Annotated in this window: 135 protein-coding genes, 1 tRNA gene and 1 pseudogene (2 of these 137 only partly in view); 43 read left to right on the forward strand and 94 right to left on the reverse strand. The window is 64.3% G+C overall.

Annotated features, from left to right (window positions below):
- Window positions 1-240, forward strand: partial view of a TetR family transcriptional regulator gene (locus BCR55_RS15950; RefSeq protein WP_006400121.1) — the end only. 426 nt of this gene lie to the left of the window's left edge; 240 of the gene's 666 nt are visible here — the last part of the coding sequence; its start codon lies off the left edge, out of view; the stop codon is at window positions 238-240.
- 317 nt (window positions 241-557) lie between these two features.
- The gene (locus BCR55_RS15955; RefSeq protein WP_006400122.1) at window positions 558-1,796 is read left to right on the forward strand and encodes a M23 family metallopeptidase; all 1,239 of its coding nucleotides are present in this window, start codon (window positions 558-560) and stop codon (window positions 1,794-1,796) included.
- Here BCR55_RS15955 and BCR55_RS15960 read toward each other — a convergent pair.
- The 18 genes from BCR55_RS15960 to BCR55_RS16045 form a co-directional block, all read right to left on the reverse strand.
- Window positions 1,781-2,533 carry an amino acid ABC transporter permease gene (locus BCR55_RS15960; protein WP_065494817.1) on the reverse strand — a complete coding sequence of 251 codons (753 nt, stop codon included), beginning with the start codon at window positions 2,531-2,533 and terminating at the stop codon, window positions 1,781-1,783. The genes BCR55_RS15955 and BCR55_RS15960 overlap by 16 nt on opposite strands.
- A 2-nt stretch (window positions 2,534-2,535) precedes the next feature.
- Window positions 2,536-3,258 carry an amino acid ABC transporter permease gene (locus BCR55_RS15965; protein ID WP_065494818.1) on the reverse strand — a complete coding sequence of 241 codons (723 nt, stop codon included), beginning with the start codon at window positions 3,256-3,258 and terminating at the stop codon, window positions 2,536-2,538.
- 112 nt (window positions 3,259-3,370) lie between these two features.
- Complete coding sequence (locus tag BCR55_RS15970) at window positions 3,371-4,186, reverse strand: ABC transporter substrate-binding protein (RefSeq protein ID WP_065494819.1); 816 nt, start codon at window positions 4,184-4,186, stop codon at window positions 3,371-3,373.
- 440 nt (window positions 4,187-4,626) lie between these two features.
- Window positions 4,627-5,931, reverse strand: coding sequence for an MFS family transporter (locus BCR55_RS15975; protein ID WP_006400128.1), 1,305 nt, complete (start codon window positions 5,929-5,931; stop codon window positions 4,627-4,629).
- 232 nt (window positions 5,932-6,163) lie between these two features.
- On the reverse strand, window positions 6,164-7,837 hold the full coding sequence (locus BCR55_RS15980) for a SpoVR family protein (protein WP_006400130.1): 1,674 nt from the start codon (window positions 7,835-7,837) through the stop codon (window positions 6,164-6,166).
- The gene (locus tag BCR55_RS15985) at window positions 7,834-9,102 is read right to left on the reverse strand and encodes a YeaH/YhbH family protein (RefSeq protein WP_006400132.1); all 1,269 of its coding nucleotides are present in this window, start codon (window positions 9,100-9,102) and stop codon (window positions 7,834-7,836) included. Before BCR55_RS15985 ends, BCR55_RS15980 begins: the two co-directional genes overlap by 4 nt.
- Window positions 9,103-9,227: 125 nt before the next feature.
- Complete coding sequence (locus tag BCR55_RS15990; protein ID WP_006400134.1) at window positions 9,228-11,150, reverse strand: PrkA family serine protein kinase; 1,923 nt, start codon at window positions 11,148-11,150, stop codon at window positions 9,228-9,230.
- A 568-nt stretch (window positions 11,151-11,718) separates the two neighbouring features.
- Window positions 11,719-13,536: a methyl-accepting chemotaxis protein gene (locus BCR55_RS15995; protein ID WP_065494821.1), complete on the reverse strand. Its 1,818-nt coding sequence runs from the start codon at window positions 13,534-13,536 to the stop codon at window positions 11,719-11,721.
- Window positions 13,537-13,818: 282 nt separating this feature from the next.
- The gene (rbsK, locus tag BCR55_RS16000; RefSeq protein WP_045594122.1) at window positions 13,819-14,751 is read right to left on the reverse strand and encodes a ribokinase; all 933 of its coding nucleotides are present in this window, start codon (window positions 14,749-14,751) and stop codon (window positions 13,819-13,821) included.
- On the reverse strand, window positions 14,748-15,779 hold the full coding sequence (locus BCR55_RS16005; protein WP_006400140.1) for a LacI family DNA-binding transcriptional regulator: 1,032 nt from the start codon (window positions 15,777-15,779) through the stop codon (window positions 14,748-14,750). Before BCR55_RS16005 ends, rbsK begins: the two co-directional genes overlap by 4 nt.
- A 34-nt stretch (window positions 15,780-15,813) precedes the next feature.
- Window positions 15,814-16,833, reverse strand: a complete 1,020-nt coding sequence (locus BCR55_RS16010; protein ID WP_006400141.1) for an ABC transporter permease — start codon at window positions 16,831-16,833, stop codon at window positions 15,814-15,816.
- Window positions 16,830-18,434, reverse strand: coding sequence for a sugar ABC transporter ATP-binding protein (locus tag BCR55_RS16015; protein WP_065494823.1), 1,605 nt, complete (start codon window positions 18,432-18,434; stop codon window positions 16,830-16,832). The genes BCR55_RS16010 and BCR55_RS16015 overlap by 4 nt, the downstream gene beginning before the upstream one ends.
- Window positions 18,435-18,579: 145 nt before the next feature.
- Window positions 18,580-19,530, reverse strand: coding sequence for a sugar ABC transporter substrate-binding protein (locus BCR55_RS16020; protein WP_006400143.1), 951 nt, complete (start codon window positions 19,528-19,530; stop codon window positions 18,580-18,582).
- A 313-nt stretch (window positions 19,531-19,843) separates the two neighbouring features.
- Window positions 19,844-20,770 (reverse strand): CysB family HTH-type transcriptional regulator, encoded by a 927-nt coding sequence (locus BCR55_RS16025; protein WP_006400144.1) that lies wholly within the window; start codon window positions 20,768-20,770, stop codon window positions 19,844-19,846.
- Window positions 20,771-20,844: 74 nt separating this feature from the next.
- Entirely contained in the window at window positions 20,845-21,906 is a 1,062-nt protein-coding gene (locus tag BCR55_RS16030; protein ID WP_006404868.1) for a sulfate/molybdate ABC transporter ATP-binding protein, read from the reverse strand.
- A gap of 13 nt (window positions 21,907-21,919) precedes the next feature.
- The gene (gene cysW / locus BCR55_RS16035) at window positions 21,920-22,867 is read right to left on the reverse strand and encodes a sulfate ABC transporter permease subunit CysW (RefSeq protein ID WP_006400146.1); all 948 of its coding nucleotides are present in this window, start codon (window positions 22,865-22,867) and stop codon (window positions 21,920-21,922) included.
- Window positions 22,864-23,763, reverse strand: coding sequence for a sulfate ABC transporter permease subunit CysT (gene cysT, locus BCR55_RS16040; RefSeq protein WP_006400147.1), 900 nt, complete (start codon window positions 23,761-23,763; stop codon window positions 22,864-22,866). Before cysT ends, cysW begins: the two co-directional genes overlap by 4 nt.
- 116 nt (window positions 23,764-23,879) lie before the next feature.
- Window positions 23,880-24,917: a sulfate ABC transporter substrate-binding protein gene (locus BCR55_RS16045; protein WP_006400148.1), complete on the reverse strand. Its 1,038-nt coding sequence runs from the start codon at window positions 24,915-24,917 to the stop codon at window positions 23,880-23,882.
- A 264-nt stretch (window positions 24,918-25,181) separates the two neighbouring features.
- Here BCR55_RS16045 and lexA point away from each other — a divergent pair, with 264 nt between their 5' ends.
- From lexA to BCR55_RS16060, 3 genes are read left to right on the forward strand one after another with little or no spacing between them, the layout of a single operon-like run.
- Entirely contained in the window at window positions 25,182-25,829 is a 648-nt protein-coding gene (gene lexA / locus BCR55_RS16050; RefSeq protein ID WP_006400150.1) for a transcriptional repressor LexA, read from the forward strand.
- A 26-nt stretch (window positions 25,830-25,855) separates the two neighbouring features.
- On the forward strand, window positions 25,856-26,191 hold the full coding sequence (locus BCR55_RS16055; RefSeq protein WP_006400151.1) for a hypothetical protein: 336 nt from the start codon (window positions 25,856-25,858) through the stop codon (window positions 26,189-26,191).
- A gap of 29 nt (window positions 26,192-26,220) precedes the next feature.
- Window positions 26,221-26,913, forward strand: coding sequence for a DUF2939 domain-containing protein (locus tag BCR55_RS16060; protein ID WP_065494825.1), 693 nt, complete (start codon window positions 26,221-26,223; stop codon window positions 26,911-26,913).
- Between the two features lie 71 nt (window positions 26,914-26,984).
- Here BCR55_RS16060 and BCR55_RS16065 read toward each other — a convergent pair whose 3' ends face one another.
- Window positions 26,985-27,482: a universal stress protein gene (locus BCR55_RS16065; RefSeq protein ID WP_006400153.1), complete on the reverse strand. Its 498-nt coding sequence runs from the start codon at window positions 27,480-27,482 to the stop codon at window positions 26,985-26,987.
- A 329-nt stretch (window positions 27,483-27,811) separates the two neighbouring features.
- Between BCR55_RS16065 and nodI the strand changes: the two genes are divergently transcribed.
- Together nodI and BCR55_RS16075 are read left to right on the forward strand one after the other, a co-directional pair.
- On the forward strand, window positions 27,812-28,726 hold the full coding sequence (gene nodI, locus BCR55_RS16070) for a nodulation factor ABC transporter ATP-binding protein NodI (RefSeq protein ID WP_006411987.1): 915 nt from the start codon (window positions 27,812-27,814) through the stop codon (window positions 28,724-28,726).
- Window positions 28,727-28,731: 5 nt separating this feature from the next.
- Window positions 28,732-29,571, forward strand: a complete 840-nt coding sequence (locus tag BCR55_RS16075) for an ABC transporter permease (RefSeq protein WP_006400156.1) — start codon at window positions 28,732-28,734, stop codon at window positions 29,569-29,571.
- Between the two features lie 39 nt (window positions 29,572-29,610).
- Here the strand turns inward: BCR55_RS16075 and BCR55_RS16080 are convergent, their stop codons facing one another.
- The 4 genes from BCR55_RS16080 to BCR55_RS16095 form a co-directional block, all read right to left on the reverse strand.
- The gene (locus BCR55_RS16080; RefSeq protein ID WP_006400157.1) at window positions 29,611-30,033 is read right to left on the reverse strand and encodes a hypothetical protein; all 423 of its coding nucleotides are present in this window, start codon (window positions 30,031-30,033) and stop codon (window positions 29,611-29,613) included.
- A 106-nt stretch (window positions 30,034-30,139) separates the two neighbouring features.
- Complete coding sequence (locus BCR55_RS16085) at window positions 30,140-31,198, reverse strand: permease (protein ID WP_006400158.1); 1,059 nt, start codon at window positions 31,196-31,198, stop codon at window positions 30,140-30,142.
- Window positions 31,195-32,328 carry a tRNA 2-selenouridine(34) synthase MnmH gene (mnmH, locus tag BCR55_RS16090; protein WP_006411991.1) on the reverse strand — a complete coding sequence of 378 codons (1,134 nt, stop codon included), beginning with the start codon at window positions 32,326-32,328 and terminating at the stop codon, window positions 31,195-31,197. The genes BCR55_RS16085 and mnmH overlap by 4 nt, the downstream gene beginning before the upstream one ends.
- A gap of 65 nt (window positions 32,329-32,393) precedes the next feature.
- Window positions 32,394-33,347 carry a LysR family transcriptional regulator gene (locus BCR55_RS16095; protein WP_006400160.1) on the reverse strand — a complete coding sequence of 318 codons (954 nt, stop codon included), beginning with the start codon at window positions 33,345-33,347 and terminating at the stop codon, window positions 32,394-32,396.
- 166 nt (window positions 33,348-33,513) lie between these two features.
- On the opposite strand from BCR55_RS16095, the gene BCR55_RS16100 reads away from it, so the two are divergent.
- Together BCR55_RS16100 and BCR55_RS16105 are read left to right on the forward strand one after the other, a co-directional pair.
- A complete protein-coding gene (locus tag BCR55_RS16100; protein WP_065494827.1) occupies window positions 33,514-34,941 on the forward strand; it encodes a M20 family metallopeptidase in 1,428 nt (475 codons plus the stop codon).
- A gap of 35 nt (window positions 34,942-34,976) precedes the next feature.
- A complete protein-coding gene (locus BCR55_RS16105; protein WP_006404876.1) occupies window positions 34,977-36,263 on the forward strand; it encodes an MFS transporter in 1,287 nt (428 codons plus the stop codon).
- A 76-nt stretch (window positions 36,264-36,339) separates the two neighbouring features.
- Here BCR55_RS16105 and BCR55_RS16110 read toward each other — a convergent pair whose 3' ends face one another.
- Entirely contained in the window at window positions 36,340-37,392 is a 1,053-nt protein-coding gene (locus BCR55_RS16110) for an NADP(H)-dependent aldo-keto reductase (protein WP_006404877.1), read from the reverse strand.
- 108 nt (window positions 37,393-37,500) lie between these two features.
- Window positions 37,501-37,938 carry a PaaI family thioesterase gene (locus BCR55_RS16115; protein ID WP_006400164.1) on the reverse strand — a complete coding sequence of 146 codons (438 nt, stop codon included), beginning with the start codon at window positions 37,936-37,938 and terminating at the stop codon, window positions 37,501-37,503.
- Between the two features lie 165 nt (window positions 37,939-38,103).
- On the opposite strand from BCR55_RS16115, the gene BCR55_RS16120 reads away from it, so the two are divergent.
- Window positions 38,104-38,586 (forward strand): helix-turn-helix domain-containing protein, encoded by a 483-nt coding sequence (locus BCR55_RS16120; protein ID WP_053297281.1) that lies wholly within the window; start codon window positions 38,104-38,106, stop codon window positions 38,584-38,586.
- Between the two features lie 468 nt (window positions 38,587-39,054).
- On the forward strand, window positions 39,055-39,678 hold the full coding sequence (locus BCR55_RS16125) for a phospholipase D family protein (protein ID WP_012467610.1): 624 nt from the start codon (window positions 39,055-39,057) through the stop codon (window positions 39,676-39,678).
- 142 nt (window positions 39,679-39,820) lie between these two features.
- Here BCR55_RS16125 and BCR55_RS33060 read toward each other — a convergent pair whose 3' ends face one another.
- The 4 genes from BCR55_RS33060 to BCR55_RS16145 form a co-directional block, all read right to left on the reverse strand.
- Window positions 39,821-40,138 carry a hypothetical protein gene (locus BCR55_RS33060; protein WP_172488734.1) on the reverse strand — a complete coding sequence of 106 codons (318 nt, stop codon included), beginning with the start codon at window positions 40,136-40,138 and terminating at the stop codon, window positions 39,821-39,823.
- 82 nt (window positions 40,139-40,220) lie between these two features.
- The gene (locus BCR55_RS16135) at window positions 40,221-40,694 is read right to left on the reverse strand and encodes a VOC family protein (RefSeq protein ID WP_006416775.1); all 474 of its coding nucleotides are present in this window, start codon (window positions 40,692-40,694) and stop codon (window positions 40,221-40,223) included.
- A 257-nt stretch (window positions 40,695-40,951) separates the two neighbouring features.
- Entirely contained in the window at window positions 40,952-41,191 is a 240-nt protein-coding gene (locus BCR55_RS31010; protein ID WP_083211803.1) for a hypothetical protein, read from the reverse strand.
- A 144-nt stretch (window positions 41,192-41,335) separates the two neighbouring features.
- Window positions 41,336-41,644 carry a hypothetical protein gene (locus BCR55_RS16145; protein ID WP_006400171.1) on the reverse strand — a complete coding sequence of 103 codons (309 nt, stop codon included), beginning with the start codon at window positions 41,642-41,644 and terminating at the stop codon, window positions 41,336-41,338.
- A gap of 155 nt (window positions 41,645-41,799) precedes the next feature.
- Here BCR55_RS16145 and BCR55_RS16150 point away from each other — a divergent pair, with 155 nt between their 5' ends.
- Window positions 41,800-42,543 (forward strand): DUF695 domain-containing protein, encoded by a 744-nt coding sequence (locus BCR55_RS16150; RefSeq protein WP_006400172.1) that lies wholly within the window; start codon window positions 41,800-41,802, stop codon window positions 42,541-42,543.
- A gap of 295 nt (window positions 42,544-42,838) precedes the next feature.
- Here the strand turns inward: BCR55_RS16150 and BCR55_RS33065 are convergent, their stop codons facing one another.
- Window positions 42,839-43,168: a hypothetical protein gene (locus tag BCR55_RS33065; RefSeq protein ID WP_170933504.1), complete on the reverse strand. Its 330-nt coding sequence runs from the start codon at window positions 43,166-43,168 to the stop codon at window positions 42,839-42,841.
- Between the two features lie 99 nt (window positions 43,169-43,267).
- Here BCR55_RS33065 and BCR55_RS16155 point away from each other — a divergent pair, with 99 nt between their 5' ends.
- On the forward strand, window positions 43,268-43,735 hold the full coding sequence (locus tag BCR55_RS16155; protein ID WP_035488230.1) for a hypothetical protein: 468 nt from the start codon (window positions 43,268-43,270) through the stop codon (window positions 43,733-43,735).
- Window positions 43,736-44,330: 595 nt separating this feature from the next.
- On the opposite strand, the gene BCR55_RS16160 is transcribed toward BCR55_RS16155, so the two are convergent.
- Window positions 44,331-44,406 (reverse strand) — tRNA-His (locus tag BCR55_RS16160).
- 59 nt (window positions 44,407-44,465) lie between these two features.
- Window positions 44,466-45,509, reverse strand: coding sequence for a tRNA dihydrouridine(20/20a) synthase DusA (gene dusA, locus BCR55_RS16165; protein WP_083211804.1), 1,044 nt, complete (start codon window positions 45,507-45,509; stop codon window positions 44,466-44,468).
- A 117-nt stretch (window positions 45,510-45,626) separates the two neighbouring features.
- Between dusA and BCR55_RS16170 the strand changes: the two genes are divergently transcribed.
- The gene (locus BCR55_RS16170; protein ID WP_048994891.1) at window positions 45,627-46,700 is read left to right on the forward strand and encodes a tyrosine-type recombinase/integrase; all 1,074 of its coding nucleotides are present in this window, start codon (window positions 45,627-45,629) and stop codon (window positions 46,698-46,700) included.
- Here BCR55_RS16170 and BCR55_RS16175 read toward each other — a convergent pair.
- The 6 genes from BCR55_RS16175 to BCR55_RS16200 are packed head-to-tail and all read right to left on the reverse strand — an operon-like array spanning window position 46,684 to window position 49,490.
- Window positions 46,684-47,280, reverse strand: a complete 597-nt coding sequence (locus tag BCR55_RS16175; protein WP_065494830.1) for an alpha/beta fold hydrolase — start codon at window positions 47,278-47,280, stop codon at window positions 46,684-46,686. The genes BCR55_RS16170 and BCR55_RS16175 overlap by 17 nt on opposite strands.
- Window positions 47,277-47,717 (reverse strand): hypothetical protein, encoded by a 441-nt coding sequence (locus BCR55_RS16180; RefSeq protein WP_065494832.1) that lies wholly within the window; start codon window positions 47,715-47,717, stop codon window positions 47,277-47,279. Before BCR55_RS16180 ends, BCR55_RS16175 begins: the two co-directional genes overlap by 4 nt.
- A 44-nt stretch (window positions 47,718-47,761) precedes the next feature.
- The gene (locus BCR55_RS16185) at window positions 47,762-47,968 is read right to left on the reverse strand and encodes a hypothetical protein (RefSeq protein ID WP_065494833.1); all 207 of its coding nucleotides are present in this window, start codon (window positions 47,966-47,968) and stop codon (window positions 47,762-47,764) included.
- Window positions 47,969-47,971: 3 nt separating this feature from the next.
- Window positions 47,972-48,604: a hypothetical protein gene (locus tag BCR55_RS16190; RefSeq protein WP_065494835.1), complete on the reverse strand. Its 633-nt coding sequence runs from the start codon at window positions 48,602-48,604 to the stop codon at window positions 47,972-47,974.
- 59 nt (window positions 48,605-48,663) lie between these two features.
- Window positions 48,664-49,236: a glycoside hydrolase family 19 protein gene (locus BCR55_RS16195; RefSeq protein ID WP_083211825.1), complete on the reverse strand. Its 573-nt coding sequence runs from the start codon at window positions 49,234-49,236 to the stop codon at window positions 48,664-48,666.
- The gene (locus BCR55_RS16200; protein ID WP_224024421.1) at window positions 49,233-49,490 is read right to left on the reverse strand and encodes a hypothetical protein; all 258 of its coding nucleotides are present in this window, start codon (window positions 49,488-49,490) and stop codon (window positions 49,233-49,235) included. The genes BCR55_RS16195 and BCR55_RS16200 overlap by 4 nt, the downstream gene beginning before the upstream one ends.
- Before the next feature lie 239 nt (window positions 49,491-49,729).
- Between BCR55_RS16200 and BCR55_RS16205 the strand changes: the two genes are divergently transcribed.
- Window positions 49,730-50,368, forward strand: a complete 639-nt coding sequence (locus tag BCR55_RS16205; RefSeq protein WP_139094044.1) for a hypothetical protein — start codon at window positions 49,730-49,732, stop codon at window positions 50,366-50,368.
- Here the strand turns inward: BCR55_RS16205 and BCR55_RS32500 are convergent, their stop codons facing one another.
- The 34 genes from BCR55_RS32500 to BCR55_RS16370 all read right to left on the reverse strand — a co-directional run bounded on the left by BCR55_RS32500 (window position 50,369) and on the right by BCR55_RS16370 (window position 77,531).
- Window positions 50,369-52,438 (reverse strand): glycosyl hydrolase family 28-related protein, encoded by a 2,070-nt coding sequence (locus BCR55_RS32500; protein ID WP_139094045.1) that lies wholly within the window; start codon window positions 52,436-52,438, stop codon window positions 50,369-50,371.
- 8 nt (window positions 52,439-52,446) lie between these two features.
- Complete coding sequence (locus BCR55_RS16215) at window positions 52,447-52,653, reverse strand: hypothetical protein (protein ID WP_065494845.1); 207 nt, start codon at window positions 52,651-52,653, stop codon at window positions 52,447-52,449.
- Window positions 52,653-53,351, reverse strand: a complete 699-nt coding sequence (locus tag BCR55_RS32505; RefSeq protein WP_139094046.1) for a hypothetical protein — start codon at window positions 53,349-53,351, stop codon at window positions 52,653-52,655. Before BCR55_RS32505 ends, BCR55_RS16215 begins: the two co-directional genes overlap by 1 nt.
- A 14-nt stretch (window positions 53,352-53,365) precedes the next feature.
- Window positions 53,366-54,265: a hypothetical protein gene (locus BCR55_RS16220; RefSeq protein ID WP_065494846.1), complete on the reverse strand. Its 900-nt coding sequence runs from the start codon at window positions 54,263-54,265 to the stop codon at window positions 53,366-53,368.
- Between the two features lie 3 nt (window positions 54,266-54,268).
- Entirely contained in the window at window positions 54,269-55,663 is a 1,395-nt protein-coding gene (locus BCR55_RS16225; RefSeq protein ID WP_083211805.1) for a hypothetical protein, read from the reverse strand.
- 17 nt (window positions 55,664-55,680) lie between these two features.
- Window positions 55,681-56,028: a hypothetical protein gene (locus BCR55_RS16230; protein ID WP_065494853.1), complete on the reverse strand. Its 348-nt coding sequence runs from the start codon at window positions 56,026-56,028 to the stop codon at window positions 55,681-55,683.
- A 13-nt stretch (window positions 56,029-56,041) separates the two neighbouring features.
- Window positions 56,042-56,722, reverse strand: a complete 681-nt coding sequence (locus BCR55_RS16235; RefSeq protein ID WP_219847322.1) for a hypothetical protein — start codon at window positions 56,720-56,722, stop codon at window positions 56,042-56,044.
- A complete protein-coding gene (locus BCR55_RS16240) occupies window positions 56,715-57,686 on the reverse strand; it encodes a hypothetical protein (RefSeq protein ID WP_235557798.1) in 972 nt (323 codons plus the stop codon). The genes BCR55_RS16235 and BCR55_RS16240 overlap by 8 nt, the downstream gene beginning before the upstream one ends.
- 3 nt (window positions 57,687-57,689) lie before the next feature.
- Window positions 57,690-57,968, reverse strand: coding sequence for a hypothetical protein (locus BCR55_RS16245; RefSeq protein WP_065494856.1), 279 nt, complete (start codon window positions 57,966-57,968; stop codon window positions 57,690-57,692).
- A complete protein-coding gene (locus tag BCR55_RS16250) occupies window positions 57,965-58,654 on the reverse strand; it encodes a hypothetical protein (protein WP_254661829.1) in 690 nt (229 codons plus the stop codon). The genes BCR55_RS16245 and BCR55_RS16250 overlap by 4 nt, the downstream gene beginning before the upstream one ends.
- A gap of 50 nt (window positions 58,655-58,704) precedes the next feature.
- Window positions 58,705-60,183, reverse strand: a complete 1,479-nt coding sequence (locus BCR55_RS16255; protein ID WP_254661830.1) for a lytic transglycosylase domain-containing protein — start codon at window positions 60,181-60,183, stop codon at window positions 58,705-58,707.
- A gap of 354 nt (window positions 60,184-60,537) precedes the next feature.
- The gene (locus BCR55_RS16260) at window positions 60,538-61,083 is read right to left on the reverse strand and encodes a hypothetical protein (RefSeq protein ID WP_254661831.1); all 546 of its coding nucleotides are present in this window, start codon (window positions 61,081-61,083) and stop codon (window positions 60,538-60,540) included.
- Between the two features lie 62 nt (window positions 61,084-61,145).
- Window positions 61,146-61,589: a hypothetical protein gene (locus tag BCR55_RS33070; RefSeq protein ID WP_065494859.1), complete on the reverse strand. Its 444-nt coding sequence runs from the start codon at window positions 61,587-61,589 to the stop codon at window positions 61,146-61,148.
- Window positions 61,590-61,601: 12 nt separating this feature from the next.
- On the reverse strand, window positions 61,602-62,924 hold the full coding sequence (locus BCR55_RS16270) for a hypothetical protein (protein ID WP_065494864.1): 1,323 nt from the start codon (window positions 62,922-62,924) through the stop codon (window positions 61,602-61,604).
- Between the two features lie 18 nt (window positions 62,925-62,942).
- A complete protein-coding gene (locus tag BCR55_RS16275) occupies window positions 62,943-63,251 on the reverse strand; it encodes a hypothetical protein (RefSeq protein ID WP_232356578.1) in 309 nt (102 codons plus the stop codon).
- Window positions 63,252-63,256: 5 nt separating this feature from the next.
- On the reverse strand, window positions 63,257-64,216 hold the full coding sequence (locus BCR55_RS16280; protein ID WP_065494869.1) for a hypothetical protein: 960 nt from the start codon (window positions 64,214-64,216) through the stop codon (window positions 63,257-63,259).
- On the reverse strand, window positions 64,216-64,650 hold the full coding sequence (locus BCR55_RS16285; RefSeq protein WP_232515879.1) for a hypothetical protein: 435 nt from the start codon (window positions 64,648-64,650) through the stop codon (window positions 64,216-64,218). The genes BCR55_RS16280 and BCR55_RS16285 overlap by 1 nt, the downstream gene beginning before the upstream one ends.
- Window positions 64,650-65,108 (reverse strand): hypothetical protein, encoded by a 459-nt coding sequence (locus BCR55_RS16290; protein ID WP_065494871.1) that lies wholly within the window; start codon window positions 65,106-65,108, stop codon window positions 64,650-64,652. The genes BCR55_RS16285 and BCR55_RS16290 overlap by 1 nt, the downstream gene beginning before the upstream one ends.
- Window position 65,109: 1 nt before the next feature.
- Complete coding sequence (locus BCR55_RS16295) at window positions 65,110-65,628, reverse strand: hypothetical protein (protein WP_065494873.1); 519 nt, start codon at window positions 65,626-65,628, stop codon at window positions 65,110-65,112.
- A 79-nt stretch (window positions 65,629-65,707) separates the two neighbouring features.
- On the reverse strand, window positions 65,708-66,733 hold the full coding sequence (locus BCR55_RS16300; protein WP_065494874.1) for a DUF2184 domain-containing protein: 1,026 nt from the start codon (window positions 66,731-66,733) through the stop codon (window positions 65,708-65,710).
- A 12-nt stretch (window positions 66,734-66,745) separates the two neighbouring features.
- On the reverse strand, window positions 66,746-67,342 hold the full coding sequence (locus tag BCR55_RS16305) for a hypothetical protein (protein WP_006403348.1): 597 nt from the start codon (window positions 67,340-67,342) through the stop codon (window positions 66,746-66,748).
- Between the two features lie 3 nt (window positions 67,343-67,345).
- Entirely contained in the window at window positions 67,346-68,833 is a 1,488-nt protein-coding gene (locus BCR55_RS16310; protein WP_065494876.1) for an NUDIX hydrolase, read from the reverse strand.
- A gap of 1 nt (window position 68,834) precedes the next feature.
- A complete protein-coding gene (locus tag BCR55_RS16315) occupies window positions 68,835-69,671 on the reverse strand; it encodes a hypothetical protein (RefSeq protein ID WP_065494878.1) in 837 nt (278 codons plus the stop codon).
- A 3-nt stretch (window positions 69,672-69,674) separates the two neighbouring features.
- Window positions 69,675-71,132: an anti-CBASS protein Acb1 family protein gene (locus BCR55_RS16320; RefSeq protein WP_254661832.1), complete on the reverse strand. Its 1,458-nt coding sequence runs from the start codon at window positions 71,130-71,132 to the stop codon at window positions 69,675-69,677.
- Window positions 71,133-72,407 carry a hypothetical protein gene (locus BCR55_RS16325; protein WP_065493979.1) on the reverse strand — a complete coding sequence of 425 codons (1,275 nt, stop codon included), beginning with the start codon at window positions 72,405-72,407 and terminating at the stop codon, window positions 71,133-71,135. It lies immediately after the preceding gene.
- Window positions 72,404-72,871: a terminase gene (locus BCR55_RS16330; RefSeq protein WP_065494880.1), complete on the reverse strand. Its 468-nt coding sequence runs from the start codon at window positions 72,869-72,871 to the stop codon at window positions 72,404-72,406. The genes BCR55_RS16325 and BCR55_RS16330 overlap by 4 nt, the downstream gene beginning before the upstream one ends.
- 762 nt (window positions 72,872-73,633) lie before the next feature.
- Complete coding sequence (locus BCR55_RS16335) at window positions 73,634-74,053, reverse strand: hypothetical protein (protein ID WP_065493980.1); 420 nt, start codon at window positions 74,051-74,053, stop codon at window positions 73,634-73,636.
- A complete protein-coding gene (locus BCR55_RS16340; RefSeq protein WP_254661812.1) occupies window positions 74,050-74,634 on the reverse strand; it encodes a recombination protein NinG in 585 nt (194 codons plus the stop codon). Before BCR55_RS16340 ends, BCR55_RS16335 begins: the two co-directional genes overlap by 4 nt.
- Entirely contained in the window at window positions 74,634-75,116 is a 483-nt protein-coding gene (locus tag BCR55_RS32510) for a hypothetical protein (RefSeq protein ID WP_139094002.1), read from the reverse strand. The genes BCR55_RS16340 and BCR55_RS32510 overlap by 1 nt, the downstream gene beginning before the upstream one ends.
- A complete protein-coding gene (locus BCR55_RS16350) occupies window positions 75,113-75,571 on the reverse strand; it encodes a hypothetical protein (RefSeq protein WP_139094003.1) in 459 nt (152 codons plus the stop codon). The genes BCR55_RS32510 and BCR55_RS16350 overlap by 4 nt, the downstream gene beginning before the upstream one ends.
- Window positions 75,568-76,551 carry a YdaU family protein gene (locus BCR55_RS33435; protein WP_254661813.1) on the reverse strand — a complete coding sequence of 328 codons (984 nt, stop codon included), beginning with the start codon at window positions 76,549-76,551 and terminating at the stop codon, window positions 75,568-75,570. Before BCR55_RS33435 ends, BCR55_RS16350 begins: the two co-directional genes overlap by 4 nt.
- A 91-nt stretch (window positions 76,552-76,642) precedes the next feature.
- Complete coding sequence (locus BCR55_RS32515; protein ID WP_139094004.1) at window positions 76,643-76,936, reverse strand: hypothetical protein; 294 nt, start codon at window positions 76,934-76,936, stop codon at window positions 76,643-76,645.
- Entirely contained in the window at window positions 76,933-77,256 is a 324-nt protein-coding gene (locus tag BCR55_RS16365; RefSeq protein WP_065493985.1) for a helix-turn-helix domain-containing protein, read from the reverse strand. Before BCR55_RS16365 ends, BCR55_RS32515 begins: the two co-directional genes overlap by 4 nt.
- The gene (locus BCR55_RS16370) at window positions 77,253-77,531 is read right to left on the reverse strand and encodes a YdaS family helix-turn-helix protein (RefSeq protein ID WP_249181112.1); all 279 of its coding nucleotides are present in this window, start codon (window positions 77,529-77,531) and stop codon (window positions 77,253-77,255) included. Before BCR55_RS16370 ends, BCR55_RS16365 begins: the two co-directional genes overlap by 4 nt.
- A gap of 91 nt (window positions 77,532-77,622) precedes the next feature.
- On the opposite strand from BCR55_RS16370, the gene BCR55_RS16375 reads away from it, so the two are divergent.
- From BCR55_RS16375 to BCR55_RS16475, 26 genes and pseudogenes are all read left to right on the forward strand, one after another.
- Window positions 77,623-78,330, forward strand: coding sequence for a LexA family transcriptional regulator (locus BCR55_RS16375; protein ID WP_212169358.1), 708 nt, complete (start codon window positions 77,623-77,625; stop codon window positions 78,328-78,330).
- Window positions 78,327-78,659, forward strand: coding sequence for a hypothetical protein (locus tag BCR55_RS16380; protein WP_065493987.1), 333 nt, complete (start codon window positions 78,327-78,329; stop codon window positions 78,657-78,659). The genes BCR55_RS16375 and BCR55_RS16380 overlap by 4 nt, the downstream gene beginning before the upstream one ends.
- 458 nt (window positions 78,660-79,117) lie before the next feature.
- Entirely contained in the window at window positions 79,118-79,414 is a 297-nt protein-coding gene (locus BCR55_RS16385; RefSeq protein WP_006403333.1) for a hypothetical protein, read from the forward strand.
- 131 nt (window positions 79,415-79,545) lie between these two features.
- On the forward strand, window positions 79,546-80,190 hold the full coding sequence (locus BCR55_RS16390) for a hypothetical protein (RefSeq protein ID WP_065493988.1): 645 nt from the start codon (window positions 79,546-79,548) through the stop codon (window positions 80,188-80,190).
- A gap of 48 nt (window positions 80,191-80,238) precedes the next feature.
- A complete protein-coding gene (locus BCR55_RS16395) occupies window positions 80,239-80,550 on the forward strand; it encodes a hypothetical protein (RefSeq protein ID WP_065493989.1) in 312 nt (103 codons plus the stop codon).
- On the forward strand, window positions 80,547-80,870 hold the full coding sequence (locus BCR55_RS16400) for a hypothetical protein (protein ID WP_065493990.1): 324 nt from the start codon (window positions 80,547-80,549) through the stop codon (window positions 80,868-80,870). The genes BCR55_RS16395 and BCR55_RS16400 overlap by 4 nt, the downstream gene beginning before the upstream one ends.
- The gene (locus BCR55_RS32520; protein ID WP_139094005.1) at window positions 80,863-81,207 is read left to right on the forward strand and encodes a hypothetical protein; all 345 of its coding nucleotides are present in this window, start codon (window positions 80,863-80,865) and stop codon (window positions 81,205-81,207) included. The genes BCR55_RS16400 and BCR55_RS32520 overlap by 8 nt, the downstream gene beginning before the upstream one ends.
- Window positions 81,207-81,365: a hypothetical protein gene (locus tag BCR55_RS33270; RefSeq protein WP_217491747.1), complete on the forward strand. Its 159-nt coding sequence runs from the start codon at window positions 81,207-81,209 to the stop codon at window positions 81,363-81,365. Before BCR55_RS32520 ends, BCR55_RS33270 begins: the two co-directional genes overlap by 1 nt.
- Window positions 81,362-81,529 carry a hypothetical protein gene (locus BCR55_RS33075; RefSeq protein WP_175403804.1) on the forward strand — a complete coding sequence of 56 codons (168 nt, stop codon included), beginning with the start codon at window positions 81,362-81,364 and terminating at the stop codon, window positions 81,527-81,529. The genes BCR55_RS33270 and BCR55_RS33075 overlap by 4 nt, the downstream gene beginning before the upstream one ends.
- The gene (locus BCR55_RS16405; RefSeq protein ID WP_065493991.1) at window positions 81,529-82,020 is read left to right on the forward strand and encodes a hypothetical protein; all 492 of its coding nucleotides are present in this window, start codon (window positions 81,529-81,531) and stop codon (window positions 82,018-82,020) included. The genes BCR55_RS33075 and BCR55_RS16405 overlap by 1 nt, the downstream gene beginning before the upstream one ends.
- Window positions 82,014-82,826, forward strand: a complete 813-nt coding sequence (locus tag BCR55_RS16410; protein ID WP_065493992.1) for a PD-(D/E)XK nuclease-like domain-containing protein — start codon at window positions 82,014-82,016, stop codon at window positions 82,824-82,826. Before BCR55_RS16405 ends, BCR55_RS16410 begins: the two co-directional genes overlap by 7 nt.
- 5 nt (window positions 82,827-82,831) lie before the next feature.
- Window positions 82,832-83,884, forward strand: a complete 1,053-nt coding sequence (locus tag BCR55_RS16415) for a recombinase RecT (RefSeq protein ID WP_065493993.1) — start codon at window positions 82,832-82,834, stop codon at window positions 83,882-83,884.
- A 57-nt stretch (window positions 83,885-83,941) separates the two neighbouring features.
- Complete coding sequence (locus BCR55_RS16420) at window positions 83,942-85,216, forward strand: DNA cytosine methyltransferase (protein WP_065493994.1); 1,275 nt, start codon at window positions 83,942-83,944, stop codon at window positions 85,214-85,216.
- A gap of 10 nt (window positions 85,217-85,226) precedes the next feature.
- The gene (locus BCR55_RS16425; RefSeq protein WP_065493995.1) at window positions 85,227-85,508 is read left to right on the forward strand and encodes a hypothetical protein; all 282 of its coding nucleotides are present in this window, start codon (window positions 85,227-85,229) and stop codon (window positions 85,506-85,508) included.
- A gap of 13 nt (window positions 85,509-85,521) precedes the next feature.
- Complete coding sequence (locus BCR55_RS16430) at window positions 85,522-85,914, forward strand: hypothetical protein (protein ID WP_065493996.1); 393 nt, start codon at window positions 85,522-85,524, stop codon at window positions 85,912-85,914.
- Between the two features lie 866 nt (window positions 85,915-86,780).
- Window positions 86,781-86,951, forward strand: a pseudogene (locus BCR55_RS33920) (XRE family transcriptional regulator); the annotation flags it as partial.
- Window positions 86,952-86,966: 15 nt separating this feature from the next.
- On the forward strand, window positions 86,967-87,359 hold the full coding sequence (locus BCR55_RS16440; protein ID WP_065493997.1) for a hypothetical protein: 393 nt from the start codon (window positions 86,967-86,969) through the stop codon (window positions 87,357-87,359).
- Window positions 87,356-87,622, forward strand: a complete 267-nt coding sequence (locus BCR55_RS16445; RefSeq protein ID WP_060098636.1) for a hypothetical protein — start codon at window positions 87,356-87,358, stop codon at window positions 87,620-87,622. Before BCR55_RS16440 ends, BCR55_RS16445 begins: the two co-directional genes overlap by 4 nt.
- Window positions 87,623-87,721: 99 nt before the next feature.
- A complete protein-coding gene (locus BCR55_RS16450) occupies window positions 87,722-87,979 on the forward strand; it encodes a hypothetical protein (protein ID WP_060098638.1) in 258 nt (85 codons plus the stop codon).
- Window positions 87,972-88,328, forward strand: coding sequence for a hypothetical protein (locus BCR55_RS16455; protein ID WP_065493998.1), 357 nt, complete (start codon window positions 87,972-87,974; stop codon window positions 88,326-88,328). The genes BCR55_RS16450 and BCR55_RS16455 overlap by 8 nt, the downstream gene beginning before the upstream one ends.
- Window positions 88,325-88,465: a hypothetical protein gene (locus BCR55_RS33080; protein WP_175403805.1), complete on the forward strand. Its 141-nt coding sequence runs from the start codon at window positions 88,325-88,327 to the stop codon at window positions 88,463-88,465. Before BCR55_RS16455 ends, BCR55_RS33080 begins: the two co-directional genes overlap by 4 nt.
- On the forward strand, window positions 88,462-88,875 hold the full coding sequence (locus BCR55_RS33445; RefSeq protein ID WP_254661814.1) for a hypothetical protein: 414 nt from the start codon (window positions 88,462-88,464) through the stop codon (window positions 88,873-88,875). The genes BCR55_RS33080 and BCR55_RS33445 overlap by 4 nt, the downstream gene beginning before the upstream one ends.
- On the forward strand, window positions 88,872-89,102 hold the full coding sequence (locus BCR55_RS33925; protein ID WP_175403806.1) for a Lar family restriction alleviation protein: 231 nt from the start codon (window positions 88,872-88,874) through the stop codon (window positions 89,100-89,102). The genes BCR55_RS33445 and BCR55_RS33925 overlap by 4 nt, the downstream gene beginning before the upstream one ends.
- A complete protein-coding gene (locus BCR55_RS16465; RefSeq protein WP_065493999.1) occupies window positions 89,099-89,431 on the forward strand; it encodes a DNA-binding protein in 333 nt (110 codons plus the stop codon). Before BCR55_RS33925 ends, BCR55_RS16465 begins: the two co-directional genes overlap by 4 nt.
- The gene (locus BCR55_RS16470) at window positions 89,428-89,694 is read left to right on the forward strand and encodes a pyocin activator PrtN family protein (RefSeq protein ID WP_065494000.1); all 267 of its coding nucleotides are present in this window, start codon (window positions 89,428-89,430) and stop codon (window positions 89,692-89,694) included. The genes BCR55_RS16465 and BCR55_RS16470 overlap by 4 nt, the downstream gene beginning before the upstream one ends.
- 403 nt (window positions 89,695-90,097) lie before the next feature.
- Complete coding sequence (locus BCR55_RS16475; protein WP_139094047.1) at window positions 90,098-91,036, forward strand: tyrosine-type recombinase/integrase; 939 nt, start codon at window positions 90,098-90,100, stop codon at window positions 91,034-91,036.
- Here BCR55_RS16475 and BCR55_RS16480 read toward each other — a convergent pair.
- Genes BCR55_RS16480 through BCR55_RS16505 form a run of 6 tightly spaced genes read right to left on the reverse strand, consistent with a single transcriptional unit; the run spans window position 91,020 to window position 93,826 of the window.
- Window positions 91,020-91,616, reverse strand: coding sequence for an alpha/beta fold hydrolase (locus BCR55_RS16480; RefSeq protein ID WP_065494830.1), 597 nt, complete (start codon window positions 91,614-91,616; stop codon window positions 91,020-91,022). The genes BCR55_RS16475 and BCR55_RS16480 overlap by 17 nt on opposite strands.
- Complete coding sequence (locus BCR55_RS16485) at window positions 91,613-92,053, reverse strand: hypothetical protein (protein WP_065494832.1); 441 nt, start codon at window positions 92,051-92,053, stop codon at window positions 91,613-91,615. Before BCR55_RS16485 ends, BCR55_RS16480 begins: the two co-directional genes overlap by 4 nt.
- A gap of 44 nt (window positions 92,054-92,097) precedes the next feature.
- Entirely contained in the window at window positions 92,098-92,304 is a 207-nt protein-coding gene (locus tag BCR55_RS16490; protein WP_065494833.1) for a hypothetical protein, read from the reverse strand.
- Window positions 92,305-92,307: 3 nt separating this feature from the next.
- Complete coding sequence (locus BCR55_RS16495) at window positions 92,308-92,940, reverse strand: hypothetical protein (RefSeq protein WP_065494835.1); 633 nt, start codon at window positions 92,938-92,940, stop codon at window positions 92,308-92,310.
- 59 nt (window positions 92,941-92,999) lie between these two features.
- On the reverse strand, window positions 93,000-93,572 hold the full coding sequence (locus BCR55_RS16500) for a glycoside hydrolase family 19 protein (RefSeq protein ID WP_083211825.1): 573 nt from the start codon (window positions 93,570-93,572) through the stop codon (window positions 93,000-93,002).
- Window positions 93,569-93,826, reverse strand: a complete 258-nt coding sequence (locus BCR55_RS16505; RefSeq protein WP_224024421.1) for a hypothetical protein — start codon at window positions 93,824-93,826, stop codon at window positions 93,569-93,571. The genes BCR55_RS16500 and BCR55_RS16505 overlap by 4 nt, the downstream gene beginning before the upstream one ends.
- A gap of 238 nt (window positions 93,827-94,064) precedes the next feature.
- On the opposite strand from BCR55_RS16505, the gene BCR55_RS16510 reads away from it, so the two are divergent.
- Window positions 94,065-94,703, forward strand: coding sequence for a hypothetical protein (locus tag BCR55_RS16510; protein ID WP_139094044.1), 639 nt, complete (start codon window positions 94,065-94,067; stop codon window positions 94,701-94,703).
- Here BCR55_RS16510 and BCR55_RS32530 read toward each other — a convergent pair whose 3' ends face one another.
- From BCR55_RS32530 to BCR55_RS33465, 11 genes are all read right to left on the reverse strand, one after another.
- Window positions 94,704-96,773 carry a glycosyl hydrolase family 28-related protein gene (locus tag BCR55_RS32530; protein WP_139094045.1) on the reverse strand — a complete coding sequence of 690 codons (2,070 nt, stop codon included), beginning with the start codon at window positions 96,771-96,773 and terminating at the stop codon, window positions 94,704-94,706.
- Window positions 96,774-96,781: 8 nt separating this feature from the next.
- On the reverse strand, window positions 96,782-96,988 hold the full coding sequence (locus BCR55_RS16520) for a hypothetical protein (protein ID WP_065494845.1): 207 nt from the start codon (window positions 96,986-96,988) through the stop codon (window positions 96,782-96,784).
- A 70-nt stretch (window positions 96,989-97,058) separates the two neighbouring features.
- A complete protein-coding gene (locus BCR55_RS32535; RefSeq protein WP_139094048.1) occupies window positions 97,059-97,685 on the reverse strand; it encodes a hypothetical protein in 627 nt (208 codons plus the stop codon).
- A 14-nt stretch (window positions 97,686-97,699) separates the two neighbouring features.
- Entirely contained in the window at window positions 97,700-98,599 is a 900-nt protein-coding gene (locus BCR55_RS16525) for a hypothetical protein (protein WP_065494846.1), read from the reverse strand.
- A 3-nt stretch (window positions 98,600-98,602) separates the two neighbouring features.
- Window positions 98,603-99,376: a hypothetical protein gene (locus BCR55_RS33450; protein WP_254661833.1), complete on the reverse strand. Its 774-nt coding sequence runs from the start codon at window positions 99,374-99,376 to the stop codon at window positions 98,603-98,605.
- Between the two features lie 126 nt (window positions 99,377-99,502).
- Window positions 99,503-99,997, reverse strand: coding sequence for a hypothetical protein (locus BCR55_RS33455; RefSeq protein ID WP_254661834.1), 495 nt, complete (start codon window positions 99,995-99,997; stop codon window positions 99,503-99,505).
- A 17-nt stretch (window positions 99,998-100,014) separates the two neighbouring features.
- Window positions 100,015-100,362, reverse strand: a complete 348-nt coding sequence (locus tag BCR55_RS16535; protein ID WP_065494853.1) for a hypothetical protein — start codon at window positions 100,360-100,362, stop codon at window positions 100,015-100,017.
- 13 nt (window positions 100,363-100,375) lie between these two features.
- Window positions 100,376-101,056 carry a hypothetical protein gene (locus tag BCR55_RS16540; RefSeq protein ID WP_219847322.1) on the reverse strand — a complete coding sequence of 227 codons (681 nt, stop codon included), beginning with the start codon at window positions 101,054-101,056 and terminating at the stop codon, window positions 100,376-100,378.
- Window positions 101,049-102,020, reverse strand: a complete 972-nt coding sequence (locus tag BCR55_RS16545) for a hypothetical protein (protein ID WP_235557798.1) — start codon at window positions 102,018-102,020, stop codon at window positions 101,049-101,051. Before BCR55_RS16545 ends, BCR55_RS16540 begins: the two co-directional genes overlap by 8 nt.
- A 3-nt stretch (window positions 102,021-102,023) precedes the next feature.
- Entirely contained in the window at window positions 102,024-102,188 is a 165-nt protein-coding gene (locus tag BCR55_RS33460) for a hypothetical protein (RefSeq protein ID WP_254661835.1), read from the reverse strand.
- A 108-nt stretch (window positions 102,189-102,296) separates the two neighbouring features.
- Window positions 102,297-102,602 (reverse strand): hypothetical protein, encoded by a 306-nt coding sequence (locus tag BCR55_RS33465; RefSeq protein ID WP_254661836.1) that lies wholly within the window; start codon window positions 102,600-102,602, stop codon window positions 102,297-102,299.
- Window positions 102,603-102,688: 86 nt separating this feature from the next.
- On the opposite strand from BCR55_RS33465, the gene BCR55_RS33470 reads away from it, so the two are divergent.
- Window positions 102,689-102,979, forward strand: a complete 291-nt coding sequence (locus tag BCR55_RS33470) for a hypothetical protein (RefSeq protein ID WP_254661837.1) — start codon at window positions 102,689-102,691, stop codon at window positions 102,977-102,979.
- A 58-nt stretch (window positions 102,980-103,037) separates the two neighbouring features.
- On the opposite strand, the gene BCR55_RS33475 is transcribed toward BCR55_RS33470, so the two are convergent.
- The 5 genes from BCR55_RS33475 to BCR55_RS16570 form a co-directional block, all read right to left on the reverse strand.
- Complete coding sequence (locus BCR55_RS33475) at window positions 103,038-103,580, reverse strand: lytic transglycosylase domain-containing protein (protein ID WP_254661838.1); 543 nt, start codon at window positions 103,578-103,580, stop codon at window positions 103,038-103,040.
- Window positions 103,543-104,448: a hypothetical protein gene (locus BCR55_RS33480; RefSeq protein ID WP_254661839.1), complete on the reverse strand. Its 906-nt coding sequence runs from the start codon at window positions 104,446-104,448 to the stop codon at window positions 103,543-103,545. Before BCR55_RS33480 ends, BCR55_RS33475 begins: the two co-directional genes overlap by 38 nt.
- Window positions 104,449-104,457: 9 nt before the next feature.
- The gene (locus BCR55_RS33485; RefSeq protein WP_254661840.1) at window positions 104,458-104,742 is read right to left on the reverse strand and encodes a hypothetical protein; all 285 of its coding nucleotides are present in this window, start codon (window positions 104,740-104,742) and stop codon (window positions 104,458-104,460) included.
- On the reverse strand, window positions 104,735-105,916 hold the full coding sequence (locus BCR55_RS33490; RefSeq protein ID WP_254661841.1) for a hypothetical protein: 1,182 nt from the start codon (window positions 105,914-105,916) through the stop codon (window positions 104,735-104,737). Before BCR55_RS33490 ends, BCR55_RS33485 begins: the two co-directional genes overlap by 8 nt.
- A 136-nt stretch (window positions 105,917-106,052) precedes the next feature.
- On the reverse strand, window positions 106,053-106,954 hold the 3' portion of the coding sequence (locus BCR55_RS16570) for a hypothetical protein (RefSeq protein WP_254661842.1). It continues 295 nt past the right edge of the window; the window shows 902 of its 1,197 coding nt (coding positions 296-1,197); its start codon lies beyond the right edge, outside the window — the gene reads right to left on this strand; the stop codon is at window positions 106,053-106,055.

Raw genomic sequence — 106,954 nt, forward strand, 5'->3', positions numbered from 1 at the left:
CGCCGCGCGATCGAGGCGGGCGAACTGGCGGCCGACCTCGATGTGCATCTGGCGGCCGTCTATCTCGTCTCGCTGCTGGAAGGCGTGTTCGCGTCGATGATCTGGACGAACCGGCTGCGCGGTAGCTTGTGGAACGACGCGGAGGCGATGCTCGATGCGGGTTTCGACGCGGTGCGGACATCGGCCGCGCTGCGCCGTCCCGCACACAAATTGCCGAAGCCAGCGAAACGATCGCAATAAATGCCGATTTAACCCGATTTACCGCAGTGCGAAACGAGTGAGTCGACCCTCTTTAAAATTTTTAACATCTTCCGGAACATCGGTAGACTCGCGCTGTCAGCTTTCTTTAGCGTCTTCGTGATAACCGGGTTCGACCCGGCATGCACGCCGCCGTTCGAAGCGGGTTTGCCCGCGCGTTGGGTCGAACGGAAACGACACAGGCCCCTGGCGGGGCCTGTTTTGTTGCACGCCCGCCGCCCGCCCCGTCGCCGTTCGACGGATGAGCCGCCGGCGGTCCCGCCCACACCCCCGTGAACCGCTTTTCTGGATGTGGACCCTTGCTCAAGTTTGCCGCAACTCGTGATGCTTCCGCGCCCGGCCGCGCGCAGCGCTTCGTGCGCGCGCTGGTGCCGGCCGCGGTGCTCGGCGCGCTCGCCGCGCTCGGGCTGGCCGCCGCCCTGCCGGCCGTCTCGCAACGGCCCGGCCCCGTCGACGCCGACACGGTCGTGCTGCCGCAGCGCGTGCTGTCCGACACGCCGTTCCCCACCGCACAACATTTCGTGACGAGCGAACTCGCCCGCACGATCGGCGAGCGCAGCGCGCAGCCCGGCTTGTTCGCGCCGCTCAGCGCGCACCGCAACGACATGCTGGGCTACGCGAACCTGTTTACGCTCGCGCCGCCCGAGCCGCTGCACGGCATGCGCGCGGGCACGATCGAGCTGTCGCTCGCCGATACGCTGAACCGCATCGATGTACCGCCCGAAGTCCGGATCCAGCTCGGCGATCTCGTCAGCGGCAAGGTCGCGATGCACGCGAGCGCGAAGCGCGGCGACTATTACCGCGTCGCGTTCGATACGCGCGGCGAAGCGCCGCGGCTCACCGCGCTCGAGCTGCGCGTCGCGGGCCGCACGTTCGGCGCGATCTGGTTCCGCGCGCCGGGCGCCGAGCACGGCGCGTACTACACGCTCGACGGCGCGCCGCTCGAAGCGGCCGCGTTCACGATGCCGGTGAAGTGGACGCGCATCAGCTCGTTCTTCGGCGAGCGCATTCATCCGCTATCGCAGGCGATGGCGTTCCATACGGGCGTCGACCTCGCCGCGCCGTCCGGCACGCCGGTCGCGGCCGCCGCCGACGGCGTCGTGTCGTTCGTCGGCACCGATCCGGGCGGCTACGGTCATTACGTGATCGTCGATCATGCCGACGGCTATTCGACGTACTACGCGCACCTGTCCGCGTTCGCGCGCGGGCTCAAGGTCGGCGAAGTCGTCAAGCAGGGTCAGCGCATCGGCTCGGTCGGCATGACCGGCGCGGCGACGGGTCCGCACCTGCATTTCGAGGTGCGCGTCGCGAACGAGCCGGTCGATCCGCTCGTCACGCTCGCGAGCGCGCAGACGGCGCTATCCGACATGCAACTGACCGCGTTCCGGCAGGAAGCCGCCGAATGGCGTTTCCGTCTCGCATCGATCAGCACCGCGCCGTTCGCGTTCGTGCAGAACGACGGCCCGCTGTGGGGCGACTTCGCGATCGACAAATCGACGCTGCGCGCCGTGTTCGACACGCACTACGCGGCGTCCTGATCGGCGGCGATACGCGGCGCGCGCGGCGTGCACGCCGCGGCGTCGCATGCGCGGCCCCGTTCGCGCGGGGCGCGCGACAGCAACCAGCGCGCGGCGCCGTCGAGCGACGAGCAGATGATGAGGTAGATCGCGGCGACGAACAGGAAGATCGGCGCCGGATACACCATCAGCCGGTTGTTCACCTGCGTCGCGACGAACGACAGTTCCGGCACGCCGACGATATACGCGAGCGACGTGTCCTTCACGAGCGCGACCCACTGGTTCACGAACGACGGCGTCATGATGCGCACAGCCTGCGGCAACAGCACGTGGCGCACGGTCTGCCAGCGCGTGAGCCCGAGCGACAGCCCCGCTTGCCACTGGCCGGCGCCCGCCGCGACGATCCCCGCATGCACGGCGTGCGCGAGATACGCGCCGCCGACGAGCGCGAGTGCACACACGACGCTCGCGAGCCCCGGCACGTCGGTATGCAGCAGGATCGGCATCAGGAAATACGTCCAGAAGATCAGCATCAGCACGGGAATCGCGCGGAAGAAGCCGATGAACGCGAGCAGTAGTACGCGTGCCGGCCCGCGCGCGAGCGCCATCGCGACGCCGAGCCCCACGCCCAGCGCCGCCGACGCGACGGCCGACGCGATCGCGAGCACCAGCGACAACGCGGCCCCGCCGAGCGGGCCGTCCGGGAACGCGCCGACCAGCAGGTACGGGAGATTGGAGAACAGCAGCGGGAAATCCATCGTCAACGCCCTGCCCCGAGCCGGTCGCGCCATTGCGTAGCCGTGTACGCGCCGGCCTCGATCGCCGCCACCGCCGCGACATACAGCACGGTCGCCACGCCGAACGCGGCGAAGGTCTTGAACGTCTCCGTCTCGACCTGCCGCGACGCATACGACAGCTCGGCGACGCCGATCGCCATCGCGAGCGACGAGTTCTTCACGAGATTCATGTATTGGCCGAACAGCGGCGGCAGCGCGATACGCACGGCCTGCGGCAGCACCACGTAGCGCAGCGACTGCAGCGGCGTAAGCCCGAGCGCCGCGGCCGCGTCGTGCTGTGCGCGGCGCACGCCGCGCAGCCCGGCTTCGCATTCCTCGGCGACGAACGCGGCCGTATAGGCGCTCAGCCCGACCCAGCCCGCGACGAATTCGAATGACGGCCATGCGAGCGTGAGCGGCCCCATGCCGAGTTCGTGGCGTGCGTTCAGCCACGCCGTCCAGGTGTCGGGCAGTAGCGACGCGACGCCGAAATACCAGAACAGCAACTGCACGAGCAGCGGCGTGTTGCGAAACGCGACGACATAACCGGCGGCCAGCGCGCGGAGCCCGCTCGCGCGAGCATGCCGCGCGACGGCGAGCAGCAGCCCGCCGACGGTTGCGGCGAGCGCCGACGCGGCGGCGAGACCGAGCGTCAGCAGGAAACCGTGCCAGAGCCAGAACAGATATTTGGGCGCCAAGCCGAGCATGATGCGACGGTGCGGGCGCGCAGCGCGCGCCACGAAGAAAGAAGCAGAAAACGCCGCGATCCGTGCGCGCCGGCCCAGCCGGCGGCCGATCGCGGTGCGCGAGGTGTGCGGCTCAGGTCTTGTCGCCGATGCGGAAGATGCGCGCGAGCGGCGTTTTCGTCGTCGGCCCGAACCACGCGTCGTAAATCTGCGCCGCACGGCCGTTCGCCTCGAGCCCCTTCAGCGTGTCGTTCACGAAGCCGAGCAACCGCGTTTCGCCCTTCGGCACGCCAACGCCCATGTAGTCGTTCGAGATCGTAAACGGCGGGATCTCGTAGTTCTGCTTGTCCGGCACGTTCGCGAGCAGCCCGATCAGCTTCGGGCCGTCCTGCGTGATCGCCTGCACGTTGCCGGCGCGCAGCGCGGCGAACGCGAACGGCGTGTCGTCGTACGCGACGATCGTCGCCTTCGGGAATTTCTCGCGCAGTGTGATTTCGTTCGTCGTGCCCTTGTCGGCGCCGATGCGCAGTCCGTTCAGCTGGTCCGCCGACTTCAGCACGCCCTTCTTCGCGAGAAACTGCTGGCCCGACGAGAAGTACGGGATGCTGAAATCGACCTGCTTCGCGCGCTCTTCGGTGATCGTGAAGTTCGCGAGCACGAGGTCGACCTTGCCGGAGGTCAGGAACGGAATGCGGTTCGCGGGGTTCGTCGGCTGAAGCTGCAGCTTGACGCCGAGCTTGTCGGCGAGCGCCTTCGCGTAGTCGACGTCGAGGCCGACGATGCGGTTCGTCTTCGCGTCGACATAGCCGAACGGCGGGTTGCTGTCGAACGTCGCGACGCGCAGCACGCCGGCTTTTTTGATGTCGTCGAGGCGATCGGCCTGCGCGGCGGTTCCTGCGGCGACGAGTGCGACCGCGACGAGCGCCTTGGCGAGCGTGTGGATTTTCATGAGCACGACCTGTGTTGTTGTGAGGCCGCCGCGGATTGCGCGGCGGCCGGTTCGACGGATTTCGCGGCCTTGTCGTGCCGCGAAGCCGCTAACGTAGCAGCGCGTGCGGCGAATTCGAACCAACAAATGGTGCTTTGCTCTTCGGGTTTCGTGATGAGTGCGGCGTACGTCGCGCCGCGGACAAAAAAACGCCCGCTGCACGCAGCGGGCGTGAATCCCAGTCAAGGAGGTGTCACACGAACTACGGAATCAGGGTAAGGAAATCGCGCGACGGCGGCAACGAATCGATTCGGATATCGTTATCGCGCGCGCCGCGAAGCGCTTGCGTACGCGCTTGCGAACGCGGCGAGCGCGCAAAAAAACGCCCCGCCGCAATGGCGGGGCGCTGCCGGTATCGCGGCCGGTCGCGACGGGCGCGCAGGCCCGCCGCGCGGTGCCGATCACGGCTCGTGACGCAGATACCCTTCCTTGCTCGGATCGCGCATCCGCCACGACACGATCAGCGAGATCGCGCACAGCGCGGTCACGTACCAGTAGAACGTCTCCTCGCTGCCGATCGACTTGAACCACAGCGCGACGTATTCCGCCGAGCCGCCGAAGATCGCGTTCGCGACCGCATACGACAGGCCGACGCCCATCGCGCGCACTTCGGGCGGAAACATCTCGGCCTTGATCAGGCCGCTGATCGACGTGTAGAAGCTGACGATCGCGAGCGCGACCGTGATCAGCACGAACGCGGCGACCGGGCTCGTCACGCCCTTCAGCGCATGCATCAGCGGCACCGTGCCGATCACGGCGAGCGAGCCGAACAGGATCATCGACATGCGTCGGCCGATCTTGTCCGACAGGGCGCCGAACAGCGGCTGCATCAGCATGTAGACGAGCAGCGCGACGGTCATCACGTTGCTGGCCGTCTTCGCATGCATGCCGGCCGTGTTCACGAGGTACTTCTGCATGTAGGTCGTGAACGTGTAGAAGATCAGCGAGCCGCCGGCCGTGAAGCCGACCACCGTGAAGAACGCGCCCTTGTGCTCCCAGACGCCGCGGATCGTGCCCGCGTCCTTCTTGTCGCGCGACTCGCTCGTCGACGTTTCGTCGAGCGACTTGCGCAGATAGAGCGAGATCAGCGCGGCCGCCGCACCGACGACGAACGGAATGCGCCAGCCCCAGGCCTTCAGTTCGTCGTGCGACAGCGTCTGCTGCAGGATCACGAGCACGAGCAGCGCGCACAGCTGGCCGCCGATCAGCGTCACGTACTGGAACGACGCGAAGAAACCGCGCCGCCCCTTCAGCGCGACCTCGCTCATGTACGTCGCGCTCGTCCCGTATTCGCCGCCGACCGACAGCCCCTGGAACAGGCGCGCGACGAGCAGCAGCGCCGGCGCGAGCGCGCCGATCTGCGCGTAGGTCGGCAGCACGGCGATCACAAGCGAGCCGCCGCACATCATCAGCACGGAGATCATCATCGCGGTGCGGCGGCCGTGGCGGTCGGCGATGCGGCCGAACAGCCAGCCGCCGATCGGACGCATCAGGAAGCCGGCCGCGAACACGCCGGCCGTGTTCAGCAGCTGCGTCGTCGTGTTGCCGCTCGGGAAGAACGCGGGCGCAAAGTACAGCGCGCAGAACGAATAGATGTAGAAGTCGAACCACTCGACGAGGTTGCCCGACGAGGCGCCGACGATCGCGAACACGCGCCGCCGGGTATCGTGCGCGGACAGCGCGGCTTGGTCGGTCTGGACGTCCATGGGTTGGTCTGTTCCTTATAGTGCTTGCAGAGAGGGGCGGCCGGGGTGCCGCCGCGTGCGGTCGCCGTGGCACCGGTTCCGGGTGCACGGGCTACGCGATTTTAGCGAAATGTAAAGTAACAGGCTTTCCGGGTTCGTCCCGATGTAGAAAATTTTTCTCGCATCATGCGCGCGCCATATGAAAACGCCAGCCCGAAGGCTGGCGTCCGATGCAAACAAGGCTGGCAGCCGATCAAAGCCGCACCTCCGGCGGCGTATAGCGGCACTCGTAGCGCTTGCGCACGGTGCCGGCCTCGTCGACGCTCTCCAGGTACACGTCGAACTGCCACAGCCGCGCCATGTGCTTGAGCACCTCGTCGCTGTCGTTCGACAGGTGGCGGTTGTCGGTCATGAAGTGGCGCAGCGTCAGGCTGCGGTCGCCGCGCGTGTTCACGGCCCAGACCTGGATGTTCGGCTCGCGATGGTGAATGTCGTACTGGCGCGACAGCGCCTGCCGCACGTACTGGTAGCCGGAATCGTCGTGGATCGCGGACACCTCGAGCGCGTCGCGCATGTCGTCGTCGAGCACCGAGAACAGCCGCATCTCGCGGATCAGGTGCGGCGACAGGTACTGCGCGATGAAGCTCTCGTCCTTGAAGTTGCGCATCGCGTAGTGCATCGCGGGCAGCCACGGCGTGCCGGCGATTTCCGGGAACCACTTGTAGTCCTCTTCCGTCGGCGATTCGCAGATGCGCCGGATGTCGCTCATCATCGAGAAGCCGAGCGCGTACGGATTGATCCCGCTGTAGTAAGGCTTCGTGACGGGCGGCTGATAGACGACGTTGCTATGCGAATGCAGGAACTCCATCATGAAGCCGTCTTCGAGCTTGCCCTGGTTGTAGAGCGTATTGAGCAGCGTGTAATGCCAGAACGTCGCCCAGCCTTCGTTCATGACCTGCGTCTGCCGCTGCGGATAGAAATACTGGCCGATCTTGCGCACGATGCGGATCACCTCGCGCTCCCACGGCTCGAGCAGCGGCGCGTTCTTTTCCGCGAAGTACAGCAGGTTTTCCTGCGGCTCGGGCGGATAGCGCTCCTCCTGCTCTTCGGCCAGCTCGGGCTTCTTGCCCGGCAGTGTGCGCCAGAGCTCGTTGACCTGCGACTGCAGATACGCCTCGCGTTCGCGCCGCAGCGCGGCTTCCTTCGCGAGCGACGGCTTCTGCGGACGCTTGTAGCGATCGACGCCGTAATTCATCAGCGCATGGCACGAGTCGAGCAGTTCCTCGACGCGATCGAGCCCGTAGCGCTCCTCGCATTCGGCGACGTAGTTCTTCGCATAGACGAGATAGTCGATGATCGCGTGCGCGTCGGTCCACAGCCGGAACAGGTAATTGCCCTTGAAGAACGAGTTGTGGCCGTACGCCGCGTGCGCGATCACGAGCGCCTGCATCGTCATCGTGTTCTCTTCCATCAGATACGCGATGCACGGATTCGAATTGATGACGATTTCGTACGCGAGCCCCATCTGGCCGCGACGGTAGCTCTTCTCGGTCGCGAGAAAGTGCTTGCCGAACGACCAGTGGCGATAGTTGACGGGCATCCCGACCGACGCGTACGCGTCCATCATCTGCTCGGCGCTGATCAGCTCGAGCTGGATCGGGTAGATATCGAGTTCGTACTGCTCGGCGACTTGCGCGATGTGCGTGTCATATTCCTCGAGCAGTTCGAACGTCCAGTCGGACGGGCACGGCAGCGGCTTGCGTTCGGCCACGTTCATACGCGCTTCCTTTTGCCCGGCACCGGGCAAGTCGGCGGCCGGCGTGGCGCCGGCAGCGCCGCGTTGCTGCGATGCGGCACGGCCGGTGTCGTCGCCGGCAGGACGCGGCTCGTAGCCGCGCGACTCGTTGTGCAGGTGGCGGGTCGTCATGACATTTCCACCTGCTTTTCGAACAATTCGCGAAAGACCGGGTAGATGTCGGCAGCCGATTCGACTTTCTTCATCGCCAGATGCGGCTGCGACAGCGCCAGCTGCGCGTACTCGAGCCACAGATTCTGCTCCTCCGGCGCGACCTGGATGTACGCGAAGTAACGCGTCTTCGTGAGAATATCCTCTTCCAGGATTTTGCGACACTTCGGCGAATCGTCAGTCCAGTTGTCGCCGTCGGACGCCTGCGCGCCGTAGATGTTCCACTCCGTGGGCGAGTAGCGCTCGTTCATCACCTTGCGCATCAGCTCGAGCGCGCTCGACACGACCGTGCCGCCGCTTTCGGTCGAATGGAAGAACGTATCCTCGTCGACTTCCTCCGCGCGCGTATGGTGACGGATGAAGACGACTTCGATGCGCTCGTAATTGCGCTTCAGGAACAGGTACAACAGGATGAAGAAGCGCTTCGCGAGATCCTTGCGCTGCTCGTCCATCGAACCCGACACGTCCATCAGGCAGAACATCACGGCCTGGCTCGACGGCTGCGGCTGCTTCACGCGATTGATGTAGCGCAGGTCGAACGGATCGATGAACGGAATCCGCCAGATGCGCCCTTTCAGATGATGAATCTCCGCTTCGAGCGTCGCGATTTCCGCGCGGCGATCCTCGGGGTCGCTCTTCAGCGCTTCGAGCTGCGCTTCCAGTTCGCGCAGCTCGTTGACGAGCGGCGAGCCGAGCGCGATGCGCCGGCCGAGCGCGCTGCGCAGCGAGCGCACGACGTCGATGTTGTTCGGCGTGCCTTCCGCCGACCAGCCCGCGCGCACGTTCTTCCAGCTCGGCACCGTCAGGAGATGCGTCTTCACGAGCCGCGGCAGTTCGAGATCGTCGAAGAAATACTGCATGAATTCGTCGCGCGACAGCTCGAACACGAAGTCGTCCTGCCCTTCGCCCTCGTTGCTCGCCTGGCTGCCGCCGCCGCCCGCGCCGCCCTGCGGACGCGGGATCTTGTCGCCGCGTACGTAGTCTTCGTTGCCGGGATGCACGTACTCGCGACGCCCGCCCGGCCCGTGGCGAAACGTCGGTTCCGCGATGTCCTTGCGCGGAATCGTGATGCTTTGCGTGCTCTGGATGTCCTTGATGCTACGATCGCGCACCGCGTCGGAAACGGCGCGACGAATGTAGTTCTTGACGCGACGCAGAAAGCGTTCGCGATTGGCAATGCTCTTGTTCTTGCCGGCCAGCCTGCGGTCGATGATTTGATGAAGCACTCCCGGTCTCCCGCTCGAATGTCGATATGCCGGGACGCTCGCCGCACATGCCGTCTGCCGTCATGCGGGCGGCGTCTCTGAGGTTGCCCGTGCGGACCGTCCGCACGGGCGCCGTACCGCGCGCGTCATGACGACTTGCGCACGCGCAGGTACCAGTCGCAAAGCAGCCTCACCTGCTTAGGCGTATAGCCCTTCGCGACCATCCGGTTCACAAAGTCTTCATGCTTGCGTTGCTCCTCGGCCGAGCCCTTCGCATTGAACGAAATGACCGGCAACAGTTCCTCGGTATTCGAGAACATCTTCTTCTCGATCACGACGCGTAGCTTCTCGTAGCTCGTCCACACCGGATTCTTGCCGCCGTTCGCGGCACGTGCCCGCAGCACGAAGTTCACGATCTCGTTGCGGAAATCCTTCGGATTGCTGATGCCGGCCGGCTTCTCGATCTTCTCGAGCTCCGCGTTCAAGGCGGCGCGGTCGAAGCTTTCGCCCGTGTCGTGATCGCGGAATTCCTGATCCTGGATCCAGAAGTCGGCGTACGTGACGTAGCGATCGAAGATGTTTTGCCCGTACTCCGAATACGATTCGAGATACGCCGTCTGGATCTCCTTGCCGATGAACTCCGCGTAGCGCGACGCGAGCACGTCCTTCACGAACGACAGATACTTCTGCTCGGTTTCCGGCGGGAACTGTTCGCGCTCGATCTGCTGTTCGAGCACATACATCAGGTGCACCGGGTTCGCCGCGACCTCGCTCGAATCGAAGTTGAACACGCGCGACAGGATCTTGAACGCGAAGCGCGTCGACACGCCCGTCATCCCTTCGTCGACGCCCGCATAGTCGCGATACTCCTGATACGACTTCGCCTTCGGATCGGTGTCCTTCAGGTTCTCGCCGTCGTACACCTGCATCTTCGAGAACAGGCTCGAGTTCTCCGGCTCGTGCAGCCGCGACAGCACCGAGAACTGCGACATCATCTTCAGCGTGCCCGGTGCGCACACGGCCTCGGCAAGCGACGAGTTGCGGATCAGCTTCTCGTAGATCTTCACTTCCTCGGACACGCGCAGGCAGTACGGCACCTTCACGACGAAGATCCGGTCGAGCAGCGCCTCGTTGTTGCGGTTGTTGCGGAACGCCTTCCACTCCGACTCGTTCGAGTGCGCGAGGATGATGCCGTCGAACGGAATCGCGCCGAAGCCCTCGGTGCCCTTGAAGTTGCCTTCCTGCGTGGCAGTCAGCAGCGGGTGCAGCACCTTGATCGGCGCCTTGAACATTTCGACGAATTCGAGCAGCCCCTGGTTCGCGAGGCACAGCCCGCCCGAATAGCTGTAGGCGTCGGCATCGTCCTGCGCGTACTGCTCGAGCTTGCGGATGTCGACCTTGCCGACGAGCGAGGAGATGTCCTGATTGTTCTCGTCGCCCGGCTCCGTCTTCGCGATGCCGATCTGCCGAAGGATCGACGGATAGCGGCGCACGACGCGGAACTGGCGGATGTCGCCGTTGTACTCGTGCAGCCGCTTGACGGCCCACGGGCTCAGGATGCTCTTCAGATAGCGGCGCGGAATGCCGTACTGCTCCTCGAGGATCGGGCCGTCTTCGTCGTAGTCGAACAGCCCGAGCGGCGATTCGTTGACGGGCGACCCCTTCAGCGCATAGAACGGCACGCGCTCCATCAGTTGCTTCAGACGCTCGGCGATCGACGACTTGCCGCCGCCGACCGGGCCGAGGAGGTAGAGGATCTGCTTCTTCTCTTCGAGCCCTTGCGCAGCGTGGCGGAAGTACGCCACCACCTGCTCGATCACTTCCTCCATCCCGTAGAACTCGCGGAACGCAGGATAGACCTTGATGACCTTGTTCGCAAAGATCCGCGACAGGCGCGGGTCGTTGCGGGTATCGATGTGTTCTGGTTCCCCGATTGCAGCCAGCATGCGTTCGCCGGCCGTAGCGTACGCCGATGGATCGTTCTTGCAGAGCGCGAGGTACTCCTCAAGCGAGAACTCTTCTTCTCGCGTTTTTTCGAAGCGGTTCGCGAAGCTGCTGTAAATATCCATGCTACCTCCCTCGCCTATGTCTGAAGACGTGCCTGCCTTCTATGACTGCGCAGAAGCAAGCGCGTTCGAATTCATCCTAAACCCTTTCTTATTTTTTTTCACGAACTCGTTGTATCAAGTTCGACATTCTCCACAACACCGTCCGCACAGCGCATTTCGACGCTTTACAATCGACGTTCCGAGCCGCAGAAACTGCATCCGCAGCGTCTCGTCGAGCAACGAAACATCTCGTCCATCGGACGCTTCCGTCGTCGCCGCTTCCCCCCTTCATCCCTAGACGTTCGAGCAGCCGTTTGCGACGACACGTTTGCCACGCCGTTACAAATTTTCTTCGAACAGCCCTTACGGAGATACCCGTACGACCGATGCGTCATTGAGGAGCACGATGCGCGCCCGGCCGCGGCGCGGCCCGCGCATCGCGCGCGCGTGACGATGCGCTGCACGTCGAGATGCGCGGCGAATCGGCACGCAGGCCGTTACGCATCGTGTCGAGCGCGGAAACGACGACGCCCGCAGGCTGCGGGCGTCGGGCGTGAGCAAATGGGGATAGATGATGCGCGCGTTCGACTCAGAACGTCTCCCAATCGTCGGCGCCGGCCGTCGCGAGCTGCGGCGCCGCGGCAGGCGCGGCAGCCGCCTTGCGTGCGGGCGCCGGCGCAGCCGCGCGCTGCGACGGTGCATCGCGCTCGTCGCGAGCGGCAGCCGGTGCGGAAGACGCCGGGCGCACGACGGCCGACGCGGCCTGTGCGGGCGACGTGCCCGACATGCTCGACATGCTCGACGCGGTAGTCGCACGCGGCGCGCGGCGCGCGGCATCGGCTGCGCCTGCCGCCGGCCGCGCCGCGTCGTCGAGCCGGAACACCGAAGTCGCGTCGCGCAGGCGCGCCGCTTGCTCGTCGAGCGACTGCGCGGCAGCCGCGGCCTCTTCGACGAGCGCCGCGTTCTGCTGCGTGACCTCGTCCATCTGCGCGACGGCGCGCGCGACCTGGTCGATGCCGCCGCTCTGCTCCTCGGACGCCGCCGCGATCTCGCCCATGATGTCGGTCACGCGCTGCACCGCACCGATCACGTCGCTCATCGTGCGTCCCGCTTCGTCGACGAGCGTCGAACCCGAGCGGATCCGCTCGACCGACGCGTCGATCAGCGCCTTGATCTCCTTGGCCGCGCTCGACGAACGCTGCGCGAGACTGCGCACCTCGCCCGCGACGACCGCGAACCCGCGCCCTTCCTCGCCCGCGCGTGCGGCTTCGACCGCCGCGTTCAGCGCGAGGATGTTGGTCTGGAATGCAATGCCCTCGATGATCGCGATGATGTCCGCGATCTTGGCCGAGCTCGCATTGATCTCGCCCATCGTGTCGACGACCTGCCCGACCACCGTATTACCCTTGTTTGCAATTTCCGACGCATTCGCGGCCAGCGAGCTTGCCCGGCGCGCATTGTCCGCGTTCTGTTTCACGGTGCCGGTCAGTTGTTCCATGCTCGACGCCGTTTCCTGCAGCGCCGCCGCCCGTTCTTCGGTCCGCGACGACAGGTCGCCGTTGCCGGCCGCGATCTGCCGGGCCGCCGTTGCAATCGACTCGCTGCCGCCGCGCACCGTGCGCACCGTGTCGACGAGCCCGCGCTGCATCTTCGCGAGCCCGTCGAGCAGCTGGCCCATCTCGTCGCGCCGGCTCACGACGATCGTGCGGCGCAGATCGCCCGCCGCAATCGCGTCGAAATGCGCGAGCGCGTCCGCGAGCGGCCGACCGATCGCGCGGCTCAGCGTGACCCACGACAGCAGCGCGGCGACGAGGCCGAGCGCGAGCACGACGATCGACACGACACGCAGCGTGTCATACACCGATTCCGCGTGATCGAACCGCGTTTGTCCGTCGCTGAACTGGAAGTTGCGCAGCGCTTCGTTCGCGCCGGCGAGTTCGTTGAAGCGCACCTGCAGCTGCTTCGCGCCGTCGCCGATCCGGTCGTGGTCGCCCGACGCGATGGCGCTCGCGAACGCGTCGCAACTGGCTTGCAGCGCCTGCCGCTTCGCTGCGACGTCCTGCGCGAGCCGGTCCTCTTCCGGCCCGCGCGGCAGCGCAAGATACTTCTGCCACCGCGCGTCGGACTGTGCGCGCATGGCGCGGCTGCGCTCGATGGCGGCAGCCGAGTCGGGCGTGCCGGCCAGCAGTGCCGCGCGATCGAGCGCGAGCCGCTCGCGGGCCGCGAACATTTCGGCCACCGACACGTTGACCGCGCTCGGCATCTGGTTCGTGAAGATCTCGCGCGTCGACTCGTTCGCGCTCGTCATCCCGTACAGACCGAGCACGCCGATTACGCCCAGCAGCGTGGCGAGAAAAGCCATTGTCAAACCGATACGCGCACGTATCGTCAGGTTCCTGAAGACCATCGTCGTTCCTGTGTTGCGTCGCCGAGGCGGGCCGTGGCCCGTTACGCCGAACATTGTTTCGGTTCCCGTATTTACGACGGCGCGCTAAACAACTTGATGGCATTCGAGCTTACTTTTCGTTTAATACGTCTGTTTATTACAGATTGCTGAATAATTGCATGAAAGGCGACGCCTGCCTTCGCAGTCGAGCCGCGAAAGCGGATGCAAGAGGACGACGATGCGGGAAGTGGACTGCGGCCGCCGTCGGACGTGACGGAGCGGCCGCGAAGGGACGGAAATGAGTCAGTCGCCGAGTTCGGCGAGCGTCGGGATCGACGGCTGGGCGCCGGCACGCGTGACCGATACCGCGGCCGCGCGCTGGGCGAAGCGGATCGCGTCGTCGACGTTCGCGCCGGCCGCGAGCCGTGCGGCGAAGCCGCCGATGAACGTGTCGCCGGCGGCCGTCGTGTCGACCGCGCGCACGACCGGCGCCGGATAGTGTCGCGCGATGCCGTCGGCCGTCAACGCGAGCACGCCGCGTTCGCCGAGCGTGATCAGCACGTTGCGCGCGCCGCGCGCCTGCAGCGCCCGCGCCGCGACCTCCGCGTCGGTCGCATCGCGCACCGGGCGGCCGGTCAGCGCAGCGGCTTCCAGTTCGTTCGGAATCAGATAGTCGACCAACGCGAGCCAGTCGGCCGGCAGCGGCGCGACAGCCGGTGCCGGATTGAGCACGACCGTGCGGCCGAGCCGGCGTCCGGCGGCAAGCGCCGCGCGGACCGTGTCGGGCGGCGTCTCGAGCTGGCAGATCAGCACGTCGGCGGACGCGAGCGTCGCTTCGTGCCGCGCGACCGTCTCCGGTGTCACTTCGCCGTTGCCGCCCGCGACGATGACGATCGCGTTCTGGCTTCCGTCGTCGACGACGATCAGCGCGACGCCGGTCGGCGCCGACGCGCTCGTCGCGAGCCCCGTGCAGTCGATCCCTTCGGCTTCGAGCCCCGCGCGCAGCGCGTCACCGTGCGCATCCGCGCCGACGCAGCCGATCATCGCGACCTGCGCGCCGAGCCGTGCCGCCGCGACGGCCTGGTTGCCGCCCTTGCCGCCCGCCGCCTGCGCGAACGCGTGGCCCGCGAGCGTCTCGCCCGGCAGCGGCAGCCGCGGCGCGCGCACGACGAGATCCATGTTGAGGCTGCCGACCACCGCGACGCGGCCGGCCCGCGCTGCCGCGCCGGCCGTCATGCGCGAGAGCCGGACGCGGCCGGTTCGCGATAGACCGCCGTCGATTCGCGCAGCACGAGCCGCGGCGACACGACGCGCCGCCGGCTCGGCGCCGCCGACGAACCGCCGCCGATCCGCTCGATCAGCGTCTGCGCGGCCATTTCGCCGAGCGCGCGCACCGACTGGCCGACGGTCGACAGCGCCGGATACGTGTAACGCGAGAACTCGATGTCGTCGAAACCGATGATCGAACAGTCGTCGGGCACGCGCATCCCGCGCTCGGCGGCCGCGCGCAGCGCGCCGACGCCCATCAGGTCGTTGCCCGCGAAGATCGCGCTCGGCCGCACCGATTCGAACAGCCGCGCCGCCGCGTGATAGCCGCCGAGGCAGGAAAAATCGCTTTCCGCGATCGCGCCCGGCACGATGTCGATGCCGCGCTCGGCCATCGCGCGGATGAAGCCGTGCACGCGCATCGCGCTGACGGCCGTGTCGGTCGGCCCGGTGATGCAGCCGATCTTCGCGTGGCCGAGTTCGAGCAGATGGCGCGTCGCGAGATAGGCGCCGCGCTCGTGGTCGATCTGCACGAGATCGGCCGCGAGCCCTTCGATGTTGCGGTCGACGACGACGAGCGGCGCATGCGCGTCGGCGAGCGTCTGCGCGAGCACGGCGTCTTCGCCGGCCGACGCGACGATCAGCCCGTCGATGCGCTTTTCCTGCAGCACGCGCAGGTAGTTGCGCTGCTTGACCGGATCGTCGTCCGAGTTGCAGAAAAACACGCAGTAGCCGTTGGCCGCGCACTGATCCTCGATGCCGCGCGCGAGCTCCGCGAAGTACGGATTCGTGCTGTTCGGCACGACGAGGCCGATGGTCGCCGTCGCGCGGGCCTTGAGCGAGCGCGCGACCGCCGACGGCACGTAGTTCAGCTCGCGGATCGCGCCCTCGACCTTCGCCCGTACGTCCGCGGACACCGGCCGCGAGTTGTTTACCACGTGCGATACCGTCGTAAACGACACGCCCGCCATGGCCGCCACATCCTTGATCGTCGCCATTTCCCGTTTCTCTCTGCTCTTTCTGTTGTTGGTCTTACCGCGTGCGCGTGCGCCGGCTGCGATACGTGTCGAGCACGACCGCGACCACGATCACCGCCCCGGTGATGATCCGTTTCGTCGGCTCGTTCGCGCCGATCTGCGCGAGGCCCGCGGCGAGCACCGAGATGATCAATACGCCGAAAAACGTGCTGATCACCGAGCCGCGGCCGCCCATCAGGCTCGTGCCGCCGATCACGACGGCCGCGATCACCTGCAGCTCGAGCCCGGCGCCCGCGTTGGGATCGGCGGCCTCGAGGCGCGAAATCTGGAACAGCGACGCGAGCCCGGCGAGCGCGCCCATCAGCGCGAAGACAAGGATTTTATACGGCCGTGGGTTAACCCCCGCAAGCCGCACGGCCTCCTCGTTCGTGCCGATCCCTACCAGATAGCGGCCGAACACGGTGCGCGTCAGCACGAACTGCGCGGCAATCATCACCGCGACGGCGATCAGAAACGCCGGCGAGATGCCCAGCGCGATCGGATTCGACAGGAAATCGAACGCGTCGCCGATATACGCGGTGCGCGAATTCGTCAGCTGGTAGGCGAGGCCGCGCGCGGCCTCGAGCACGCCGAGCGACACGATGAACGACGGAATCCGCCACCCGACCGTGACGGCGCCCGTCAGCGAGCCCGTCGCGGTCGCGACCGCGATGCCGATCAGCGCGGCCGGCAGCGGCCCCCACTGCCACTTCAGCGCGGCGACGCTGACCATCGACGCGGCGAGCGCGAGCACCGAGCCGACCGACAGATCGATCCCCGCGATGATCAGCACGAACGTCATCCCGACCGACATCACGACGAGGTCGGGAATCTGGTTCGCGATCGTGCTGAACGTATCGTAGGTCAGGAAATGCGAGCTCAGCGCCGAAAACAGCGCGATCATCGCGATCAGCGCGCCGGCGAGGCCGAGATAGTTCGACACGCCGAGCCGCGTGCCGGACAGCGTGCGCGCGCGGCGGCCGGTCGCGTCCTGCGCGGCGCCGGCATCGGTCGGGGTGACGGGGGGCTGGGTCATTGCGGTCGTCCTGTCGTCGAAGTGCCGTGCGCGGCGTGCGCGTCAGGCGGCGGTGCGCCGTGCGGCGCCGCGTCGCGGCCGAAGCCCGCGAACGCCGCGGCCAGCAGCGCATCCTGGGTCCAGTGGCCGCGCTCGAACACGGCCGTCATGCGGCCGGCCGACATTACGCCGATCCGGTCGCAAATCAGCATCAGTTCGCGCAGGTCGCTCGATACGACCACGAGCGCGCGGCCTTCGCGCGCAAGCGCGCCCATCAAAGTGTAGATTTCGAATTTGGCGCCGACGTCGATGCCGCGCGTCGGCTCGTCGAACAGCAGCACGCCCATGTCGCGCGCGAGCCAGCGGCCGATCACGACCTTCTGCTGGTTGCCGCCCGACAGTTCGCCGACCGGCTGCGCGGCGCCGTGCGCGCGGATGCGCAGCGCGTCGATCTGCCGTTCGGCGAGCGCCGTCTCGCGCGCCGTGTCGACCACGCCCGCATGCGCGAGCCGGTCGAGCTGGCCGAGCGACACGTTGGCCGTGACCGACTGCGACAGCAGCAATCCCTCGCCCTTGCGATCCTCGGTGATCAGCGCGATGCCGAGCTGCACCGCATCGACCGGCGAGCGGATCGCGACCGGCCGCGGCGGCTGGCCGACCGCGATCGTGCCGGCGTCGGGCGTATCGGCGCCGTAGATCAGCCGCAGCAGTTCGGTGCGCCCTGCGCCGATCAGTCCGGAAATGCCGAAAATCTCGCCCGCCCGTGCCTCGAGCGACACGTCGCGCACGGCCGGCGCACGCGTGAGCCCCGAGACGACGAGCCGCGGCGCACCGATATGGCGCTCGCCGAGATCGATGTGTTCGCCGATCTCACGGCCGACCATCAGCGTGACGAGCGCGTCGGACGTCGTCGCGGCCATCTCGCCGACGTGCACGAGCCGCCCGTCGCGCAGCACCGCGACGCGCTCGGCCACGCGCGCGAGTTCCTCGAGCCGATGCGAGATGTAGACGAGCGCGACGCCGCGCGCCTTCAGCCGGTCGATCTGCTCGAACAGCAGTCCGACCTCGCGTGCGGTCAGCATCGCGGTCGGTTCGTCGAGGATCAGCACGCGGCAGTCGCCGATCAGGTTGCGCGCGATCTCGACCATCTGCTGATGGCCGATGCCGAGCGCGCCGACCGGCGTGTCGGGATCGATCGCATCGAGCCCGACCTGCGCCATCGCGAGGCGCGCGTCGTCGCGCAGCCGCGCGCGATCGATCACGCCGAAGCGGCGCGGCAGACGGTTCAGGAACAGGTTTTCGGCGACGCTCAGCGTCGGCAGCAGGTTCAGCTCCTGCATCACCATCCGCACGCCGAGCGCCTCGGCGTGCGTGCGGCTCGCCGGTGCGTACGGCTCGCCCGCGAGCTGCATGGTGCCGGCGCTCGGCTCGACGAGCCCGCCGATGATCTTCGACAGCGTGCTCTTGCCCGCGCCGTTCTCGCCGGTCAGCGCCAGCGCCTCGCCCGGCACGAGCGCGAGCGTGACGTCCGCGAGCACCGGCTCCGCGTACGTCTTGCCGACGCCGGAAACGGACAGCACCGGTGCGGCGGGACGGGAAGAAGATTGGAAGGTCGGTTCCATCGCGATCCTGGTTGCGGCCGCGCGCATGCGGCGCGCGGGTGTGACGCTCACAACTGCATCGGCATGCAGCGGCCGTGATCGCGCTCACACCGGATAACGGCCGCCGCGCCGGATTCTTGAGGGCGGCGGCACGCGCCGCGCGGCGTCACTTCGTCACGAGATCGACCGGCGTCTCGACCACGCCCGACAGCTCCGCCTGCTTGCGGTGCTCGGCGATCGCCTTCAGCGCCGTGTCGATGCCGAACACGGCCTGCTTCGCGGCGTACTGATCGGCCGTCGCGAGCACGCGGCCGTCCTTCAGCATCGGCTTGATCGCGTTGATGTTGTCGTAGCCGACCACGTACACCTTGCCCTGCTTGCCGGCCGCGCGCACGGCCGACACGGCGCCGATCGCCATGTTGTCGTTGCCGCACAGCAGCGCCTTCAGATTCGGGTATTCGTTCAGCATCGCGGACGCGACCGCGTTGCCCTTGTCGATCTCCCATTCGCCCGATTGCACCGACACGACCTTCATGCCGCCCGCCTTCATCGCGTCCTGGAAGCCGGCCGTGCGCTGCTGCGCGTTGGTCGTCGTCGACACGCCTTCGACGATGCCGACCTGGTCGCCCGCCTTCAGCTTCTTCGCGAGGTAGTCGCCGACCTTGCGCGCGCCCTTGCGGTTGTCCGGCCCGACGAACGGCACGTTGAGGTTCTTGGACTTCAGCACGTCGGGGTCCAGCCGGTTATCGATGTTGACGACGATGATGCCCGCGTCGACGGCCTTCTTCACGACCGGCACGAGCGCCTTCGAATCGGCCGGCGCGAGCACGATCGCGTCGACCTTCGACACGATCATCTGCTCGACGATGCGGATCTGGTTCGCGGTATCGGTCTCGTCCTTGATCCCGTTCGTGATCAGGTCGAACTGGCTCGCGTTGTGTTTCTGGTATTCCTTCGCGCCGTTTTCCATCGTCAGGAAGAACTCGTTGGCGAGCGACTTCATCACGAGCGCGACCTTCGGCTTGCCGGCCGCTTGCGCGTGGACGGCGGGAGCGGCGGCAACCGCGACGGCAGCAAGCGCGGCGGTCAGAAAGCGACGGCGAAAGCGGACATTCATACACATCTCCTGGCGACTGGCCCGTCGGGGCCGACTGTTGTTTTATTGCGAGCAAACGTTTGCGCCACACTACCCGGCGATCGGCCATCGATGCTGCTTGTCGCTACCAAGGAAGAAAACAAGGCAGACGGCCGACTGCCTGGCGCGTGTCGTCGTTTACACGCCGCCGCCGGCGGACGCCGGCGGAGTGAAGGTATGCTGGACCGTTTCGCGCCGGCGCGCAACCCGTCTAATCAATATTTAAGGGTTTATTCGGAGCGCGCCGACGGCAGACGGGACGCGCGCGAAGCATGCGCACGCCCGCCCGCGCCAATCACACCGCTTCGCGCAACTGGCCGGCGATTTCGGCCTCGCTCAGGTGCGGCGCGAACATCTCGATCAGCCGATACGCATACGCACGCAGGAACGCGCCCTTGCGCAGCCCGACGCGCGTCGTGCTCGCCTCGAACAGATGCTGCGTGTCGAGTGCGACGAGCCCCGTGTCGCGCTGCGGATCGTAGGCCATCGCCGCGACGACGCCGATACCCATGCCGAGTTCGACGTAGGTCTTGATCACGTCCGCGTCGATCGCGGTCAGCACGACGTCGGGCACGGCGCCGGCCTGCGCGAACGCCTGGTCGATGTGCGAGCGGCCGGTGAAGTCCTGGTCGTACGTGATGATCGGATACTCGGCGATTTCGTCGAGCGTCAGGTTTTCGCGGCCCACGAGCGGATGCCCCTTCGGCACGACGACCGTGTGGTGCCACGAATAGCACGGGAACGTCACGATGTCCGGATAGCGGTCGAGCGCCTCGGTCGAGATGCCGAGATCGGCCTCGCCGTTCAGGATCATCTGCGCGATCTGCTGCGGGCTACCCTGCCGCAGCGCAAGATGGACCTTCGGGAACACGTCGGTGAACTGCCGGATCACCTTCGGCAGCGCGTAGCGCGCCTGCGTGTGCGTCGTCGCGACGACGAGGTGGCCGCTGTCCTGATCGGCAAACTGCCGTGCGACGCGCCTCAGGTTCTCCGCGTCGAGCAGCATCCGCTCGATCAGCTGATGCACGGCCTTGCCCGGCTCGGTCAGGCCCGTCAGCCGCTTGCCGCGGCGAATGAAGATGTCGACGCCGAGTTCGTCCTCGAGGTCCTTGATCTGCTTCGACACGCCCGACTGCGACGTGTAGAGCACGTTCGCGACCTCGGTCAGGTTCATGTTCTGGCGCACCGCCTCGCGCACGAAGCGCAGTTGCTGGAAGTTCATGGGTATGCCTCTTGGGCTGTCGTTGTTCGATGGTCGATACGGAGCGCCGTGCGCTCCTTCCTGCCTGGCCGGCGTCAGCGCGCCGGAAATACGCGTACCGCACGCGGCACGGCCGTCGCGCCGTCGCCGACCTGCAGCGACAGAGCGCGCCATGCGTCGCGGTCGAGTTCCGCCTCGAGCGCCCCGCCCGCGCGCGATTCCAGCTCGACGCGCACCGAGCCGCCCAGCGGAATCACGCGGCGCACGTCGACCGCGATGCCGTCGCGATGGCCCGCTTCGGCGGCCGGCCACAGCTGCAGATCGTGCGGCCGCACGTACGCATGCGCGGGTCCCGCGAAATCCGCGTCGACCGCGATCGGCGCGGCCGCGCCCTCGGCGACGAAGCCGCGCTCGGCCACCGTGCCGGGCAGCCGGTTCGCGGCGCCGAGGAATTCGTAGACGAACGCGCTCTGCGGATGATCGTAGACCTCCTGCGGGCTGCCGACCTGCTCGACGCGGCCGCGGTTCAGCACGACGATGCGATCCGCGACTTCGAGCGCCTCCTCCTGATCGTGCGTGACGAAGATCGTCGAGATGTGCAGATCGTCGTGCAGGCGCCGCAGCCAGCCGCGCAGCTCCTTGCGCACCTTCGCGTCGAGCGCGCCGAACGGCTCGTCGAGCAGCAGCACCTTCGGCTCCACCGCGAGGGCGCGCGCGAGCGCGATCCGCTGGCGCTGGCCGCCCGACAGCTCGGACGGATAGCGCTGCGCGAGCCAGTCGAGCTGCACGAGCTTCAACAGCTCGTGCACCTTGTCGCGAATCGCGGCTTCGGACGGCCGCTCGCGGCGCGGCTTCACGCGCAGCCCGAACGCGACGTTCTCGAACACGGTCATGTGGCGGAACAGCGCGTAGTGCTGGAACACAAAGCCGACCTGCCGGTCGCGCGCGCCGACCGATGCGACGTCGAGCCCCTGCAGCACGACCTGCCCCGCGTCCGCGTGCTCGAGGCCCGCGATCACGCGCAGCAGCGTGGTCTTGCCGCAGCCGGACGGCCCGAGCAGCGCGACGAGTTCGCCGGGCGGGAAATCGAGCGACACGTTGTCGAGCGCGGTGAAATCGCCGAAGCGCTTCTGGAGATGACGGACGGTGATACCCATTCTGGTTGCCTCTTTACGATTTCGACGAAATGGCGGCAGGGCCGGCATGTGCGGGAACGGCGTCGCGCGCGCCGGACAGCTCGGCGGCGAGATGGCGTTCGGCGAGCAGCTTCAGCGCGAGCGTCACGAGCGCGAGCAGCGCGAGCACCGATGCCACCGCGAACGCCGCGGCGAAGTTGTACTCGTTGTAGAGAATCTCGACGTGCAGCGGCATCGTGTCGGTCTGGCCGCGGATATGGCCGGACACGACCGACACCGCGCCGAATTCGCCCATCGCGCGCGCATTGCAGAGGATCACGCCGTACAGCAGCCCCCACTTCACGTTCGGCAGCGTCACACGGCGGAAGATCTGCCAGCCCGACGCGCCGAGCACGCGCGCGGCCTCTTCCTCGTCGCTGCCCTGTGCCTGCATCAATGGAATCAGCTCGCGCGCGACGAACGGGAACGTGACGAAGATCGTCGCGAGCACGATGCCCGGCACCGCGAAGATGATCTGCACGTCGTGATCCTGCAGCCATGGGCCGAGCCAGCCCTGCGCGCCGAACAGCAGCACGTAGACGAGGCCCGAGATCACCGGCGACACCGAGAACGGCAGATCGATCAGCGTCGTCAGCAACGCCTTGCCGCGAAACTCGAATTTCGCGATCGCCCACGACGCGCACACGCCGAACACGAGGTTCAGCGGCACGGCGATCGCCGCGACGGTCAGCGTCAGCTTGATCGCGGCCCACGCGTCCGGATCCGCGAGCGACTCGAGGTAGAAGCCGACGCCCTTGCGCAGCGCCTCGACGAACACGGCCGCGAGCGGCACGACGAGAAAGAAGGCGAGAAACGCGAGCGCGATGCCGGTGAGCAGCCAGCGCACGGCGCGCGGCTCGCTGACGGGATCGAGCCGCTTCGCCGCGCGCGCACGCTCGGCGGACGACGGGTTCTTGAGCACGGCGGTCACCTCCTGCGTCATGGCCGGCCTCCTGCCGCGACCGCGGCGGTATCACCGGACGCGGACGCGGGCGCACTCGCGCCGCGGCTCGTACGGCGCTGCAGATACCACTGCAGCGTATTGATCAGCAGCAGCATCAGGAACGACACGACGAGCATGACGACCGCGAGCGCGGTCGCGCCCGCGTAGTCGTACTGTTCGAGCTTCGTGATGATCAGCAGCGACGTGATCTCCGACTTCATCGGCACGTTGCCGGCGATGAAGATCACCGACCCGTATTCGCCGAGCGCACGCGCGAACGCGAGCGCGAAACCGGTGAGCAGCGCGGGCAGCACGGCCGGCAGCACGACGCGCCGGAACGTGAGCCAGCGCGACGCGCCGAGGCACGCGGCCGCCTCCTCCTGCTCGCGCTCGAAATCCTCGAGCACCGGCTGCACGGTGCGCACGACGAACGGCAGGCCGATGAAGGTCAGCGCGACCAGCACGCCGAGCGGCGTGAACGCGACCTTGATGCCGAACGGCGCGAGATACTGGCCGACCCAGCCGTTCGCCGCGTAGACGGCCGCGAGCGAAATGCCGGCCACCGAGGTCGGCAGCGCGAACGGCAGATCGACGATCGCGTCGACGAGCCGCTTCAGCGGAAACGTGTAGCGCACGAGCACCCACGCGACGAGAAAGCCGAACACGGCGTTGATCAGCGCGCCGCCGAATGCGGCCGAGAACGTCAGCCGGTACGACGCGAGCACACGCGGCGACGTGACGGCGGCGACGAACTGGTCCCACGACAGCGTCGCGGTCTTCAGGAACGTGGCGGCGAGCGGAATCAGCACCACGAGGCTCAAATAGGCCACCGTGATGCCGAGCGTCACGCCGAAACCGGGCAGCGCGCTCGGCTTGCGAAAGGTGTACGTGGTCATCGGATGCTCTTGCTGGGTCGATGCTCATGGGCCCGACGCGAACGCCGGCGCGACAGGTCGCGCCGGCGGCGTCCGGGACGCGGCGCACTACGTGGCGCGCCGCTGTCGTTGTCGTGTTACTGCGGCTTGTAGATCGAGTCGAACACACCGCCGTCCGCGAAATGCGTCTTTTGCGCATTCGTCCAGCCGCCGAACGTGTCGTCGACCGTGTACAGCTTCAGCTTCGGGAACTGCTTGGTCAGCTCCGCCGGCACGCTCTTCGAGCGCGGCCGATAGTAGTTGCGCGCCGCGATTTCCTGGCCCTGCGGGCTGTACAGGAAGTTCAGGTACGCTTCGGCGAGCTTGCGCGTGCCCTTCTTGTCGACGACCTTGTCGACGACCGCGACCGGCGGTTCCGCCAGAATGCTCGCCGACGGTACGACGATCTCGAACTTGTCGGGCCCGAACTCCTTGATCGACAGGAACGCCTCGTTCTCCCACGCGATCAGCACGTCGCCGATCCCGCGCTGCACGAAGCTCGTCGTCGCGCCGCGCGCGCCCGAATCGAGTACGCCCGCGTTCTTGTACAGCTTCGTGACGAATTCCTTCGCCGACTGCTCGCTGCCGCCCGGCTTGTGCAGCGCATACGCCCATGCGGCCAGGTAGTTCCAGCGCGCGCCGCCCGACGTCTTCGGGTTCGGCGTGACGATCGACACGCCCGGCTTGGTCAGGTCGTCCCAGTCCTTGATGCCCTTCGGGTTGCCCTTGCGCACGAGGAACACGATCGTCGACGTGTATGGCGACGCGTTGTCGGGCAGGCGCTTCTGCCAGTCCTTGTTCACGAGCCCCTTGTTCGCGAGCGCGTCGATGTCATAGGCGAGCGCGAGCGTCACGACGTCGGCCTGCAGGCCGTCGAGCACCGAGCGCGCCTGCGCGCCCGAGCCGCCGTGCGACTGCTTGAAGTTGACCGTCTCGCCTGTCTTCGCCTTCCACTCCTTGCCGAATGCCTGGTTGAAGTCCTGGTACAGCTCGCGCGTCGGATCGTACGACACGTTCAGGAACGTCGTATCGGCCTGCGCGTGCGTCGCGACGCCCAGCGCCGCCGCCGCGCCCAGCGCGAGTGTTGCAATCAAGCGGCCCGCCCCGCTCATCAGCCCCGTCGTGCGCTTCACCATCCTTGGTTCTCCAGTGTTGTCGGTATTGCGATGTCGGGCCAGTCTATCGAACGGGCTACATGATTAAAAATAATCCTTCTTCATTTTTTAATACTGAAAAGTGCTAACTCAATACGGACGGACGGTTGCGGCAGACGAACCGGCGCATGGACGTCGCAATCGGGCGTCGGAACCGGCGCGATCGCGTCGAACTTCACGTAACACTTGAAATTCTCAAAGTACTGTATAAAAATACAGCTCACTGTCTATCCATACAGTTGAACCATGACCAAACTCACCGCACGCCAGCAGCAAGTGTTCGACTTGATCCGCCGCGCGATCGAGCGCTCCGGTTTTCCGCCCACTCGCGCCGAGATTGCGGCCGAGCTGGGTTTCAGTTCGCCGAACGCGGCCGAGGAGCACCTGCGTGCGCTGGCGCGCAAGGGCGTGATCGAGCTGGCGGCGGGCGCGTCGCGCGGCATCCGGCTGCTCGGCGGCGACGACGCGCCGCACCAGTTCACGCTGCCGCATGCGGGGCTGATGCAGCTGTCGCTGCCGCTCGTCGGCCGTGTCGCGGCCGGCAGCCCGATCCTCGCGCAGGAGCACATCTCGCAGCACTTCGCGTGCGATCCCGCGCTGTTCTCGAGCAAGCCCGACTATCTGCTGAAGGTGCGCGGGCTGTCGATGCGCGACGCCGGCATTCTCGACGGCGATCTGCTCGCCGTGCAGAAGCGCACTGAGGCGAAGGACGGCCAGATCATCGTCGCGCGGCTCGGCGACGACGTCACGGTCAAGCGTCTGATGCGCCGGCCGGGCGGCATCGAGCTGATCGCCGAGAACCCGGATTACGAAAACATCTTCGTCAAGGCCGGCAGCGCGGATTTCGCGCTGGAAGGCATCGCCGTCGGGCTGATCCGCTCGGGCGAACTCTGACATTCCGTCTCGCTCAGGAGAACACCATGGAACGCCTTGCCCGCCTGCTGCCTTTCCGTCAATTCGGTCGCCTGCGTCATCTGCGCGGCCGCACGCCCTGCGCGCCGCTGTCCGCTGCGGCGCCCGCCGGCCATGAAGTCGCAGTCGAACGGCAGGCGTCGCTGCTGCCGTCGGCGCTCCCCGCATTCGCGCGCGTGTCGCTCAATGCCGGGCTCAATCACGCGGAGCCCGCGCGGCGCGCACCGGTGCGCGTCTATCACGGTCGTTCGCGGCTGATCATGGTCGGCACGATCGATGCCGTCTGCCGCATGATCGATCGCTGCATCGCGGAGGAACGTTCGGCCGCGCAAGGCGGTCTCTGATTGCGACACGGTTTCGCTCCGGAGGTATCGTGACGCGCTCGTCGAGCCGCGGATGGCGGCTCAAACCCTTGCTGATCGTCGTGCTGGCGATCGCCGTCATCGCGGCGATCGGCTATGCCTACGCGTCGCCGTACATCGCGCTCGGCCGCCTGAAGTCGGCGATCGATGCGCGCGATGCACAGGCCGTCAGCGAATACGTCGACTTTCCGTCGCTGCGGATCAGCCTGAAGCAGCAGGTTACCGAGGAATTGATGCGCCGGATCGACGCGGTGAAGAAGGACAACCCGTTCGCGGTGCTCGGCGCGCTGATCGGTTCCGCGTTGATCGGGCCGCTCGTCGATGCGTATGCGACGCCGGAAGGCGTGGCCGCCCTGATGAGCGGTTTCCCGCCGAAAGGCAATCCCGGCGAGCGTCCGCCCGACTGGCAGGCGCAGCAGGCCGGCGGCGCACCGGCCAGCGGCGCCGCGCCGTCCGCACCCGGCGCGGCCGTGCCGCCGGCCAACGCACCGGCTCCGGGCAGCGCGGTCGCATCGGCGCCGCCGCCAGCAGCATCCGCTCCAGCGGCGCCGCCGGCGCAGCAGCAAACGCACGCCGGCTACCGCAACATCGACGAATTCGTCGTCACCTATCAGCGCACGGCCGACGGCACGCGTTATGCGGCGATCTTCCACCGCTTCGGACTGTTCTCGTGGAAGCTGTCGGCGATCGATCTGCACGCGTAGCGCGCGCCGCCGCGGCGGCGTTGGCGACGTCGCCGCGATCGGCGCCTCAAGCGCCGATCGCGATCATCAAATCACTGGCCGCTCGCCGTCGCGGCTTCGCGCTCGCGTGCGATTTCGGCCTTCTGCTCTTCGGCCGACGAGCATGCAACCAGAATGCTGCAGTTCACGCGATCGAGCAGTTGCGTGTTGCCCGACCCCATCCACCATCTCGATAGTCCGCTGCGGCACCGGTGTCCGACGACGACGAGATCGACTTTCAGCTCGCCGGCGAGGTTCGCGATTTCGTCGATCGGATAACCGAACGCGAAATGGCCCTCGGCCTGCACGCCGCGCTCGCGCAGCCAGTTCACCCCTTCCTGCAGGATTTCACGTGCGGTTTCCTCGAAGCGGCCGCATGCGACGTCGGTCAGCAAGCCGGCACTTTGCGCGATACTCGAGCGCATGTCGACGACCGACAGCAGATGCGTTTCGGCCTTGAGGTCCAACGCGAGATTGGCACCGCATCGCAGCGCCTTGCGCCCCTCGAGCGTTCCGTCGTAGCACAGCAGAATCTTGTTGTAGCTAGCCATGAGACCTCCCTATCGCGACAACGAGCCCTACCCATTCATCATGGTGCGTCGCAATCCGGCGCGCAAGGGATGGAAAACGCTGACACGCCGCATGCGGCGCGTGCGCAATGATGCGGTGCACGATGATCACGGCCCTGCACGATGCCGGCGCATACGCGCTGAGCGAACGCAAGCGATGCACTAGAATGGCCCGTCGTGCCGCCGTTTCGCTGCACGCGAACGCGCATCGCCACGCCTGCTTCGATCATGCCCGATCTGACCGGCGTTGTCCCGCTCCGTTCGCGGCATCCGCGCGCACCGCTGCTCGCCGTCACAACCATAACGCTGCCATGTCCGTCGCACCCATCGATTTCCGGAACGTCGAAAAGCGCTATGGCGACAAGCTCGTCGTCAACGATCTGTCCTTCCACGTGCATGCCGGCGAGTGCTACGGGCTGCTCGGCCCGAACGGCGCAGGCAAGACCACGACGCTGAAGATGCTGCTCGGTCTCGCGTATCCCGACGCCGGCGCAATCTCGCTGTGCGGCGAACCGGTGCCATCGCGCGCGCGGCATGCACGGCGGCGCGTCGGTGTCGTGCCCCAGTTCGACAATCTCGATCCCGATTTCACGGTTCGCGAGAACCTGCTCGTGTTCAGCCGCTATTTCGGCATGTCGGCGCACGCGGCACGCGCACTCGTGCAGCCGCTGCTCGAATTCGCCAAACTGGAGAACAAGGCCGATGCGAAGGTCGGCGAGCTGTCCGGCGGCATGAAGCGGCGGCTCACGCTCGCACGCGCACTCGTCAACGATCCCGACGTACTGGTGCTCGACGAACCGACGACGGGCCTCGACCCGCAGGCGCGGCATCTGATGTGGGAACGGCTGCGCTCGCTGCTCGCGCGCGGCAAGACGATCCTGATCACGACGCACTTCATGGAAGAAGCCGAACGTCTGTGCGACCGGCTGTGCGTGATCGAGGAAGGCCGCAAGATTGCCGAGGGCGCGCCGCATGCGCTGATCGCGTCCGAGATCGGCTGCGACGTGATCGAGATCTACGGACCGGACCCGATCGCGCTGCGCGATGAAGTCGCGCCGCTCGCGCAGCGCACCGAAATCAGCGGCGAGACGCTGTTCTGCTACGTCAGCGATCCGGAACCGCTGTGCGCGCGGATCAAGGGCCGCGCCGGGTTGCGCTATCTGCATCGTCCGGCCAATCTGGAGGACGTGTTCCTGCGGCTGACCGGCCGCGACATGCAGGACTGACCGACATGGACGTACGCAACTATTCGGATTCCGCTGCGCCGCACGCGACGCCTGCGCGCGAATCGCGCTTCGCGCTCGCGATGCCGGCGAACGCGACCAACTGGATCGCGGTCTGGCGCCGTAACTATCTGGTCTGGCGCAAGCTTGCGCTCGCGTCGATGTTCGGCAATCTGGCCGACCCGATGATCTATCTGTTCGGGCTCGGTTTCGGGCTCGGCCTGATGCTGGGCCACGTCGACGGCGTGTCGTACATCGCGTTTCTCGCAGCCGGCACGGTCGGCTCGAGCGTGATGATGTCCGCGAGCTTCGAATCGATGTATTCGGGTTTTTCGCGGATGCACGTGCAGCGCACCTGGGAAGCGATCATGCACACGCCGCTCGCGCTCGGCGACGTCGTACTGGGCGAAATCGTCTGGGGTGCCAGCAAGGCGATGCTGTCGGGCGCCGCGATCATGCTCGTCGCGGGCCTGCTCGGTTATGCGCGGTTTCCGTCGATGCTCGCCGCACTGCCGGTGATCGCGCTCGCGGGGCTCGCGTTCGCGAGCGTCGCGATGGTCGTCACGGCGCTCGCGCCGTCGTACGACTTCTTCATGTTCTATCAGACGCTCGTGCTGACGCCGATGCTGCTGCTCTCGGGCGTTTTCTTCCCGATCACGCAGCTGCCGCAGCTCGCGCAGCATGCGGCGCAGGCGCTGCCGCTCGCCAATGCCGTCGAGCTGATCCGGCCGGCGATGCTCGGCCGGCCCGCGACGGACATCGGCCTGCACGTCGCGATCCTCGCCGCCTACGCGGTGGGCGGCTTCCTGCTGTGCGCGTGGCTGTTCCGGCGCCGGCTGATGCGCTGACGCACGGCGCGCGCAGCGCCGCCCCTGCGCCCGACGACGTCACTCGTCGTCGTCGCTCCACGGAATCTCGACGTCGGTCAGGAATGCGACGGTCGCGAGCGGGCCGCCTTCGTGGCGGCCGAGCTTGCCGTCCGCGCGATGCCATTCGACGCGGAACTGCGTGCCCGGATCGTCGGCGATCAGATAGACCGTGCGCAGCTCTTCCGGATCGGCATCGGCGACCGGCCCGTCGAACGACACGAGCATCTTCTGCGGCCATACGCCGTTGACGGGATCGTAGATGCGATCGCCCTGCGGAATGTCGATGCTCGCCTCGACGCCGATCGTCGCGGACGCCTCGACGATCATCGTGCCGAGCGCGTTCAGCACGGCCGTCGCACGCGCGGAATTGGCCTGGCGGATCGCGAGATCGCCCCGCGTCAGCGCCTTTTCGAGTCGAGGATGAATCTTCGGTTGGGTCATGCGTTTTCCTGTTTGCTTCTTGTAAAGGGCACCGCGCGGATCGGCGGCGGTGCCGGATGAATACGGCGCGCACACGGGCCACGCGCGCGGCCGATGTGCGTCAGCCTCAGAATCCGAACGCGACCGCGAGCAGCCCGCTCGCGATCCCGAACACGACGACGAGGCTCGCGACGATCGCCAGCATGTATGGCTTGAACGACCGTGCGAGCATCGCGAGCGACGGCACGCTGATCGGCGGCAGCGTCATCAGCAGCGCCGCGGCGGGCCCGACGCCCATGCCGAGCGACAGCATCGCCTGAATGATCGGCACTTCGCCGGCCGTCGGAATCACGAACAGCGCACCGGCCACCGCGAACGCGACGATCCAGCCGAGATGATTGCCGATGTCCGGCCCGATGTGCGGAAACAGCCACGCGCGTGCGGCGCCGAGCAGCAGCACGAGCACGACGTACTCGGGCACGAGCCGCACCGCCATCCGCACGAGCAGCTTGATCCAGCGCACGAACGCGTTGCCGGCCGCGGCCTGCTCGGCCGCCAGCGCCGCGAGCTGCGCGTCGTCGATGCTGCGATCCTCCGGCCGCGCGATGCGGTTCAGCAGATAGCCGATGCCGAACACCATCGCGATGCCCAGCACGAGCCGCAGCGCGCTCCAGTGCCAGCCGAGCACGAAGCCCATGAACACCAGCGCGGCCGGGTTCAGCACGGTATTGCCGAGCCAGAACGCGACGGCGCCGCCCGGCGACGCGTGGCGCGCGCGCAAGCCCGCGACGACCGGCGCCGCGCAGCACGTGCACATCATGCCCGGCAGCGACAGCAAGCCGCCGGCTGCGACGCTGCCGAAGCCCGTGCGGCCGAGCACGCGCGCGACCCAGTGCGCGGGCAGCAGCGCCTGCACGGCCGAGCCGAGCAGCAGGCCGAGCACCATCGCCTGCCAGATCGCCTTGCCGTACGCCCACGCGTAGTCGAGCGCAGCCTTCAGCGACGGCTCGGGCGCCGACGCGGCCGTGCCCATCAGGATCGACTGGCCGATCGAATGATGTTCGGCGGCGACGAACGCCTTGTTGTAGTACGGAAACCATTTGACGTAGAACAGCCCTGCGACCGCGATCAGCAGGAAGGTCATCCAGCCGAGCGCCGGAACGGGTTGCGTGCGTGTGGTCGTCATCGTGAGGTGGTCGGATGGTCATGAGCAGTAATCGGCGCCGCGGCGGCGGCCGACACGTAGGCCGGCGACGCGGGCAAGCCCGCCTGCGCGAGCTGCTCGAGCAGCGTGCGCGCCTGGTCCGGCACGTCGGCCGCGTTCGGGCGGAACGCGAACGTCAGCGCGCGGTTCGGCTTGCCGTACGACGCGCGATACGTGCGCGCGTACGCGGGATCGTAATGCCGGTCGATCAGCGTGCCGAACAGTTCCGCGCGCCGGTCGGCGTCGAGCAGCGCGTGCCAGCGCGCCACCTCTTCGCGGCTGTGCAGCCCGATCAGCCGGTCGAGCTGCGCGCCGAACGCGGCGCGATCGTCGAAGAGGTGGCCGTAATCGTCGAGCAGGAACGCGATGCGCTCGTCGCGCGCGGCTTCGACCTGCACCCACGGCCCCGCGTGAAACGCGTCGAGCAGCGCGACCGGCAGCTGCACGAGCCCGATCTTGCGGCTTTCCGATTCGACGAACACCGGCCATGCCGGATCGTAGCGTCGCAGCGTTTCGACAAGCCCCGAATCGAACGCCTTCTGCGACGGCTGCGGCACGCCCGGCAGCGCACCGAGCAGCGAGCCGCGGTGGCACGCGAGCGCTTCGAGATCGAGCGTCTGCGCGCCCGCGCCGCGCAGCGCGTTCAGCAGCCGCGTTTTTCCGCAGCCGGTGTGGCCGACGAGCGCGATGTAGCGAAAGCGCGTCGGCAGCGTGTCGAGCGTCGCGCAGACCGAACGGCGGTACGCCTTGTAGCCGCCGTCGAGCTGACGCGCCTGCCAGCCGATCAGGTTGAACCAGGTCGTCATCGAGCCCGAGCGCTTGCCGCCGCGCCAGCAGTAGATCAGCGGGCGCCAGTTGCGCGGACGATCGGCGAACGTCGTGTCCAGATGGCGCGCGATGTTGCGCGCGACGATCGCCGCGCCCACGCGCGTCGCCTCGTACGGCGACACCTGCCGATACATCGTGCCGACGAGCACGCGCTCCTCGTTGCTGAGCACGGGCGCGTTCAGCGCGCCGGGGATATGGTCCTCGGCGAATTCGAGCGGCGTGCGCACGTCGATGATCTCGTCGAACTCGGCGGCGCGATCGAGGGTGACAATCAGGTTCTTCAATTTGGCGTCGAAACGGGTCGGTGCGGCTCGGCGAGCCGCACGGGCGCAGGAAGGCGGACCTGCAATTATCTCACGCGCGGGCGCCGCGAGCCGCGCGCCGCGTTCGGCGGCACCGACGCGGCCTTCATCGCGTCGATCAGATGATCGCGAAACGCGCGCACCGACGCCGGCAGATCGCGCCCCGCCATCGTCTGTACCTGGATGCTGCGTTCACGCAACTGCGGGTTCGTGACCGGCACGACGACGAAACCGTCGGCGTCGCAGCGGTCGCGCACCGACAGCAGACCGGAGAACATCACCGCGCCCGTACGCTGCGCGTAGCGGTACATCGCGGCCGTGTTGTTGCTCGTGAGCTCCGGCTCGAGCATCAGGCCGTCGAGCGCGCATGCGATATCGATCAGCTGGCGCACGGTCGTGCCGGCTTCGGGCAGCACGTGCGGATGGCGCGCGACGTCGGCGAGCGATACGGCCTCGCGCGCCGCGAGCGGATGATCGCGGCGCAGCAGCGCGAAGATCGGCGCGCGCTCCGTATGCTCGACGCGCACGCCCTTTTCCGGCGCGAGGCTGAAGGTCAGCGCGATGTCGGCGTCGCCGTCGCGCACGCGCCGCGTCGCATCGGCCGGCGATACGACCCACACCGAAAAATCGACGCCCGGATGGCGCGCCTTGAACGCTGCCAGCGCGCCGGGCAGGAAATCGATCGCGAACCCTTCCGAGCAGGCGATCTTCAACAGGCTGCCGTGCAGCGCGTCGAGCCCGCCGATCTCCTTCATCACGTGTTCGGCTTCGAGCAGGCTGCGCTGCGCGAAACCGAGCAGCCGCTCGCCCGCCTCCGACAGCGCCATGCCGCGCGGCCGCCGCTCGAACAGCGGCGCGCCGAGCTCGCTTTCGAGCTTTGCGATCTGCCGGCTGATCGCCGACACGGCGACATGCAGCCGCGCCGACGCGTCGCTGAGCGAGCCCGTACGCGCGACTTCGACGAAATACCGCAGTGCCAGGCCATGCAGAAAAGCCGCCATCGTTCTGTCTCCGTGCCGCGAGCGGCTGTCCTGCTTTGCCTTTTCGGCAAAGAAAGCTTCGAAATTCGATCATTGTGACAAAAAAAACGGCTTTCTAGAATCGATCGCACTTCATGCCGGCGGCGCGGCCCGCGCACCGTTCGGCACCTTGCCGAGGAGACAGGTCTTGACCCGTACCGCTGCCGTTCAGCATGCGCTGAACCAGTTCGAATCCGGCGCGCTGTTCGCGACGCTGAGCCGCCGCGTCGGCCTGCGCACCGAAAGCCAGGAACGCGGCGCCGATGCCGCGCTGCGCGCGTATCTGACCGACGAGATCGCGCCCGAAGCCGCGCGCCTCGGCTTTTCGACACGCATCGTCGACAACCCGGTCGACGGCGGCGGCCCGTTTCTGCTGGCGTCGCGCCACGAGGACGACGCGTTGCCGACCGTGCTGATCTACGGCCACGGCGACGTCGTGCGCGGCTACGACGCGCAATGGCGCGCGCCGCTGTCGCCGTGGAGGCTGCACGCCGACGGCGACCGCTGGTACGGACGCGGCACTGCCGACAACAAGGGGCAGCACACGATCAACCTCGCGGCGCTCGCGAGCGTGCTGCACGCGCGCGGCGGCCGTCTCGGCTTCAACGCGAAACTGCTGATCGAGATGGGCGAGGAAACCGGCTCGCCGGGCCTCGACGCGCTGTGCCGCCGCGAGCGCGACGCACTGGCGGCCGACGTGCTGATCGCATCGGACGGCCCGCGCGTTACCGCCGAACGTCCGACGGTGTTCCTCGGCTCGCGCGGCGCCGTGAACTTCCGGCTCGGCCTGCGGGCGCGCGACGGCGCCCATCACTCCGGGAACTGGGGCGGACTGCTGCGCAATCCCGCGATCGTGCTCGCGCATGCGCTCGCCAGTCTCGTCGATGCACGCGGGGCGATCCGCGTCGCGGGGCTGCGCCCGCCGCCGATTCCGGCCGCCGTGCGCGACGCGCTCGCCGATCTGTCGGTGGGCGGCGGCCCCGGCGACCCGGCGCTCGACGCCGGCTGGGGCGAGCCGGGGCTGTCGGCGCCCGAACGCGTATTCGGCTGGAACACGCTGGAGATCCTCGCGTTCAAGGCCGGCAACCCCGAGCATCCGGTCAACGCGATTCCGCCGGCCGCCTATGCGCACTGCCAGCTGCGCTTCGTGGTCGATACCGACTGGCAGGCGCTGCAGGCGCATCTGCGCGCACATCTCGATGCGCATGGCTTTGCGGACGTCGACATCGAGGTCGAGCGCGGTGCGCCCGCCACGCGCCTGTCGCCCGACGATCCGTGGGTGCAGTGGGCCGTCGCGTCGCTCGCCCGCACGACCGGCAAGAAGCCGGCGATCCTGCCGAATCTCGGCGGCACGCTGCCGAACGAGGTATTTGCCGACACGCTCGGCTTGCCGACGCTCTGGGTGCCGCACTCGTATCCCGCGTGCTCGCAGCATGCGCCCGACGAGCATCTGCTCGCGAGCGTCGCGTGCGAGGGGCTGCAGATGATGGCCGGCCTCTTCTGGGATCTCGGCGACGACGCGCCGCATCCGCGCCGCACGGCGTCGGCGTCGGCCGCGGCCGGCATCGCTGCGTAACGCGTGCTGCATCCTTCCACGGAGCCCCATCCACGATGAATACGACCACGCTGACCACGCAGGACGCCGCACGCCCCAACGCGGCGCAGATCCGGCGCATCATTTTCGCGGCGTCGATCGGCAACGCGCTCGAATGGTTCGACCTGATCGTCTACGGCTTTTTCGCGGTGACGATCGCGAAGCTGTTCTTCCCCGCGACGAGCGAAGCGACGTCGCTGCTGCTCACGCTCGGCACGTTCGGGCTGTCCTATCTGATCCGCCCGATCGGCGGCTTCGTGCTCGGCGCGTATGCGGATCGCGCGGGCCGCAAGGCGTCGCTGCTGCTGTCGATCGCGATGATGATGGGCGGCACGCTGCTGATCGCCGCGATGCCGACCTACGCGTCGATCGGCATTCTCGCGCCGCTCGGAATCATGCTGTCGCGGCTGATGCAGGGCTTTTCCGCCGGCGGCGAGTTCGCTAGCTCGACCGCGTTTCTCGTCGAGCATGCGCCGCAGCGGCGCGGCTTCATGTCGAGCTGGCAATTCGCGAGCCAGGGTCTCGCCACGCTGCTCGCGTCGGGGTTCGGCGCCCTGCTGACGTCTACGCTGACGCCCGCGCAGCTCGAAAGCTGGGGCTGGCGCGTGCCGTTCCTGTTCGGCCTTGCCATCGGCCCGGTCGGACTCTACATCCGCCGCTACGTCGACGAGGGCGTCGAGTTCCGTACGCAGGCGCGCGCCGAAGCGCCGGTGCGCGAACTGTTCACGCACTACAAGATGCGATTGCTGCTCGCGATCGGCGCACTCGTGATCTCGACCGCGATCAATTACATGGTGCTGTACATGCCGACGTACGCAATCAAGCAGCTCGGACTGCCGGCGTCGACCGGATTCGCGGCGACGCTCGCGACCGGCTTCGTGCTGACGCTCGTCACGCCGCTCGTCGGGCACCTGTCCGATCGCACCGGACGGATCCGCGTGATGACGACCGCGGCGCTGCTGATGCTGGTGACCGTCTGGCCGACGTTCGCATGGCTCACGCGGCACGCGTCGTTCGCGACGATGCTCGCCGCGCTGATCTGGATCGGCGCGCTGAAGGCCATGTATTGCGGTGCGCTGCCCGCGCTGATGGCGGAACTGTTTCCCGCGCAGACGCGCGCGACGGGCCTGGCCGTCAGCTACAACACGGGCGTCACGCTGTTCGGCGGCTTCGCGCCGTTCGTCATCACCTGGCTGATCAGCGCGACCGGCAACCGGCTGTCGCCTGCGCTGTATCTGATCGGATGCGCGATCCTCAGTCTCGTCGCGCTGTTCGTCGCACGCACGCGGCTGCGGATGCAATAGTGGAAACGGCAGCGCGATGCGCTGCCGATCGAGCGGCGGCCCGCGCCGGCATCGCGCCGCGCGGGCCGCACGTCGTTTACGGCGCCGGGTTCGGCTGCTGCTCGTGCAGCGCGTCGATCTCCGCGAGAATCTCGTCGGACAGCTTCACGTCGATGCTGCCGATGTTCTCCTTCAGCTGGTCGAGCGACGTCGCGCCGATCAGGTTGCTGCGCACGAACGGACGGCTGTTGACGAACGCGAGCGCGAGCTGCGCGGGCGACAGGCCGTGCCGCTTCGCGAGCGCAACATAGCGCGACGTCGCCGCGACGGCCTGCGGCTTGCTGTAGCGCTGGAAGCGTTCGAACAGCGTGATGCGTGCGCCGGCCGGACGCGCGCCGTTCTCGTACTTGCCGGACAGCCAGCCGAACGCGAGCGGCGAATACGCGAGCAAGCCGACGCCCTCGCGGTGCGTGAATTCCGACAAGCCGTTCTCGAACGTGCGGTTCAGCAGGCTATACGGATTCTGGATGCTCGCGATGCGCGGCAGCCCGAGCTTCTCGGCCGCGCGCAGGAATTGCGCGACGCCCCACGGCGTTTCGTTCGACACACCGATCGCGCGTACCTTGCCGGCCTTCACGAATTCCGCGAGTACCGCGAGCGTTTCTTCGATCGGCACCGTATACGCGTCGTCGATCCACGGATATGCGGAGCGGCCGAACGTCGTCGTGCTGCGATCGGGCCAATGCAGCTGATAGAGGTCGACGTAGTCGGTTTGCAGCCGCTTCAGGCTGCCGTCGAGCGCCTCGGTCAGGTTCTTGCGGTCGAACTGGTTGCCCTCACCGCGAATATGCCGCGGGTTGTGCGGTTGCCGTGCCGGCCCTGCGATCTTCGTCGCGAGCACGATCCGGTCGCGCTGCGCGCGATGCTGCGCGAGCCACGTGCCGATGTACTGTTCGGTGCGCCCCTGCGTATCGGGCTTCGGCGGCACCGGATACATCTCCGCGGCGTCGATCAGCGTGACGCCATGGTCGAGCGCGTAATCGATCTGCTCGTGCGCATCGCGCTCCGAATTCTGCTCGCCCCACGTCATCGTGCCGAGACCGATCAGGCTCACCTCGATGCCCGAATCGCCGAGTGTGCGGTATTCCATGCTGTTCCTGTCGCGTCGGTGGAAAGCAGGAACGCTATCACATTGAAACGAACGCTTCAGACGCGCGCCGCGGCAGCTTACATTGCGCCTTCGATGGCCACGCGACGCTTACTGCGGCCGCTGGATGAAACACGTCGCGGACGCATGCGCGACGATCTTGTCGTCGGGCGTCTTCAGCGTGCCTTCGGCGACGCCGAGCGAGCGCGACAGATGAATCACGCGCCCTTCCGCGATCAGATCGACGTTGCGTGGCACCGGCCGCAGCATCTTCACGTGGAGATCGATCGTCCCGTAACCGACGCCCGCCTCGAGCATCGAATGCACCGCGCAACCGGTGACCGAATCGAGCACCGTCGCGGCAAAGCCGCCATGCACGCCGCCGAGCGGGTTCAGATGCCGATCGTCCGCACGCGCCGACATCCGGATGTAGCCCAGTTCCACCTCGAGCGGCCGCATCGGCATCGTTTCGGAAATCGACGCGAGCGGCGCGTCGCCCGCCGCCGCGGCGCGCAACAGTTCGATTCCGGACAGGGAAAGCGGATTCATCGGGCGTCTCCTGATTGAACGCGCGTCGTCGCACGTGTAAGTTCCAAATTGGAACTGATTATTCACACGCACATCGGCGATGTCAATCGGTGCGGTGTGCAGTGCGCTCGAACGCGCACTCTATAATCGCCCGCTGTTTCGCTGAACTGCGCAGGAGATACGACGATGAAATGGGACGACATCGGCACGCTGAACTGTTCCGTCGCGCGCACGCTCGCCGTGCTCGGCGATCGCTGGACGATGCTGATCCTGCGCAACGCGTTTCTCGGCTGTCGTCGCTTCGATGCATTCCAGGCGCAGCTCGGCCTCACGCGACACGTGCTTGCCGATCGGCTCGCACGGCTCGTCGACGAAGGCGTGCTCGCCAAACGCGCGTATCAGGAGCGGCCGCCGCGCTTCGAATATCGGCTGACCGAAAAAGGCCGCGACCTCTACCCGGCGCTGCTCGCATTGCTCGCCTGGGGCGACCGCTGGAAGGACGACGGCCACGGGCCGCCATTGCAGTTGCGCCATCGTCGGTGTGGGCAGCTGATGCATGCGGTTGCCGTCTGTTCGGCATGCGGCGAGCCGCTCGATCCACGCGACGTGACGCCGGAGCCCGGGCCGGGATGGGGCGCGCCCGAGTCGGTCGAGATGCGCGACGCGTGACGTTGTGCGTTTCGTTGACGAAGCATTGCATGCGGCGCGTCGCGTCGTCAGAACGCGGGCTCGTCGGGACGCTCGCGATTCGTTGACCAAGCATCGCGCGGCGCGCTCCATCATCACATCGCACGTTCGCTGGGACGCACGCGATTCGTGTCGTGATTCGTGGTTCGTTCGTGGTTCGTTCGTGGTTCGTCCGTCATTTGCTCGCCGCGTGACATAACGCGACGTGCATCGCAATGCCGATCGCCGCATCGAAACATCGGCGTGCAACGTCGGCGCGCGCCGATGCTGCCGGGATACGGCGCCGCGCTGACAGCCGCGTGCCTCCGTGGTCACCGTATCGCGCCCGTGAGCGCGTATGCGTGCCATCGCGCCGCGCGCAATGCCCGTCGGGCAATTTCAAACGTGGCCGTCGCGACGCGTCTGCGTTACACTCACGGCCCGCTGTCTCGAAATTGTCCGCTGTCGCCGATGTTGTCGCGCAATCGCCTCGCCGCTACCTGTCTCGCTGCCTCCCTGCTCGTCACGCCTTACGCCGCCTTCGGCAAGACGCACAACGAATCGCTGCTGCAGCAGGCGATCGACTTCGTGTCGCGACTGCTGCCGACGCCGACGCACGAAGCACCCGCCACGCAGGTCGTCGAATCGGCGTTCTCGCCGGACGGCGGCGCCGAAGCGCTCGTGCTGAAGGCGATCGGCGCAGCGCGCAGCTCGATTCGCGTCGCCGCGTATTCGTTCACGTCGCCTGCGGTGACGCGCGCACTGCTCGACGCGAAACGGCGCGGCGTGAATGTCGCGGTCGTCGTCGACGACAAGGGCAATCGCGCGAAGAACAGCAAGCAGGCGCTGAACCTGCTCGTCAATGCGGGCATCCCGACGCGCACGATCGACACGTATGCGATTCACCACGACAAGTACCTCGTGATCGACGCCGAACACGTCGAGACGGGCTCGTTCAATTACAGCGCGTCGGCAGCGAGCCGCAATTCGGAGAACGTCGTCGTGGTGTGGAACAACCCGCAGCTTGCGTCGCGCTATCTCACGCACTGGCAAAGCCGCTTCGATCAGGGCACGCCGTACCGCTCCACCTACTGAACCTCACGCACGGCCTGTTCGTCGCTCGGCGATCCGGCTCTCGCGTCATGGAAACGGCCATGTCGTCGATGATCGGCGAATGCGCGACCACCGACAATTCGGCCGAACGGCCGATGCAGTTCGTGCGCGTGCGTGCCGGCGCTCAGCGCGCGGCCAGCCGCGCGGTCGGTGCGTCGCCGCGGCTGCCGAGCACGCAATCGTGCGCGTGCGCATCGCTGGCCGGCCGCGCCGCGGCGACCGCGCCGTTGCCCGGCAGCGCGCTTCGCAGGCATGCGGTGCTGGTCGTCACGGCGCCCTGCACCATGGGATAGAGAAGGAACAGCGCAAACGCGAGATAACCGGCGTAAACGAAACGGATCATAAGGGTGGCAATTGAACGAATGGTCTCGTCCTGTTTACGGCACGGCATCGCGCGGCTTGAGGCGGCGCGATCGTATCGACTTGTGGCGGGCACGCGCACGACGCCGGTTCGGCGAGTCGCACGCGTGCCGCACGGCGACCCTGCATCGTCCGCCGTGCCGCGACGCTCGCCGCGCGATGCCTTAACTACCGCACGGCGGCGCGTTCTTCATCGCTTCCTCGATCTGCTCCGGCGTCAGATCGCGCTGATGCGTCGCGATCGACCAGCGATGCCCGCACGGATCCTCGACCTGGCCGTAGCGGTCGCCCCAGAACATGTCGGTGGCCGGCATCGTCAGCGTCGCGCCGGCGGCAACGGCCTGCGCGATTGCCGCATCGACGTCCGGCACGTAGAGATGCAGGCAGACCGCCGTTCCCTTCAGCGCCTTCGGCCCGAGCGCATGATGCTCGGGCATTTCATCCATCAGCATCAGCTTCGAATCGCCGATCGCCAGACACGCGTGCGCGAGCCTGCCGTCCGGCGCGGCCAGACGAGTCACTTCGGTCGCGTTGAATGCACGCTTGTAGAACTCGATCGCATCGGCGGCGTTCGCGCAGATCAGATGCGGCGTCAGCGTACGCATCCCTTCGGGGATCGGTTTGACGGACGTGGACATGGGTGTCGCTCCTTCAATCGGTTGTCGTATCGGATAACGGGGCGCGCGATGCGCATGCCTCCGATGCCACGACGAACGAGCGGTCCGCGGATCGACATGTCGTCAGAAATTTCTTTGCGGATGGCCGGCTCACTGTTTCTGCGGCCGCGGCAGGCGGCCGACGTGTGACGGCATCGCGACGATCGAACGGCCGCGTGCGATCGACCGCTATCGCGTGAAAACCCCGCGGAAGCGGACGCGCGTTGCGCCGCCCCACGCTACTGACAGACCTTGACCGTACCGTTCGACGTGCACTGGTTGACGGACCAGTGGCTCTGTGCGGCGAGGCGCGGTGCCGAGCCGATGCCGCGGATCCGGGCTGCGGGCGCCGAAGCCGGCAGCGCGGTCGACGCGGTTTCCGGCGACGGCGTCATGGCAGGCGGCTCCGACGCGCTTTGGCACGCGGCGAGCAGCGCACACGACGCGGCGACGAGCGAGGCAATGAAGTGTCGGGACATGATTTCCTGAGGTTTGCCGGATCCGGTTGACGTCGACCGGCAGAACGTCGGTCAGTCGCGCGTGCGACGGCCCGGTACGGGCCGGCCCTCAGCCGATACTGCGCGCACCGGCGGCGATGCGCAAGTGCGCGCGGTGCGCGCCGCTCAGATTTGCGGCAGATCGCGCAGCGTACGCGCTTCGCTCGTCGCGTCGACGTCGAGCTCGATGCCTTCCGACGCGTCGCGATAGCGCACGCGCTTCAGCCGCGGCCCGATCACGGCGTCGCCTGCATCGGCGAAGATCGCATGAACGTCGTCGCCGGCGGCGATCGCCCGTGCGACGTCGGCGACCGGCGCCTCGGCCGGTGCAGCCGCCCACGAGCGGTCGGCTGCATTCACGGCCGCCCAGCGCACGTGCGTGACGCGGGCACTGAGCGGATCGATTCGAACACCATTGACCGCGAACATCGACATCGGAATCTCCTTCGCTGGTGGTGGCGACACGCGCGGCGGCCGCCGTCGCGGCAGGCGCCGCCCGGGTTCGCACCGACCTGCCCGGCCGACGCGGCTTTCGATGATACATTCGAACGCTTTGCAACCGTCAACACGACCCCTGACCGGAGAGATCCATGACCGACACCTGGGGAACCTTCCCTGCCCGCATGGGCGATCACCAAGCGTTCATCGGCTTCAACGAGAGTTTTGCCGAGATTGCGGAAGACGATCCGCGCACGGCGCTGCTCAGCGTGCGCGTCGACATCGCGCGGCCGACGCCTGACGGGCTGCCGGCCGCCGACGAGCTTGCCGAGCTCGCGAAGGTCGACGACCTGCTCGACGCGGCCGTGCTTGCGAAAGGCGGCGTGATGATCGGCCACATCACCGTCGACGGCCATCGCGACCTGCTGTTCTACGTGCCGTTCGACGAGGAGGCGGCGGCAGCCGTCGTCGACGATGCGGCCGAGCGCACGACGTACGAGCTTCAGTACGCGTATCAGGACGATCCGGACAAGGAAACGTACTGGCGAACGCTCTACCCGACCGACGACGATCGCCGGATCATGCTCGACATGCAGGTGCTCGATGCGCTGCGGCGCAACGGCGACGCGAGCGACGTGCGCCGGCGCGTGCTGCATTGGGCGAACTTCCGCGAACCGGACGATGCGCACCACTTCGCCGACTGGGCCGAAGCGAAAGGCTACGAGATCGACTCGGTCGCGCCCGACGAAGACGGCAACAGCGTCGTGCGATTCATGCACGACGGCACGATGGCGCTCGCCGACATCACGGGACATACGGTTGCGATCGATCGCGAGGTGCGTTCGCTGGGCGGCCGGTACGGCGGCTGGGAGACAAATGTCGAGGACGCGCGCTGACGCGAGTGCCGCGCGGGCCGCGCCGCGGCGGCAGCGCAAAAAGTATCCCGGCAGCGCAATCGTACGCTGCCGGGACCAAGACATCGCCGGCCGCAACCGGCGATGGGCCTGAGCGAGGCTCAGGCACGAGGAAAGCAATTCATGCGGACGGCGCGACGCGAGACCGCGCGACGACGCAGCAGCCGGGCTGACGCAGTCCGGTTTGCCGGCGCGAGCTTCGGGCGCCGGATGGGTAAAAAGCCCCGCTCCTACGCGAGCGAGCGGGGAAAAGGTTGACCGGGCCGGGGTAGAACGGTCAACCACGCGGATTGTCGGGCGCGGGGCGCCAGGCGGTCTGTGCGGCAAATGACGCATTGCTGATGCCAATGCAGCAATCGGGCGAACTGTGTGCAGGTTGTGCAGTCGCGGGCGACGCCCATATGTTCGCGCGATGAGGTGTCGCATGATCTCGCGGCGTCGCGCATGCCGGTTGCGTGCGGCTTATTCGAAAATCGATATTTGCGGGCGTCTTTAAATCGACTGCTTGTTTGAATGCCGGAAATTGCGCATCGGCGCGGGCATTCGTCTCGGTACGAGTGCGCGTCATTGCATTGCGCCGATCGATTCGCCGTTTGGACGTCGTCATTTTTTTGTTGCTGCGTTATCCCGATCGCTTTGCGATCGTGCGGCACTGCTACACTCGCCATCAGACCGATCGAGACCGCCCGCACTATTCACCAAAACGATGCCACTGACTCGTACCACCTATCGCGGCGAAGAGGTCTGGATCGTTCCGCTTCCCGGACACGCGCCCTATGCGTCCACGCACCTGAAGCGCGTGTTCGCGTCCGACGATTCGCGGCATCGCGTCGTGATCGTCGATCCGGCCAGGCTGCTTGCGTGCGCCGACCGCGACACCACGGATTACGTGCTGCCCGCGGTCGCGTATTGGCCGCCCGGCAAAGCGGCCGGTATTCGCGCGTTCCTCGATCCGGTCAGTCCGCGCATTCCCGATATGCCGTTCGTCACGTTTCGCGAGACGAGAACGCGGACGCTGTTCGGTCTTCCCGGTCTGGCGAAAGTCGGTGTCGTGTCGTTCCGCAATGGGCAGCATCGCGCGCGTTATCTCGCACATGCAGGCGCGACGGCCCTGCCCGTCGAAGTGCACGAGACGGAGGCCGATTTGCTGATGCGTTATTGCGGCGTGCAGTGACGTCGGGAAAGGCTCGCGCGATTCGAGTTCGAGCGGCATTCGAAAACGCGAAAAAAAATCCCGACGACATCCGGGATATCGTCGGGATCGAACGGCCCTTGAAAAAAACAGGCGCGAGGAAAGTGCGGTCATCTTACATGGATGAAAGCATGTGAGTCAGCCGTGAAATTCGCCTAATCGCTGTTCGATTCCGCCAATGTTGATTGATGTCAAAGGATCGGGGAGACGGCGGGTGGGATTTGGCGAAGGCCGATATGGGGTGGTGGCGGTATGCGTAGCAGCCGACGTTGGGTAGTGGGATCGCGGCGCCTGAATATACCGGTCTGCATACCATGCGCTCGGTGCTTAATGATGGGAGCGATTTTTGAGAGCCGCATAAGACGAATCACAGCCCGCGGAGCGAGCGTGGGCCGTTTCGATCAAAGTCGCAGCGGCAGTTCAGATTCTTGGCGGTGACGGTGTGTCGGCGTTCGGATCATTCGGTCGGCGCAAAACCGACTTGGGCGAGATTCCCAATTTGGGAACGCCAAAAACAAAAACGGCACTGAGAAATCTCAGTGCCGTTTCCAACAACTTGATACTGCTCGGAATTCTTTGGGGTGGCTGATGGGACTCGAACCCACGACAACAGGAATCACAATCCTGGACTCTACCAACTGAGCTACAGCCACCACTGATACTGCTTTGTTCTCCGCTGCGTCGTTTGCTGTTCAGCAGCGAAGAAGCAAGATTATACGAACTCTTTTGAATCTTGCAAAGCCTTTTTTTCAAAAATTTCTTCGACGTCGTTCAGATGCGCGCGTGCCTCGTCGAACACGGCCAGATCGCCGCGCCCCAGCTTCTTGTTGTCCGATAGCACGCGACGCCAGCCGCGCGCACCCGGCACGCCGCGATACAGGCCGAGCGCATGCCGCACGATCGCGCCGAGGTACGTGCCGCGCTTCAGTTCCGCCGCGCAGTATTCGATCAGCCGCGCCTCGGCCTCTTCGCGCGTCGGCGCGGCGTCGGTCGATCCGTAGAAGCGTGCATCGACGTCGGCGAGCACGTACGGGTTGTGATACGCCTCGCGGCCCAGCATCACGCCGTCGACGTGCTCGAGATGCTGCGCCACCTCGTCGAGCGTCGTGATCCCGCCGTTGATCACGATCTCGAGCGACGGGAAATCGCGCTTCAACCGATACGCATAGTCGTACTTGAGCGGCGGAATCTCGCGATTCTCCTTCGGCGACAAGCCCTTCAGGATCGCATTGCGCGCATGCACGATGAACGTCGAGCACCCTGCTTCCGCCACCGTGCCGACGAAGTCGCGCACGAACGCGTAATCCTCGACCGCATCGACGCCGATTCGGTGCTTGACCGTCACGGGCACCGCCACCGCATCGCGCATCGCCTTCACACAGTCGGCGACGAGCTGCGGCTCATTCATCAGGCACGCGCCGAATGCGCCGCGCTGTACGCGTTCGGACGGGCAGCCGCAGTTCAGGTTGATTTCGTCGTAGCCCCACTGCTCGCCGAGCTTGGCGGCACGCGCAAGATCGTCGGGCTCGCTGCCGCCGAGCTGCAGCGCAACCGGCGACTCGTTCGGCGTGAACGCGAGATGCCGCGCGACGTCGCCGAACAGCAGCGCGCCCGTCGTGATCATCTCCGTATACAGCCACGTGTTGCGCGTCAGCGTGCGATGGAACGAGCGGCAATGACGATCGGTCCAGTCGAGCATCGGGGCCACCGAAACTCGCCTACCCGTTGATTTGATTGAATTTTCCTGTTGATTCATAGCTTTACAGCACGTTTCGACCTGTCGTATCCGTGTGTATCTGAAGGTCTCTGAAGGCATCTTTACGGCAAAGTGCTACGATGTTGCTCCGATTTTTGCCGTGTAGCACCGGGGACCATGGGAACGATCACGCCGAGAAAACGTAAGGATGGAAGTATAGGGTACACCGCCCAGATTCGCCGAAAGGAGAACGGGAAAGTCGTCTACACCGAAGCGGAGACATTCGACCGGGAGGCGGCCGCGCGGGCCTGGATGGAGAAGCGCGAGAAGGCGCTGAAAGCACCCGGCGCATTGGAATCGGCGAAACAGGAGGATCCGCCGCTGGCGGACGTGATTGACCGGTACGTGAGGGAAGACAAAAAGGGGATCGGCCGCACCAAGACGCAGGTACTGAACTCGATCAAGGCTGCGCCGATCGGCGGCCGGAAGTGCTCGACGCTGAAGAGCCCCGACTATGTGGATTTCGCGCGCAGCCTCAAGGTGCAACCGCAGACCGTGAGCAACTACATGTCGCACCTGGCGGCCGTCGTGCGCGTCGCGCGCCCGGCATGGGGCTATCCGCTCGACGAGAAGGAACTCGACGACGCGATTGTCGTGCTACGAAAGCTTGGCATGACCGACCGCTCACGCAACCGCGACCGCCGGCCGACGCCGGACGAGCTCGACCGGATCCTCACCTACTACACCGAGATGCACGAGCGCGGCCGCGCGACGATCCCGATGCGCGAGATCATCGTCTACGCGATGTTCTCGACGCGCCGGCAGGAGGAAATCACGCGCATCCGGATCGAGGACTTCGAGGGCGATCGACAGCTGGTGCGCGACATGAAGCACCCGGGCCAGAAGAAGGGAAACGACACCTGGTGCGATGTGCCGCCAGAGGCCGCACGGATCGTGGAGACCGTCCGCCCTGCTTCGGGTCCAATCTTCCCGTACAACCACCGGTCGATCAGTGACAGCTTCACGGACGCCTGCGCGTTCCTCGGAATCGAGGATCTAAAGTTCCACGATCTGCGCCATGAGGGCACGTCGCGGCTGTTCGAGATGGGCTGGAATATCCCGCACGTGGCCGCCGTGACCGGACACCGCAGCTGGGTCTCGCTGAAGCGCTACACACACCTGCGTCACAGCGGCGATCGGTGGGCCAGTTGGAAATGGCTCGACATTCTGGCGCCTAAGCCGACGCCGTGACCGCAAGCGCCGCGATCACCCGCGCGATCGCATGGTCGGCGATGTTCGGGAACGGTAGTGATGGCTTACCGATCTGCCGGATCGGGCCGGCGTGCTCCCAGTCCAGCGGCAGGTCCGGCACGATGTCGTTCCCGTTCTTGAACAGGTTCAGCGGAACCGACGCCAGAACCGCTGCCACGCTCCCGTTTGTGCTCACCCTTGGCGGCTCGAAGCCATAGACGGCCGCCGGCGGGTTGCCGCCAACCACCATTGCCGCCGCGGCTATGATCGCGATCGCGGCGCCGAGCGAGTGCCCGACGAGCGTCACCGGCCGGCCGTCGATCGCGGCGAGCACGTCGACGGCGATCGCACCCCATGCCTTCCAAAATCCGTGGTGCACCTGGCCGATGCCGATCACGTCGATCGGATGGGCGTCCAGATCGGCCGCCACGCAGTCGAGATTGTCGGTTCCCGGAAAGGCGACGACGAGTCCGCCGGCCGTCTGCCGCACGATCGCGCGCGAGGCGCTGTCCGCTTTGCCGATGTCCGGCTTGACGGAATACGCTTCCTGGGCGAGCAGCGCGTAATCGCGCGGGGTCATTGCAGCGGCGCGCCCGCGAGCGGCGTCGATGCGGCGGCCGGCGGAGTTGCCGCCGTCAGGATCTGGTCGATGAGTGCCTGCACCATCGGGCCGAAAGTCTGGAGCCCGAGCAGGATGGCCTGCTGCTGCGGCAGCGCGGGCACGGCCTGTACGATCGTGATCGCCGCCGGCAGCAGCGAATCGTGGAACGCTTTCAGGTCGGCGACATTCAGCTGCGCGCCGGCCTTGCAGATGGCCTGATTGGCCGGCAGGATCGTTTTCGAGATCGTGGCTTGCTGGTCGGCATTCAGCAGCGGCGACGTCGCGAGGATGGCGAGATCTCCGTTGACGATCGTGCAGCCGGTCTGGAACTGCTGTTGGACAGTCGGCAGGGAGTTGCAGGCGACGATTGCGACCGACGCGGCGATGCCTGCCGCAAGCAGCATGAGCTTCTTCATGGGGAGTTCCTTCGGGAGTGATGCCGCGGCGTGCGGCTGGAGTGTTACTGCTGGGCGGCCTTAGCAGCCGAGCGCGCGACGAGCGCGTTGTAGGCGGCGTGAAGCCCCGCGACAATCAGCGTCGCGACAAGAGACGCCGCGCTGGTCGGCACGGGGCCGTGAAAACCACCGAGCGCCCAGTCGACGGTCGGAATGAGGTCGGTGACGCCGAGCGTAATGCCGCCGCTGACGAGGCTGGATTTCATGGGCATGGCTTACTCCTTCTTGTCGTGGACGATCTCGTCCGGGGTGAAAACGAATCCCGCCTTGCGCGGGAACGCCTGAAACACGTAGGTCGGAAACGAGCGGTGATGAATGCCGTGCGTCGGCGACCGATGGAACTTCGCCGACAGAGGCAGCATGTTCGTCATCGCGTCGACGAAGGTTTCGGGCTTCGTCGGATCGAATGCCTTCCAGTCGAAGCCGCGCAGCTCGACGAACTTGCAGATGAGCCAGATGAACGATTCCTCGGCCGGGTACAGTTCTTTCGTCGGCAGATCGGTCACCGGATCGAGCACGGGGATTTGCGTGATCTCGCCGAGCGCGATGCCGCGCACGGTCGCCCAGTCGATCGCATCCGAATCGGCCCATTCGCAGAACAGGTGGTGATACTCGGGTGCAGGCTGGCCGCTGATCGCGCAGCGCAGGCCCGCTGCGTGGCCCTCCTTCTTCGTGCGGCGGAACGTCGCCGACTCGGTGCGCGGCGGGTGATCCGGGTAGTACTCGATCTCGATGTCGGTCACGCGCACGGCGTGCTCGCCGGCGATCTTCGGTAGGCTCGCGAGCCCCTCGGCCGTGCAGTGCTCGCACGGTTGCTCGAGCGGCATGTCATGGCTGCATCGGGTCATGTCTGGTTCCAGAAACGAAAAAGCCCGGCGCGCGGCCGGGCGGGATTGGGGTGCGCGCGTCAGGCGATGCCGAGCGCTTTCTTCGCCGCGCCGTACAGGTACAGGCGCTCGGAGTAACCGTTCGGCATTGCCTTGGATGTCGGGCTGCCGACGTTCACGGCGCGCGATACGGCGAGGAAGTCTCCGGTCGCCGCGAGACCGCTGAGCTTGCGGCTCGACCAGTACCAGGCGGCCGACAGCGCGGCATGCGCCGGTTGCTCAAGCAGTTCGGGATGGTTCACAAGGTCGAGTCCAAGTCCCACTGCGGCGAGCGTGTAATTGCGGCGCCCGGTGACCTGGATCAAGCCGCGGCCGCAAAACCGACGCCCGTCTCCGGGCTGCGTGTTGCCGAGCTCACTCGCCTTCTTCGACGGGGGCTCATACGACTGCTGGGCCAGCGTAGGCCCCCAGATCTCCCGGGTGTAGATGAGGCGCCCAGACTCGACACCGACCGTTGCGAGAAAGGCAGCAACATCGAGCGGTGCCGAAATCCGATACTCGTCACACGCAGCCTGCAGCGGCCCAACCCACTGCGCCGCGCGCGCCGGCGCTGCGCCGCACCCGGCGGCGACGATCGCGGCAGTCAGTTTCATGATTGCCCCGGCCATTCCGGCCACTTCCCGTGCAGCAGCGCCCAGAGCGCCGTGCCGATCGTGATGAACGGGCCGAGCCAGATCACCAGCTTGCGAAGGAACCGCCCGAGGCCGGCGAAGAAACTGATGCCGCTGCTCGCGAACTGCATCAGCGCGATCAGCTCGGCCGTGTTCGACTCGACCCGCTGCGTCACTTGCGTGTTGCGCGAGAGCTCGTCGTGGTAGGAGGCGACCTGTTGCTCGAGAGTGCTCATCCGGTTCTCCAGATCCGATATGCGGGCCGGCGACACTGCGCCGTCCGCCTGTGCATGTGGATGGTTCATAGGCCCCGAAATGAAAAAGCCGCCTCGAGGGCGGCTGTTGATTTATATGGCGACATTCACTCCGGGCCACTTGACCGGGCCATCCGGAGGATTAAGATACGATTCCTAGAAAAGAGGGGCTGGGGAGAGATCTATCCCAGGAACAAAACTGTATGCACTTGGGGGCAGAAATGAACATAGAACGATTCGAAAGTCTTGGAGACAACTGCGAATTCGGCTTTGTGCAGCGAGAACTTGGCACGGAGTCAGGATCGCTATTTAGGTGGGCGTTCATCCCTGACTATGCCGATTTGGTCGCGACAATCGAGAGCGATTTCAATGCATTCTACCAACTTGGGAATCTCGTTCCCACATGGTCAAACATGGTGGAGGACCGAGCCTGCCGCCTGCGCTTCCACACCGAGATATTTTCTTCGCGTCAGGACGATGCTTCACCCTGGGTGTTCAACGGCACGAGCGACGAGCAGCGAGATATCTACGCACGCGAGATCGGGAAGATGGATTACCTGGTCGAGAAATTCAAGGAAGGCCTGGCAACCGGCAACCGTATCTACGTCGTGAAGAAGAACGGCAACGCCCCTATGAAGCATCTCGTCCCGTTGCAGGCCGCGATGGATCGATATGGGAAGTCGACCATTCTGACGGTGACGGAGGCGCTTCCTCACATGCCATCCGGGACAGTGTGTCAGATCGGCGATCGGCTATGCATTGGATACATCGATCGCTTTGCCGACTACGGACAAGCCGACGATATTTCGTTGGACGCGTGGAAGAAGATCCTCGCGCGCGCCCAAGAAATCTTCTCATGATCAGAAAATGCGGAGACAGTGAATGTCCCCATTGATCGTCAGCGTACTGGTTGCGTAGTTAACCTGCGCGACCAGATAAAGCGTCGTCGTGGACGGGAGCGTGTAATAGACCGGCCCGACGTTTTGGCCGATTGACGTACCAGCCGGGACGCTGGCCGTCTGGATGACTTCACCCGGTGCGGTTCCGGGAAATCCCAGACTTGTCGTGCTCAAGGCGGCGACGTTGTACGACTGCGTGGTCGTGCCCGCCGGGTTCGTCCAAGTCGATCCAGTGCATGACCAATTCCCTGCCGGCAAGCTCACTGAGGTGACATTGGTCGCTGAAGCGGATGTGATTGCCTGCGTTGTAACTGTCGAGCTGACAATCGAAGACGGCGTAACAATCGGATATGTAATCGCCGACGTGCCACTAAACGAGTTGGTGGCAGGGATTTGCGAGTTGCCGCCGAATGCGAAGCTCTGGTTGACCAGAAAGTTGCCGGAGAACATCACACCGCCACACGCAGCCAAGCTGGTATTGTTCGTGCCGGAGTTGTAGTTGAAGAAGTTCCCGGTGATCGTCGCGCCATTATTGTTCGAGCCCGTGCAGCTGAAGTTGTACGCCGTGTTGTTCTCGAGATAGTTCCCGATGAGCGTCGCGCCGTACACGTTCCCCGCGAAGTTCAAGCCCCCCGAGTTATTGCCCGACCATTGCGAGTTGAAGAACACCGGATTCTCAACCCATTGAGCCCCGCCGATGATGACGGCCGGTTCACTGTTCGTATTCCCGTTCGAGAAGAATTCGACGTGATCGACGCGCGCATTGCTGAAGCTGATGTCCTGGTTCGCAACGATAGCGGCGCCGAGCTGGTTGTAGAAGAACACGTTCTTGATGATCGGCGCGAACGAGTTATAGAACATCGCTCCGCGGCGATACCCGTTGACCGTCAGATCATGGATGTTCGCATTGGACCCAGCCGGCGGCCCGGTGATGATCATTGCGTCCGTCACGCTCGCATTCGCCGATGGCGTGGCGAAATAGACGCCCGAAATATCGATGTTCGGCTGAGAGGCCGAAACGGTCGTCGGATTGACTGCGATCACGGGGAGCGCAATCGTCCCACCTGATACCCAGGCATGAGAAAACGTCGGGCCGACCACATCAACATGCGTGCCGTCGATCACGACAGACGGCCATGCGCCGTTTGCTTCCGTCGTTCCGGTGATGCCGAACGCCTCGATAGCTGCGCCCATGTTGGCGGTCGTAGAAACCGTCAGGCGGATCGAAGGCGTGCCGCTATACGTCGCCCCTGCGGCAGCACCGCTGACTGTTGCGCCGGCGGGAAACGATGGCGTGATCGCACATGCAATGCCCTCTGGGCCCATGATCTTGAGCGCAGTCGCAGTGACGTTCAGCGTCTTCGTCACCTTGTACGTGCCGGCACTGCAAAACGCCGGCTGTCCGGCAGCCGCAGCAGCATTTAGCCAGTTCTGGAGTGCCGCCGTATCGTCAGCCGAGCCATTGCCTACTGCGCCATATGAGTACGGCGTGATCCCGGCACCGGAGAGCGCATGCTGCGCGTAGGTGACGAAGCCATTGCCCGAATTGATTGCTGCACCGAGACCGGTTTGTACTCCCGATCCGAGCACACTGATTCCGGTACCGCCATTGGCGACGGGAAGAATTCCAGAAAATGCTCCGGCAGTTACCGATGAATTGCAGGTGAACCCCGAACCGGGCACCCAGTTGAGCGCGGATGTCGCGCTATTGCAGGACGGCATAGCGAATGCCGTAGGGCTTGCGATCGAGCCCGTGGCATTTGCGACGACAGTGTTAGCGGCGAGCGTCGCAAGATCGGTCGTCTTGACCAAACCCGTCGCAGTGAAGGTGCCTTCGATAGTCGGGCTTGTAATGGTCGGAGACGTACCAAGCACGACGGATCCCGATCCTGTCGACGTCGTCGCACCGGTACCGCCATTCGCGATCGTCAGCGGATTGATCAATGTGACGCTATTGAAAGTCGGCGACGGATACGTCTGGGCGAGCGCCACCAACGGCGCAAAAAGCACCGCGATGAGAAACTTCTTCATGGATTACCTCAGGAGATGGAGACGACGCCGTTGTTATTCCAAAGAACGCCCGGCGTGGCGGGTGCGTTGGAGGGCAGCGACGTCATCCAAGCATTGAAGAAAATGAAAAGCTGCGAGAGTGAAACAGTGCACTTCGCCCAGTTACCGTCTTGCAGCTGATGGATCGTGACGAGTTCCTTTCCGGTGATCGCCTGCGGAAGTCCGAAAAATTCCATTAACGCAACTCCTGCCAATAGCTCAACGAAACGAATGTGCTTGTCACCAAATAGGTGGATCCATCCGGAATCAATGCATTGACGGCAACGACACTTCCGACGGGGCCGGGGTCTGTCGAAAATGCGACATACTGCCCGTTAAGTGAAATGGACAATCCACCATTGGTTGTCGTCGTCAATCCAGATACATAAACAACAATCGGACGTCCTGTTGAGTTGGTATAGGTCGTTCCGAATAGCCTGGAAGCAGTAAGGTTTTGCAGTGTCTGGCCGACACCCACCACTTGAGATTGCCGAACCGCATGTTGATCTTGCGTTGATGCTCCAACAGAAACCGGATTGTTGAAGGCGTTATTGCCAGACCATGTGTTGTTATCTCCGAGCTGGCCGAATGCCTGCATCTGACCCATGGTCGGCGAGCAATATGCGTAATCCCCCGTGGACCACGCTTGCGCACTTGTGTTTTCCTGCCCACGCAGTAACCCGCTGAGTGTTGCGCCGGAGATCGCGGTCGCATAAATCACTTCGAACTGCTGGCGCGTGGCAACGTCGTTGAGCGTGATGACGAAGACCTTACCTGCCGGGATCGACGACGGCAGGTTGGCCGCGCTCGACAGCGTGAGCGACGATGCTCCGGACGAGATTGATCCCGCCAACGTGGTGCTGATGTTGTTGGCGAACGTGAAAAGAGATGGCATGGATGAATTCCTGGCTATGCGATCGCGACGACGCCGCCGTCATTCCAGAGCTGGCCGGTGCCGGATCCCGGATTGCTGAGCGGAAGATTGCCGCCGCCAAGCGCGAGCAGTTGCGGCGGGAACGTGTAGGCGAAATACAGGGGCGGTGCCGACGGATCCGGCGTCACGCCCGGCACGATGCTGATCACCCCGCCGTTCCACCACACTGCGCCCGGCGCGAGACCGACGGGGCTCGTCGGATAGGTGAGCGGGAACCCGAGCGTCAGAACGCCGCCGTTGTTCACGAACTTGTCGGTCACGAACTGCAGCGTGTACATGAACGGAAACGCCAGCAATCCGTTCGCATAGCACGATTGCAGCGCCTCATAGCCGATCGTGTCGTATGCCGTCACCGTGAAGATGGTTCCCGACACGGCGATCGACGGTGGATCGTTCAACACCGGCCAGTCGCTGCCGTTCGCGCCGTTGATGAACCGCGCGATGCGATTCTTCAGCCACTGCATGTTGAACTGCATGCCGTCGCCGCGGTACAGGTGCCACGTCAGCACGCGCTTGTAGATGTCGTCATTCGCGATCGATGCGGTCTGGCTCGCCGAGTAGTACTGGGCGTTGTACGCGACCGTGTTGTACGGATTCGCGTTGTAGCCCGCCAGGCGCGTCGATATCTGCGATGCGAGAACCGGACGCCGGATGCCATATACGCCGCGCCCGATCCAGTCGAGCAGCGGGCCCGTGATAAACGGCGACGTGTACAAACCAAGCGGCGCCTGATTGAACCAGTCGAGATAGCCCTGCGAGAGCGAGTTGAAGCTATCGACGAACGCCTGCAGCGACGCGTCGTCCTCGTATTCCTTGTACAGGTATGAGGGAATGACCTGCTGCAGTGGCTTCGTGCTGAACGACTCGATCTGCATTCGTCACCCCTGCGATACGGTCACGCCCGTGGCCGAGCAGAAGAAATAGCTTTCCGGGTCCGACGTGATGATGTCGGTGCCCGCCGCCGGCGTGGCCGTCACCCCGTTGATCGTCACCGCGAAACTAAGCGTCGTCACGTTCGGTCCGTCAATCACCGAGGACACTGCATCGAGGAACGTCGCCGTCATCTCGTTCAGGTTGATCGGCTGGCCGGCATAAATCGAGTTCAGGTACGACTGCAGCGCCGGCGCGGCGAGCTGGTTCACCGAACTGCCCGCCGTGAAGTTTGGAAGCGTGGTGTTCCACGTCACCGCGAGCGTCACAACCTGCTGCGGCGGATTCACGAACGGGATGTTGTATGTGTTCGGGTTCTGGAACAGCGATACGTTGACGTCGCGCGGGTTCGGCGAGAACGTAGCGCCGCCGGTGTAGGTGCCGAAGCCCGTCCCGTTCGTGGTCGTCGTGATCGAATTCCCCGACACCGACGCAACGGTATACGTGCGGTTGAACGCGCTCGGCGTCGCGCCGGCGACCGTGAAGGTTTGCCCCGCCGTATATCCGCTCGAGAGGTTCGTCTGGACGACCACTGGGTTCGCGGCCGTCATCCCGGTGATGCCGAGTTGCGATCCCTTGAGCAACGCGATGTCGCCTGCACCCTGAAGAATCGCGGCAGCGACCGCGTAGGCATCGCCACCGCCACAGACGATCTGCCAGCCGCCCGTCACCTGATTGATGGAGACCAGACGCTGCTGCACGCCGGTGATCTTGCCGAGCAACGTTTTCAGGAACGCCGGCGTGCCGACCGATGCGACCTGTCCGGCCTGCAGAACGCGGCCCCGATAGGTCTGCGGGCTTTCGGCGCTGGACGCCGAGACGCCCGCCTGCGGGTTCGTCACGGTGATCAGCCCGGCGTACTCGCTCGGTAGAGACGTGATGATCTGGTTGACGGTGTTGGCCGGGATCGCGAAGGTGCCGCTGTTCGTTGCGACCGCGTAGAGCTGCGCCGATTGGCCCGTCGACAGGATCACGCCGCCATCCTGCAGCGCGTACTGGTTCGTGCCATCGCCGACCACGAAGCCGGGCGGCAGTACGTAGCCGGCCGGCCCGGTGAATACGACGTAGACGTTCCCGTTCGCGCTTGTGCCCTGCGGCACACCGAACTGGGCGCCGAGCTGCGCGAGCACGAACGCATTCGCTCCGTACGGCGTCACGCTGTTCACCGCTTCTACACGTGCCTGATCGATCGTCGTCAGCGCGCCGACATCGGTCGAAGCGACATCCTCGATCAGGCTGCCGGGCAGATTCGCCGTGTAGTCTGGAACCTCGGCGGCAACGCCGTCGATCAGGTTCTGCCGCAGCGTGGTCGGATCAGTCGCAACCGGGCCGGCTGCGGTCATGACAAGGGGAATCGTGCTCATATCGCTACGGACGCGTTTAGAAGCGCGCCGCTATGCGCGACGGCCTGGATGTTGTAGACGGGCGGGAAACTGCCCGGCGCGCGCACGATCGCGAGCGACGCGAAGTACGGCGCGAACTGCTGCTGCGTGACCATCGCGTAATAGTCCGGGAACACCTGCGTGACGACAGTCTGCTGCGCCGGGATCCCGTAGTTCGCATAGAACGGTGATTCGCCGAGGTTCAGCTTCAGTACCTGGCAGAGCGCCGTCAGATAGACGTTGTCGTTGTAGCCATTCGCGTCCGTCGTGACGGCGACCCAGCGATACGAGCCGTCCGCGTTGTAGATCCTGCCCCATGTGCGCACGTGCGGGTCCTCTTCAGCCTGTCATGTTTCCGGTGTTGCCGGTTCCGGTTTGTACGCCCGGGTGGATGTGGCCATTCACACTGCCGCGCGGCAGGATTACATCCGGTGCCGTGATCGGGAGCGTCGAATTGACGCCAGTCGAACCCCACGTGAATGTCTGTCCGTCGACGGTCACCGTGACACCCGACGCGTTCACGACGAGAGACGTCGTGCCGAACGTCAGCGTCACGCCGTTCTGGTTCACGACGCACGATGATGCCGTGCCCTGCGTGGTACGTGCGATCATGCCGTTCGGCCCGCACACCTGCGCCGCATTCGGATCGTCCGGGGCCGATCCAGCATTGCTGACGGGCACGAACACGAGAGCGGTCAGGTTGCCGCGGCGCCGGAAATCGGCCGTGCCGCCGCCAAGGCCCGAGATGCCGCCCAGATACGCGTCGGCCGGCATCGTCACGCCCTTGTCGCCGACCTGCGTCGGATTGCGAATCCACGGGCTTTCGGCCTTCGGGATCGTCACCGGCGGCAGCGTCCACGTGCCCTGCATCTCGAACTCGACCGTCACGATCGCGCCCGACACCTTCGTCACGCGGCACGGCAATGCGTTGCCGGTATCCTCGATCGCCTGAGCCGCGCGCGCGATCGCCACACGGTTCAGCGAGCGCTGCAGCGGCAGCTTCGAATAGTTGTCAGCCATTGCTCATCACCGCGCAGTTTGCGATCGTCGCCCACGACGCGCCGTCGAGCGCGCGGAAGTTGCCGATGTGACGCAGCTCGATCACCGAGAACTTGCCCTGGAACGCGCTCTTGTACTTCAGGCTTGACGGCAGCGACGACGAGGACGTCAGGACGATGCCGGGCGTGTTCTGCAGCCCCTGAGGCATCAGCAGTTCGGACCCGAGCTGAATGTCGGCACGCATCACGAGCTTGACCTGCATCACGTTCGGCGCGATCCACGTCGGCTGACCGACGAAGTCCGTGAACGCGAGCTGCACGGTGTTCGGCTTGTACGTGCTGTCGTAGACGACGATCTGGCCGCCCTGGATCGTGACCTGCACGCCGGCATAATCGCTGCCGAGGAAATTTCCCTGCGTGACCTCGACCAGCAGCTGCGCGAGCTGCTCGAGCGTCGAGCACCGATGCACTTCGTCGTGCGTCTGCACCAACTTGTCGCTGATGTTGATCAGCGCGGGCATCGTCGGATAGGCGACGGACAGCGTCTGCTTCAGTGCCTGCGCGAGCGTCGTCCCGGCCGTCCAGTTCAGGACGATATTGCCGGGCTGGTCGAGCGTGTACAGCGCCGGGTTCAGCACGAGATCGAGCGTCATCTCAGTGCCCTCCCAATTGCCGAAGGACTGCCATACCTGGCCGGCCGCGATCAGTCCCGCCTGCTTCGGATTCGCCAGCGGCAGGCCGGCTTGCATGCCGCCCTTCATCGTCAGGTTCATGCCGGCGAACTGCTGAGCCTGCAGCAGATCCTCCAGTGGCACACCCTCGATCAGCAGAGACTGCCCGCCGAGCGGCGTTCCGTACGTGGCAACCGGAATGTCGAATTCGATGTTCAGCGCGCCCGGATCGAACTTGCCATTCGGATGCGACGTCCACCGCCGGAACGGCTTGGTACCGCCTTCCGGCGTGATGGTGATGTCGTAGTAGCGCATCGATCAGGGGGTAATTTCGAAGTTGCCGGTGTCTTCGCGATACAGCAGCGTCGACGTCGTGAAGACGCCCGGCGCGAGCGGAATATCGAAACCGAGCGGCGAGCCAACCATCGCGCCATTCCAAGCGATGTTTCCGTTCTGGTCGGTCAGCGTGACGTACCAGCGCATGCCCGCGATGTTCCACGTCACCGACAGCGAATAGGCCATGCCGTCGAGCGTGACGGTCGCCTGGAACGGTGGCGTCGTCGCGTTGGACGGCTGGAAAGGAACGAGCGTCGTCATAGCGCGGGCTGGGAAAGGAACTGATTCACGACGCCGGCCATGTTGCCGATGCCTTCGAGCGCGCCCTGCACCGCCGAGCCAGCGGCGGCCACCGCGCCGGACCATGCGGGCGACGTCACCTGCTGGCCGCCCGCGAGCTTGCTCATCAGCGCGCCGTAGGCGCTGCTCGCCGCTTGCTGCGTCAACAGCGGCTGCACGAAATCGAGCTGCCACTGAATCTGCTGCTGCTTGCCCTCGCCGCTCGTAACGTCCGTCATCGACGTCAGGATGCAGTTCGTGTAGATCCGCGCGGGCGTTGCCACATGGAACGTGCCGCCCGCGGCGCAGTGCGCCTCGAGCGAACTTTGCAGCGACGTGAAGATCGCCAGCTTCGTTAGATAGCCGCCCGTGTCCTTCACGGGAGCGATCATCAGCAGCGAGACGTTCTTCGGCTGCATCACGACGGCGTTACCAGCGACTTGCTGGTTCGCGAACGGGTACGTGCCGACCGCGTTGTTGATGATCGTGCCGCCAGGCAGCACGACGAAGCGCGCGAAGAAGTTGTCGAGTCCCACGCTGCCGCTCGACAGCACGCTCTGCGCGAGCGCGCCGAGTTGCCCCACAAGGCCGATGATCGGCATCATGCCGCCGAGCGTGTTCGCGACGATCCCGCCGTTCAGGATGATCGGCGAGACCTGAAACGACAAGTCGTACGCCGATCGGAAGCCTGAAGAAAGGTCGAGTCCCGCCATATCGATTACCTCGGCGCCGCCGCGTTAGCCTGCACGGCGACGCGCGCGGACGTGTTGTTGCTCACCTGGACCTGCACCTTCACGGCGCTGCGCTTGGCGACTTCGCCGGCGATCGCCGCAATGTACTTTCGCGTCTCGGCCGGCAGATTCGATTCCCACTGGCCGCCGTTCTTCGCGATGTCCTTGTCGACATTTCCCGGCCCCCAGTTGTACGCGGCAAGCGCCTTGCGGATGTCGCCTCCATACTTCTTCATCAGGGACTGCATGTAACGGCCTGCTGCGCCCGCCTCGTCCTTGAAGCTGAAGCGGTCGCCGCCGTTGCCCCAGTCATGCCATGCGGCCGAGGTGAACTGGAAGTCGCCGATTGCCTGATCGCCATTTTTCAGCGCCGGGCCGATCAGGTTGCTACCCGATCCCGATTCGATCTTCCACATCCGCGCGAGCGTACCGGCAGGCAGCCCGCGTTGCTTTTCGATGTCCGCCAGGTAGCCGGCTGGATCGCTTGGCATCGTCAGCTTGTGGCGAACCATGCCAAAGGCTTGCTCCCATGACGAGCCTTTTGATGTCGCGCCGGAGGGGGATGTTTCTGGCGTCGACGACGTGTCGATTCCGAGGAACCGCGCCGCCTTCCTTATGCCATCAACCACCAGTCCGACGAGTCCGGCGAAGTCCTTCATATCCTGCTTGAACTCCGGCGAACCGAGGTAGGTCGTCAGGCTCGTGATCCCATCCTCGACCGCCTTCAGGTTCTTCGGCGTGAAGATGTCGTTGATCAGCTGGTCGGCGTCCTTCGTCAGCGTGGTCACGAAGCTGCGCAGCGACGGTGAGAGTGCGACGAGCCGGTTCGTCAGCGATGTCTCGAGCGTCCGGCCGGCGAGCGTGATCTGACGATCGAACTCGTACCATGCCTGCGTTGTCCCGTTGCTGACATTCAGCGAGCGTTGGTCGCGTCCGTATTGCGCGCGTGCAGATTGCAGTTCCGACATCGGCGTGTTGCCGAGCCGGCGCACATCCTCGAGCGTCAGGCCAGACTGCGTGAATCCGGCGGCGGCCAGGTTCTCGGCCGTGCGTTGCGATGCCGGCGTCTTCGTCCACCAGTCGTGCGCGCGCGTGGCGAGGCGTATCGCGAGCTGATCAGGACCTTGGTTCGCAACAGCCTGGGCACCGAGGCCGGTCGCGAGGCCGAGCCATACGCGCCCCTGGTAGCTGTTCTGCGCGTCCGCGACATGCGACAGGATGCTCGGATCGAGGAAGCGCCCGAAGTCCATACCGAACGCCTTGAACTGCCCCGGCGTCAGACCGACGCCGCGCGCGCCGCGCTGCTCTGTCACGGCCGAATGCGCGAGGTCGCGCAGGCTGATCGCGCCGAGGATGCCACTCAGGCCTGCAATGCTGCCGCCGATCGCACCGAACTTCAGCAGCCACTTGCCGATGTCAAACACCGCCTTGCCGACGTTGCTGGCCTCCTTCGCCATCTTCGACATCGTGTGCAGACCTTCGCGCGCCATGATGTTGAACTGGCGCTGCGCCTCGGTCGATGACTGGATGCCGCTCGTGAGCGACTTCGCGGTGGCTGCGTTCCGGCGCATCGACATGTCGATCTGCTGCCACTCCTTCGGCATGCTAGCGACCTTGGCCTCGAACTGCTCGTACAGCTCGTAGAACGCCTTGAACTGCTCGGCGTTCACGTCGATGTTGATGATCGGCTTATTAGCCACTTGGGCCTCTCAGGGTTCGGATCAGTTCGAGGATGTTGCGATCGCGGAAATCGCGCGCGCTGCGGTATTCGAAGCCGTGACGCTGCACGGTTTCCGCGAAGCCCTCGCCGGCCACGAACCTCAGGATGGAACCGACGACACCGCCTGTTGTGCCGAAGGTACGGCCTTCGTCGAGTTCGGCAAGGAATCGGCGAATTCCATAGGCGACAAGGAGGTAATCGACCCCTTCAGCAGGGAAGCCGTGCTGCTCGCCTGTTTCTTCCGTTCCGCCTTGCTCGCGAGCGCACAGATGCAGGTAAAAAAAACGATCGCCGACTCCGTTTCAGCCTGATCCTCGGCGTCGATCTTGCCGTTTGCCACCGCGCTCTCGATCGGCAGGAGATCCCAGCCACCCGGGCCCGGCACCAGCACCATCGTCAGGCGGCGAATTTCGGCCATCAGCGCAGGCGTTGCCTCGTCGATGATGGTCTTTCCGTCCTTCGCATAGCTGCCGCGCGCCTCGGCTTCGCGCATGCCTTCGTCGAGCAGCGTGAGCGCTGCGATGCGCGGGCCCGAATCCATCATGTAGATGCCGCCGCGGCTCATCAGCGACGCCTTCGTCGCCGCGAGCACCCGGTAGTTCGCCTCGAACACCGCGCGAGAGATCGGCGTGTGATAGCCCCACACGCGCACGCCAGCTTCGTCGCTCACGACGGGCACGACGAGATTCATCGCCTCGTTGATCTGGATCACGTCATGCTCCACAGGTCATTGTTGGTGTAGTACGTACCGCGCAACACCAGCATGCAGACCGCGTCCATGCCGTCGAACGCGTTCGGGTCGAAGTGACGGATCGCGGTGTCGTACAGCGTGAACGAGTCGAAGGCGGCCGAATCGCTGTTGATCTTGACCTGGCCGAGCACGCTGTTCGCCTCCCACTGCGCGCGCCATGCCATCGACAGCGCCTGGGTGCGCAGAATGCCGACGGTGATCGTCGCCGGCACGTACGGCGCCGGCGAATTCACGAGGCCCGTCCCGGTGCCGGTCTGGTCGGTGAAGTCGCCCTCGAACGCGATGCGCGCGAACGACTTCCCCATGTACGGCGCCGTAATGTTCAACGACGTGAAGGCAGGCACGATGACCGAGCACCGGACGCGATTCAGGGTGCCTTGGCTGACAAGCGGGTTTGCCATTTGTGGCTCTCCTTAGAACTGGACCGCGTCGATGTTGAAGGTGATGGTCAGGAACCCGTTCTGACCGACGATCGTCGCGGCGAGGCCGTTGTAGATGCCTGCCGAGTAATCACCCGGGTTCTGCGTCGTGTACGTCACGAAATCGGTCGCGCTGATCGACACCGACTGCGCGCAGCCGAACGTGACGGCACTGGAACCTGTGTTCTCGGCGACGGCCTCGATCGAGTTGATGCCAGGCTGATCGTAGAGCAACGGCGGATTGCTGTTCGAGCCGTTGATGATGGCGGCGGCAATCGCCTGCTTCGACTGGATCTGGAACCAGTCGATGCCATACCACCAGCTCGCCTGGTCGCCGCTCATCAGCGTGCCCTTGAACACGCAGGCAGTCGAAATGCCGCCCTCCGCGCCCGTCAGAACGAGGTTCCCGTAGCCGCTCAGGATCGTCGTGATCTGCGCGTTGTAGCCCTGCGCGGGCCATGCCGTCACGCCGTACAGATAGCGATAGGCCATCGGCGCGAGCTTGTTCGAGGCGCCCGGCTGGTTGACCAGCCACTGGTAGAAGAACGCGGCCGCCGTGAACTCCGTCGACGGCGCGAGCGGGCTCGGCACCACCGCAAACACCGACTTCAGCGTCGAGTAGTTCGCGAGGTTCGTCGAGCTCGTCGTGACGAAGAAATACGTCTTGCTGGTCGGCGACGAGTACAGGCTGGCGAGGATGTTCAGGGCCGATGCGAGGTTCGCCGTGGCGACCGCCCCTGTGCCGCCGCCGCCCGAGAACGAGACGGTCGGCGCTGCGGTATAGCCGGAACCCGGGTTCGTGATCGTCACTGCCACGACAGCGCCGTTCTGCACGATGGCCGTGCCGGTCGCGGTCGTGCCCGATGTCGGCGCGGAGAACGTGACCGTCGGCGCGGACGTGTAGCCCGAACCGCCATTCGTCACGAGAACGCTGCCGACTTCGTCCTTCGAGTAGTCCCATGCAGCCGGCACGAGGTACGCGTAGAACACGTTCGGGTTGTTCGAGATCCACGTCTGCAGCAGGCCGATGCCTTGGTCGACGCCGGTTTCGGCGCCGAGTTCGAGCACGTAGAAACCGACCGATTGACCTTGGGCGAAGAATGTCTGGCCCATCTTCGGTAGTTCGTCCGAGTTCCCCGACCCACTGAGAAGGGCCGTGAGGTCGGATTCCAGCCCGCAATACTGGTACGTCCCGGGCGTAAGCGTCGTGCCGCCCACCGAGACGATCGCACCGCTGCGCTGAAGCTGCGACGGCACGGGCGCCCGGGTGACGGTGACGTTCAGATTGACGATCGTCTGGGTGATGGTCTGCGCCATTTTGGCGGCCTCCTGGGATTACGCGAATGCGACGGAAACAGCGCCGCCGGTGCCCGGATTCACGACGATCCCGGTGTTGCACGGCCATTCGAGCTCGATCACCGAGCCGACGGCCGGATAGCCGCTCGCGTATTGCACGATCGCGTTGGCTGCCGCTGCCGCGCCGGTTGTGGCTGCGTCGTATGCGCCGAACGTGCCGCCCGTGGCAGCCGTCAGCACCGTGATGCGTACGAGCGTGCCCGGAGTGGCCTTGATAACGGTCGGGGCGCTGACATTGAGCGCGGACTGCGATCCGCCGGGACGCGGGCCGAGAGGGTTCTGGGGCATTTCGATTACTCCTGGATGGTAGTGGTGATGCTGGCCGACAGGATCAGCCGCCGCGCGATCGCGTCGGCGGTTCCCTGGTAGTACGACGCGAGAATCGTCAGGGTCTTCTTCATCGCGAGCGCAGCGATCTCAACCTGCGTGCGCTTCTCGTCGCGGATCGCCGGCGAATTGCAGAAGCCGAAATCGTCGGTGTTCAGCGAGTAGTCGATCAGCGCCGCGTAGAACTGGATTGCGCGCTGATTCGTGAATCCGTAAAACGTGAGCCGCACGGTGTCGCGCATGAGCTGCGCGCTCGCCATCTGCTGCAGCGCCGTCGGCGGCGTCGGCGTGCCGGGCCATGCATACGTCGGGAACGCCTGCAGCGCGATCGTCTCGCCAGGCTCGATGTGCGCCGTGACATACGGCGGCTCGACATTGTCCGGCACGAGGAACGACGGATACACCGGCGCGCCGGCGAGGGCCGCCAGCGACAGCCAGATCGGCAGGCTGTTCGAGACGATTGGCTCGACCGGCAGATCGGCCGCGCTCGCGACAAGCTGCGACGCCAGAGCCGGATAGACGGCGAAGCCGCGGTAATGCCAGAGCCCGGCCTGCTGATAATTCAGCCCCGTCTCGGCGAACGCGACCTGCAGCGTCGTCCCGTCGACCTGCCACGTGCCGATCCACATCGTGCCCGGCGCGATCGTGTTGAGCTGGGAGATCTCCTGCTCGGCCGTGAACAGCAGTTTGTTCGCTGCGATCGTCTGATCTTCTTCCTGCCGACGGTCGGTCAGGATGTGCAACGAGCCGCTGAACTGCTGCGCGGTGCCGGTCGCCACCCAGAACACGTAGCCGTCCGTGGGAAGCGTCGATTTCGTGTATTGCTGGAACGTGACGGACTGATTGCGCGAAAGCTGCTCGACGCCGGCCTCGAGCGCCGCGGCGAGATCGCCCGGCGCGGCCGCGGCTTCATCGATCAGTCCCATCAGTCAGTCACCCATGCACGAAACGACGCCTGGTAGAGGCCCGTGTCGACGAATTCCGGCCGCGCCGGGTTCTCCGCGGCATACGGCCGCTTCTTCCGATGGTTCACGCCCTCGTCGGCGGCCGCGATTGTCTGCGCGCTCGCCTGCTTCCATTCGCGCGCGTCGAGGAAGTCCCGAAACAGCTCACCGATCTTTCCCGTCGACACGTCGACCGATAGGCGGCCGACCGGCTTGCCTTGCGCAATGCTCTCGATCTCGCCCGCAATGTCGTTCGCCAGCAGCTCGCCGATCTCCTCCTCGTACATCTCGAGGAACACGCGCATCACGTGGTACTCCTCCTCGAGGAACGTAGCGACATCGCCGGTCGTGACGCCGGGCTTTGCGTCAGGGCCGGTATAAGCAACGTCCACTACGCCGAGATGGAGAGTAGGCATCAGGAAACCCCGACGACATCCGGGCCGTACTGTTGCGCGTAGGCCAGGTATTCCCTTCCCCACGGCGTTTTCAGCAGGTCAAGATCCTGCATCGTCAGGTTCTTCATGAAGTCGGGCACGTCGCGGCTGTTCGATGTGCCCTGATCCGCCGACGATTGCACGACACCTGCGACGAACGCCATCAGCTTGAAAGCCGTGCGCTGCTGCGAGAAGAACGTCGACGGTGGAATGTCCTGCGCGACCTTCAGCAGCCGATGCATGCCGAGGTTGTACACGGCCAACACGTAGACAATCGACGGCACGCTGCAGGGCGGCACGAGTGCGAGGTTCATCGCCATCGTGTACGCCCATTGCAGGTACTGCGAGTCCGTCGGCAGGTCGGATTGCGGCACGCCCTGGTTATAGACGAACGTCGTGAAATCCGCGAGATTCGGCTGGGTCGGGTCGACGAAGGCCATATTAGACCGGGAGCTTCGTGTCGGTGCGGCCGTCCGGCGCCACCGACAGCGAGAAATTCACTTCGTCACCGGTCGGCTTCTGGCCGGGCGGGACGTCCTGCTTCACTTCGACCGAGGTCACGCTCGCCATGCGCCGACCCTTGCTGCCGCCCTTCTTGTCGCGCGTGGCGCTGTCAAAGGCAAGTGCGCTCCGCGTCGCTTCCTGCGCGGAGCGACGTTCCTGCGTATCGACGAGGTGGTCATGGCCGGTCACGATGTGCGTTTCGGTAACGGGCTTGCCAATACGGTACAAGTAGCCGGAGAACTCGCTGATCTTGCCGTTCACCTCTTCCGCATTGCGGAAACCGAACTGCTCGAGGTGACGCACCAGTGCTTCGATGGCTGCACTCGACGCGCCGCGCGCAATTTCGCGCTGCTGGCCCGACGGGATGTGCACGACCTGCGCCTTGCCGGCGTGTTCGGGCGAGCGGAAGTGGTGATCGAGATGCTGCTTCGTGCAGTTGGCGATGAAAATCGACATGTCGTCCTCGGAAAAAAGAAAGGGGCACCGCGCAGGTGCCCCTTCAGGGTGGTGATACAGACTCTCGCTACGGTGTTGCTCAGTGCGGCATCGACAGGATCGTGATGCCTTCCGGGCGGACGCCCCAGCCGGAGGTCACGCGCAGCTCCTGCACTTCGGTGATGCCACCGTCCGGGATCGGCGTCGGGATCTTGATCGGCGCCGCGGCGTCCGCGTACATCAGGTTCACCGCCTTCATGTTCGGCGTGATGTCCGCCGCCACGTTGGTGTTGATGCCCGGAATGTCCGGCTTCTCGATCTCGGGGATCGTCAGGATCACCGCATCCGAGCCGCCGGCGCCCTTGCCGATCAGCGTGTCGTCGAAGTACCACTCGATCTCGTCGCCCATTTCCTCGACGACGTTCTGCACGACTTGGCCGACCGTGGCCGTACCGGCACCGGGACGCTGATACTGAACGACCTGTACGATCGACCCGTACGACAGCTGCAGAAACACGCGCTGCGGGCTGATGATGCGGATCTTGCTCCGCACATTGCCGCCCGACTGGAACATACGCGTCTTCAGCGCGACGATCTGCGCAAGGATCCACAGCGCCATCTCGCCGTTGTCGTAGGTCGACACCGTCGTGTTGCCGTAACTGTCAGGCGGGAGCGTCACGGCGGTAGCCCCGATCGTGTTCAGCAGACCCTCGCCATTTGCCGGGTTGTAGCCGTACAGCAGGCCCGTGCGCATCTGCTGGAAGATGCCCTGACGCTGTGCGAGATCCTGCGCGGCCGGCAGACCGACCGAGTACGCGGCCGCGGCGGCTGTGTCGTGGTGGTCCCACTGCGCGCGCGTGCGGATCAGATACGTGGCCGTCGAATAGTACGTGGCGGTCAGCGTCGCCGACGGCAGCATGTTCGGCGCACCCTGCGATGCCTGCGTTTCAGTGCGCAGATCGAGCGCGTTGATGTAGACGAAGAGATCTTCGCTGCCGATCTTAACGCGCGGCTTGCCGCCCGGAAGCGCATTGAACGCGCCGGAGGCCTGCGCATAGGTGACGATCAGCTCGGGCTCCGAGAAGCTCGGCGCGACCTTTGCCTGTGCAGGAAAATAGTTGGCCATGTCGGAGGCTCCTTAGATCTGAATGATAGCGGCCGGACCCTGGGTCCAGGTGAGCGCACCGGTCCCCGAGTTGTAGCTGACGATCTTGCTGTTGGTATTGACGGACAGCACCTTGCACGCGAGTGCGCCGGCGCCCGAGCTGTATGCGACCAGTTTCTGGTTCGTGAAGTCCCACGAGACCTGCTGGTTGATCGCGCCCGTATCGAGGTTGCCAGCCAGCGTCGCGTCGCACTGCACCGCGATGCGCGCGTTCGAGCCGAGGCGGTAGAACATCGCCGTCATGCCCGCCGTCAGTTGCGGCACGTTGTTGCCCGGCGTCAGGATCGCGTTGTACGACCGGTTGATGACGGTGAAGCCCGTCACGCCGGCGTTGTTCGCGGCGATCACCAGCGAGTTGCCGAGGCCGTTCTGGTTCGGCGCGGCGACGTTCTCGGTGACGGCCATGCCGCCCCATACCGGCCCCGTGACGGACGCGGCAATGATCGCGCTCGCGAGCCACATGTTCGACGACGGATCGTCCATGACAGCGCCCTGGACATAGCCTTCCGTATCGGTACGGAAAGTGCCAGTCGGCGCGCTCGTCACCATCGGGTTGAACGAAATCGACATGGCTTATGCCCCCTTGGCTTGGCGGTTGAGCTTGCAGACGACGCCCGGTGCCTTAAAGTGCTGCATCCAGGCATCGATGTCACCGGTGAAGCGGGTGATCTGGCGCCCCGCTTCGTCACGCGAGACGATCGGGATAAGGCGGCCGGCAGGAGCCGATGCCGGATTGCGCGCGGCGACCTGAGCATCGGCGTAGATCTTGTCTTCGACCACCTTGAATGCGGCGCCGTCGAGCGAGTCGAGTTTGATGCCCTTCATGTCCGGGCTGTGCGCAGCCAGCTTCGAGGCGAGGCGCTTGCGGTATTCGATGGGGCTTTCGCCATGCAACGGCGCGGTCGCACTCTGCCCGAACATCTGCATGACCGAGTCGGCGCGCATCTGGGCCGAAGCCAATGCGTCGCGATCCTCGATCGACAGCGGCTTCGTCAGCGTCGACAGCGTGCCGTCCATGCGCTGAATCTGGGCGCGCAGCTCGGCATTCTCGCGGGCGAGGCGCTGCGAGTCGGCGCGCGCGGCGGAATCCGCGCGCTCTTTCTCTTCCTCGTCCTTCTTCTCGGTCGAGTTGGCCCGTTCTTCGTCGCGGTGCTCCGCCTCACCTGCCTTGATGGCAGCGGCGAGCTCGCCCTCGGCCTTCTTTTCGAGGGCCATTTCCTTCTCGCCCTCGCGCTCGGCCGCGACTTCGGCCGAATCCGCCGTGAGGGGCTTCGCCGGCATCTCATCCCCGCCCTTGTTTTCGATGGCGTCCATGCGCGAGCAGACGCTATCCATGCGCTTCATCAGCGCATCGGCCCATGCCGGGACCTGTTCTTCCATACCATCCATTTCAGGATCTCCTGTGTTGACTCCGCTGGGCTCGCCGCCTTTGTCCCACACGCCCTCTTCGCAGATTGCGAGGTGGTCGAGATAGGACGGCTTGCCTTCAATGAGGACCGATTTACCGTCGACCTCGACGGCTTCGGCTGAGCCCGCGTCGCGGAAGATCACCGCGGGACTGGTCGACGCGTGCGACGTGCACATCAGTGCCGCCGCGTCCACGTCGAATATCTTGGCGATGCCCCAAACCTCATCGCCCTTGATGTACGGGAGCACGATCGTGCCGATTGCTCGTGCGCGATATTCCTCGGTGCTGAGAATCGATTTCTCGGGATGCTCGAAGATGACCGGCAGGCCGTAGCAGCGCTCCCGGAATTCCTCGGTCAAGAAGTTCTCGGGCGGCCGATACACGAACTCGTCATGCTCGGTGCGATAGCTAGTGCCGGTGCCGGTGATGCGCAGGTCGAACAGCCAGACGTTTTCGTACTGTTGCGGGCTGCTCAGTTCGCCATCGCGAATCGCCTTGGCGACGTCAAGCTCGGTTGTGCCGCTTTCGGCGGAATCCGCGCGCTTATCGGCGTTCACGAATTCCTCGCCGACCGATTTCGGAATGCCGAGCGTGCTGTGGCCGTGGGCCGCGCTCTCCATGGCACGGTGCTGCTTCTCGCTCACAGTCGGCATTTCAGGGTTTCCGGATTCGGGTTTCTTCGAGTGCCCGCCGACCTTTCTCGGTCAGCATCTCGGGCGGCAGATCGCGCAGGTTGTTCACGTACACGCCATAGCAGCGGCAGAAAGGCTCCTCGGCCGGCTGCGTGATCTCGTCGAGGTAGCCGTCGCCCTTTGTGATCAGCCCCTGCTGAAGCGCCCACGAGCCGCGCACGACGTAGAAGCGCTTGTCGCGCTCCTTGTGGTCGGGCCGATAGTCGTACCCGGCCTGCCGCCAGTGCGAGCGCCACATCATCGCGATGGCCTGCGTCTGCTCGGCGATGACCGCGTTGATCGACGATACGAGCTTGTGCCCCTGGTCGATCGAGACGCGGCGTTCCTCGTAGCGCAATTGCCGGATCGGCTTCGCAATGCTCTCGCGCACGTCGGCCTTCTCGACCGCGCGCGAGCCGCCGGTGGGCACCGATGATACCCAGCCGGCGAGGCGCTGCAGCGATTGCTCGACCGCGCGCTCGCGGTTCAGCTTGATCAGATCGACGCTCGCGCGCACGCGCTTGTCCAGCTCGGGGCGCAGCGACGGCGCAATCCGTTCGATCGTGAAGCGCGGCACGCCGGGGTGATACCGCAGCGCACCCGTCTTCGACAGCGTGCGGTGGAACACCGCGTCCATCGCGCTCTGCATCCGGTTGCGCATCTCGGCGTCCGTCGGCAGATCGGTCATCGCGGCGAGGCGCAGCCGGCGCAGCCATTCCTGCAGCCGGGCCGGATCGTCATAGCCGTGCTCAGTGATGTCGCGAATGGCCTCGGTCAGCACGTCGTGAAACGTGCGGTTGATTGCGGGGCGGACGCTCATCGGCTACTCGTGCGACGATTCAACGATCGGATGCGGCTCGGCCAGCGGCTGCGGTGGCTCGTACGATTTCAGCGCTTCGAGATCGATCTCGAGCGGCGCGGAGAACATCAGCTTGCGCTCGTTCATCACCTCGGCCAGCCAGCCGATCGCCATCGCCTTGTTCTCCGGGTCCAGCTCGGGGAGCATCACCTCGACGCACGCGATCGCGGCCTTCGTGATCACGTCGTCGGTCTTGATTTTCTCGCTGTCCGGCTCTACCAGCAGGTTCGGCCACGTCGCCGTGAAGGCGTTCTTCCACTCCATGAACGCCGTCGCATACGGCATGTTGCCGTACAGGCTCGGGTGCTTCCGCTGCATCGACGCGTAGAACTCGGGACTCCACGCGCGGCGCATCACGATCGGGTCGAGGAAGTCGTATGCCGGCCCCATCTCGATCCGCACGCGGTCGATGAAGCGCGCGATCAGCTTCGCGTCCTCGGTGCCCTCGCCGAACCCTTCGGTCAGCGTATCCTGCGCAAGCATCACGGCCGGCATCTTCGCCGACGTCGCGATGTTCTTGATCACGTTCATGCGCGCGAACTCGGCGGCGTCGCGGATGTTCTTCAGGTCGATCGACTCGATGCTTTCCTCGAGGCCGATCGACATCACGTTGCCCGTCTTCGCGCCTTTCAGCATGCGGCGCTTCAAGCTGCCCCAGGCGAGCGCAACCTTGTCGAGCACCGCGCCCGGCGACTTCATCTTGTAGACCAGCAGCCCCGACTTCTCGATGATCGCGTTGTCCGTGATCATCGCCTGCACGTACGACTTCAGCGGGTATAGCGCGCGCTGGTAGACCGAGCGACCCACGAAGCCGAACGCGCTGTTCGTCCACTCGATGTAGATCGGCGCCTCGTTCAGCGCGATCACCGCGCGCGACGGATGGTAGTCGTGGTTCGCGACCCGCAGAAACTGCGGCTTCTGGAAGTCCGGCGCGTTCGGGTTCTGATTCAGCACCAGCGAGCCAGCCGTGTTCAGCGGGTCGAGGATGTTGAAGTACAGGTCGAGTTCGTGCAGGCGCTCGATCGGCAGCGGTTCGTCCGTCGGGACATCGCGCGCGCCGACGATCAGCGACGCAATCCCGTAGACGCGCTTGAGCGTCATGAAGCTCTTGATGATCTCGTCCGCGCCGACGCCGCCCAGCTTCTTCCATTCCTTCTTGAACGCCTGCACGAGGTCATCCTCGGGCGCGCCGGGGATCGTGATCTCACGCTCCTGCGACAGCGCTTCCTCGTAAGGCGCCTCAGCCATCTTCGCGCCCAACGGGTGATAGCTGTAGATGACCTTGCACATCTCATACGACGGCGGCGAGCCAGGCTGCAGATCGTCAGCGCCAAGCAGGCGCATGAGCTCGGCGGACATGGCCGTGCCGACGTTCAAGCTCGCCTGCGAGCTGTCGTCCGCGTCGCCGTAGTAACCGCCCATTCAATAGCCCTCAGAATCGCCGAGGCTGATCGCCACGCCGTAACAGAAAGTGTCCAAAAGGTCCTGATGGTGCGGCGTCTTCGTCCCGAGACGGAAGCCGCATACCTGCGAAATCAGGTGATTCCGCGTCTGGCCCTTGTAGTTCGTGACCTTGTCGTGCGCGTAGCGGCTGATCTTCACCTCGCCGCGGTGCACGTAGCCGCTGACCGATAGCGCGCGCCCTTCCTTGCCGAGGTCAACCAGCTTTTCCTCGATCGGATGGAACGGCAGGCTGCGCCGTCTGGCCTGCTGCAGCAGCACGATGCCGCTCGCCTTGTCTTCGATCCAGCCGCCGAGACTGCCCTGGCGGGCGCCGACCTGCGCGGCCAGTTCCTCGCACCGTTGCGCTACCGTCGGCAGCCACGATTCGAGCAACGCACCCTCGATCTGCAGCACGTCCCAATCAAGGATCGTCAGCGGCGTGCCGGTGATGATGTTGCGCGCGAAGTACGTGACGGCCGTTCCGTCGTGCTCTAGGCCGTCCTTCAGCGCCGTGTCGACCACCGCGAACACCTGATCGCAGCGCGCCGGGTAATCGACCGGCTCGCCATCAACAAGCAGCGAGTCCTCGCTGAAGAAGGCGGCGCCGTTCCAGTCGACGAAGTCGGCGAGATACTCCTGCTGGTAGACCAGCGCGGGGTATTCGTCTTTCAGCTTCGCGACCGCTTCCGGATCGAGCATTGGATTCGATGCCGTCGGCGCGTGAAACTCGCGCCAGCCGAGCGTCTTGTCGGTGCACGCCTCGTAGAAAAAGTTCTCCGGGTCGATGCCCTTCGGCGTGCCCGCCATGATGGCGTGGCCTTTCCGGTCTAGCAGCGTCGGCGCGATCGCCTGTTCCCAGATCGAGCGCAGCCCCTTCGGGACGAGCGAGCCCTCGTCGATGATCACGCGGTCATAGAAGCGCGAGCGGCCCGCGTCCTCGTCCTGCAGCGTCCAGAACTCGATGCAACCACCCGAGTTCAGCTCGATAACCTGGTCGATCTTCGACTTCGAGTAGACGACCGGCTGCACCGTGCGCAGGATGCGCTTGTACGTCGGCAGGTTCAGCTTGTACGTCGGGCCGAACCAGCCAACTTTCAGTCCGTTGTACGACCATTTCGAGGCGCAGCGCTCGAGCAGTGTCGTCTTGCCGAAGCGGCGGCCGCAACGGATCACGACGCGCCGGCTCTCGTTGAAGGCGCGGCCGATCTCGGCCTGTTTCGCGTGGAGCTCCTGCAGCTTTACTGACTGCTTCATACGTCCGGGTTCGGATCATCGAGGCCGGGGCCGCCACCTTCTCCGCCTTCGGCTGGAGGCGCATTGCGCCAGAGGTCCGATCGGCGGTTCTTCAGCCAGAAGATAATCGCTGACGTATCCGGCGGGTAATGCTCGATGTATTCCTCGCGGATCACCGTGCCCTGGTACATGAAAAGCTTCACGGCCGGATGGCTGTAGCCGGTCGCGCGCTGAAACAACTTGTCCGCAACCTCGGCGTCCGCCAGTTCCTTCCCCGCTTTTAGGGACTCAAGAAACTCGGGATGAGCGGTCTTCCAATTGTTGATTGTCTGCTCGGTCACGCCGAAGAAATCGGCGAGTTCCTTGTCGATCGCACCTAGCCGGCAAAGCTTGCGCGCCTGCTCGGCGTACTCCGACCGATACGAACTGGGGCGACCGCCAGCCTTCGCAGGCGTATCAGCCCCGCGTTTGGCTGGCTTGTCCATAGTCATCAGTTAAGGTGCCCGCGCCTGCCGTTTTCGCGGCAGCGAGGACTGCCACCGGAACGACGCATCACGGACTGCGGCGGTTATCGCCGTGATCCGACGCACACTCACCGCTTACTACGTCGGGCGGTCCAGCATTGCGCCAGAAGGGGAAAAGAAAAAGCCCGCTCGAGGCGGGCGAATCCACGCTTGGAGACGCGGAGGAGACGTTGGTGAGAGCGGCCGGTGCTGATCTCCGGTAAGGGAATGCGGTGCCTTCTTCTCCCGATATTCGTTACTTCCACCCCTCGGGATCGGCCATGTTCCGGGGTCGCCTCAGCTAGGCGCATTCGCTCTCACGGCTGGCGACGGCAACCGTATGCGCGTCTAAGGCATTCAGCCCGTACACCGGGATTCGAACCCTGTCATCGCCATGCGTGAGAGGACCGGTTACGCCGGTCAGGCGGCGACACGCTAATTTTCTCCGCCCGTCACCGCAGTTAAGGATTGCGGCTCCTTCTTTCACGGCTGCCGACTGCCTGTGCAGTCCCAAGGCTGGCCAGCTTTCCCGCCGCGTGTCGCAACAGGCTTGGCTTGCAGTATCAGCGCTCAATCGGCATGCGTGAAAGCGCCCGTCTGTCCGGGCTGCCAGGCCTGGGAGAGCCGACTTGCTCATTTTAGCGAGTGAAACGAAAAAGCCCCGCGCGGCTTTCACCGGCGGGGCTTACGAATCTTGCGGGCGCGACTCTCCACGCCTCGCCACAGATAATAGTCGATCCTGATTCAGTTTACAAGCCCCTCCGCAATCAATTTCGGCCGAAGCATCTGTTTCGCCTCCACGTAGTCGGATTCCTGCGCATCGGGATAGCGCGGGTTGTGCCATACCTTCGCCCCGACTTCCATGTTCTTCATCGCCACATTGACTGCGATCCGGTGCTTGATGCCAAGCTTGTGGATCAGCGGCTCGACGCGTTCGCCGATGGTCTTGCGGATCTGGTAGTCGACGAGATCGTTCAGGTCCGAGTGATCCATGAACTGGCGGCTGATCCGAAAATCCCGGCAGGTCGAATCCGATCCGGAATACGATCGCACCTCAGTAAAACCATTCGACCATCGATACCAGTGATATAGGATTTCGTCTATCTCGTCATATTGCGGAATCGCGACGGTGGCGGCTGTTTTGAATGATTCGGTAGCGTTCATCGGGTTTCCGTTGTTTGGCTGTTGGAGATTTTTCGAAGCTCGGCGCGGTAGAACGCCTTCATCTCGATGATTTCGGGAATGGTCAGCTTCAATGGCGCGTGCGGGCCTTCCAATCGCTCGACGGCCTCAAGGCCGATCTTCTGGACGAGGCCGGCGCGATAGGCGATCAGGTTGCCGGACAGGTGAACGTTGCACGGCCCGCACTGCTTGTTCACGTTGAGCGGATCGAACCGGACGGACGGGTTGGAACCAACCGATCGATAGTGGCCGGCATCCCACTGCCCTTTCCAACTGGCCGGGCGGCCGCAGGATATGCAGGGCAAATCAGCATCGCGTGCACGAATCCATCGGTTGAATACGGCCTGCAACTCCCGCAAATGTGTGCCGCGAGTCTTCGCCTTATCGAGCGCCTCACGCAATGATTTGCGCTCTGCGCGTTGAGCTCGAGCTAGCTTCCGCGCCTTCTCCTTCTCAGTCAGGGCGACGGCGCAGGCCGTCGAACAAACCTTCTGAAGCGATCGAGCCGGCGTGAAAACGACGCCGCACTCCCGGCATTTCTTCGGCTTGAGGGTCGCGCGCATCAGCACAATTCGGCCCTCGTCTCGGATGCAGAAAGTTGCGCAGCCATCTGTGCGAACGGATTCGATTGCTTCCGGACTCGCACCGCGACAGGCTTCGGCGCGTCCATGCGCGTGCCCAGTGCCCAGATGGCTTTCGGTCGACGCGTGGTCGGGATCCAGCGAACAATGTGCAACTCGCCCCGATGCCGAGCAATCGTCTTCAGGACGGTGCTTTTGTGTGTTTCCAACACGTCGCACAATTCATAAATCGACAGTCCCCCTGACTGCTGCAGGGCGATGCGCATACGCGGCCACAGGAGATTCTCGCGCGTCTCAATGCCAATATGGCCTACAGGGCGATGCAGTTTCCATCGACCAATTGCGCGACGGATAGCATCACTGCTGACGCCAGTTGCGGTCGCAATATCGCGCAACGGAACGCCCAATTCATACATCCGAGTAACGAGCGCTTTTTCGTTGGAGCGCCAGAAATGCGGGCTCATGCGACTACCTCATTTGCATCTTCACGCCGCTCCGTATCTGGCATGTATCCGCTGACGTGCGTCGGCCCGATGACGCCGCCGACCGGCTCACGATCCGCCGGCACCCCGCGGCCGAGCGCGGACGTCTGCTCGATCAGGAATCGCTCGAGCCGCAGCAGCCAGCCGTAGGCGTTCTTGTCGGCATCGGCCCGGAAAGCCAGATCATGGCCGTTCGGGTGCCCGCGCAGCTCCTGCCGGCTCAGCCGAATCGCTTCCTCATCTCGGCCACGCAGCGCAATCGTGAGCCGGCAGATCGTCGAAAATCGCTCGCGCAGCGCCAGCGTGATCGCCGCGTTCGCGCTTGGCGGCTGCTCGTGATGGCAGAAACACCACCACTGGCCGCCGCTGCCGAGAGTGCCGAGCAGCGGGCACCCATATGCGGAGCACATGCCCCAAGCCTGTCCGGAATCGTTCATGCCGCAACCTCCCGCGCCCGCTGGCGCATTACGCTTTCGCACTTCTCGAGCAACCACGCATGGTCGCGGCCCGGCGGGCAGACAACGCCCAGCTCGGACGCCTTGCGCTCGATGCCGGCCGGCGTGCGCTTCCACGAGTTGTCCTCGCGCTTCTGCTGCGCGGGTTTCGGGTTCAGCAGGTCCGCGATGATCCCGGCGAGATAATTCGGACCGACAGGCTTCTCAAGCCCACGAGACGCCACGACCGACAAAGCCGCGTCGAGAATCTCGTTCGTCACGCGGACGTCGTCGCCCCATGCAGCGATGTTCGGGTTCACGCTGTTCGCGCCGATTACTCCACGTTGCCGCAGGTAGACCGCGATCTCGACAGCTCTCGAAACCGAAGAAGCGCTGTTCGGCGTAGGCGCGCCTACCTCCGGTTGAAGCTGTGACGACGCTTCTAGGGGGTTATATGGAGTCTGGCTTATGGCTTCTGGAGTCTGGTTAGCCGTTGCGTCACGCGTGACAGGTTGTGTGACAGGACGTGATTCATATGTCTCATTGTCACGCCCTGTCACGCGTGACAGGATCGCTTGAAGCTGTTCGGTACTCGTGTCGTACGGCGGGACGATGTCGTGCTTTCGCAGCTCGTCGAACAGCTTGCGACGACGGTCACGATGGCGCCGCTGGCGATCGCGTTCGTTCTCGCGCTTGGCGTCGCGGTCGATCTCACCCTCTGCTGCATCAGCGATCTCGCGCTCGCAACGCTGCTGGATCCACGTGCCATCGACCAGCTCAAAGAATTCGCCGAGGACAACCTTCAGTGCGGCGACTTCATCGCGAGCGCGCGCGCCAATGAGGCGTGCAGCCTGGTCGTCAGGAATGCCGGACTCGCGCGTGTAGTAGACGTCGAGCAGGCGCGTATAGACGCCATGCTCGAGCAACGACAGATGCGCCGTGTCCTTCAGGTAGTCGCCGATGTGGCGCTTGTAGAAATTCACCGCGCCTCCTACTTGCGCATGAGCCAAACGAACAGCCCAGCGAGGATCACGGAAAGCGCGATCCAGGCGCTAAGGGCATACAGGAGCGTGCTCATGCCGTCACCTCGTCTTCGATGTCGTCGGTGATGGGGAGGCCTGACACAGGGCGAAGATATGCGTCTGGGAATGCGCGCTCTGCTATCTGGTCGTCACCCCATTTCAATCGATCCCCCCGAATGACCCAGCAAACTCCCCATCCCTCCAAGTCGGCCGCGATTCGCTTGCCTTCTCGGGTGACGAAGATTTCCCCATTCACTGCGAGTCGGACTACTTCCACGATCTTGCCGACACCTTTCCCGCACCGCGTACGAGTCACGATCGCGATATCACCCGGTTTGCAGTTCATGCCCGCCCTTCCTTGACGCGCTGCTGCTGCCGCGTCTCGAGATACTTGAACGCCATGCTCTCCAGCGCCGTCAGTTCGTGCGCGTCGACGACCATGGAATCGACCGGAACGACCTGCAGGCCGGCGGCGGCCAGAAGCAGCGCCCACCGGTTCAAGTCGTCCAGCGCGCGGCTGATGGTGCTAGCCGACACGCCCATGCAATCGGCCACATGCGCCTGCGTAACACGTGCAACCGCGCGCAAGATCTCGGATTCATTGCGTGCACCGAGCATGCGTGTGTTTTCGATCTCGGACGCCGAAACTGTTTCCACGGTACTCATGCGGGCACCTCGGATTTTTCGGCGCGAAAGCGCGGCGGCGTCCGGAGATACGCCCAATCGACTGCGGTGTTGAGGGTTTCGCACTTGACCTTGCCACCTGAGAACTTCTCGATCTCGGGGCAATGTTCCGGAGCGAAATTGCCTCGGCGAATGAAGTCGTAGATGGCGCCGCGCGACAGTCCGAGATGCACGGCCAAGGCGCTTGCGCCGCCGGCAGCTTTGACAGCATCACGAAGTTCCATCTGCCGCGCCGCGGAGAGGGTTTCTCCATCCATGGCGATTTACTCCAATTTGTGAAGGGTTGCTACACATGATAGGCGAAGCAACGCTACACACGCAAGTGTTAAGTTTCACTTCACTATGAATATGGGCTCGATCATCCGTCAGAAGCGCAAAGCGCTCGGTCTGACGCTTCAGGAAGTTGGCGATGTTTTCGGCATCACGCGTAGCGCAGTTGCTTCGTGGGAGCGCGGGGATACGCGGCCGGATCAGGACAAGCTGACGGCGCTCGCGCGCCTTCTCAAAACGTCTACGACATACCTGTTGACTGGCGACCAGCAGCATGACAGGCCGGGGCTTTATCTGCCGGCGCTGTCGAAAATGCAAGACGAACAAAATGACCTCGATCTATTCGACGTCAATGTCGTAGCGGGCCCGGATATTAAGGGGAAGCTTCCATTGATTTCGTGGGTGCAGGCGGGGAACTGGACAGAGGTTGTCGACAACTTTCAGCCGGGCGATGCAGAGGATTGGATCCCGTGCCCTTTCCGGCATGGACCGAACGCGTTCGTCCTGAAAGTCGTCGGTGAAAGCAATTACGATCCGACCGGACCGAAATCGTACTCGTCTGGCGACTACATCGCCGTGGACCCGAGTCGCGAACCGATCAACCGCAGCATGGTCGTGGTGCGCGTCGATCATGAAGACCGCGCCACGTTCAAGCAGCTGCTGATCGAGGAAGACGGTACGATGCTACTGAAGGCGCTGAATCCGAGCTGGCCCAATCGAGTATTTGAGATGCCGCCGGGTTCCCGCATCGTCGGCGTCGTCATCGGCAAATGGATACCGGAATGAAGCTGATCGTCGGAATGACCGTACTTCTATGCTCGCTCGGCGCGCACGCGGCGCCGACGCTCCCGGATGACTGCAAGGCTCCGCGGATGGATGCAATGGAGCGCTCGGCGATTCCGCAGCTTCTTGATCTCGAGCCTGGCACCGCGCAGATCAGGGCCATCCATACGATCGGCGGATCCGGCGCCTATGAATATCAGCCCGGCCTTTGGCGAATCGACTGCTGGATCGATGTGACATGGTCCAATGGCACTGTTGATCGCGACTTCAAGTTCAGCGCCTGGACCGACCGATACGGCGGCTACAAAGGAGCCTACGGGCCGCCGCGCTAATCCACCTTCAACAACGAATCCCGCCCAGAGCGGGATTTTTTTCGATCAGAAAGTGTAGCGACACTTGACATGATGCGAAGTATCTCTATACTTGACGTTGTGTAGCGACGCTTCACATGCGTCAACCGCCCAGGCGGCCCGCTCTTTAACAACCGAAGGTATGCAGGAGCCTCCCTCACGGGACTAGCCCTGCCGGCCGCATCCATGGCCGAAACGTGACGCAGACGAACCGCGCTAGGCCGCTGTACTGGCTACCGGTCGACGGCTGCCGAAGGTCACGAAGGGATGAATTCCCCGCCGGGTCGACCCGGAGCTGGCTCGGCCAGGTGTAGCCGCGGCGCCGGCGGGGAAACGCAACACCACCGCCTTGATGAGCGGACATGCAACCCCGCGTATCCGCCCATCAGTGCAGTCAGTACCGCCGGTCATGTCTCCCGGCAAACCTGTTAGGAGTGCATATGCTCAATCCTCACGTAACAGAGCGTGCCGCCGAGTTCTGGACCGATCGGCAGCAACGCGAATATGACGATGCTGCCGAAGCCGAAGAAGCTGCCTTCCTGCGCGCATCGGAAGAAGTCGAGTTCGACGACGTGATCGAAGCGATTTACGACCTGCCGGAGTCCTTCCGCAACAGGGTTTTCACGGCCTACCTCGACAAATCGGACCGCAAGCATTTCGTCTACCTGCTCGAGCTGCTGTTCGACGATGCGTTCGCTGCGGCAGCCGAGGGTATTGCGAAACGCAAGGGGTACTGACATGACGACCGCGATTATTGGTTTCGCGCTCGGGATTTTTGCCGCCGCCCTTCTGATGATTGCGGCATGCGATGTGTCGCGCAACCGTCATGGGAAACACTGACCAGCCCAGATAACGACAGGATACGACGATGACAACCGACACGAATACCACCGCCCCGCGCTTTACCGTCACGCTCGCCGCGCTTCGCAAAGCTGGCGCGTGCTACGACGGCTACAACAAGCTCGTTCGCTCGCTCCAGGGGCAGCCTTTCACCGATGAGGATGAGGGCCGCGCAAGCTATATCCGCTTCCGGCATGACGCTGAAATCCCCCTGCTCGACATCCTCAAGAGCAACGGCCTCGATGACGCGCTGTGGTCGCTTCGCTGCGTATCCGGCGCTGATCGCGATATTCGGCTGTTCGCCGTCTGGTGCGCACGGCAGGTCGAGCACCTGATGGAAGATCAGCGCAGCAAGGATGCATTGAACGTTGCGGAACGCTTCGCTAATGGTGAGGCCACTGAGGAAGAGCGGGTCGCCGCATGGGCCGCCGCAGGGAACGTCGCACGGGACGCCGCATGGGACGCCGCACGGGCCGCCGCAGGGGCCGCATGGGACGCCGCATGGGTCGCCGCATGGGTCGCCGCAGGGGCCGCACGGGAGGCCGCATGGGCCGCCGCACGGGCCGTCGCAGGGGGCGCCGCACTGGACGCCGCAGGGGCCGCACAAACAGAAATGTTCAAGCGTATGTGCCTTGGCACTGCACCGTGGCAACAAGGAAAGGTTGCTGCCTGACCAACCGCGCCCGCTACGGCGGTCAATCACACCACACCGAGGGATCACATGAACAAGATCAACGACGGGGGACCGGCGTTCGGACAAGTCGTCGAACTGCGATGCGTGCGCGTCGAAATGGACGGAAGCACCGAATGGGAGCCCGAAGCAATGGTTCACGGCGGCCTGACCGTCCGCGACTACTTCGCGGCGAAGGCGTTGACCGGACTGCTTGCTGAGCCGGTCAGCGAAGGCGTTTCGCCGAGTTCGATTCATTGCACGCCGGGTTTTGACGCCGAAGGCGCGCAGCCCGGCGATCGAATAGCCGCCGCCGCATACGCGCTCGCCGACGCCATGCTGCGCGCGCGAGGTGAAGCATGAACGAGATCACCACCATGCCCGAGCTCGAAGCCTGCGGATGGTTCGTGCGCACGAAGCGCACCGACGTCGATGCGGCTGGCTGGCTCGTCGCCGACTGCTCGGCGGCAAATGACCGCGGCTCTATGCTCGCGACGCTGTTCGCCGCATCGCCCAACATGGCCGAGATCCTCGAAATCATCGCCGCCGACGCTGATGCCGGGGCGATCATGCTCACCTCCGGTGTTCGTCTTGCGATCGACGCCGCGCTGATCAAGGCCGGCCGGAAGAAGGCGCCGGAGCCGGTGCGGCACGTGACGATTGCGGGGGTGCGTGATGAGTGATCGCGAACTGCTCGAACTGGCGGCGAAGGCGGCCGGTATGGACTATCTCGTGTGGACTTCGGGACCGTCGCCAATCGTTCCTGCACCGCAGAGAATCGGCGGACGCATGGCATGGAATCCAATTCACAACGATGGTGACGCATTTCGGCTCGCGGCACAGTTGAATCTCGACATTCGATTCTCTTGGTACGACGACACAACCGCCGTGTTTGTCGGCGGAACTTGGGATGACGCGCCAGAAGCGGTGCACGCGCTATTTGAGCGAGACGTCCTCGCATCCACGCGCCGCGCCATCGTTCTCGCAGCAGCGGAAATCGCCAAGGCACGGGAGGCATGATGCGCGCCCCTCTCAACAGCCCAACACCTGTATTGCGTGGTTACAACCGATCGGTTGTATCGCGCGACTGGTTCCCGCTCGCGGTGATCGGCGCACTGTACCTGATCGCGTGCGGCGTCGCGCCGGCCTATGAACTTCTCGCAGGGATTGCACGATGAACCCGATCACCTACCTGTGCGGCGCGCTCGACCGGCTGTTCGAACGCAATCCGATCTGCGCGATGGCGCTGATGATCGTCCTCGCCTTCGTCTGCATGATCGCGATCGCGTATCTCAACCAGGACAGCGCGTCCGTCACCACTATCAACGCGAGGTATGCGTGATGGGCGAGATCGCTGAATCGATGCTCGACGGCTCGTGCTGCCAGGTGTGCGGCGAGTGGCTCGGCGAGGCCGTTGGCTATGCCGTCACCTGCGCCGCGTGCGGCGACGGCGAGCCGTTGATGTCGGACGGCCAGCAGCGCCGCGCGCGCAACCGCGAACAGTCGAATCTGCTGCTGCGCGAGAACGGCTACGAGTTCGACGAACGCAACGGCGCGGCGCACCTGATCGTGCGCACCGCGCGCGGCACGATCGATTTCTGGCCCGGCACCGGCAAATGGATCACGCGGTTCGAGATCGACGGCCTTAAGGTCGAGGATCGCGGCGTGTTCAACCTGATGAAGTTCGCGGCGCACGCGGGCGCCGCGGTCGATTCGCCGCTCGAAATCCAGTGGAAGCCGCATATGACCGCGCTCGCGCTGCTCGCGTACCGCAACGCGGGATTCATCGTGACCGGTGCGCCGGCTGATTCGCAGGGAGGTGACACATGCTGATCGAACACCTCGACATCGACGAATACCACGCGCGCGGCGAGATTTCGAAGTCGCAGCTCGACACGATCAACGTGTCGCCCGCGCACTTCTGGGCGCTGCATCGCGATCCGCAACGGCCCGCGCCGACCACGCGCGGCGGCCAGCTCGAAGGCCAGCTCGCGCACTGCGCGATCCTTGAGCCCGATGAGTTCGACAAGCGTTACGTGCTCGGCCCAACGCTGAACCGCAACACGAAGGCATGGAAGGAGTTCGTCGACGAGAACGCCGGCCGCATCGCGATCCAGCAGGACCAGTACGACACCGCGTGGCGCCAGTCGGACGCCGTGCGCGCGCTGCCGGAGATACGCGAGGCGTTGTCGCGTGGCCGCGCCGAAGTGTCGGCGTTCTGGACCGACGAGGAAACCGGCGTCGAGTGCCGATGCCGACCTGACTGGGTACACGACTGCGGCGACGCCGGCGTGATCCTGCTCGACCTCAAGACGTACAGCATCGCGAGCCCTGGTGAGTTTCGCCGGCAGGTCGCAAGAAAACGCTACGACGTGCAGGCCGCGCTCTACAGCGATGGCTATGCGAAGGCATCAGGCCGCCCCGTGCTCGGCTTCGTGTTCGTTGCTGTCGAGACGGAATACCCGTTCGCCGCGAACGCGTTAATGCTCGACGAAGAAAGCCTCGAATCTGGGCGCACGAAGTATCGCAAGAACCTGCGCACGTACGCCGAGTGCATGCGCACCAACACGTGGCCTGGGTATTCGACGGGCATTGACATCATCCGCCTGCCGCAATGGGCACTCATCACCGAGGAATAAAAACCATGGGTCAAACCACCAACATCGCCAAACTCAAGCAGACCTCCAAGATGGTCGCGCGCGATGCCGGTATCGGCAGCGTGAAGCAGTTCTTCGAGTCGCAAAAGGCAACGCTCGCCGCGGTGCTGCCGAGCCACGTCAGCCCGGATCGCATGCTGAAGATCGCGCTCGGCGCGCTGCGCACGACGCCGAAGCTGATGGAGTGCACGGTCGAATCACTGATGGGCGCTGTCGTGCAGTGCTCGCAGCTCGGCCTCGAACCGAATACGCCGCTCGGCCACGCCTACCTGATCCCGTTCGAAAAGAAAAAGAAGGTAGGCGGTGAATGGGTGACGGAAAAGGTCGAGACGCAGATCGTCATCGGCTACAAGGGCCTCATCGATCTCGCGCGCCGTTCCGGCCAGGTCGTCAGTATCGCCGCGCATGCAGTGTACGAGCACGACCACTTCGACTACGCGTTCGGCCTCAACGAAAAGCTGGAGCACAAGCCGGCCATGTCCGCGCGCGGCCGCGTGATCGCTTTCTATGCCGTCGCGAAGCTGGTCGGCGGCGGCCATGCGTTCGAAGTGATGAGCGCCGAGCAGGTCAACGAGATTCGCGATGCCAGCCAGAACTACAAGTTCGCGCGCGACAAGGAAAAGACGGTCTGGGGCCAGCACTACGAGGAGATGGGCCGCAAGACCGTGCTGCGCCGCCTGTTCAAGTACCTCCCGGTGAGCATCGAGCTTGCGAGCGCGGCTGCACTCGATGATGTCGGCGCATCCGGCCGCTCGCAAGCTCTCGACACCGTGCTCGATGGCGACTACATCACGCCGACCGACGACGAGCCGGACGACGACGGCGAGATCGATCCGCCGTCCGGCCTGACAGATCAGCGCCAGCAGCAACGCGACATGACCCTGCCGTCCTATGACGACCTGCTCAGCCAGATCCGAAACGCGAAGGACGAGGAAGTGCTCGCCCTCGTGCTGGACAGCGCTCGTGATCTCCCGCAGACCGAGTACGTGAAGCTTGAGCAGGCGTATCAGGATCGCCGCGAAGTGCTGCTCAATGCGTAACGGGGCACCGCGCGGCACCCGTCGCGCGCCATTGAGGCTTTATCTGTAGAGGAAGCGATGGACCTTCGTTTTGGATCGGTGTGCAGCGGTATCGAAGCGGCGAGCTGCGCCTGGCATCCGCTCGGATGGAAAACGGAGTTCGTCAGCGAGATCGAGCCGTTCCCGAGTGCGGTCCTCGCGCACCACTACCCGACCGTGCCGAACCTCGGCGACATGACCAAATTTAAGGAATGGCCCGATGCAGCTATCGATCTTCTCGTCGGCGGAACTCCCTGCCAAAGCTTCAGCGTCGCCGGACTCCGAAAGGGACTGGCTGATCCGCGTGGCAACCTCATGCTCACCTATCTTGCCATTGCTGAACGCTACGCTCCCCGCTGGCTGGTATGGGAAAACGTCCCCGGCGTCCTGTCGTCGAACCGCGGCCGGGACTTTGGAACCTTCCTCGGAGGGCTGGCAGAACTCGGGTATGGGTTCGCCTACCGGGTTCTTGACGCTCAGTTCTTTGGAATTCCCCAGCGACGCCGCCGTGTGTTCGTTGTCGGACATCTTGGAGACTGGCGACGTGCCGCAGCGGTACTTTTTGAGCGCGAAAGCCTGCTCGGGCATCCTGCGCCGCGCCGGGAACCGAGGCAAGGAGTTGCCCCGACCCTTAGCGCACGCACTAAAGGCGGTGGCGGACTCGGAACCGACTTCGAGTGCGATGGCGGCTTGATAGCTCACGCCCTTCGCGGCGAAGGTTTTGACGCGAGCGAGGATGGAACCGGGCGAGGTACGCCGCTTATTCCGGTGCCGTATGCGATCCAGGCTGGCGCGCTGCGCGAGAACGTCGAGTGTGGACCGGATGGTATCGGCGTTCAGGAGCGAATCGCCTACACGCTGGAGGCGCGCGCCGAGGTCCAAGCGATTGCCTTCGACTGCAAGGCTTCCGGACAGAACGGATTCGGTGTAGGCGAGATTGCGTCGACGATGCGCAGCATGGGGCACGCGAATTCGCATCAGAACGGCGGCGGTCATCTGGCCGTGGCTGTGAACATTCGCGGGCGCGAAGGCGGCGGAACGGCCGAACTCTCGGGAGATATTGCAACCGCGCTTCGCGCGAGTCAGGGCGGAGGCGACAAGCTTCATGCACTCACCGGTTCGGCTGTTCGCCGTCTGACGCCGCGGGAATGCGAGCGCCTACAAGGATTCCCTGACGACTACACGCTCATCAACGTTCGCGGCAAGCCCGCCGCAGACGGCCCGCGCTACAAGGCGCTCGGCAACAGCATGGCGGTTCCTGTCATGCACTGGATCGGCAAGCGTATTGAGCTCGTCGAATCGCTCACCAACTGAGGAAACCACCATGAACGACCAACCATCCAACCGCATTGATGCGTCCTACAGCGACGCCGAGAAGGCCGAGGACATGCGCATGATGCGAATCGTGCTGGACGACTACACGCGCAACGGCATCGCCACGATGACCGATTCGGAAAAGGTCACGTACCTGTCGGCATCCCTGCTTTGCGCCTACCAACTGATTCGAAGCGTGGCCGGCGACGAGTGGGTCAGGGGTTGGCTCGAAGCCGCTTTGTACGACGTGAAGAACAACCCGTGCGCGGTCGAAATCCGCAAGCCATCCTGACTCGAGGCCCACCATGACGACCAAAAACGACACCAACTCGACTCCCGAAGTGCGCGTCACGTGGAGTAAGGATAACGAGTACTTCTCATGCGATGACCTCTGCGAACTGCTCGATATGCACGATGAACTCACGGTCGGCGATGTTGTGTACTACGGCGACGTTGCACCGATTCCGACCAAGCACCTGTGCGACGCAGACGACATTATCGACATGATCGGCGAGCGGGCGTATGACGAAGTCGGGGAAGCTGCCGACGGCTATCCGGACATCGCGCCGGAAGCCAAGGCCGAGTTGGACGCACTGATTGCTGGCTGGATCGAGAAACATGCGAAGCCGACGTTCTACAGCGTCATCAACGTGCGCGAGCACACGATCACGGCGGCAGACATGGAGGGCCGGGAATGAACACCACCGACAAGAGCCGCGCTGATGTGCTGACCGAGGCCCAGCGGAAAGCGCTGGAAACCGCCGTGAATGTGCTCAACATCAACTGGGAACACGAGACGGCAAACGAATTGTGGGAAGCGTTCACTGCCCCCGTTTCGCAGCCCGCAGCAGAGCCGATCGACGCGCCGAGCGTCAACGAGACCATCACGTACAGCGGTGACTCGCTCACGCTGTCGGGAGCGCAGTTACTTGAAGCACTCGACTTCATTGCGCCGGATCGCGATGCCGATCAGCTCGAAAGCGAAGTGACGATCCAGTACGGCGAAGGCCACACCGGCAAGGGGATGTATTGCTGGTGCACCGAATATCCGGAAGAAGGCGCGATCTTCATCGACGGATCGACAGCGATCCCGACCGAAGCTGCACCCGCACCCTCGCCGGCGGACGAGCGGGCGGCGTTCGAATCGCTGAAAGGAGCATGGCAATCGATGCCGCCGTTCGATGTGTTCTGCGCAGGATGGCAAGCAGCGCGCGCCTCCTCTGCCAACGAGACGGGGGCGGAAGGGGCGCCTGTCGCATGGATGAGCATCGACGATCCGCGCGACTGCATCTCCGACGCGAAGAAGCGCGACATGATCGAGCATGCCGGCGCACCAGGCGCGCGACTGGCTGAGAAATATTCGATCGCGCTCGGCGTGATCACCCCCGCGCAGGCGGCCGAACCGTGCGCTTGGCTGGTCGAATGGACGCCCAATGTTTCCGACAAGGTATGGGCTCAATCATTCGTGAACGAACTTGATGCGATCAACAAACAGCGTCAGGTCGGCGGCCGGATCATTGCTTGCGCGCCCATCAACGCACTTTCTCATGCACCCGCGCAGGCGGCGGAACCGATGCCGGCCCCGGCCGGATGGAAGCTTGTGCCTGTCGCACCGACTTTTGAGATGTGCCGCGCCATGGAGGAAGCGATCGATGCGGGATGGAAAGATTCCATCGTATGGGCGAGAGGAATCGCAGCCGCCCCGCAGCCTCCCGCGCAGGCAGACGCTCAATCGGATAAGGGGTAAGGCATGAACAAAGTCACCATCACCGTTTCGGGTCGCGTTGGCGTGGGTAAGTCTGCCCTCTGCGGCGAAATCGAAATCATGTGCCGCGCGCTCGGCCTGCAAGTCGAATGGACTGGCGGCCAAGAAGAAAAGAACCTGACGCAGGCTGATTGGACTGAGGCACTTGAAATGTATCGGCCCGAGGTCGTCATCGTCGAGCAGATCGAACGAGTTGAACCCGTCACTGAGACGCATGGAGCGCAGGCATCCGCTTGGGAGGGTCTGACGCACGCGCAGCGCGAAGCAATTGAATATGCCGCACGCTGGTTGGAAGAAAACGTCAGTAACCGATACGCATATACAGCCGTAAAGCAATTGCGCACCCTTCTCGCCGCCCGCGCAGGAGAAGCATCATGAAAGAGCCGATTCTGTCGCGCGAGGAAGTCAAAGCGCTGTACTCCAAGCACATCGCCAATCCATACGATCTTCTGCCGCGTCATGTGGAGGCGTTCGTCGCTGACTACGAAGCCGCCGTTCTGGAGAGGGTTTGCGGGAAGCCGATCTATCAGGTATGGATCGAGGAAACAAGCTCGTACGCCGATGTAACGGCTGAGTATTACGCCGAACGCTTACCGAGCAATCGCCGCATCGTCTACGCCATTAACCGGAGCAAATCATGACCCGCTACTGCTCAGTCTGTTGTTGCAAGCGCTGGTTCACTGATGCTGGTGATTGTGTGGTGTGCATCGGTTTGTTCAACGACGCTTAAGGGGCCGATCATGAAGATCACCGATGACATGCTGACGGAGTGGTTTCCAGCCGATGTGAAGCCGGTTCATATCGGCGTCTACCCGGCGTGCATGGAGGTCGTCACGGATCGGTTTGGCACGTCTCATATCGAATATGGATTTGCTCGATGGGACGGTCAACGATGGGGCTTGATGCAATCAGATATTAAGTCTGCTGAGCAGAGCGTTTTCCTCGCCGCATCGCAGGCCAAGTCTTGGCGCGGGCTCAAGGAGAAGCACTATGGATGAGCGCGAGATGTTCGAATCCCACTTCGGCATTCCTGTGGAACAGCGTCGCAGCCCATCTGCAGGGGGTTATGCGCAACGCGAATATCAGATGATGTGGGCCGGTTGGCAAGCCGCCCGCCGCACCACTCCCGACAGGGACGCCATCATCGAGGAATGCGCGAAGGTGTGCGAAATGGAGCGAGAAGCGCTTCGTAAGAATGAAGCAGTTTGGGATGCCAATCCGAACTTGCGGCCTGACGAAGATTACGTTTCAGAGTGGGAGGCGTCTGCATGTCGGGGCGAGGAATATGCCGCTGCCATCCGCACCCTCAAGACCGCCCCCACTAGCGATCAGGGAGAGAAGTCGTGATCAGAAAAATCTTCGAGATCGTCGGGGCGATCTACATCATTCTGGCCGTGCTCAGTTCGATTGATGTCATCGATTTCCACAACTGCATTTCCAATGCTGGCAAATGTCGCGTCAGCGTTGAAAAGGAAGCGAAATGATCGACACCGACAAGATGAAAGCGCTGGCCCTGAAAGTCGGCGGCGTTGAATGGTATGAGGGCGGAGATTCCGTTTGCCTTCCCGATGGGGACACTATCGCGTGCTGCCAGTCGAGCATCGGGCATATGCCGGAGCCGATTCATTACGACGATATGGTCGAGTATCTGGTATCCGTCAGTCCTGCAAAAATCCTCAAACTCATTGACGCTTTTGAAGCCGCAGAACGTGAGAGAGAACAACTCCGAGCCGAGCTGGAAGCCGCTGCTGCGTTCGTTCAAGACGTGTCGAAGCAGAAGCCCGAGAGGCCGGATTACTGGAGTTCATGCAGCCAGTGCGAGCACAACATCGATCGCGCGCAGGACTTGCTTGAAAAGCAGGCCGCCCTCTCCCAACGCCAGGAGGAATCGTGAGCGAACTGAAGCCTTGTCCGTTTTGCGGCGGCTCTGTATCTCTTGAGCGCGCGCGTAGCACCACAGACTTTATCCACGGGACGCGTCAATGGTGGGGCGTAGTTTGCCGGAACACAATCAATCTCGGCGGCACATGCGCTATCGAGCAGCGCCCTAGTGCATCGCCGGAAGCGGCTATCGAACGTTGGAACCGCCGCGCCCCTGCTAGTGAGGGAGAACAGAAATGACCAGCCGCCGCATCAACGGCACCGCCGTCTACGAAGTCCTGCTCACCGGAACACACACAGCCAGTCAGATCGCGACGAAGCTTGGGACGTCGACCGCGTTCGTCCAGTGCTTCCTCGACACGCTGTTCTACGCCGGTCGCATCCGGATCGATCGGCGCGTGCGCACGGACACGGCGTACGAGGTGACGCCGGCTGCGATGCCGCGCGCGCCACTCGACATGCCGGCCGCCGGGCCGCGTCTCGCACCCAACCTGCAATCCACGCTCGCCGGCTACGATCGCGAGATCAGCCGCCGCGTCGAGCTCGCCATGACCACGAGGGGAAAATGAATACCGTCTTCATCCTGATGGCGCAGTACGGCGCAACGGCCGTTATTCCTGTCGAGTGTGTCTGCCGGGACTATTTTTCGCATCTGACCGTTCCGCAGTTCGTCCGAAAGGTCAACGCCGGCGAGATAGCCCTCCCGCTCGTGCGCATGGAAGGTTCGCTGAAATCAGCCAAGGGCGTGCACGTCGACGACCTTGCAAAGTGGATCGACGCCCGGCGGGCCGCAGCCGTCAAAGAGTGCGATCAACTCTGCGGTCAATGCTGACCGGTCCTACGCGAGTGCTACACGGCATTCCGCATCCCCCTGCGCAGCCTTGCTAGCCAAGGCTGCCGCTTCTTTACCCCGGTCCAGTCGAGCATCGGGGCCACCGAAACTCGCCTACCCGTTGATTTGATTGAATTTTCCTGTTGATTCATAGCTTTACAGCACGTTTCGACCTGTCGTATCCGTGTGTATCTGAAGGTCTCTGAAGGCATCTTTACGGCAAAGTGCTACGATGTTGCTCCGATTTTTGCCGTGTAGCACCGGGGACCATGGGAACGATCACGCCGAGAAAACGTAAGGATGGAAGTATAGGGTACACCGCCCAGATTCGCCGAAAGGAGAACGGGAAAGTCGTCTACACCGAAGCGGAGACATTCGACCGGGAGCGGCCGCGCGGGCCTGGATGGAGAAGCGCGAGAAGGCGCTGAAAGCACCCGGCGCATTGGAATCGGCGAAACAGGAGGATCCGCCGCTGGCGGACGTGATTGACCGGTACGTGAGGGAAGACAAAAAGGGGATCGGCCGCACCAAGACGCAGGTACTGAACTCGATCAAGGCTGCGCCGATCGGCGGCCGGAAGTGCTCGACGCTGAAGAGCCCCGACTATGTGGATTTCGCGCGCAGCCTCAAGGTGCAACCGCAGACCGTGAGCAACTACATGTCGCACCTGGCGGCCGTCGTGCGCGTCGCGCGCCCGGCATGGGGCTATCCGCTCGACGAGAAGGAACTCGACGACGCGATTGTCGTGCTACGAAAGCTTGGCATGACCGACCGCTCACGCAACCGCGACCGCCGGCCGACGCCGGACGAGCTCGACCGGATCCTCACCTACTACACCGAGATGCACGAGCGCGGCCGCGCGACGATCCCGATGCGCGAGATCATCGTCTACGCGATGTTCTCGACGCGCCGGCAGGAGGAAATCACGCGCATCCGGATCGAGGACTTCGAGGGCGATCGACAGCTGGTGCGCGACATGAAGCACCCGGGCCAGAAGAAGGGAAACGACACCTGGTGCGATGTGCCGCCAGAGGCCGCACGGATCGTGGAGACCGTCCGCCCTGCTTCGGGTCCAATCTTCCCGTACAACCACCGGTCGATCAGTGACAGCTTCACGGACGCCTGCGCGTTCCTCGGAATCGAGGATCTAAAGTTCCACGATCTGCGCCATGAGGGCACGTCGCGGCTGTTCGAGATGGGCTGGAATATCCCGCACGTGGCCGCCGTGACCGGACACCGCAGCTGGGTCTCGCTGAAGCGCTACACACACCTGCGTCACAGCGGCGATCGGTGGGCCAGTTGGAAATGGCTCGACATTCTGGCGCCTAAGCCGACGCCGTGACCGCAAGCGCCGCGATCACCCGCGCGATCGCATGGTCGGCGATGTTCGGGAACGGTAGTGATGGCTTACCGATCTGCCGGATCGGGCCGGCGTGCTCCCAGTCCAGCGGCAGGTCCGGCACGATGTCGTTCCCGTTCTTGAACAGGTTCAGCGGAACCGACGCCAGAACCGCTGCCACGCTCCCGTTTGTGCTCACCCTTGGCGGCTCGAAGCCATAGACGGCCGCCGGCGGGTTGCCGCCAACCACCATTGCCGCCGCGGCTATGATCGCGATCGCGGCGCCGAGCGAGTGCCCGACGAGCGTCACCGGCCGGCCGTCGATCGCGGCGAGCACGTCGACGGCGATCGCACCCCATGCCTTCCAAAATCCGTGGTGCACCTGGCCGATGCCGATCACGTCGATCGGATGGGCGTCCAGATCGGCCGCCACGCAGTCGAGATTGTCGGTTCCCGGAAAGGCGACGACGAGTCCGCCGGCCGTCTGCCGCACGATCGCGCGCGAGGCGCTGTCCGCTTTGCCGATGTCCGGCTTGACGGAATACGCTTCCTGGGCGAGCAGCGCGTAATCGCGCGGGGTCATTGCAGCGGCGCGCCCGCGAGCGGCGTCGATGCGGCGGCCGGCGGAGTTGCCGCCGTCAGGATCTGGTCGATGAGTGCCTGCACCATCGGGCCGAAAGTCTGGAGCCCGAGCAGGATGGCCTGCTGCTGCGGCAGCGCGGGCACGGCCTGTACGATCGTGATCGCCGCCGGCAGCAGCGAATCGTGGAACGCTTTCAGGTCGGCGACATTCAGCTGCGCGCCGGCCTTGCAGATGGCCTGATTGGCCGGCAGGATCGTTTTCGAGATCGTGGCTTGCTGGTCGGCATTCAGCAGCGGCGACGTCGCGAGGATGGCGAGATCTCCGTTGACGATCGTGCAGCCGGTCTGGAACTGCTGTTGGACAGTCGGCAGGGAGTTGCAGGCGACGATTGCGACCGACGCGGCGATGCCTGCCGCAAGCAGCATGAGCTTCTTCATGGGGAGTTCCTTCGGGAGTGATGCCGCGGCGTGCGGCTGGAGTGTTACTGCTGGGCGGCCTTAGCAGCCGAGCGCGCGACGAGCGCGTTGTAGGCGGCGTGAAGCCCCGCGACAATCAGCGTCGCGACAAGAGACGCCGCGCTGGTCGGCACGGGGCCGTGAAAACCACCGAGCGCCCAGTCGACGGTCGGAATGAGGTCGGTGACGCCGAGCGTAATGCCGCCGCTGACGAGGCTGGATTTCATGGGCATGGCTTACTCCTTCTTGTCGTGGACGATCTCGTCCGGGGTGAAAACGAATCCCGCCTTGCGCGGGAACGCCTGAAACACGTAGGTCGGAAACGAGCGGTGATGAATGCCGTGCGTCGGCGACCGATGGAACTTCGCCGACAGAGGCAGCATGTTCGTCATCGCGTCGACGAAGGTTTCGGGCTTCGTCGGATCGAATGCCTTCCAGTCGAAGCCGCGCAGCTCGACGAACTTGCAGATGAGCCAGATGAACGATTCCTCGGCCGGGTACAGTTCTTTCGTCGGCAGATCGGTCACCGGATCGAGCACGGGGATTTGCGTGATCTCGCCGAGCGCGATGCCGCGCACGGTCGCCCAGTCGATCGCATCCGAATCGGCCCATTCGCAGAACAGGTGGTGATACTCGGGTGCAGGCTGGCCGCTGATCGCGCAGCGCAGGCCCGCTGCGTGGCCCTCCTTCTTCGTGCGGCGGAACGTCGCCGACTCGGTGCGCGGCGGGTGATCCGGGTAGTACTCGATCTCGATGTCGGTCACGCGCACGGCGTGCTCGCCGGCGATCTTCGGTAGGCTCGCGAGCCCCTCGGCCGTGCAGTGCTCGCACGGTTGCTCGAGCGGCATGTCATGGCTGCATCGGGTCATGTCTGGTTCCAGAAACGAAAAAGCCCGGCGCGCGGCCGGGCGGGATTGGGGTGCGCGCGTCAGGCGATGCCGAGCGCTTTCTTCGCCGCGCCGTACAGGTACAGGCGCTCGGAGTAACCGTTCGGCATTGCCTTGGATGTCGGGCTGCCGACGTTCACGGCGCGCGATACGGCGAGGAAGTCTCCGGTCGCCGCGAGACCGCTGAGCTTGCGGCTCGACCAGTACCAGGCGGCCGACAGCGCGGCATGCGCCGGTTGCTCAAGCAGTTCGGGATGGTTCACAAGGTCGAGTCCAAGTCCCACTGCGGCGAGCGTGTAATTGCGGCGCCCGGTGACCTGGATCAAGCCGCGGCCGCAAAACCGACGCCCGTCTCCGGGCTGCGTGTTGCCGAGCTCACTCGCCTTCTTCGACGGGGGCTCATACGACTGCTGGGCCAGCGTAGGCCCCCAGATCTCCCGGGTGTAGATGAGGCGCCCAGACTCGACACCGACCGTTGCGAGAAAGGCAGCAACATCGAGCGGTGCCGAAATCCGATACTCGTCACACGCAGCCTGCAGCGGCCCAACCCACTGCGCCGCGCGCGCCGGCGCTGCGCCGCACCCGGCGGCGACGATCGCGGCAGTCAGTTTCATGATTGCCCCGGCCATTCCGGCCACTTCCCGTGCAGCAGCGCCCAGAGCGCCGTGCCGATCGTGATGAACGGGCCGAGCCAGATCACCAGCTTGCGAAGGAACCGCCCGAGGCCGGCGAAGAAACTGATGCCGCTGCTCGCGAACTGCATCAGCGCGATCAGCTCGGCCGTGTTCGACTCGACCCGCTGCGTCACTTGCGTGTTGCGCGAGAGCTCGTCGTGGTAGGAGGCGACCTGTTGCTCGAGAGTGCTCATCCGGTTCTCCAGATCCGATATGCGGGCCGGCGACACTGCGCCGTCCGCCTGTGCATGTGGATGGTTCATAGGCCCCGAAATGAAAAAGCCGCCTCGAGGGCGGCTGTTGATTTATATGGCGACATTCACTCCGGGCCACTTGACCGGGCCATCCGGAGGATTAAGATACGATTCCTAGAAAAGAGGGGCTGGGGAGAGATCTATCCCAGGAACAAAACTGTATGCACTTGGGGCAGAAATGAACATAGAACGATTCGAAAGTCTTGGAGACAACTGCGAATTCGGCTTTGTGCAGCGAGAACTTGGCACGGAGTCAGGATCGCTATTTAGGTGGGCGTTCATCCCTGACTATGCCGATTTGGTCGCGACAATCGAGAGCGATTTCAATGCATTCTACCAACTTGGGAATCTCGTTCCCACATGGTCAAACATGGTGGAGGACCGAGCCTGCCGCCTGCGCTTCCACACCGAGATATTTTCTTCGCGTCAGGACGATGCTTCACCCTGGGTGTTCAACGGCACGAGCGACGAGCAGCGAGATATCTACGCACGCGAGATCGGGAAGATGGATTACCTGGTCGAGAAATTCAAGGAAGGCCTGGCAACCGGCAACCGTATCTACGTCGTGAAGAAGAACGGCAACGCCCCTATGAAGCATCTCGTCCCGTTGCAGGCCGCGATGGATCGATATGGGAAGTCGACCATTCTGACGGTGACGGAGGCGCTTCCTCACATGCCATCCGGGACAGTGTGTCAGATCGGCGATCGGCTATGCATTGGATACATCGATCGCTTTGCCGACTACGGACAAGCCGACGATATTTCGTTGGACGCGTGGAAGAAGATCCTCGCGCGCGCCCAAGAAATCTTCTCATGATCAGAAAATGCGGAGACAGTGAATGTCCCCATTGATCGTCAGCGTACTGGTTGCGTAGTTAACCTGCGCGACCAGATAAAGCGTCGTCGTGGACGGGAGCGTGTAATAGACCGGCCCGACGTTTTGGCCGATTGACGTACCAGCCGGGACGCTGGCCGTCTGGATGACTTCACCCGGTGCGGTTCCGGGAAATCCCAGACTTGTCGTGCTCAAGGCGGCGACGTTGTACGACTGCGTGGTCGTGCCCGCCGGGTTCGTCCAAGTCGATCCAGTGCATGACCAATTCCCTGCCGGCAAGCTCACTGAGGTGACATTGGTCGCTGAAGCGGATGTGATTGCCTGCGTTGTAACTGTCGAGCTGACAATCGAAGACGGCGTAACAATCGGATATGTAATCGCCGACGTGCCACTAAACGAGTTGGTGGCAGGGATTTGCGAGTTGCCGCCGAATGCGAAGCTCTGGTTGACCAGAAAGTTGCCGGAGAACATCACACCGCCACACGCAGCCAAGCTGGTATTGTTCGTGCCGGAGTTGTAGTTGAAGAAGTTCCCGGTGATCGTCGCGCCATTATTGTTCGAGCCCGTGCAGCTGAAGTTGTACGCCGTGTTGTTCTCGAGATAGTTCCCGATGAGCGTCGCGCCGTACACGTTCCCCGCGAAGTTCAAGCCCCCCGAGTTATTGCCCGACCATTGCGAGTTGAAGAACACCGGATTCTCAACCCATTGAGCCCCGCCGATGATGACGGCCGGTTCACTGTTCGTATTCCCGTTCGAGAAGAATTCGACGTGATCGACGCGCGCATTGCTGAAGCTGATGTCCTGGTTCGCAACGATAGCGGCGCCGAGCTGGTTGTAGAAGAACACGTTCTTGATGATCGGCGCGAACGAGTTATAGAACATCGCTCCGCGGCGATACCCGTTGACCGTCAGATCATGGATGTTCGCATTGGACCCAGCCGGCGGCCCGGTGATGATCATTGCGTCCGTCACGCTCGCATTCGCCGATGGCGTGGCGAAATAGACGCCCGAAATATCGATGTTCGGCTGAGAGGCCGAAACGGTCGTCGGATTGACTGCGATCACGGGGAGCGCAATCGTCCCACCTGATACCCAGGCATGAGAAAACGTCGGGCCGACCACATCAACATGCGTGCCGTCGATCACGACAGACGGCCATGCGCCGTTTGCTTCCGTCGTTCCGGTGATGCCGAACGCCTCGATAGCTGCGCCCATGTTGGCGGTCGTAGAAACCGTCAGGCGGATCGAAGGCGTGCCGCTATACGTCGCCCCTGCGGCAGCACCGCTGACTGTTGCGCCGGCGGGAAACGATGGCGTGATCGCACATGCAATGCCCTCTGGGCCCATGATCTTGAGCGCAGTCGCAGTGACGTTCAGCGTCTTCGTCACCTTGTACGTGCCGGCACTGCAAAACGCCGGCTGTCCGGCAGCCGCAGCAGCATTTAGCCAGTTCTGGAGTGCCGCCGTATCGTCAGCCGAGCCATTGCCTACTGCGCCATATGAGTACGGCGTGATCCCGGCACCGGAGAGCGCATGCTGCGCGTAGGTGACGAAGCCATTGCCCGAATTGATTGCTGCACCGAGACCGGTTTGTACTCCCGATCCGAGCACACTGATTCCGGTACCGCCATTGGCGACGGGAAGAATTCCAGAAAATGCTCCGGCAGTTACCGATGAATTGCAGGTGAACCCCGAACCGGGCACCCAGTTGAGCGCGGATGTCGCGCTATTGCAGGACGGCATAGCGAATGCCGTAGGGCTTGCGATCGAGCCCGTGGCATTTGCGACGACAGTGTTAGCGGCGAGCGTCGCAAGATCGGTCGTCTTGACCAAACCCGTCGCAGTGAAGGTGCCTTCGATAGTCGGGCTTGTAATGGTCGGAGACGTACCAAGCACGACGGATCCCGATCCTGTCGACGTCGTCGCACCGGTACCGCCATTCGCGATCGTCAGCGGATTGATCAATGTGACGCTATTGAAAGTCGGCGACGGATACGTCTGGGCGAGCGCCACCAACGGCGCAAAAAGCACCGCGATGAGAAACTTCTTCATGGATTACCTCAGGAGATGGAGACGACGCCGTTGTTATTCCAAAGAACGCCCGGCGTGGCGGGTGCGTTGGAGGGCAGCGACGTCATCCAAGCATTGAAGAAAATGAAAAGCTGCGAGAGTGAAACAGTGCACTTCGCCCAGTTACCGTCTTGCAGCTGATGGATCGTGACGAGTTCCTTTCCGGTGATCGCCTGCGGAAGTCCGAAAAATTCCATTAACGCAACTCCTGCCAATAGCTCAACGAAACGAATGTGCTTGTCACCAAATAGGTGGATCCATCCGGAATCAATGCATTGACGGCAACGACACTTCCGACGGGCCGGGGTCTGTCGAAAATGCGACATACTGCCCGTTAAGTGAAATGGACAATCCACCATTGGTTGTCGTCGTCAATCCAGATACATAAACAACAATCGGACGTCCTGTTGAGTTGGTATAGGTCGTTCCGAATAGCCTGGAAGCAGTAAGGTTTTGCAGTGTCTGGCCGACACCCACCACTTGAGATTGCCGAACCGCATGTTGATCTTGCGTTGATGCTCCAACAGAAACCGGATTGTTGAAGGCGTTATTGCCAGACCATGTGTTGTTATCTCCGAGCTGGCCGAATGCCTGCATCTGACCCATGGTCGGCGAGCAATATGCGTAATCCCCCGTGGACCACGCTTGCGCACTTGTGTTTTCCTGCCCACGCAGTAACCCGCTGAGTGTTGCGCCGGAGATCGCGGTCGCATAAATCACTTCGAACTGCTGGCGCGTGGCAACGTCGTTGAGCGTGATGACGAAGACCTTACCTGCCGGGATCGACGACGGCAGGTTGGCCGCGCTCGACAGCGTGAGCGACGATGCTCCGGACGAGATTGATCCCGCCAACGTGGTGCTGATGTTGTTGGCGAACGTGAAAAGAGATGGCATGGATGAATTCCTGGCTATGCGATCGCGACGACGCCGCCGTCATTCCAGAGCTGGCCGGTGCCGGATCCCGGATTGCTGAGCGGAAGATTGCCGCCGCCAAGCGCGAGCAGTTGCGGCGGGAACGTGTAGGCGAAATACAGGGGCGGTGCCGACGGATCCGGCGTCACGCCCGGCACGATGCTGATCACCCCGCCGTTCCACCACACTGCGCCCGGCGCGAGACCGACGGGGCTCGTCGGATAGGTGAGCGGGAACCCGAGCGTCAGAACGCCGCCGTTGTTCACGAACTTGTCGGTCACGAACTGCAGCGTGTACATGAACGGAAACGCCAGCAATCCGTTCGCATAGCACGATTGCAGCGCCTCATAGCCGATCGTGTCGTATGCCGTCACCGTGAAGATGGTTCCCGACACGGCGATCGACGGTGGATCGTTCAACACCGGCCAGTCGCTGCCGTTCGCGCCGTTGATGAACCGCGCGATGCGATTCTTCAGCCACTGCATGTTGAACTGCATGCCGTCGCCGCGGTACAGGTGCCACGTCAGCACGCGCTTGTAGATGTCGTCATTCGCGATCGATGCGGTCTGGCTCGCCGAGTAGTACTGGGCGTTGTACGCGACCGTGTTGTACGGATTCGCGTTGTAGCCCGCCAGGCGCGTCGATATCTGCGATGCGAGAACCGGACGCCGGATGCCATATACGCCGCGCCCGATCCAGTCGAGCAGCGGGCCCGTGATAAACGGCGACGTGTACAAACCAAGCGGCGCCTGATTGAACCAGTCGAGATAGCCCTGCGAGAGCGAGTTGAAGCTATCGACGAACGCCTGCAGCGACGCGTCGTCCTCGTATTCCTTGTACAGGTATGAGGGAATGACCTGCTGCAGTGGCTTCGTGCTGAACGACTCGATCTGCATTCGTCACCCCTGCGATACGGTCACGCCCGTGGCCGAGCAGAAGAAATAGCTTTCCGGGTCCGACGTGATGATGTCGGTGCCCGCCGCCGGCGTGGCCGTCACCCCGTTGATCGTCACCGCGAAACTAAGCGTCGTCACGTTCGGTCCGTCAATCACCGAGGACACTGCATCGAGGAACGTCGCCGTCATCTCGTTCAGGTTGATCGGCTGGCCGGCATAAATCGAGTTCAGGTACGACTGCAGCGCCGGCGCGGCGAGCTGGTTCACCGAACTGCCCGCCGTGAAGTTTGGAAGCGTGGTGTTCCACGTCACCGCGAGCGTCACAACCTGCTGCGGCGGATTCACGAACGGGATGTTGTATGTGTTCGGGTTCTGGAACAGCGATACGTTGACGTCGCGCGGGTTCGGCGAGAACGTAGCGCCGCCGGTGTAGGTGCCGAAGCCCGTCCCGTTCGTGGTCGTCGTGATCGAATTCCCCGACACCGACGCAACGGTATACGTGCGGTTGAACGCGCTCGGCGTCGCGCCGGCGACCGTGAAGGTTTGCCCCGCCGTATATCCGCTCGAGAGGTTCGTCTGGACGACCACTGGGTTCGCGGCCGTCATCCCGGTGATGCCGAGTTGCGATCCCTTGAGCAACGCGATGTCGCCTGCACCCTGAAGAATCGCGGCAGCGACCGCGTAGGCATCGCCACCGCCACAGACGATCTGCCAGCCGCCCGTCACCTGATTGATGGAGACCAGACGCTGCTGCACGCCGGTGATCTTGCCGAGCAACGTTTTCAGGAACGCCGGGCGTGCCGACCGATGCGACCTGTCCGGCCTGCAGAACGCGGCCCCGATAGGTCTGCGGGCTTTCGGCGCTGGACGCCGAGACGCCCGCCTGCGGGTTCGTCACGGTGATCAGCCCGGCGTACTCGCTCGGTAGAGACGTGATGATCTGGTTGACGGTGTTGGCCGGATCGCGAAGGTGCCGCTGTTCGTTGCGACCGCGTAGAGCTGCGCCGATTGGCCCGTCGACAGGATCACGCCGCCATCCTGCAGCGCGTACTGGTTCGTGCCATCGCCGACCACGAAGCCGGGCGGCAGTACGTAGCCGGCCGGCCCGGTGAATACGACGTAGACGTTCCCGTTCGCGCTTGTGCCCTGCGGCACACCGAACTGGGCGCCGAGCTGCGCGAGCACGAACGCATTCGCTCCGTACGGCGTCACGCTGTTCACCGCTTCTACACGTGCCTGATCGATCGTCGTCAGCGCGCCGACATCGGTCGAAGCGACATCCTCGATCAGGCTGCCGGGCAGATTCGCCGTGTAGTCTGGAACCTCGGCGGCAACGCCGTCGATCAGGTTCTGCCGCAGCGTGGTCGGATCAGTCGCAACCGGGCCGGCTGCGGTCATGACAAGGGGAATCGTGCTCATATCGCTACGGACGCGTTTAGAAGCGCGCCGCTATGCGCGACGGCCTGGATGTTGTAGACGGGCGGGAAACTGCCCGGCGCGCGCACGATCGCGAGCGACGCGAAGTACGGCGCGAACTGCTGCTGCGTGACCATCGCGTAATAGTCCGGGAACACCTGCGTGACGACAGTCTGCTGCGCCGGGATCCCGTAGTTCGCATAGAACGGTGATTCGCCGAGGTTCAGCTTCAGTACCTGGCAGAGCGCCGTCAGATAGACGTTGTCGTTGTAGCCATTCGCGTCCGTCGTGACGGCGACCCAGCGATACGAGCCGTCCGCGTTGTAGATCCTGCCCCATGTGCGCACGTGCGGGTCCTCTTCAGCCTGTCATGTTTCCGGTGTTGCCGGTTCCGGTTTGTACGCCCGGGTGGATGTGGCCATTCACACTGCCGCGCGGCAGGATTACATCCGGTGCCGTGATCGGGAGCGTCGAATTGACGCCAGTCGAACCCCACGTGAATGTCTGTCCGTCGACGGTCACCGTGACACCCGACGCGTTCACGACGAGAGACGTCGTGCCGAACGTCAGCGTCACGCCGTTCTGGTTCACGACGCACGATGATGCCGTGCCCTGCGTGGTACGTGCGATCATGCCGTTCGGCCCGCACACCTGCGCCGCATTCGGATCGTCCGGGGCCGATCCAGCATTGCTGACGGGCACGAACACGAGAGCGGTCAGGTTGCCGCGGCGCCGGAAATCGGCCGTGCCGCCGCCAAGGCCCGAGATGCCGCCCAGATACGCGTCGGCCGGCATCGTCACGCCCTTGTCGCCGACCTGCGTCGGATTGCGAATCCACGGGCTTTCGGCCTTCGGGATCGTCACCGGCGGCAGCGTCCACGTGCCCTGCATCTCGAACTCGACCGTCACGATCGCGCCCGACACCTTCGTCACGCGGCACGGCAATGCGTTGCCGGTATCCTCGATCGCCTGAGCCGCGCGCGCGATCGCCACACGGTTCAGCGAGCGCTGCAGCGGCAGCTTCGAATAGTTGTCAGCCATTGCTCATCACCGCGCAGTTTGCGATCGTCGCCCACGACGCGCCGTCGAGCGCGCGGAAGTTGCCGATGTGACGCAGCTCGATCACCGAGAACTTGCCCTGGAACGCGCTCTTGTACTTCAGGCTTGACGGCAGCGACGACGAGGACGTCAGGACGATGCCGGGCGTGTTCTGCAGCCCCTGAGGCATCAGCAGTTCGGACCCGAGCTGAATGTCGGCACGCATCACGAGCTTGACCTGCATCACGTTCGGCGCGATCCACGTCGGCTGACCGACGAAGTCCGTGAACGCGAGCTGCACGGTGTTCGGCTTGTACGTGCTGTCGTAGACGACGATCTGGCCGCCCTGGATCGTGACCTGCACGCCGGCATAATCGCTGCCGAGGAAATTTCCCTGCGTGACCTCGACCAGCAGCTGCGCGAGCTGCTCGAGCGTCGAGCACCGATGCACTTCGTCGTGCGTCTGCACCAACTTGTCGCTGATGTTGATCAGCGCGGGCATCGTCGGATAGGCGACGGACAGCGTCTGCTTCAGTGCCTGCGCGAGCGTCGTCCCGGCCGTCCAGTTCAGGACGATATTGCCGGGCTGGTCGAGCGTGTACAGCGCCGGGTTCAGCACGAGATCGAGCGTCATCTCAGTGCCCTCCCAATTGCCGAAGGACTGCCATACCTGGCCGGCCGCGATCAGTCCCGCCTGCTTCGGATTCGCCAGCGGCAGGCCGGCTTGCATGCCGCCCTTCATCGTCAGGTTCATGCCGGCGAACTGCTGAGCCTGCAGCAGATCCTCCAGTGGCACACCCTCGATCAGCAGAGACTGCCCGCCGAGCGGCGTTCCGTACGTGGCAACCGGAATGTCGAATTCGATGTTCAGCGCGCCCGGATCGAACTTGCCATTCGGATGCGACGTCCACCGCCGGAACGGCTTGGTACCGCCTTCCGGCGTGATGGTGATGTCGTAGTAGCGCATCGATCAGGGGGTAATTTCGAAGTTGCCGGTGTCTTCGCGATACAGCAGCGTCGACGTCGTGAAGACGCCCGGCGCGAGCGGAATATCGAAACCGAGCGGCGAGCCAACCATCGCGCCATTCCAAGCGATGTTTCCGTTCTGGTCGGTCAGCGTGACGTACCAGCGCATGCCGCGATGTTCCACGTCACCGACAGCGAATAGGCCATGCGTCGAGCGTGACGGTCGCCTGGAACGGTGGCGTCGTCGCGTTGGACGGCTGGAAAGGAACGAGCGTCGTCATAGCGCGGGCTGGGAAAGGAACTGATTCACGACGCCGGCCATGTTGCCGATGCCTTCGAGCGCGCCCTGCACCGCCGAGCCAGCGGCGGCCACCGCGCCGGACCATGCGGGCGACGTCACCTGCTGGCCGCCCGCGAGCTTGCTCATCAGCGCGCCGTAGGCGCTGCTCGCCGCTTGCTGCGTCAACAGCGGCTGCACGAAATCGAGCTGCCACTGAATCTGCTGCTGCTTGCCCTCGCCGCTCGTAACGTCCGTCATCGACGTCAGGATGCAGTTCGTGTAGATCCGCGCGGGCGTTGCCACATGGAACGTGCCGCCCGCGGCGCAGTGCGCCTCGAGCGAACTTTGCAGCGACGTGAAGATCGCCAGCTTCGTTAGATAGCCGCCCCGTGTCCTTCACGGGAGCGATCATCAGCAGCGAGACGTTCTTCGGCTGCATCACGACGGCGTTACCAGCGACTTGCTGGTTCGCGAACGGGTACGTGCCGACCGCGTTGTTGATGATCGTGCCGCCAGGCAGCACGACGAAGCGCGCGAAGAAGTTGTCGAGTCCCACGCTGCCGCTCGACAGCACGCTCTGCGCGAGCGCGCCGAGTTGCCCCACAAGGCCGATGATCGGCATCATGCCGCCGAGCGTGTTCGCGACGATCCCGCCGTTCAGGATGATCGGCGAGACCTGAAACGACAAGTCGTACGCCGATCGGAAGCCTGAAGAAAGGTCGAGTCCCGCCATATCGATTACCTCGGCGCCGCCGCGTTAGCCTGCACGGCGACGCGCGCGGACGTGTTGTTGCTCACCTGGACCTGCACCTTCACGGCGCTGCGCTTGGCGACTTCGCCGGCGATCGCCGCAATGTACTTTCGCGTCTCGGCCGGCAGATTCGATTCCCACTGGCCGCCGTTCTTCGCGATGTCCTTGTCGACATTTCCCGGCCCCCAGTTGTACGCGGCAAGCGCCTTGCGGATGTCGCCTCCATACTTCTTCATCAGGGACTGCATGTAACGGCCTGCTGCGCCCGCCTCGTCCTTGAAGCTGAAGCGGTCGCCGCCGTTGCCCCAGTCATGCCATGCGGCCGAGGTGAACTGGAAGTCGCCGATTGCCTGATCGCCATTTTTCAGCGCCGGGCCGATCAGGTTGCTACCCGATCCCGATTCGATCTTCCACATCGCGCGAGCGTACCGGCAGGCAGCCCGCGTTGCTTTTCGATGTCCGCCAGGTAGCCGGCTGGATCGCTTGGCATCGTCAGCTTGTGGCGAACCATGCCAAAGGCTTGCTCCCATGACGAGCCTTTTGATGTCGCGCCGGAGGGGGATGTTTCTGGCGTCGACGACGTGTCGATTCCGAGGCCGCCTTCCTTATGCCATCAACCACCAGTCCGACGAGTCCGGCGAAGTCCTTCATATCCTGCTTGAACTCCGGCGAACCGAGGTAGGTCGTCAGGCTCGTGATCCCATCCTCGACCGCCTTCAGGTTCTTCGGCGTGAAGATGTCGTTGATCAGCTGGTCGGCGTCCTTCGTCAGCGTGGTCACGAAGCTGCGCAGCGACGGTGAGAGTGCGACGAGCCGGTTCGTCAGCGATGTCTCGAGCGTCCGGCCGGCGAGCGTGATCTGACGATCGAACTCGTACCATGCCTGCGTTGTCCCGTTGCTGACATTCAGCGAGCGTTGGTCGCGTCCGTATTGCGCGCGTGCAGATTGCAGTTCCGACATCGGCGTGTTGCCGAGCCGGCGCACATCCTCGAGCGTCAGGCCAGACTGCGTGAATCCGGCGGCGGCCAGGTTCTCGGCCGTGCGTTGCGATGCCGGCGTCTTCGTCCACCAGTCGTGCGCGCGCGTGGCGAGGCGTATCGCGAGCTGATCAGGACCTTGGTTCGCAACAGCCTGGGCACCGAGGCCGGTCGCGAGGCCGAGCCATACGCGCCCCTGGTAGCTGTTCTGCGCGTCCGCGACATGCGACAGGATGCTCGGATCGAGGAAGCGCCCGAAGTCCATACCGAACGCCTTGAACTGCCCCGGCGTCAGACCGACGCCGCGCGCGCCGCGCTGCTCTGTCACGGCCGAATGCGCGAGGTCGCGCAGGCTGATCGCGCCGAGGATGCCACTCAGGCCTGCAATGCTGCCGCCGATCGCACCGACTTCAGCAGCCACTTGCCGATGTCAAACACCGCCTTGCCGACGTTGCTGGCCTCCTTCGCCATCTTCGACATCGTGTGCAGACCTTCGCGCGCCATGATGTTGAACTGGCGCTGCGCCTCGGTCGATGACTGGATGCCGCTCGTGAGCGACTTTCGCGGTGGCTGCGTTCCGGCGCATCGACATGTCGATCTGCTGCCACTCCTTCGGCATGCTAGCGACCTTGGCCTCGAACTGCTCGTACAGCTCGTAGAACGCCTTGAACTGCTCGGCGTTCACGTCGATGTTGATGATCGGCTTATTAGCCACTTGGGCCTCTCAGGGTTCGGATCAGTTCGAGGATGTTGCGATCGCGGAAATCGCGCGCGCTGCGGTATTCGAAGCCGTGACGCTGCACGGTTTCCGCGAAGCCCTCGCCGGCCACGAACCTCAGGATGGAACCGACGACACCGCCTGTTGTGCCGAAGGTACGGCCTTCGTCGAGTTCGGCAAGGAATCGGCGAATTCCATAGGCGACAAGGAGGTAATCGACCCCTTCAGCAGGGAAGCCGTGCTGCTCGCCTGTTTCTTCCGTTCCGCCTTGCTCGCGAGCGCCACAGATGCAGGTAAAAAAAACGATCGCCGACTCCGTTTCAGCCTGATCCTCGGCGTCGATCTTGCCGTTTGCCACCGCGCTCTCGATCGGCAGGAGATCCCAGCCACCCGGGCCCGGCACCAGCACCATCGTCAGGCGGCGAATTTCGGCCATCAGCGCAGGCGTTGCCTCGTCGATGATGGTCTTTCCGTCCTTCGCATAGCTGCCGCGCGCCTCGGCTTCGCGCATGCCTTCGTCGAGCAGCGTGAGCGCTGCGATGCGCGGGCCCGAATCCATCATGTAGATGCCGCCGCGGCTCATCAGCGACGCCTTCGTCGCCGCGAGCACCCGGTAGTTCGCCTCGAACACCGCGCGAGAGATCGGCGTGTGATAGCCCCACACGCGCACGCCAGCTTCGTCGCTCACGACGGGCACGACGAGATTCATCGCCTCGTTGATCTGGATCACGTCATGCCTCCACAGGTCATTGTTGGTGTAGTACGTACCGCGCAACACCAGCATGCAGACCGCGTCCATGCCGTCGAACGCGTTCGGGTCGAAGTGACGGATCGCGGTGTCGTACAGCGTGAACGAGTCGAAGGCGGCCGAATCGCTGTTGATCTTGACCTGGCCGAGCACGCTGTTCGCCTCCCACTGCGCGCGCCATGCCATCGACAGCGCCTGGGTGCGCAGAATGCCGACGGTGATCGTCGCCGGCACGTACGGCGCCGGCGAATTCACGAGGCCCGTCCCGGTGCCGGTCTGGTCGGTGAAGTCGCCCTCGAACGCGATGCGCGCGAACGACTTCCCCATGTACGGCGCCGTAATGTTCAACGACGTGAAGGCAGGCACGATGACCGAGCACCGGACGCGATTCAGGGTGCCTTGGCTGACAAGCGGGTTTGCCATTTGTGGCTCTCCTTAGAACTGGACCCGCGTCGATGTTGAAGGTGATGGTCAGGAACCCGTTCTGACCGACGATCGTCGCGGCGAGGCCGTTGTAGATGCCTGCCGAGTAATCACCCCGGGTTCTGCGTCGTGTACGTCACGAAATCGGTCGCGCTGATCGACACCGACTGCGCGCAGCCGAACGTGACGGCACTGGAACCTGTGTTCTCGGCGACGGCCTCGATCGAGTTGATGCCAGGCTGATCGTAGAGCAACGGCGGATTGCTGTTCGAGCCGTTGATGATGGCGGCGGCAATCGCCTGCTTCGACTGGATCTGGAACCAGTCGATGCCATACCACTCGCCTGGTCGCCGCTCATCAGCGTGCCCTTGAACACGCAGGCAGTCGAAATGCCGCCCTCCGCGCCCGTCAGAACGAGGTTCCCGTAGCCGCTCAGGATCGTCGTGATCTGCGCGTTGTAGCCCTGCGCGGGCCATGCCGTCACGCCGTACAGATAGCGATAGGCCATCGGCGCGAGCTTGTTCGAGGCGCCCGGCTGGTTGACCAGCCACTGGTAGAAGAACGCGGCCGCCGTGAACTCCGTCGACGGCGCGAGCGGGCTCGGCACCACCGCAAACACCGACTTCAGCGTCGAGTAGTTCGCGAGGTTCGTCGAGCTCGTCGTGACGAAGAAATACGTCTTGCTGGTCGGCGACGAGTACAGGCTGGCGAGGATGTTCAGGGCCGATGCGAGGTTCGCCGTGGCGACCGCCCCTGTGCCGCCGCCGCCCGAGAACGAGACGGTCGGCGCTGCGGTATAGCCGGAACCCGGGTTCGTGATCGTCACTGCCACGACAGCGCCGTTCTGCACGATGGCCGTGCCGGTCGCGGTCGTGCCCGATGTCGGCGCGGAGAACGTGACCGTCGGCGCGGACGTGTAGCCCGAACCGCCATTCGTCACGAGAACGCTGCCGACTTCGTCCTTCGAGTAGTCCCATGCAGCCGGCACGAGGTACGCGTAGAACACGTTCGGGTTGTTCGAGATCCACGTCTGCAGCA

It is taken from the genome of Burkholderia sp. CCA53 (genome assembly GCF_001685525.1).
Lineage (GTDB): Bacteria > Pseudomonadota > Gammaproteobacteria > Burkholderiales > Burkholderiaceae > Burkholderia > Burkholderia multivorans.

What these genes read in the sequence shown, in the direction of transcription:
- BCR55_RS15960 (WP_065494817.1), bottom strand. Translation starts at nt 2,533, where the DNA reads ATGGATTTCCCGCTGCTGTTCTCCAATCTCCCGTACCTGCTGGTCGGC.
- BCR55_RS15965 (WP_065494818.1), bottom strand. Translation starts at nt 3,258, where the DNA reads ATGCTCGGCTTGGCGCCCAAATATCTGTTCTGGCTCTGGCACGGTTTC.
- BCR55_RS15970 (WP_065494819.1), bottom strand. Translation starts at nt 4,186, where the DNA reads ATGAAAATCCACACGCTCGCCAAGGCGCTCGTCGCGGTCGCACTCGTC.
- BCR55_RS15975 (WP_006400128.1), bottom strand. Translation starts at nt 5,931, where the DNA reads ATGGACGTCCAGACCGACCAAGCCGCGCTGTCCGCGCACGATACCCGG.
- BCR55_RS15980 (WP_006400130.1), bottom strand. Translation starts at nt 7,837, where the DNA reads ATGACGACCCGCCACCTGCACAACGAGTCGCGCGGCTACGAGCCGCGT.
- BCR55_RS15990 (WP_006400134.1), bottom strand. Translation starts at nt 11,150, where the DNA reads ATGGATATTTACAGCAGCTTCGCGAACCGCTTCGAAAAAACGCGAGAA.
- BCR55_RS15995 (WP_065494821.1), bottom strand. Translation starts at nt 13,536, where the DNA reads ATGGTCTTCAGGAACCTGACGATACGTGCGCGTATCGGTTTGACAATG.
- rbsK (WP_045594122.1), bottom strand. Translation starts at nt 14,751, where the DNA reads ATGACGGCCGGCGCGGCAGCGCGGGCCGGCCGCGTCGCGGTGGTCGGC.
- BCR55_RS16005 (WP_006400140.1), bottom strand. Translation starts at nt 15,779, where the DNA reads ATGGCGACGATCAAGGATGTGGCGGCCATGGCGGGCGTGTCGTTTACG.
- BCR55_RS16010 (WP_006400141.1), bottom strand. Translation starts at nt 16,833, where the DNA reads ATGACCCAGCCCCCCGTCACCCCGACCGATGCCGGCGCCGCGCAGGAC.
- BCR55_RS16015 (WP_065494823.1), bottom strand. Translation starts at nt 18,434, where the DNA reads ATGGAACCGACCTTCCAATCTTCTTCCCGTCCCGCCGCACCGGTGCTG.
- BCR55_RS16020 (WP_006400143.1), bottom strand. Translation starts at nt 19,530, where the DNA reads ATGAATGTCCGCTTTCGCCGTCGCTTTCTGACCGCCGCGCTTGCTGCC.
- BCR55_RS16025 (WP_006400144.1), bottom strand. Translation starts at nt 20,770, where the DNA reads ATGAACTTCCAGCAACTGCGCTTCGTGCGCGAGGCGGTGCGCCAGAAC.
- BCR55_RS16030 (WP_006404868.1), bottom strand. Translation starts at nt 21,906, where the DNA reads ATGGGTATCACCGTCCGTCATCTCCAGAAGCGCTTCGGCGATTTCACC.
- cysW (WP_006400146.1), bottom strand. Translation starts at nt 22,867, where the DNA reads ATGACGCAGGAGGTGACCGCCGTGCTCAAGAACCCGTCGTCCGCCGAG.
- cysT (WP_006400147.1), bottom strand. Translation starts at nt 23,763, where the DNA reads ATGACCACGTACACCTTTCGCAAGCCGAGCGCGCTGCCCGGTTTCGGC.
- BCR55_RS16045 (WP_006400148.1), bottom strand. Translation starts at nt 24,917, where the DNA reads ATGGTGAAGCGCACGACGGGGCTGATGAGCGGGGCGGGCCGCTTGATT.
- lexA (WP_006400150.1), top strand. Translation starts at nt 25,182, where the DNA reads ATGACCAAACTCACCGCACGCCAGCAGCAAGTGTTCGACTTGATCCGC.
- BCR55_RS16055 (WP_006400151.1), top strand. Translation starts at nt 25,856, where the DNA reads ATGGAACGCCTTGCCCGCCTGCTGCCTTTCCGTCAATTCGGTCGCCTG.
- BCR55_RS16065 (WP_006400153.1), bottom strand. Translation starts at nt 27,482, where the DNA reads ATGGCTAGCTACAACAAGATTCTGCTGTGCTACGACGGAACGCTCGAG.
- nodI (WP_006411987.1), top strand. Translation starts at nt 27,812, where the DNA reads ATGTCCGTCGCACCCATCGATTTCCGGAACGTCGAAAAGCGCTATGGC.
- BCR55_RS16075 (WP_006400156.1), top strand. Translation starts at nt 28,732, where the DNA reads ATGGACGTACGCAACTATTCGGATTCCGCTGCGCCGCACGCGACGCCT.
- BCR55_RS16080 (WP_006400157.1), bottom strand. Translation starts at nt 30,033, where the DNA reads ATGACCCAACCGAAGATTCATCCTCGACTCGAAAAGGCGCTGACGCGG.
- BCR55_RS16085 (WP_006400158.1), bottom strand. Translation starts at nt 31,198, where the DNA reads ATGACGACCACACGCACGCAACCCGTTCCGGCGCTCGGCTGGATGACC.
- BCR55_RS16095 (WP_006400160.1), bottom strand. Translation starts at nt 33,347, where the DNA reads ATGGCGGCTTTTCTGCATGGCCTGGCACTGCGGTATTTCGTCGAAGTC.
- BCR55_RS16105 (WP_006404876.1), top strand. Translation starts at nt 34,977, where the DNA reads ATGAATACGACCACGCTGACCACGCAGGACGCCGCACGCCCCAACGCG.
- BCR55_RS16110 (WP_006404877.1), bottom strand. Translation starts at nt 37,392, where the DNA reads ATGGAATACCGCACACTCGGCGATTCGGGCATCGAGGTGAGCCTGATC.
- BCR55_RS16115 (WP_006400164.1), bottom strand. Translation starts at nt 37,938, where the DNA reads ATGAATCCGCTTTCCCTGTCCGGAATCGAACTGTTGCGCGCCGCGGCG.
- BCR55_RS16120 (WP_053297281.1), top strand. Translation starts at nt 38,104, where the DNA reads ATGAAATGGGACGACATCGGCACGCTGAACTGTTCCGTCGCGCGCACG.
- BCR55_RS16125 (WP_012467610.1), top strand. Translation starts at nt 39,055, where the DNA reads ATGTTGTCGCGCAATCGCCTCGCCGCTACCTGTCTCGCTGCCTCCCTG.
- BCR55_RS16135 (WP_006416775.1), bottom strand. Translation starts at nt 40,694, where the DNA reads ATGTCCACGTCCGTCAAACCGATCCCCGAAGGGATGCGTACGCTGACG.
- BCR55_RS31010 (WP_083211803.1), bottom strand. Translation starts at nt 41,191, where the DNA reads ATGTCCCGACACTTCATTGCCTCGCTCGTCGCCGCGTCGTGTGCGCTG.
- BCR55_RS16145 (WP_006400171.1), bottom strand. Translation starts at nt 41,644, where the DNA reads ATGTCGATGTTCGCGGTCAATGGTGTTCGAATCGATCCGCTCAGTGCC.
- BCR55_RS16150 (WP_006400172.1), top strand. Translation starts at nt 41,800, where the DNA reads ATGACCGACACCTGGGGAACCTTCCCTGCCCGCATGGGCGATCACCAA.
- BCR55_RS33065 (WP_170933504.1), bottom strand. Translation starts at nt 43,168, where the DNA reads ATGACGACGTCCAAACGGCGAATCGATCGGCGCAATGCAATGACGCGC.
- BCR55_RS16155 (WP_035488230.1), top strand. Translation starts at nt 43,268, where the DNA reads ATGCCACTGACTCGTACCACCTATCGCGGCGAAGAGGTCTGGATCGTT.
- dusA (WP_083211804.1), bottom strand. Translation starts at nt 45,509, where the DNA reads ATGAATCAACAGGAAAATTCAATCAAATCAACGGGTAGGCGAGTTTCG.
- BCR55_RS16170 (WP_048994891.1), top strand. Translation starts at nt 45,627, where the DNA reads ATGGGAACGATCACGCCGAGAAAACGTAAGGATGGAAGTATAGGGTAC.
- BCR55_RS16175 (WP_065494830.1), bottom strand. Translation starts at nt 47,280, where the DNA reads ATGACCCCGCGCGATTACGCGCTGCTCGCCCAGGAAGCGTATTCCGTC.
- BCR55_RS16180 (WP_065494832.1), bottom strand. Translation starts at nt 47,717, where the DNA reads ATGAAGAAGCTCATGCTGCTTGCGGCAGGCATCGCCGCGTCGGTCGCA.
- BCR55_RS16185 (WP_065494833.1), bottom strand. Translation starts at nt 47,968, where the DNA reads ATGCCCATGAAATCCAGCCTCGTCAGCGGCGGCATTACGCTCGGCGTC.
- BCR55_RS16190 (WP_065494835.1), bottom strand. Translation starts at nt 48,604, where the DNA reads ATGACCCGATGCAGCCATGACATGCCGCTCGAGCAACCGTGCGAGCAC.
- BCR55_RS16195 (WP_083211825.1), bottom strand. Translation starts at nt 49,236, where the DNA reads ATGAAACTGACTGCCGCGATCGTCGCCGCCGGGTGCGGCGCAGCGCCG.
- BCR55_RS16200 (WP_224024421.1), bottom strand. Translation starts at nt 49,490, where the DNA reads ATGAGCACTCTCGAGCAACAGGTCGCCTCCTACCACGACGAGCTCTCG.
- BCR55_RS16205 (WP_139094044.1), top strand. Translation starts at nt 49,730, where the DNA reads ATGAACATAGAACGATTCGAAAGTCTTGGAGACAACTGCGAATTCGGC.
- BCR55_RS32500 (WP_139094045.1), bottom strand. Translation starts at nt 52,438, where the DNA reads ATGAAGAAGTTTCTCATCGCGGTGCTTTTTGCGCCGTTGGTGGCGCTC.
- BCR55_RS16215 (WP_065494845.1), bottom strand. Translation starts at nt 52,653, where the DNA reads ATGGAATTTTTCGGACTTCCGCAGGCGATCACCGGAAAGGAACTCGTC.
- BCR55_RS32505 (WP_139094046.1), bottom strand. Translation starts at nt 53,351, where the DNA reads ATGCCATCTCTTTTCACGTTCGCCAACAACATCAGCACCACGTTGGCG.
- BCR55_RS16220 (WP_065494846.1), bottom strand. Translation starts at nt 54,265, where the DNA reads ATGCAGATCGAGTCGTTCAGCACGAAGCCACTGCAGCAGGTCATTCCC.
- BCR55_RS16225 (WP_083211805.1), bottom strand. Translation starts at nt 55,663, where the DNA reads ATGACCGCAGCCGGCCCGGTTGCGACTGATCCGACCACGCTGCGGCAG.
- BCR55_RS16235 (WP_219847322.1), bottom strand. Translation starts at nt 56,722, where the DNA reads ATGGCTGACAACTATTCGAAGCTGCCGCTGCAGCGCTCGCTGAACCGT.
- BCR55_RS16240 (WP_235557798.1), bottom strand. Translation starts at nt 57,686, where the DNA reads ATGCGCTACTACGACATCACCATCACGCCGGAAGGCGGTACCAAGCCG.
- BCR55_RS16245 (WP_065494856.1), bottom strand. Translation starts at nt 57,968, where the DNA reads ATGACGACGCTCGTTCCTTTCCAGCCGTCCAACGCGACGACGCCACCG.
- BCR55_RS16255 (WP_254661830.1), bottom strand. Translation starts at nt 60,183, where the DNA reads ATGTCGAAGATGGCGAAGGAGGCCAGCAACGTCGGCAAGGCGGTGTTT.
- BCR55_RS33070 (WP_065494859.1), bottom strand. Translation starts at nt 61,589, where the DNA reads ATGGCAAACCCGCTTGTCAGCCAAGGCACCCTGAATCGCGTCCGGTGC.
- BCR55_RS16270 (WP_065494864.1), bottom strand. Translation starts at nt 62,924, where the DNA reads ATGGCGCAGACCATCACCCAGACGATCGTCAATCTGAACGTCACCGTC.
- BCR55_RS16275 (WP_232356578.1), bottom strand. Translation starts at nt 63,251, where the DNA reads ATGCCCCAGAACCCTCTCGGCCCGCGTCCCGGCGGATCGCAGTCCGCG.
- BCR55_RS16280 (WP_065494869.1), bottom strand. Translation starts at nt 64,216, where the DNA reads ATGGGACTGATCGATGAAGCCGCGGCCGCGCCGGGCGATCTCGCCGCG.
- BCR55_RS16285 (WP_232515879.1), bottom strand. Translation starts at nt 64,650, where the DNA reads ATGCCTACTCTCCATCTCGGCGTAGTGGACGTTGCTTATACCGGCCCT.
- BCR55_RS16290 (WP_065494871.1), bottom strand. Translation starts at nt 65,108, where the DNA reads ATGGCCTTCGTCGACCCGACCCAGCCGAATCTCGCGGATTTCACGACG.
- BCR55_RS16295 (WP_065494873.1), bottom strand. Translation starts at nt 65,628, where the DNA reads ATGTCGATTTTCATCGCCAACTGCACGAAGCAGCATCTCGATCACCAC.
- BCR55_RS16300 (WP_065494874.1), bottom strand. Translation starts at nt 66,733, where the DNA reads ATGGCCAACTATTTTCCTGCACAGGCAAAGGTCGCGCCGAGCTTCTCG.
- BCR55_RS16305 (WP_006403348.1), bottom strand. Translation starts at nt 67,342, where the DNA reads ATGTCGATTTCGTTCAACCCGATGGTGACGAGCGCGCCGACTGGCACT.
- BCR55_RS16310 (WP_065494876.1), bottom strand. Translation starts at nt 68,833, where the DNA reads ATGCCGACTGTGAGCGAGAAGCAGCACCGTGCCATGGAGAGCGCGGCC.
- BCR55_RS16315 (WP_065494878.1), bottom strand. Translation starts at nt 69,671, where the DNA reads ATGAGCGTCCGCCCCGCAATCAACCGCACGTTTCACGACGTGCTGACC.
- BCR55_RS16320 (WP_254661832.1), bottom strand. Translation starts at nt 71,132, where the DNA reads ATGGGCGGTTACTACGGCGACGCGGACGACAGCTCGCAGGCGAGCTTG.
- BCR55_RS16325 (WP_065493979.1), bottom strand. Translation starts at nt 72,407, where the DNA reads ATGAAGCAGTCAGTAAAGCTGCAGGAGCTCCACGCGAAACAGGCCGAG.
- BCR55_RS16330 (WP_065494880.1), bottom strand. Translation starts at nt 72,871, where the DNA reads ATGGACAAGCCAGCCAAACGCGGGGCTGATACGCCTGCGAAGGCTGGC.
- BCR55_RS16335 (WP_065493980.1), bottom strand. Translation starts at nt 74,053, where the DNA reads ATGAACGCTACCGAATCATTCAAAACAGCCGCCACCGTCGCGATTCCG.
- BCR55_RS16340 (WP_254661812.1), bottom strand. Translation starts at nt 74,634, where the DNA reads ATGCGCGCGACCCTCAAGCCGAAGAAATGCCGGGAGTGCGGCGTCGTT.
- BCR55_RS32510 (WP_139094002.1), bottom strand. Translation starts at nt 75,116, where the DNA reads ATGAGCCCGCATTTCTGGCGCTCCAACGAAAAAGCGCTCGTTACTCGG.
- BCR55_RS16350 (WP_139094003.1), bottom strand. Translation starts at nt 75,571, where the DNA reads ATGAACGATTCCGGACAGGCTTGGGGCATGTGCTCCGCATATGGGTGC.
- BCR55_RS32515 (WP_139094004.1), bottom strand. Translation starts at nt 76,936, where the DNA reads ATGAACTGCAAACCGGGTGATATCGCGATCGTGACTCGTACGCGGTGC.
- BCR55_RS16365 (WP_065493985.1), bottom strand. Translation starts at nt 77,256, where the DNA reads ATGAGTACCGTGGAAACAGTTTCGGCGTCCGAGATCGAAAACACACGC.
- BCR55_RS16370 (WP_249181112.1), bottom strand. Translation starts at nt 77,531, where the DNA reads ATGGATGGAGAAACCCTCTCCGCGGCGCGGCAGATGGAACTTCGTGAT.
- BCR55_RS16375 (WP_212169358.1), top strand. Translation starts at nt 77,623, where the DNA reads ATGGGCTCGATCATCCGTCAGAAGCGCAAAGCGCTCGGTCTGACGCTT.
- BCR55_RS16380 (WP_065493987.1), top strand. Translation starts at nt 78,327, where the DNA reads ATGAAGCTGATCGTCGGAATGACCGTACTTCTATGCTCGCTCGGCGCG.
- BCR55_RS16385 (WP_006403333.1), top strand. Translation starts at nt 79,118, where the DNA reads ATGCTCAATCCTCACGTAACAGAGCGTGCCGCCGAGTTCTGGACCGAT.
- BCR55_RS16390 (WP_065493988.1), top strand. Translation starts at nt 79,546, where the DNA reads ATGACAACCGACACGAATACCACCGCCCCGCGCTTTACCGTCACGCTC.
- BCR55_RS16395 (WP_065493989.1), top strand. Translation starts at nt 80,239, where the DNA reads ATGAACAAGATCAACGACGGGGGACCGGCGTTCGGACAAGTCGTCGAA.
- BCR55_RS16400 (WP_065493990.1), top strand. Translation starts at nt 80,547, where the DNA reads ATGAACGAGATCACCACCATGCCCGAGCTCGAAGCCTGCGGATGGTTC.
- BCR55_RS32520 (WP_139094005.1), top strand. Translation starts at nt 80,863, where the DNA reads ATGAGTGATCGCGAACTGCTCGAACTGGCGGCGAAGGCGGCCGGTATG.
- BCR55_RS33270 (WP_217491747.1), top strand. Translation starts at nt 81,207, where the DNA reads ATGCGCGCCCCTCTCAACAGCCCAACACCTGTATTGCGTGGTTACAAC.
- BCR55_RS33075 (WP_175403804.1), top strand. Translation starts at nt 81,362, where the DNA reads ATGAACCCGATCACCTACCTGTGCGGCGCGCTCGACCGGCTGTTCGAA.
- BCR55_RS16405 (WP_065493991.1), top strand. Translation starts at nt 81,529, where the DNA reads ATGGGCGAGATCGCTGAATCGATGCTCGACGGCTCGTGCTGCCAGGTG.
- BCR55_RS16410 (WP_065493992.1), top strand. Translation starts at nt 82,014, where the DNA reads ATGCTGATCGAACACCTCGACATCGACGAATACCACGCGCGCGGCGAG.
- BCR55_RS16415 (WP_065493993.1), top strand. Translation starts at nt 82,832, where the DNA reads ATGGGTCAAACCACCAACATCGCCAAACTCAAGCAGACCTCCAAGATG.
- BCR55_RS16420 (WP_065493994.1), top strand. Translation starts at nt 83,942, where the DNA reads ATGGACCTTCGTTTTGGATCGGTGTGCAGCGGTATCGAAGCGGCGAGC.
- BCR55_RS16425 (WP_065493995.1), top strand. Translation starts at nt 85,227, where the DNA reads ATGAACGACCAACCATCCAACCGCATTGATGCGTCCTACAGCGACGCC.
- BCR55_RS16430 (WP_065493996.1), top strand. Translation starts at nt 85,522, where the DNA reads ATGACGACCAAAAACGACACCAACTCGACTCCCGAAGTGCGCGTCACG.
- BCR55_RS16440 (WP_065493997.1), top strand. Translation starts at nt 86,967, where the DNA reads ATGAACAAAGTCACCATCACCGTTTCGGGTCGCGTTGGCGTGGGTAAG.
- BCR55_RS16445 (WP_060098636.1), top strand. Translation starts at nt 87,356, where the DNA reads ATGAAAGAGCCGATTCTGTCGCGCGAGGAAGTCAAAGCGCTGTACTCC.
- BCR55_RS16450 (WP_060098638.1), top strand. Translation starts at nt 87,722, where the DNA reads ATGAAGATCACCGATGACATGCTGACGGAGTGGTTTCCAGCCGATGTG.
- BCR55_RS16455 (WP_065493998.1), top strand. Translation starts at nt 87,972, where the DNA reads ATGGATGAGCGCGAGATGTTCGAATCCCACTTCGGCATTCCTGTGGAA.
- BCR55_RS33445 (WP_254661814.1), top strand. Translation starts at nt 88,462, where the DNA reads ATGATCGACACCGACAAGATGAAAGCGCTGGCCCTGAAAGTCGGCGGC.
- BCR55_RS16465 (WP_065493999.1), top strand. Translation starts at nt 89,099, where the DNA reads ATGACCAGCCGCCGCATCAACGGCACCGCCGTCTACGAAGTCCTGCTC.
- BCR55_RS16470 (WP_065494000.1), top strand. Translation starts at nt 89,428, where the DNA reads ATGAATACCGTCTTCATCCTGATGGCGCAGTACGGCGCAACGGCCGTT.
- BCR55_RS16475 (WP_139094047.1), top strand. Translation starts at nt 90,098, where the DNA reads ATGGAGAAGCGCGAGAAGGCGCTGAAAGCACCCGGCGCATTGGAATCG.
- BCR55_RS16480 (WP_065494830.1), bottom strand. Translation starts at nt 91,616, where the DNA reads ATGACCCCGCGCGATTACGCGCTGCTCGCCCAGGAAGCGTATTCCGTC.
- BCR55_RS16485 (WP_065494832.1), bottom strand. Translation starts at nt 92,053, where the DNA reads ATGAAGAAGCTCATGCTGCTTGCGGCAGGCATCGCCGCGTCGGTCGCA.
- BCR55_RS16490 (WP_065494833.1), bottom strand. Translation starts at nt 92,304, where the DNA reads ATGCCCATGAAATCCAGCCTCGTCAGCGGCGGCATTACGCTCGGCGTC.
- BCR55_RS16495 (WP_065494835.1), bottom strand. Translation starts at nt 92,940, where the DNA reads ATGACCCGATGCAGCCATGACATGCCGCTCGAGCAACCGTGCGAGCAC.
- BCR55_RS16500 (WP_083211825.1), bottom strand. Translation starts at nt 93,572, where the DNA reads ATGAAACTGACTGCCGCGATCGTCGCCGCCGGGTGCGGCGCAGCGCCG.
- BCR55_RS16505 (WP_224024421.1), bottom strand. Translation starts at nt 93,826, where the DNA reads ATGAGCACTCTCGAGCAACAGGTCGCCTCCTACCACGACGAGCTCTCG.
- BCR55_RS16510 (WP_139094044.1), top strand. Translation starts at nt 94,065, where the DNA reads ATGAACATAGAACGATTCGAAAGTCTTGGAGACAACTGCGAATTCGGC.
- BCR55_RS32530 (WP_139094045.1), bottom strand. Translation starts at nt 96,773, where the DNA reads ATGAAGAAGTTTCTCATCGCGGTGCTTTTTGCGCCGTTGGTGGCGCTC.
- BCR55_RS16520 (WP_065494845.1), bottom strand. Translation starts at nt 96,988, where the DNA reads ATGGAATTTTTCGGACTTCCGCAGGCGATCACCGGAAAGGAACTCGTC.
- BCR55_RS32535 (WP_139094048.1), bottom strand. Translation starts at nt 97,685, where the DNA reads ATGCCATCTCTTTTCACGTTCGCCAACAACATCAGCACCACGTTGGCG.
- BCR55_RS16525 (WP_065494846.1), bottom strand. Translation starts at nt 98,599, where the DNA reads ATGCAGATCGAGTCGTTCAGCACGAAGCCACTGCAGCAGGTCATTCCC.
- BCR55_RS33455 (WP_254661834.1), bottom strand. Translation starts at nt 99,997, where the DNA reads ATGACCGCAGCCGGCCCGGTTGCGACTGATCCGACCACGCTGCGGCAG.
- BCR55_RS16540 (WP_219847322.1), bottom strand. Translation starts at nt 101,056, where the DNA reads ATGGCTGACAACTATTCGAAGCTGCCGCTGCAGCGCTCGCTGAACCGT.
- BCR55_RS16545 (WP_235557798.1), bottom strand. Translation starts at nt 102,020, where the DNA reads ATGCGCTACTACGACATCACCATCACGCCGGAAGGCGGTACCAAGCCG.
- BCR55_RS33460 (WP_254661835.1), bottom strand. Translation starts at nt 102,188, where the DNA reads ATGCGCTGGTACGTCACGCTGACCGACCAGAACGGAAACATCGCTTGG.
- BCR55_RS33475 (WP_254661838.1), bottom strand. Translation starts at nt 103,580, where the DNA reads ATGGGAGCAAGCCTTTGGCATGGTTCGCCACAAGCTGACGATGCCAAG.
- BCR55_RS33490 (WP_254661841.1), bottom strand. Translation starts at nt 105,916, where the DNA reads ATGGCAAACCCGCTTGTCAGCCAAGGCACCCTGAATCGCGTCCGGTGC.